This is a genomic window from Streptomyces spinosus (assembly GCF_020400655.1).
In the GTDB taxonomy this organism is placed as follows: domain Bacteria; phylum Actinomycetota; class Actinomycetes; order Streptomycetales; family Streptomycetaceae; genus Streptomyces; species Streptomyces argyrophylli.
On sequence record NZ_JAINRC010000003.1, the window covers coordinates 343,113 to 454,805 of the forward strand.

The 111,693-nt window shown below is 72.7% G+C and carries 106 protein-coding genes, 1 tRNA gene, 2 pseudogenes and 1 riboswitch (2 of these 110 running past the window's edge); of the genes and pseudogenes, 45 read left to right on the forward strand and 64 right to left on the reverse strand.

The window, feature by feature from the left end; genetic code table 11:
• Positions 1-374, reverse strand: the beginning of a protein-coding gene (locus tag LG395_RS08445) for a YihY/virulence factor BrkB family protein (protein ID WP_171155220.1). The gene continues 586 nt to the left of window position 1, outside the view; 374 of the gene's 960 nt are visible here — the first part of the coding sequence; its start codon is at positions 372-374; the stop codon falls past the left edge of the window.
• Positions 375-389: 15 nt separating this feature from the next.
• Positions 390-1,409 carry a polyphosphate kinase 2 gene (gene ppk2, locus LG395_RS08450; RefSeq protein ID WP_171155218.1) on the reverse strand — a complete coding sequence of 340 codons (1,020 nt, stop codon included), beginning with the start codon at positions 1,407-1,409 and terminating at the stop codon, positions 390-392.
• A gap of 142 nt (positions 1,410-1,551) precedes the next feature.
• On the opposite strand from ppk2, the gene LG395_RS08455 reads away from it, so the two are divergent.
• On the forward strand, positions 1,552-3,177 hold the full coding sequence (locus LG395_RS08455) for an alkaline phosphatase D family protein (protein WP_225808965.1): 1,626 nt from the start codon (positions 1,552-1,554) through the stop codon (positions 3,175-3,177).
• A gap of 1 nt (position 3,178) precedes the next feature.
• Here LG395_RS08455 and LG395_RS08460 read toward each other — a convergent pair whose 3' ends face one another.
• Positions 3,179-3,373 carry a DUF397 domain-containing protein gene (locus tag LG395_RS08460; protein ID WP_225808966.1) on the reverse strand — a complete coding sequence of 65 codons (195 nt, stop codon included), beginning with the start codon at positions 3,371-3,373 and terminating at the stop codon, positions 3,179-3,181.
• Entirely contained in the window at positions 3,370-4,215 is an 846-nt protein-coding gene (locus LG395_RS08465) for a helix-turn-helix domain-containing protein (RefSeq protein ID WP_225808967.1), read from the reverse strand. Before LG395_RS08465 ends, LG395_RS08460 begins: the two co-directional genes overlap by 4 nt.
• A 116-nt stretch (positions 4,216-4,331) precedes the next feature.
• Between LG395_RS08465 and LG395_RS08470 the strand changes: the two are divergent.
• Positions 4,332-4,739 (forward strand): annotated as a pseudogene (locus tag LG395_RS08470) (ATP-binding protein); the annotation flags it as partial.
• Between the two features lie 8 nt (positions 4,740-4,747).
• On the opposite strand, the gene LG395_RS08475 reads toward LG395_RS08470, so the two are convergent.
• Complete coding sequence (locus LG395_RS08475) at positions 4,748-5,674, reverse strand: DUF3027 domain-containing protein (protein WP_171155211.1); 927 nt, start codon at positions 5,672-5,674, stop codon at positions 4,748-4,750.
• 267 nt (positions 5,675-5,941) lie between these two features.
• On the opposite strand from LG395_RS08475, the gene LG395_RS08480 reads away from it, so the two are divergent.
• The 4 genes from LG395_RS08480 (at position 5,942) to LG395_RS08495 (ending at position 9,493) form a co-directional block, all read left to right on the forward strand.
• Positions 5,942-7,342 (forward strand): MFS transporter, encoded by a 1,401-nt coding sequence (locus LG395_RS08480; RefSeq protein WP_225808968.1) that lies wholly within the window; start codon positions 5,942-5,944, stop codon positions 7,340-7,342.
• Positions 7,343-7,435: 93 nt separating this feature from the next.
• The gene (locus tag LG395_RS08485) at positions 7,436-7,933 is read left to right on the forward strand and encodes a DUF2771 family protein (RefSeq protein WP_171155209.1); all 498 of its coding nucleotides are present in this window, start codon (positions 7,436-7,438) and stop codon (positions 7,931-7,933) included.
• Complete coding sequence (locus LG395_RS08490) at positions 7,906-8,658, forward strand: futalosine hydrolase (RefSeq protein WP_225808969.1); 753 nt, start codon at positions 7,906-7,908, stop codon at positions 8,656-8,658. Before LG395_RS08485 ends, LG395_RS08490 begins: the two co-directional genes overlap by 28 nt.
• Positions 8,648-9,493 (forward strand): 1,4-dihydroxy-6-naphtoate synthase, encoded by an 846-nt coding sequence (locus LG395_RS08495; RefSeq protein WP_225808970.1) that lies wholly within the window; start codon positions 8,648-8,650, stop codon positions 9,491-9,493. Before LG395_RS08490 ends, LG395_RS08495 begins: the two co-directional genes overlap by 11 nt.
• 24 nt (positions 9,494-9,517) lie before the next feature.
• Here LG395_RS08495 and LG395_RS41430 read toward each other — a convergent pair whose 3' ends face one another.
• The gene (locus tag LG395_RS41430) at positions 9,518-9,901 is read right to left on the reverse strand and encodes a cold-shock protein (RefSeq protein WP_014673396.1); all 384 of its coding nucleotides are present in this window, start codon (positions 9,899-9,901) and stop codon (positions 9,518-9,520) included.
• 418 nt (positions 9,902-10,319) lie between these two features.
• The gene (locus LG395_RS08505) at positions 10,320-11,969 is read right to left on the reverse strand and encodes a recombinase family protein (protein ID WP_225808971.1); all 1,650 of its coding nucleotides are present in this window, start codon (positions 11,967-11,969) and stop codon (positions 10,320-10,322) included.
• 129 nt (positions 11,970-12,098) lie between these two features.
• Between LG395_RS08505 and LG395_RS08510 the strand changes: the two genes are divergently transcribed.
• A complete protein-coding gene (locus LG395_RS08510) occupies positions 12,099-12,362 on the forward strand; it encodes a hypothetical protein (protein WP_171155201.1) in 264 nt (87 codons plus the stop codon).
• Here the strand turns inward: LG395_RS08510 and LG395_RS08515 are convergent.
• Complete coding sequence (locus LG395_RS08515; RefSeq protein WP_171155200.1) at positions 12,326-12,970, reverse strand: HAD family hydrolase; 645 nt, start codon at positions 12,968-12,970, stop codon at positions 12,326-12,328. The two genes, LG395_RS08510 and LG395_RS08515, sit on opposite strands and share 37 nt — an antisense overlap.
• 142 nt (positions 12,971-13,112) lie before the next feature.
• Positions 13,113-14,099, reverse strand: a complete 987-nt coding sequence (locus LG395_RS08520; protein ID WP_225808972.1) for a hypothetical protein — start codon at positions 14,097-14,099, stop codon at positions 13,113-13,115.
• A gap of 97 nt (positions 14,100-14,196) precedes the next feature.
• On the opposite strand from LG395_RS08520, the gene LG395_RS08525 reads away from it, so the two are divergent.
• Positions 14,197-16,746, forward strand: coding sequence for a helicase C-terminal domain-containing protein (locus LG395_RS08525; RefSeq protein ID WP_225808973.1), 2,550 nt, complete (start codon positions 14,197-14,199; stop codon positions 16,744-16,746).
• Positions 16,747-16,848: 102 nt separating this feature from the next.
• On the opposite strand, the gene LG395_RS08530 is transcribed toward LG395_RS08525, so the two are convergent.
• The gene (locus LG395_RS08530) at positions 16,849-17,316 is read right to left on the reverse strand and encodes a hypothetical protein (protein ID WP_225808974.1); all 468 of its coding nucleotides are present in this window, start codon (positions 17,314-17,316) and stop codon (positions 16,849-16,851) included.
• 168 nt (positions 17,317-17,484) lie between these two features.
• On the opposite strand from LG395_RS08530, the gene LG395_RS08535 reads away from it, so the two are divergent.
• Positions 17,485-19,128: a DNA repair helicase XPB gene (locus LG395_RS08535; RefSeq protein WP_171155193.1), complete on the forward strand. Its 1,644-nt coding sequence runs from the start codon at positions 17,485-17,487 to the stop codon at positions 19,126-19,128.
• 4 nt (positions 19,129-19,132) lie between these two features.
• On the opposite strand, the gene lgoX is transcribed toward LG395_RS08535, so the two are convergent.
• Positions 19,133-21,157: an L-glutamate oxidase LgoX gene (gene lgoX / locus LG395_RS08540; RefSeq protein ID WP_225808975.1), complete on the reverse strand. Its 2,025-nt coding sequence runs from the start codon at positions 21,155-21,157 to the stop codon at positions 19,133-19,135.
• A 232-nt stretch (positions 21,158-21,389) separates the two neighbouring features.
• On the opposite strand from lgoX, the gene LG395_RS08545 reads away from it, so the two are divergent.
• Positions 21,390-23,438, forward strand: coding sequence for a CASTOR/POLLUX-related putative ion channel (locus LG395_RS08545; protein ID WP_225808976.1), 2,049 nt, complete (start codon positions 21,390-21,392; stop codon positions 23,436-23,438).
• Positions 23,439-23,455: 17 nt separating this feature from the next.
• Here LG395_RS08545 and LG395_RS08550 read toward each other — a convergent pair whose 3' ends face one another.
• Both LG395_RS08550 and LG395_RS08555 read right to left on the reverse strand, forming a co-directional pair.
• The gene (locus LG395_RS08550; RefSeq protein WP_171159932.1) at positions 23,456-24,586 is read right to left on the reverse strand and encodes a glycosyltransferase 87 family protein; all 1,131 of its coding nucleotides are present in this window, start codon (positions 24,584-24,586) and stop codon (positions 23,456-23,458) included.
• A gap of 33 nt (positions 24,587-24,619) precedes the next feature.
• Positions 24,620-24,802, reverse strand: a complete 183-nt coding sequence (locus LG395_RS08555; protein WP_171155187.1) for a hypothetical protein — start codon at positions 24,800-24,802, stop codon at positions 24,620-24,622.
• Positions 24,803-25,152: 350 nt separating this feature from the next.
• Here LG395_RS08555 and LG395_RS08560 point away from each other — a divergent pair, with 350 nt between their 5' ends.
• Positions 25,153-27,216, forward strand: coding sequence for a HelD family protein (locus LG395_RS08560; RefSeq protein WP_225808977.1), 2,064 nt, complete (start codon positions 25,153-25,155; stop codon positions 27,214-27,216).
• A gap of 660 nt (positions 27,217-27,876) precedes the next feature.
• Here LG395_RS08560 and LG395_RS08565 read toward each other — a convergent pair.
• Together LG395_RS08565 and LG395_RS08570 are read right to left on the reverse strand one after the other, a co-directional pair.
• A complete protein-coding gene (locus LG395_RS08565) occupies positions 27,877-28,575 on the reverse strand; it encodes a copper homeostasis protein CutC (protein ID WP_171155183.1) in 699 nt (232 codons plus the stop codon).
• Between the two features lie 71 nt (positions 28,576-28,646).
• Complete coding sequence (locus tag LG395_RS08570; protein ID WP_225808978.1) at positions 28,647-29,315, reverse strand: maleylpyruvate isomerase family mycothiol-dependent enzyme; 669 nt, start codon at positions 29,313-29,315, stop codon at positions 28,647-28,649.
• A gap of 119 nt (positions 29,316-29,434) precedes the next feature.
• On the opposite strand from LG395_RS08570, the gene LG395_RS08575 reads away from it, so the two are divergent.
• A complete protein-coding gene (locus tag LG395_RS08575) occupies positions 29,435-30,079 on the forward strand; it encodes an HD domain-containing protein (RefSeq protein WP_225808979.1) in 645 nt (214 codons plus the stop codon).
• Positions 30,080-30,114: 35 nt separating this feature from the next.
• On the forward strand, positions 30,115-31,206 hold the full coding sequence (locus LG395_RS08580; protein ID WP_225809053.1) for a GNAT family N-acetyltransferase: 1,092 nt from the start codon (positions 30,115-30,117) through the stop codon (positions 31,204-31,206).
• On the opposite strand, the gene LG395_RS08585 is transcribed toward LG395_RS08580, so the two are convergent.
• Complete coding sequence (locus LG395_RS08585; RefSeq protein ID WP_171155178.1) at positions 31,188-31,463, reverse strand: DUF4031 domain-containing protein; 276 nt, start codon at positions 31,461-31,463, stop codon at positions 31,188-31,190. The two genes, LG395_RS08580 and LG395_RS08585, sit on opposite strands and share 19 nt — an antisense overlap.
• A 7-nt stretch (positions 31,464-31,470) precedes the next feature.
• On the reverse strand, positions 31,471-31,854 hold the full coding sequence (locus LG395_RS08590) for a DUF8819 family protein (RefSeq protein WP_171155176.1): 384 nt from the start codon (positions 31,852-31,854) through the stop codon (positions 31,471-31,473).
• A gap of 56 nt (positions 31,855-31,910) precedes the next feature.
• On the opposite strand from LG395_RS08590, the gene LG395_RS08595 reads away from it, so the two are divergent.
• The 3 genes from LG395_RS08595 (at position 31,911) to LG395_RS08605 (ending at position 34,442) form a co-directional block, all read left to right on the forward strand.
• Complete coding sequence (locus LG395_RS08595) at positions 31,911-32,816, forward strand: MurR/RpiR family transcriptional regulator (protein ID WP_014673413.1); 906 nt, start codon at positions 31,911-31,913, stop codon at positions 32,814-32,816.
• A gap of 81 nt (positions 32,817-32,897) precedes the next feature.
• Positions 32,898-33,821: an N-acetylmuramic acid 6-phosphate etherase gene (gene murQ / locus LG395_RS08600; RefSeq protein WP_372463217.1), complete on the forward strand. Its 924-nt coding sequence runs from the start codon at positions 32,898-32,900 to the stop codon at positions 33,819-33,821.
• A gap of 48 nt (positions 33,822-33,869) precedes the next feature.
• Positions 33,870-34,442: a hypothetical protein gene (locus LG395_RS08605; protein WP_171155172.1), complete on the forward strand. Its 573-nt coding sequence runs from the start codon at positions 33,870-33,872 to the stop codon at positions 34,440-34,442.
• A gap of 28 nt (positions 34,443-34,470) precedes the next feature.
• Here the strand turns inward: LG395_RS08605 and LG395_RS08610 are convergent, their stop codons facing one another.
• The 5 genes from LG395_RS08610 to thrC form a co-directional block, all read right to left on the reverse strand.
• Positions 34,471-35,598: an NADH:flavin oxidoreductase gene (locus tag LG395_RS08610; RefSeq protein ID WP_225808981.1), complete on the reverse strand. Its 1,128-nt coding sequence runs from the start codon at positions 35,596-35,598 to the stop codon at positions 34,471-34,473.
• 234 nt (positions 35,599-35,832) lie between these two features.
• Positions 35,833-37,455 carry a chaperonin GroEL gene (gene groL / locus LG395_RS08615; RefSeq protein ID WP_014673417.1) on the reverse strand — a complete coding sequence of 541 codons (1,623 nt, stop codon included), beginning with the start codon at positions 37,453-37,455 and terminating at the stop codon, positions 35,833-35,835.
• Positions 37,456-37,754: 299 nt separating this feature from the next.
• Positions 37,755-37,958, reverse strand: coding sequence for a cold-shock protein (locus tag LG395_RS08620; RefSeq protein ID WP_004986573.1), 204 nt, complete (start codon positions 37,956-37,958; stop codon positions 37,755-37,757).
• A gap of 449 nt (positions 37,959-38,407) precedes the next feature.
• Entirely contained in the window at positions 38,408-38,683 is a 276-nt protein-coding gene (locus LG395_RS08625; protein ID WP_030341971.1) for a ubiquitin-like small modifier protein 1, read from the reverse strand.
• Between the two features lie 148 nt (positions 38,684-38,831).
• Positions 38,832-40,115 carry a threonine synthase gene (gene thrC / locus LG395_RS08630; RefSeq protein ID WP_171155168.1) on the reverse strand — a complete coding sequence of 428 codons (1,284 nt, stop codon included), beginning with the start codon at positions 40,113-40,115 and terminating at the stop codon, positions 38,832-38,834.
• Between the two features lie 17 nt (positions 40,116-40,132).
• Positions 40,133-40,272, reverse strand: a riboswitch (SAM riboswitch).
• 131 nt (positions 40,273-40,403) lie between these two features.
• Here thrC and LG395_RS08635 point away from each other — a divergent pair.
• Positions 40,404-41,348 carry a glucosyl-3-phosphoglycerate synthase gene (locus LG395_RS08635; RefSeq protein WP_171155166.1) on the forward strand — a complete coding sequence of 315 codons (945 nt, stop codon included), beginning with the start codon at positions 40,404-40,406 and terminating at the stop codon, positions 41,346-41,348.
• A gap of 74 nt (positions 41,349-41,422) precedes the next feature.
• The gene (locus LG395_RS08640) at positions 41,423-42,862 is read left to right on the forward strand and encodes an alpha,alpha-trehalose-phosphate synthase (UDP-forming) (protein WP_225808982.1); all 1,440 of its coding nucleotides are present in this window, start codon (positions 41,423-41,425) and stop codon (positions 42,860-42,862) included.
• On the opposite strand, the gene otsB is transcribed toward LG395_RS08640, so the two are convergent.
• The 3 genes from otsB to LG395_RS08655 all read right to left on the reverse strand — a co-directional run bounded on the left by otsB (position 42,829) and on the right by LG395_RS08655 (position 45,334).
• Positions 42,829-43,692, reverse strand: a complete 864-nt coding sequence (gene otsB, locus LG395_RS08645; protein ID WP_171155162.1) for a trehalose-phosphatase — start codon at positions 43,690-43,692, stop codon at positions 42,829-42,831. The two genes, LG395_RS08640 and otsB, sit on opposite strands and share 34 nt — an antisense overlap.
• 96 nt (positions 43,693-43,788) lie before the next feature.
• Positions 43,789-44,013, reverse strand: a complete 225-nt coding sequence (locus LG395_RS08650) for a DUF3263 domain-containing protein (protein WP_171155160.1) — start codon at positions 44,011-44,013, stop codon at positions 43,789-43,791.
• Positions 44,014-44,050: 37 nt separating this feature from the next.
• Complete coding sequence (locus tag LG395_RS08655; protein ID WP_443743009.1) at positions 44,051-45,334, reverse strand: ABC transporter substrate-binding protein; 1,284 nt, start codon at positions 45,332-45,334, stop codon at positions 44,051-44,053.
• Between the two features lie 111 nt (positions 45,335-45,445).
• Between LG395_RS08655 and LG395_RS08660 the strand changes: the two genes are divergently transcribed.
• The 3 genes from LG395_RS08660 to LG395_RS08670 all read left to right on the forward strand — a co-directional run bounded on the left by LG395_RS08660 (position 45,446) and on the right by LG395_RS08670 (position 48,632).
• The gene (locus LG395_RS08660; RefSeq protein ID WP_171159928.1) at positions 45,446-46,390 is read left to right on the forward strand and encodes an ROK family protein; all 945 of its coding nucleotides are present in this window, start codon (positions 45,446-45,448) and stop codon (positions 46,388-46,390) included.
• 74 nt (positions 46,391-46,464) lie between these two features.
• Positions 46,465-47,592, forward strand: coding sequence for an N-acetylglucosamine-6-phosphate deacetylase (gene nagA, locus LG395_RS08665; RefSeq protein ID WP_225809054.1), 1,128 nt, complete (start codon positions 46,465-46,467; stop codon positions 47,590-47,592).
• A 122-nt stretch (positions 47,593-47,714) separates the two neighbouring features.
• Positions 47,715-48,632: a 1-phosphofructokinase family hexose kinase gene (locus LG395_RS08670; RefSeq protein ID WP_171155156.1), complete on the forward strand. Its 918-nt coding sequence runs from the start codon at positions 47,715-47,717 to the stop codon at positions 48,630-48,632.
• Positions 48,633-48,760: 128 nt separating this feature from the next.
• Here LG395_RS08670 and LG395_RS08675 read toward each other — a convergent pair whose 3' ends face one another.
• Positions 48,761-49,690 carry a CBM35 domain-containing protein gene (locus LG395_RS08675; RefSeq protein ID WP_225808984.1) on the reverse strand — a complete coding sequence of 310 codons (930 nt, stop codon included), beginning with the start codon at positions 49,688-49,690 and terminating at the stop codon, positions 48,761-48,763.
• Positions 49,691-49,808: 118 nt separating this feature from the next.
• The gene (gene cdgB / locus LG395_RS08680) at positions 49,809-51,464 is read right to left on the reverse strand and encodes a diguanylate cyclase CdgB (RefSeq protein ID WP_225808985.1); all 1,656 of its coding nucleotides are present in this window, start codon (positions 51,462-51,464) and stop codon (positions 49,809-49,811) included.
• 330 nt (positions 51,465-51,794) lie between these two features.
• On the opposite strand from cdgB, the gene LG395_RS08685 reads away from it, so the two are divergent.
• Positions 51,795-52,367, forward strand: coding sequence for a flavin reductase family protein (locus LG395_RS08685; RefSeq protein WP_171155147.1), 573 nt, complete (start codon positions 51,795-51,797; stop codon positions 52,365-52,367).
• Positions 52,368-52,446: 79 nt separating this feature from the next.
• Positions 52,447-52,908, forward strand: coding sequence for a GNAT family N-acetyltransferase (locus LG395_RS08690; protein ID WP_171155145.1), 462 nt, complete (start codon positions 52,447-52,449; stop codon positions 52,906-52,908).
• A 10-nt stretch (positions 52,909-52,918) separates the two neighbouring features.
• Here the strand turns inward: LG395_RS08690 and LG395_RS08695 are convergent, their stop codons facing one another.
• Positions 52,919-53,758, reverse strand: coding sequence for a sigma-70 family RNA polymerase sigma factor (locus LG395_RS08695; RefSeq protein ID WP_225808986.1), 840 nt, complete (start codon positions 53,756-53,758; stop codon positions 52,919-52,921).
• Between the two features lie 178 nt (positions 53,759-53,936).
• Positions 53,937-54,374: an alternative ribosome rescue aminoacyl-tRNA hydrolase ArfB gene (gene arfB, locus LG395_RS08700; RefSeq protein ID WP_171155141.1), complete on the reverse strand. Its 438-nt coding sequence runs from the start codon at positions 54,372-54,374 to the stop codon at positions 53,937-53,939.
• A 167-nt stretch (positions 54,375-54,541) separates the two neighbouring features.
• Between arfB and LG395_RS08705 the strand changes: the two genes are divergently transcribed.
• Complete coding sequence (locus LG395_RS08705) at positions 54,542-55,117, forward strand: TerD family protein (RefSeq protein ID WP_171155139.1); 576 nt, start codon at positions 54,542-54,544, stop codon at positions 55,115-55,117.
• Positions 55,118-55,180: 63 nt separating this feature from the next.
• Here LG395_RS08705 and LG395_RS08710 read toward each other — a convergent pair whose 3' ends face one another.
• Positions 55,181-55,681: a hypothetical protein gene (locus tag LG395_RS08710; RefSeq protein WP_059250377.1), complete on the reverse strand. Its 501-nt coding sequence runs from the start codon at positions 55,679-55,681 to the stop codon at positions 55,181-55,183.
• A gap of 588 nt (positions 55,682-56,269) precedes the next feature.
• Between LG395_RS08710 and LG395_RS08715 the strand changes: the two genes are divergently transcribed.
• A complete protein-coding gene (locus tag LG395_RS08715) occupies positions 56,270-57,664 on the forward strand; it encodes a M1 family metallopeptidase (protein WP_225808987.1) in 1,395 nt (464 codons plus the stop codon).
• Between the two features lie 77 nt (positions 57,665-57,741).
• Here LG395_RS08715 and LG395_RS08720 read toward each other — a convergent pair whose 3' ends face one another.
• The gene (locus tag LG395_RS08720) at positions 57,742-58,431 is read right to left on the reverse strand and encodes a pentapeptide repeat-containing protein (RefSeq protein WP_225808988.1); all 690 of its coding nucleotides are present in this window, start codon (positions 58,429-58,431) and stop codon (positions 57,742-57,744) included.
• 122 nt (positions 58,432-58,553) lie between these two features.
• Here LG395_RS08720 and LG395_RS08725 point away from each other — a divergent pair, with 122 nt between their 5' ends.
• Together LG395_RS08725 and LG395_RS08730 are read left to right on the forward strand one after the other, a co-directional pair.
• Positions 58,554-59,726 (forward strand): FAD-dependent oxidoreductase, encoded by a 1,173-nt coding sequence (locus LG395_RS08725; protein WP_225808989.1) that lies wholly within the window; start codon positions 58,554-58,556, stop codon positions 59,724-59,726.
• 47 nt (positions 59,727-59,773) lie between these two features.
• Positions 59,774-60,745 carry a zinc-binding dehydrogenase gene (locus LG395_RS08730; RefSeq protein WP_225808990.1) on the forward strand — a complete coding sequence of 324 codons (972 nt, stop codon included), beginning with the start codon at positions 59,774-59,776 and terminating at the stop codon, positions 60,743-60,745.
• 143 nt (positions 60,746-60,888) lie between these two features.
• Here the strand turns inward: LG395_RS08730 and LG395_RS08735 are convergent, their stop codons facing one another.
• Genes LG395_RS08735 through LG395_RS08745 form a run of 3 tightly spaced genes read right to left on the reverse strand, consistent with a single transcriptional unit; the run spans position 60,889 to position 63,471 of the window.
• Positions 60,889-61,368 carry a GNAT family N-acetyltransferase gene (locus tag LG395_RS08735; protein WP_171155131.1) on the reverse strand — a complete coding sequence of 160 codons (480 nt, stop codon included), beginning with the start codon at positions 61,366-61,368 and terminating at the stop codon, positions 60,889-60,891.
• Positions 61,369-61,400: 32 nt separating this feature from the next.
• Positions 61,401-62,807: an NAD(P)/FAD-dependent oxidoreductase gene (locus LG395_RS08740; protein ID WP_171155129.1), complete on the reverse strand. Its 1,407-nt coding sequence runs from the start codon at positions 62,805-62,807 to the stop codon at positions 61,401-61,403.
• 10 nt (positions 62,808-62,817) lie between these two features.
• Positions 62,818-63,471 carry a rhomboid-like protein gene (locus LG395_RS08745; RefSeq protein ID WP_225808991.1) on the reverse strand — a complete coding sequence of 218 codons (654 nt, stop codon included), beginning with the start codon at positions 63,469-63,471 and terminating at the stop codon, positions 62,818-62,820.
• Between LG395_RS08745 and LG395_RS08750 the strand changes: the two genes are divergently transcribed.
• Positions 63,470-64,381: an aminoglycoside phosphotransferase family protein gene (locus LG395_RS08750; protein WP_225808992.1), complete on the forward strand. Its 912-nt coding sequence runs from the start codon at positions 63,470-63,472 to the stop codon at positions 64,379-64,381. The two genes, LG395_RS08745 and LG395_RS08750, sit on opposite strands and share 2 nt — an antisense overlap.
• Before the next feature lie 39 nt (positions 64,382-64,420).
• Here the strand turns inward: LG395_RS08750 and LG395_RS08755 are convergent.
• A tRNA-Thr gene (locus tag LG395_RS08755) sits at positions 64,421-64,495 on the reverse strand.
• A 176-nt stretch (positions 64,496-64,671) separates the two neighbouring features.
• Between LG395_RS08755 and LG395_RS08760 the strand changes: the two are divergent.
• The 4 genes and pseudogenes from LG395_RS08760 to LG395_RS08775 all read left to right on the forward strand — a co-directional run bounded on the left by LG395_RS08760 (position 64,672) and on the right by LG395_RS08775 (position 68,914).
• A pseudogene (locus tag LG395_RS08760) lies at positions 64,672-65,995 on the forward strand (RNA-guided endonuclease InsQ/TnpB family protein).
• A 318-nt stretch (positions 65,996-66,313) separates the two neighbouring features.
• Positions 66,314-67,450: an ABC transporter ATP-binding protein gene (locus LG395_RS08765; protein WP_225808993.1), complete on the forward strand. Its 1,137-nt coding sequence runs from the start codon at positions 66,314-66,316 to the stop codon at positions 67,448-67,450.
• A gap of 169 nt (positions 67,451-67,619) precedes the next feature.
• A complete protein-coding gene (locus LG395_RS08770) occupies positions 67,620-68,081 on the forward strand; it encodes a hypothetical protein (RefSeq protein WP_171155122.1) in 462 nt (153 codons plus the stop codon).
• A gap of 101 nt (positions 68,082-68,182) precedes the next feature.
• The gene (locus LG395_RS08775; protein ID WP_171155120.1) at positions 68,183-68,914 is read left to right on the forward strand and encodes a nucleotidyltransferase family protein; all 732 of its coding nucleotides are present in this window, start codon (positions 68,183-68,185) and stop codon (positions 68,912-68,914) included.
• 107 nt (positions 68,915-69,021) lie between these two features.
• On the opposite strand, the gene LG395_RS08780 is transcribed toward LG395_RS08775, so the two are convergent.
• The 7 genes from LG395_RS08780 to LG395_RS08810 form a co-directional block, all read right to left on the reverse strand.
• On the reverse strand, positions 69,022-70,710 hold the full coding sequence (locus LG395_RS08780; RefSeq protein WP_225808994.1) for a DoxX family membrane protein: 1,689 nt from the start codon (positions 70,708-70,710) through the stop codon (positions 69,022-69,024).
• Positions 70,711-70,860: 150 nt separating this feature from the next.
• Positions 70,861-71,802, reverse strand: a complete 942-nt coding sequence (gene rlmB / locus LG395_RS08785; RefSeq protein WP_171155114.1) for a 23S rRNA (guanosine(2251)-2'-O)-methyltransferase RlmB — start codon at positions 71,800-71,802, stop codon at positions 70,861-70,863.
• Positions 71,803-71,891: 89 nt separating this feature from the next.
• Positions 71,892-73,295 (reverse strand): cysteine--tRNA ligase, encoded by a 1,404-nt coding sequence (gene cysS, locus LG395_RS08790; RefSeq protein ID WP_171155112.1) that lies wholly within the window; start codon positions 73,293-73,295, stop codon positions 71,892-71,894.
• Between the two features lie 322 nt (positions 73,296-73,617).
• Positions 73,618-74,022 carry a PPOX class F420-dependent oxidoreductase gene (locus tag LG395_RS08795; RefSeq protein ID WP_171155111.1) on the reverse strand — a complete coding sequence of 135 codons (405 nt, stop codon included), beginning with the start codon at positions 74,020-74,022 and terminating at the stop codon, positions 73,618-73,620.
• 56 nt (positions 74,023-74,078) lie between these two features.
• Positions 74,079-74,576: a 2-C-methyl-D-erythritol 2,4-cyclodiphosphate synthase gene (ispF, locus tag LG395_RS08800; protein ID WP_225808995.1), complete on the reverse strand. Its 498-nt coding sequence runs from the start codon at positions 74,574-74,576 to the stop codon at positions 74,079-74,081.
• Positions 74,566-75,318, reverse strand: a complete 753-nt coding sequence (gene ispD / locus LG395_RS08805; RefSeq protein WP_171155107.1) for a 2-C-methyl-D-erythritol 4-phosphate cytidylyltransferase — start codon at positions 75,316-75,318, stop codon at positions 74,566-74,568. Before ispD ends, ispF begins: the two co-directional genes overlap by 11 nt.
• Before the next feature lie 355 nt (positions 75,319-75,673).
• On the reverse strand, positions 75,674-76,156 hold the full coding sequence (locus LG395_RS08810) for a CarD family transcriptional regulator (RefSeq protein WP_003953493.1): 483 nt from the start codon (positions 76,154-76,156) through the stop codon (positions 75,674-75,676).
• Positions 76,157-76,782: 626 nt separating this feature from the next.
• Here LG395_RS08810 and LG395_RS08815 point away from each other — a divergent pair.
• The gene (locus LG395_RS08815; RefSeq protein ID WP_225808996.1) at positions 76,783-77,463 is read left to right on the forward strand and encodes a copper chaperone PCu(A)C domain-containing protein; all 681 of its coding nucleotides are present in this window, start codon (positions 76,783-76,785) and stop codon (positions 77,461-77,463) included.
• Between the two features lie 90 nt (positions 77,464-77,553).
• Here LG395_RS08815 and phoP read toward each other — a convergent pair whose 3' ends face one another.
• Both phoP and phoR read right to left on the reverse strand, forming a co-directional pair.
• Positions 77,554-78,234: a two-component system response regulator PhoP gene (gene phoP, locus LG395_RS08820; RefSeq protein ID WP_014673455.1), complete on the reverse strand. Its 681-nt coding sequence runs from the start codon at positions 78,232-78,234 to the stop codon at positions 77,554-77,556.
• The gene (phoR, locus tag LG395_RS08825) at positions 78,231-79,532 is read right to left on the reverse strand and encodes a two-component system sensor histidine kinase PhoR (RefSeq protein ID WP_171155104.1); all 1,302 of its coding nucleotides are present in this window, start codon (positions 79,530-79,532) and stop codon (positions 78,231-78,233) included. Before phoR ends, phoP begins: the two co-directional genes overlap by 4 nt.
• A 180-nt stretch (positions 79,533-79,712) precedes the next feature.
• Between phoR and phoU the strand changes: the two genes are divergently transcribed.
• The 3 genes from phoU (at position 79,713) to LG395_RS08840 (ending at position 81,052) form a co-directional block, all read left to right on the forward strand.
• Complete coding sequence (phoU, locus tag LG395_RS08830) at positions 79,713-80,402, forward strand: phosphate signaling complex protein PhoU (RefSeq protein ID WP_171155102.1); 690 nt, start codon at positions 79,713-79,715, stop codon at positions 80,400-80,402.
• Between the two features lie 116 nt (positions 80,403-80,518).
• Positions 80,519-80,674 (forward strand): hypothetical protein, encoded by a 156-nt coding sequence (locus LG395_RS08835; protein ID WP_165951611.1) that lies wholly within the window; start codon positions 80,519-80,521, stop codon positions 80,672-80,674.
• A 129-nt stretch (positions 80,675-80,803) separates the two neighbouring features.
• Positions 80,804-81,052, forward strand: a complete 249-nt coding sequence (locus tag LG395_RS08840; RefSeq protein WP_171155100.1) for an SCO4226 family nickel-binding protein — start codon at positions 80,804-80,806, stop codon at positions 81,050-81,052.
• Between the two features lie 89 nt (positions 81,053-81,141).
• On the opposite strand, the gene LG395_RS08845 is transcribed toward LG395_RS08840, so the two are convergent.
• On the reverse strand, positions 81,142-82,395 hold the full coding sequence (locus tag LG395_RS08845) for an MDR family MFS transporter (protein WP_225808997.1): 1,254 nt from the start codon (positions 82,393-82,395) through the stop codon (positions 81,142-81,144).
• Between the two features lie 577 nt (positions 82,396-82,972).
• On the opposite strand from LG395_RS08845, the gene LG395_RS08850 reads away from it, so the two are divergent.
• Positions 82,973-83,734, forward strand: a complete 762-nt coding sequence (locus LG395_RS08850) for a phosphoglyceromutase (protein ID WP_225808998.1) — start codon at positions 82,973-82,975, stop codon at positions 83,732-83,734.
• A 594-nt stretch (positions 83,735-84,328) separates the two neighbouring features.
• Here LG395_RS08850 and LG395_RS08855 read toward each other — a convergent pair.
• Complete coding sequence (locus LG395_RS08855; RefSeq protein ID WP_225808999.1) at positions 84,329-84,766, reverse strand: hypothetical protein; 438 nt, start codon at positions 84,764-84,766, stop codon at positions 84,329-84,331.
• Between the two features lie 752 nt (positions 84,767-85,518).
• Here LG395_RS08855 and LG395_RS08860 point away from each other — a divergent pair.
• The gene (locus LG395_RS08860) at positions 85,519-85,728 is read left to right on the forward strand and encodes a hypothetical protein (RefSeq protein WP_225809000.1); all 210 of its coding nucleotides are present in this window, start codon (positions 85,519-85,521) and stop codon (positions 85,726-85,728) included.
• 161 nt (positions 85,729-85,889) lie between these two features.
• On the opposite strand, the gene LG395_RS08865 is transcribed toward LG395_RS08860, so the two are convergent.
• Together LG395_RS08865 and LG395_RS08870 are read right to left on the reverse strand one after the other, a co-directional pair.
• Entirely contained in the window at positions 85,890-86,414 is a 525-nt protein-coding gene (locus tag LG395_RS08865; protein WP_225809001.1) for a hypothetical protein, read from the reverse strand.
• A 128-nt stretch (positions 86,415-86,542) separates the two neighbouring features.
• Positions 86,543-86,914 carry a hypothetical protein gene (locus LG395_RS08870; protein ID WP_225809002.1) on the reverse strand — a complete coding sequence of 124 codons (372 nt, stop codon included), beginning with the start codon at positions 86,912-86,914 and terminating at the stop codon, positions 86,543-86,545.
• Positions 86,915-87,153: 239 nt separating this feature from the next.
• Here LG395_RS08870 and LG395_RS08875 point away from each other — a divergent pair, with 239 nt between their 5' ends.
• Positions 87,154-87,627, forward strand: a complete 474-nt coding sequence (locus LG395_RS08875) for a carboxymuconolactone decarboxylase family protein (RefSeq protein ID WP_171155091.1) — start codon at positions 87,154-87,156, stop codon at positions 87,625-87,627.
• A gap of 17 nt (positions 87,628-87,644) precedes the next feature.
• On the opposite strand, the gene LG395_RS08880 is transcribed toward LG395_RS08875, so the two are convergent.
• Positions 87,645-88,070, reverse strand: coding sequence for a DUF2000 domain-containing protein (locus tag LG395_RS08880; RefSeq protein WP_225809003.1), 426 nt, complete (start codon positions 88,068-88,070; stop codon positions 87,645-87,647).
• Between the two features lie 49 nt (positions 88,071-88,119).
• Here LG395_RS08880 and LG395_RS08885 point away from each other — a divergent pair, with 49 nt between their 5' ends.
• Positions 88,120-88,917 carry a helix-turn-helix domain-containing protein gene (locus LG395_RS08885; RefSeq protein WP_225809004.1) on the forward strand — a complete coding sequence of 266 codons (798 nt, stop codon included), beginning with the start codon at positions 88,120-88,122 and terminating at the stop codon, positions 88,915-88,917.
• Here the strand turns inward: LG395_RS08885 and LG395_RS08890 are convergent.
• The 3 genes from LG395_RS08890 to LG395_RS08900 all read right to left on the reverse strand — a co-directional run bounded on the left by LG395_RS08890 (position 88,896) and on the right by LG395_RS08900 (position 92,586).
• Entirely contained in the window at positions 88,896-90,545 is a 1,650-nt protein-coding gene (locus tag LG395_RS08890) for a glycosyl hydrolase family 28-related protein (protein ID WP_225809005.1), read from the reverse strand. The genes LG395_RS08885 and LG395_RS08890 overlap by 22 nt on opposite strands.
• Positions 90,546-90,698: 153 nt before the next feature.
• Positions 90,699-91,199, reverse strand: a complete 501-nt coding sequence (locus tag LG395_RS08895) for a type III secretion system chaperone family protein (protein ID WP_225809006.1) — start codon at positions 91,197-91,199, stop codon at positions 90,699-90,701.
• A complete protein-coding gene (locus tag LG395_RS08900) occupies positions 91,192-92,586 on the reverse strand; it encodes a glycosyltransferase (RefSeq protein WP_225809007.1) in 1,395 nt (464 codons plus the stop codon). The genes LG395_RS08895 and LG395_RS08900 overlap by 8 nt, the downstream gene beginning before the upstream one ends.
• Positions 92,587-92,778: 192 nt before the next feature.
• On the opposite strand from LG395_RS08900, the gene LG395_RS08905 reads away from it, so the two are divergent.
• The 3 genes from LG395_RS08905 to LG395_RS08915 all read left to right on the forward strand — a co-directional run bounded on the left by LG395_RS08905 (position 92,779) and on the right by LG395_RS08915 (position 96,741).
• Positions 92,779-93,591 (forward strand): class I SAM-dependent methyltransferase, encoded by an 813-nt coding sequence (locus LG395_RS08905; protein WP_225809008.1) that lies wholly within the window; start codon positions 92,779-92,781, stop codon positions 93,589-93,591.
• Positions 93,592-94,031: 440 nt separating this feature from the next.
• Positions 94,032-95,135 (forward strand): C40 family peptidase, encoded by a 1,104-nt coding sequence (locus LG395_RS08910; RefSeq protein WP_225809009.1) that lies wholly within the window; start codon positions 94,032-94,034, stop codon positions 95,133-95,135.
• A 307-nt stretch (positions 95,136-95,442) separates the two neighbouring features.
• The gene (locus tag LG395_RS08915; RefSeq protein ID WP_171155076.1) at positions 95,443-96,741 is read left to right on the forward strand and encodes a PP2C family protein-serine/threonine phosphatase; all 1,299 of its coding nucleotides are present in this window, start codon (positions 95,443-95,445) and stop codon (positions 96,739-96,741) included.
• A gap of 99 nt (positions 96,742-96,840) precedes the next feature.
• Here the strand turns inward: LG395_RS08915 and LG395_RS08920 are convergent, their stop codons facing one another.
• From LG395_RS08920 to LG395_RS08930, 3 genes are all read right to left on the reverse strand, one after another.
• Entirely contained in the window at positions 96,841-97,188 is a 348-nt protein-coding gene (locus LG395_RS08920; protein WP_171155074.1) for a DUF2516 family protein, read from the reverse strand.
• Positions 97,189-97,314: 126 nt separating this feature from the next.
• On the reverse strand, positions 97,315-97,929 hold the full coding sequence (locus LG395_RS08925; RefSeq protein ID WP_171155073.1) for a hypothetical protein: 615 nt from the start codon (positions 97,927-97,929) through the stop codon (positions 97,315-97,317).
• An 81-nt stretch (positions 97,930-98,010) separates the two neighbouring features.
• Complete coding sequence (locus LG395_RS08930; protein WP_171155071.1) at positions 98,011-98,499, reverse strand: helix-turn-helix domain-containing protein; 489 nt, start codon at positions 98,497-98,499, stop codon at positions 98,011-98,013.
• 184 nt (positions 98,500-98,683) lie between these two features.
• On the opposite strand from LG395_RS08930, the gene LG395_RS08935 reads away from it, so the two are divergent.
• Positions 98,684-101,053: an ATP-binding cassette domain-containing protein gene (locus LG395_RS08935; protein ID WP_225809010.1), complete on the forward strand. Its 2,370-nt coding sequence runs from the start codon at positions 98,684-98,686 to the stop codon at positions 101,051-101,053.
• A 15-nt stretch (positions 101,054-101,068) separates the two neighbouring features.
• Here the strand turns inward: LG395_RS08935 and LG395_RS08940 are convergent, their stop codons facing one another.
• The 7 genes from LG395_RS08940 to LG395_RS08970 all read right to left on the reverse strand — a co-directional run bounded on the left by LG395_RS08940 (position 101,069) and on the right by LG395_RS08970 (position 109,676).
• Complete coding sequence (locus LG395_RS08940) at positions 101,069-101,542, reverse strand: HAD domain-containing protein (RefSeq protein ID WP_225809011.1); 474 nt, start codon at positions 101,540-101,542, stop codon at positions 101,069-101,071.
• Positions 101,543-101,588: 46 nt separating this feature from the next.
• Positions 101,589-103,643, reverse strand: a complete 2,055-nt coding sequence (locus LG395_RS08945) for a HelD family protein (RefSeq protein WP_225809012.1) — start codon at positions 103,641-103,643, stop codon at positions 101,589-101,591.
• Between the two features lie 39 nt (positions 103,644-103,682).
• Positions 103,683-104,321, reverse strand: a complete 639-nt coding sequence (locus LG395_RS08950) for a TetR family transcriptional regulator (RefSeq protein WP_225809013.1) — start codon at positions 104,319-104,321, stop codon at positions 103,683-103,685.
• Positions 104,322-104,330: 9 nt separating this feature from the next.
• Positions 104,331-106,589, reverse strand: a complete 2,259-nt coding sequence (locus LG395_RS08955; RefSeq protein ID WP_171155063.1) for a phosphotransferase family protein — start codon at positions 106,587-106,589, stop codon at positions 104,331-104,333.
• A 190-nt stretch (positions 106,590-106,779) separates the two neighbouring features.
• The gene (locus LG395_RS08960; protein WP_225809014.1) at positions 106,780-107,715 is read right to left on the reverse strand and encodes a winged helix-turn-helix domain-containing protein; all 936 of its coding nucleotides are present in this window, start codon (positions 107,713-107,715) and stop codon (positions 106,780-106,782) included.
• A 339-nt stretch (positions 107,716-108,054) separates the two neighbouring features.
• Complete coding sequence (locus LG395_RS08965) at positions 108,055-108,711, reverse strand: HAD family hydrolase (RefSeq protein ID WP_171159919.1); 657 nt, start codon at positions 108,709-108,711, stop codon at positions 108,055-108,057.
• Between the two features lie 86 nt (positions 108,712-108,797).
• A complete protein-coding gene (locus tag LG395_RS08970) occupies positions 108,798-109,676 on the reverse strand; it encodes a GntR family transcriptional regulator (protein ID WP_171155059.1) in 879 nt (292 codons plus the stop codon).
• Between the two features lie 130 nt (positions 109,677-109,806).
• Here LG395_RS08970 and LG395_RS08975 point away from each other — a divergent pair, with 130 nt between their 5' ends.
• The gene (locus LG395_RS08975) at positions 109,807-109,995 is read left to right on the forward strand and encodes a hypothetical protein (protein WP_225809015.1); all 189 of its coding nucleotides are present in this window, start codon (positions 109,807-109,809) and stop codon (positions 109,993-109,995) included.
• 40 nt (positions 109,996-110,035) lie between these two features.
• On the opposite strand, the gene LG395_RS08980 is transcribed toward LG395_RS08975, so the two are convergent.
• Both LG395_RS08980 and LG395_RS08985 read right to left on the reverse strand, forming a co-directional pair.
• Positions 110,036-110,944 (reverse strand): winged helix-turn-helix domain-containing protein, encoded by a 909-nt coding sequence (locus LG395_RS08980; protein ID WP_225809016.1) that lies wholly within the window; start codon positions 110,942-110,944, stop codon positions 110,036-110,038.
• 332 nt (positions 110,945-111,276) lie between these two features.
• Positions 111,277-111,693, reverse strand: the 3' portion of a protein-coding gene (locus LG395_RS08985) for an RsiG family protein (protein ID WP_225809017.1). The gene runs 186 nt beyond the window's last position; only the last 417 of its 603 coding nucleotides appear in the window; its start codon lies off the right edge, out of view; the stop codon is at positions 111,277-111,279.

A 111,693-nucleotide genomic window follows, 5' to 3' on the forward strand; every position in this document is an offset into this window, starting at 1 on the left:
CCCAGGCACAGCGCGACGGTGCTCCACGCGTCGGAGCCGGCGGTGCGGGTGCCGCGCAGCGCCTCGCGGACCACGTCGGCGCTGGCGCCCGGCACGATCCTGCCCAGGGTCAGCTCGACGATCCGTCCCAGGCTCTCCGTGTGCGCGGCCGTGGCGAGGCCGACGAGCGCGATGGTGAACGGCACCAGGCCCAGCACGATCTGGAAGCCGAGGGCGCGGGCGTTGGTGAAGCCGTCGGCGTAGCGGAACCGGGAGAAGGCGTCGAGCAGCAGGCGGGTGCCCCCGTAGCGGCGCAGCGCGGTGAAGGCCTCGTCGCCGGAGAGCTCGTCCCCGATCATGTCCCGTGTCTGCGGGACGTGCACCACCGTTCCCATGGTCCGGGTTCCTCCTCAGCCGTGGCCGCGGCCGGCCGGCACCGCGGGGTCCGGGTGGTTCCCGGGTCCGCCGCCCGGCCCGGCCAGCGGGGTCGGCGACAGGGCCGTGGGTTCCTCACCCGGTTCGAGCAGGGTGTCCGCGGCGCCGACGATCAGCGGATCGGGGGTGCCGACCGCCTCGTGGTCCTTGGCGGGGTAGTCGAAACGGTCCAGGAGGCTGCGCATCGCCTCCAGCCGGCCGCGCCGCTTGTCGTTGTTCTTCACGACCGTCCAGGGGGCGTGCGCGGTGTCGGTCGTCCGGAACATCTCGACCTTGGCCGCGGTGTACTCGTCCCAGCGGTCGAGGGAGGCCAGGTCGGTGGGGGAGAGCTTCCAGCGGCGCACCGGGTCGACCTGCCGGATGGCGAACCGGGTGCGCTGCTCGGCGCGGGACACCGAGAACCAGAACTTGACCAGCAGGACGCCGTCGTCGGTGAGCAGCCGCTCGAACAGCGGGGCCTGCCGCAGGAACTGCCGGTACTCGCCTTCGGAGCAGAACCCCATGACCCGCTCGACGCCGGCCCGGTTGTACCAGGACCGGTCGAAGAAGACCATTTCCCCGCGGGCCGGCAGGTGCGTCACGTACCGCTGGAAGTACCACTGTCCCGCCTCCCGCTCGGTCGGCTTGTCCAGCGCCACCACGCGCGCTCCCCGCGGGTTCAGCCGCTCGGTGAACCGTTTGATGGTGCCGCCCTTGCCGGCCGCGTCCCGCCCCTCGCACACCACGACGATCCGCTGCCCCGTCTCCTTCACCCAGCGCTGGAGCTTGAGGAGCTCGATCTGGAGTATCCGCTTGGTCCGCTCGTACTCGCGCCGGCGCATCAGGCGGTCGTAGGGGTGGTTCTCCCGCCAGGTCTCGACCGGCCGGCCGCCGGCGTCCAGCAGCACCGGCCGCTCCGGCTGCCGGTCGTCCACCTCGAACCCGTGCAGCAGGTCCTCCTCGCCCGCCGTGTCCCCGGTCTCCCGTGCCTCCGTCGCCCGCCCGTGCTCGGCCACGACACCACCTTTCCGTCTCGCCCCGCACCGGGGCCGCCCCGCCCCGGTCTCCTCACACGTGCCCGCCCGGACGGGTCCCAGACGCCTGTACCGTCGCTGGGGTCGTTCCTTCCCGTGCCGGACGAGACAGAGAGGCGATCACATGGCCGGACTGCGCCTGGGACCGCTGCTGAGGTACACCGACGGCTCGCACGCCACCGTGTGGGTCGAGACGAGCGCGCCCTGCACGGTCGAGGTGCGCTGTTCCGACGGCACGGGCGGCACGGCCGCCACCTTCCAGGTGGCCGGGCACCACTACGCGCTCGTGACGGTGACCGGGCTGCAACCGGGCACCGCCCCCTCCTACGAGGTGGTGCTGGACGGCACCCCGGTGTGGCCCCTGCCCGACTCCCGCTTCCCGCCCTCCGTCATCCGCACGCCCGGCACCGGCGACACCGTCCGCGTCACCTTCGGGTCGTGCCGCTGGGCCGCGCCCCCGGCGGACGGCACGGACCCGGCCGGCCCCGACGCCCTGGACGCCCTGGCCCGCCGGCTGTCCGCCGACCCCGGCGCCGAGCGCCCCGACGTGCTGCTGCTCCTGGGCGACCAGATCTACGCGGACGAGACCTCCGAGGAGACCCAGCGCTGGCTGGCGGGCCGCCGGAACCTGGACGAGCCGCCCGGCGGCCAGGTCGCCGACTACGAGGAGTACTGCCACCTCTACTACGAGTCCTGGCTCGACCCCGAGGTCCGCTGGCTGCTGTCCACCGTGCCCAGCTTCATGATCTTCGACGACCACGACATCGTGGACGACTGGAACACCTCGGCCTCCTGGCTCGCCGACATGCGCGCCACCGACTGGTGGCAGGAACGGCTGCTGAGCGGCCTGATGTCGTACTGGGTCCACCAGCACATCGGCAACCTCTCCCCCGCCGAACTGGCCGACGACCCGACCTGGGCCGCGGTACGCGCCACCCCGGACGGCACGAAGGCGCTGCGCGCGCTGGCCGAACAGGCCGACGCCGACTCCTCCACGGTCCGCTTCAGCTACCGGCGCGACTTCGGCCGGGTCCGGGTGGTGATGGTCGACTCCCGGGCCGCGCGGGTCCTGGAGGAGGGCCGCCGCTCCATGCTGGACCCGGGCGAGGCCGACTGGCTGCGCACACAGGTCCTGGGCGACGAGGGTGCCTACGACCACCTCCTGATCGGCACCTCCCTGCCCTGGCTGCTGCCGCACCTGGTGCACGACGCCGAGGGCTGGGACGCGGCCCTGTGCGCCGGGGAACGCGGCGACCGCTGGGCCCGCTTCGGCGAGTGGCTGCGCCGCGGGGCCGACCTGGAGCACTGGGCGGCCTTCCCCCGCTCCTTCGCCGACCTCGCCGGCCTCATAGCCGAGGCCGCGACGGCACCGGGCGCCCCGGCGAGCGTGTGCGTGCTGTCCGGGGACGTGCACCACGGTTACCTCGCCGAGGCCACCTGGCGCTCCGGCGACCTCGGCGTCCCCGTCGTCCAGCTCACCTGCTCACCCGTGCACAACTCCGTGCCGGCGGCCATGCGGGTCGGCTTCCGCGTCGGCTGGAGCGCGCCGGCCCGCGTCCTGGGCCGCCTCCTCGCCCGGCACGGCCGCACGCCCCGGCCGCCGGTGCGGTGGCGCAAGCGGGGTGGGCCGTGGTTCGGCAACCAGCTCATGACGCTGACGCTGCGCGGCCGTTCGGCCCGCCTGCGCCTGGAACGCACCGGCAAGGAGGCGAGCCTCGAAACGGTCCACGAGGCCGGCCTCACCGGTTAGTTCAGCGCCGGGCGGCGTACGAGACGAACTCCGTCCAGGTGGAGGGGGCGACGGTGAGGAGGGGGCCGTCGTCCTGCTTGGAGTCGCGGATGTGGACGGTGGCGGGGGTGGGGGCGGCGACCCAGTCCAGGGCGACTTCGACGCAGGAGTCGCCTTCACTGCCGCTGCTGTAGCTGCTCTTGAACCAACGGATCATGTTGCCCCCAGCAGTTGCTCGATAAAGGATGTCGACTCGCGTGGAGTGAGCGCCTGGGCCCGGATGATGCCGTAGCGCAGCTCAAGGATACGGAGGTGCTTGGGCTGCTCGACCGGTCGGCCATTGGCCAATGCGGGCGACCGTCCTACGGCTGATCCGTCGGCGAACTTCAGCATCTCGATACTCCCGTCCACTCCAGCATGCTCCTGGCGGTCCATCGGCATCACCTGTAGCTCGACATTCCGCAACTTTGCGACTTCCAGCAGATGTTGCAACTGGCTATGCAGCGCCTCCCGCCCTCCCAGGGGTCGACGCAGGGTCCACTCCTCCAAGACGAAGCTGATCTCCGGGGCCGGGTCCCGCTCGAAGACGGACTTGCGAGCCATGCGTGCCGTTACGTACCGCTCGATCTCGGTGTCGCTGTACGCCGGGCGCCGCATCATCAGGAGCGCACGCGCGTACTCCGGCGTCTGCAACAACCCATGGACGCTGAGCGGGTCGTACAGCTGAAGCTCAACCGCCTTCGCCTCCACCTCCGCCAAAGCCCGAACCTTCTTCGGATAGCGGACCTTCTCCACGTCCTCCTTCATCGCCGCGAGCAACCCACCCGCGTCGAGAACCTTGTCCGCCTTGTCCAGGTACTCCGGCCGGGGAATCCGCTTGCCGGACTCGACCTTGTAGACCATGTCCTCGCTGTAGCCCACGGCCTTGGCGAAGTCGGCGGCGCGCAGCGCCACCGCTTCCCGGCGCAGCCTGAGTTGGCGGCCCACGGTGGCGATGACGGCGACGCCCCACTCGTCGTCCGGCTCGACCTCCCAGCCCGGCTCCTCTTCCTCACTCACACCGCACCACCCCCTTCCCGACATGCCCGGACACCACCGGACACGCGCTGGACAGTGACCCTACGCAACCGCGTCGTCACTGTTCAGGAGTAACAGGCACAGCCACTCTGAGTGATGTGAACCAGGAAATCTCCACCCACATCTCCACCCCCGTCCCGCACTTCACGGTGCGGCTCTCCCCCACGCCCCGCGGGGCCCGTCTGGCCCGGCTGCTCGCCAGGGAGCAACTGCGGTCCTGGGGGCTGCCGTTGGACCCGGCGGAGCTGATCGTGGCCGAGCTGGCGGCCAACGCGGCCGGTCACGGCCGGGTGGCCGGACGGGACTTCCGGCTGACGTTGTACGCCGTCGGGGACACGCTCCGTGTCGAGGTGACCGACACGCGCGGTGACCGGCTGCCCGAACTCGGCCGTCCCGAACCGGACGCCGACGGCGGGCGGGGGCTGCTCCTCGTGGAGGCGCTGGCGGAGCGCTGGGGTACGGCGCCCGGGCCCGCGCCGCGCAAGACGGTGTGGGCCGAGGTGCGCGTGCGGGGTCAGGAGTGGCCGAGTTCCGCCGTCTCGTCGTCGCCGGTCTCCGGTACCGAGCCGGAGTCGCGGGCCGGGCGGAGCGGGAAGGCGTCGACCCGGGTCTCGTCGACGACCGGAGACGCCGGCTGCGGGGGCTTGGGCATGACCGCCGCCTCCGAGTGGCCGCCGCAGCCGTAGGCGAGGGAGACCACGCGGCCGTCGGCCGGGGAGAACTCGTTGGCGCAGACGCCGAACGCCTGGCCGAGGGAGCCGCCGATGGGGGTGAGGAAGCCGCAGGTCATACAGGTGGCGGGGGCCGCCTGGGCCATCGGCGTCTTCGGGCCGAAGGCCTCTTCCCAGCGGTCGGCGGCGCTGTGCAGGCCGTAGCGGGACAGCACGCGGGCGCGGCGCATGCCGAGTTCCTCGGCGACGGACGCGATGGAGCCGCGGGAGGGGGCCGTCGGCTGCGCGGCGGGGGCGCCCGGCGTGACGTCGGCGTCCTCCGCCTCCGCCAGTTCCCGCATCTCCTCGGACACCGCCGAGTTCGGCGGCGGCTCCTCCTCGCCCGTGTAGCCGGGCTCCAGGCGCAGGTCGTCCTGGTCGGTGGGGAGCAGGTCGCCGGGGCCGAGGTCGCCGGGGCGCAGGCGCTCGCTCCACGGGACCCACTCGGGGGCGAGGAGGGCGTCGGGGCCGGGCAGCAGGACAACCTCGTCGAGCGTGACGATCTTGGCGCGGGAGGCGCGGGCCACCGTCACCGCCCAGCGCCAGCCGCGGTAGCCCAGCTCTTTGCACTCGAAGAAGTGCGTGACCACACGGTCGCCCTCCGACACCAGGCCGGCGTGCTCGCCGACCACGCCGGGCGCGGCGGCCTCCTCGGCGGCGGCGCGGGCGAGGTCGACGGCCTCGGCGCACAAGCGGTCGGGGGTGCGGCTTCGCGTGGTCGCTGCGCTCACAGGTATCGCTTCTCTCCTACGCCGTCTCGTCGAGTGCGGCTGCCTCCGGCGGTTTCGCCGACGGAGCGGACCTGGGGACCGCATCGACGTCTGCATCCGCGCGCCTGGGCGCACCTCTGCCATCCATTCTGCGTTATGGCTGAGATAGGCACGCTACACCGGACGGGATTCGTGCATATTCCCACCCGCCCCTCTGCCTGCGCCGACCGGGGTCGTGAGCCGCCACACCCGTCCGATCCGCACTATCCGGCCGTATCTCGGGGCACTATGAACGTCGTGGCAGCCGCGGACAGGGCGAATGGTCGGGGCGGCGGTTCGGGCCGGGTGGGTGGTGCCGTCCGCTCGGTCGGCCGTGCCCTGCAGTTTCCCGTGACCGGCGCGGCCCGGGGCATCCGCAGGGCCACGCACGCGCACGGCGCGGGCGAATCGGGTCTGGGCAAGCTGATCGAGCTGCACGCGGTGAACGGCGCGGGGGACGTCATGGTGACCGTGGCGCTCGCGTCCACGGTGTTCTTCTCGGTGCCGACCGACGAGGCGCGCGGCCGGGTCGCCCTCTACCTCGCGATCACCATGGCGCCCTTCACGGTCCTCGCGCCCGTGATCGGCCCCCTCCTGGACCGGCTGCCGCACGGGCGGCGGGCCGCGATGGCCGGGGCGATGCTGGCGCGGGCGCTGCTCTCGCTGATCATCTCGGGGGCGGTGGCGACCGGCAGCCTGGAGCTGTATCCGGCCGCGCTGGGCGTGCTGGTGGCGTCCAAGGCGTACGGGGTGGTCCGCAGCGCCGTCGTGCCGCGGCTGCTGCCGCCGCGGTTCTCGCTCGTGAAGGCCAACTCCCGGGTGACCCTCGCCGGACTGCTGGCCACCGGTGCCGCCGCGCCGGTCGCGGCGGGGCTGCACGCCCTGGGCGACCCGTGGCCGCTCTACGGCGCCTTCGTGATCTTCGTCGGCGGTACGTTCCTGTCGTTCTCCCTGCCGCCCAAGGTGGACTCGGCCAAGGGCGAGGACGTGGCGCTGCTCGCGGCCGACGAGCAGCACCTGCACGGGCCGCACCGGGGGCAGGTCAAACGGCCGGGCCTGCGGACGGTGGGACCGGCCGTCACGCACGCGCTCGGCGCCAACGCCGCCCTGCGCTGCCTGTCCGGCTTCCTGATCTTCTTCCTCGCCTTCCTGCTGCGCGAGCACCCGCTGACCGGGGAGAGCGCGGCGGTGTCGCTGGGGATAGTGGGCGTCGCGGCCGGGGCGGGCAACGCCCTCGGCACCGCCGTGGGCGCCTGGCTGAAGTCCCGGGCACCGGAGATCATCATCGTGACGGTGGTGGCGGTGGTGCTCGGCACGGCGGTCGTCGCCGCGATCCTCTTCGGGGCGTTCCTGGTGGCCTGTCTGGCCGCTGTCGCCGGGTTCGCGCAGGCGCTGGCCAAGCTGGCGCTGGACGCGCTGATCCAGCGGGACGTGCCCGAGCTGGTGCGCACCTCGGCGTTCGCCCGCTCCGAGACGCTGCTGCAGATGGCGTGGGTGTTCGGCGGCGCGGTCGGCATCGTGATGCCGCTCAACGGCACGGTCGGGCTGCTGGTCGGCGCCGTGTTCGTGGCCGTCGGCTGGCTGGGCACGCTCAAGGGGCTGCTCGCCTCGGCCCGGCAGGGCGGCCGGACCCGGACCCGGGTGGCGTGACGCCGTGGGGGCGCGGGCACGCGTGGCGTAACGAACCGGGCACGCCGTACCCCACGTGGGGAGACGGCTCGGGGCGCCCGATAGCCTTCGGCCATGACCACGCTGCCCCGCGGCGAAGCCGCTGATGTACCCCGCGTTGCGCGACGCCGCCGCGTCGTCGCCGTCGCCGGCGCCGTTTCCGCCGGACTGCTCGTCCTGTCGGCCTGTGACAAGCCGAGCCCCGTCGCGACGATCACCGTCGGCGGGGACTCGGTCAACTCCGAGGCCGTCTGCTACAACGACGGCAAGGCGCTGGACGAGAAGGCGCTGAAGGAGTGCGTCAAGAACGCCGACGACATCAAGTCGCTCAAGGTCGGCCAGGACGAGACCGTCCGCATCGGCGTCGACCCGAAGATCGCGGACGCGGGCTGGATCGTGCTGGTCAACGGCCGCCAGTTCAGCGACTCCAGCAAGGAGACGTACCGCACCATCCCGAGCAGCGCGTTCTTCAACGTCCAGTACGGCACCCAGGGCAACACCAACACCCTGTCGATCCGGATGGGCGAGAACACGAACAAGGGCATGTGGTCCTTCAAGCTGAAGAAGGCCTGATCACGACGTCCCTCCCGGTCCCCGTCCTCGTCGCCACCGCGGTCCCCGCCGAGCGGGACGCGGTGGCGGAGGCGCTGCCCGGACCGGCCGGGGAAGTACGGCTGCCGGGCGCGTCCCTGGTCCGTACGGCCGCGGGCTGGGACCTGCTCGCCGCCGGAGTCGGCCCGGCAATCGCCGCCGCCACGACCGCCGGCGCCCTCACCGCCGCCGCACTGGCCGGCCGCCCCTACGGTCTGGTCGTCTCGGCCGGGATCGGCGGCGGTTTCGCGCCCGGGGCGCCGCTTGGCTCACTCGTCGTCGCGGACGCGATCACCGTCGCCGACCTGGGCGCCGAGACCGCCGACGGGTTCCTGCCGGTCACCGAACTCGGATTCGGGACCGTCACCCACCGGCCACCGGAATCACTCGTACGAGTCGTGTCCGAGGCCACCGGTGCCCGGACCGGCACGATCCTGACCGTCTCCACGGTGACCGGCACCGCCGCCCGCGCCGCCGCCCTGCGCGACCGGCACCCCGGCGCGCTCGCCGAGGGCATGGAGGGGTTCGGGGTGGCGGAGGCCGCCGCCGCGCACGGGGTGCCCGTACTGGAGATCCGCGCGGTCTCGAACCCGGTCGGGCCCCGCGACCGCGCCGCCTGGCGCATCGGTGACGCCCTCGCCGCCCTCACCGGGGCCTTCGGGAAGCTCGCGCCCGCATTGGAGAGTTGGAACGCACATGACCGCTGAACCGCTGCAGATCGCGTACTCCCCCTGCCCGAACGACACCTTCGTCTTCGACGCCCTCGCCCACGGCCGCGTCTCCGGCGCCCCCGCGCTGGACGTGACCTTCGCCGACATCGACATCACCAACGGCATGGCCGAGCGCGGCGAGTTCGACGTGCTGAAGGTGTCGTACGCCGTCCTGCCGTACGTCCTCGGCGAGTACGCGCTGCTGCCGTGCGGCGGTGCGCTGGGCCGGGGCTGCGGACCGTTGGTGCTCACCCGGGACACCGACGCCGACTGGACGAACCGTACGGTCGCGGTGCCCAGCGAGAAGTCGACCGCGTACCTGCTGTTCCGGCTGTGGGCCGCCGACACCCTGCCGGGAGTGGGCGAGATCGTGGTCATGCCGTTCCACGAGATCATGCCGGCCGTACGGGACGGCAAGGTGGACGCGGGCCTGGTCATCCACGAGGCCCGCTTCACCTACCAGAACTACGGGCTGCACAAGTTCGCCGACATGGGCGAGCACTGGGAGCGCACCACCGGGCTGCCGATCCCGCTGGGCGCGATCATCGCCAAGCGGTCCCTGGGCGCCGAGCGGCTCGGCCGGCTCGCCGACGACATCCGGGCCTCCGTACGCGCCGCCTGGGACGACCCGGAGGCCTCCCGGCCGTACGTCATGGAGCACGCGCAGGAGATGGACCCGGCCGTCGCCGACCAGCACATCGGGCTGTACGTCAACGAGTTCACGGCGGACCTCGGCGAGGACGGCTACGCGGCGGTCCGGGGCCTGCTCACACGCGCGGCGGCCGAGGGACTGGTACCGCCCCTCGGCCCCGACGCGCTCGCTTTCCCGTAATACGGGCAGGATCCGGGATACCGCTCAGACGTCCAGCTGATCGGCGACCGCGCGGAGCAGACCGGCGATCTTCTTACCGGAGGCCTTGTCGGGGTAACGGCCCTTCTCCAGCATCGGCGTGATGTTCTCGAGAAGGGTCGTCAAATCCTGCACGATCGATGCCAGCTCGTCCGGCTTCTTGCGCTGGGCGGCGGCGACGGACGGCGTCGGGTCGAGCACGATCACCGACAGCGCCTGGTCACCGCGCTGACCGGCGACGACACCGAACTCCACGCGCTGTCCCGGCTTGAGCGCATCGACTCCGGCGGGGAGAACCGAGGAATGGACGAAGACGTCACCGCCGTCGTCGCGGGAGAGGAAGCCGAAGCCCTTCTCGCTGTTGAACCACTTGACCTTGCCAGTCGGCAAAGCACACACTCCCTCGATCCGTCCCGGACTGGCCGGACGCCTGTTGAACTGCCGTTGAGACAGCCTACCGGGGGTCTCTCCAGCGAGGCATGCCTTAAAACGGCTATGAGCCGCCGCCGGCGTCGGCGGAGGCTCAAAAGTGGCGGGGGAAGCATGAGGGGCTATCCGTGGGCCGGCCGATGCGCCGGTACGGGGTCGTGCGGGAGACGCCGAGAGCCCTGACCACGGTGAGCGGATCCTCAGCGTTGGCGGTAGGGCGTCCGTCAGTGCGCCCCCGAGCCTTGGTCTCGTCCCACACCGGTCGGCGGGTGGGTACCGGAGACAGCGTCCGTGAGGACACGGAGCGCGAGGGCATGTACGAAGAAAGAGAGTAAGACCCCGTCGCTTCGACCGAGTCTTTTCTTTGCGCTTCCTACTTCTATGCCAGCTCGAACTCTTTCAGGATGGCCGGTACGTCATCTGTACCGAACTCTCTCGATTCGGGATTGATCCAGTGCGCCGGTACGTTGTGACCGGTCAACAGCCGCTCCATGTTCTCTTCCTTGTTCAGCTTCAGCTCTTGTGCCATCGTCTGAATGTCTCCGAGATCCATGACGATACCCAGTCCGGCGTTCGGAATCGCGTCGTTCCATGCCCATACTTTCACCTGATAGGTGCGGAGGAATTCCCTGCGATCCTCCCGGTCCTTGGCTTCCCAGACTTCGCCGTACTTCTTACCCGTGGCCCAGAGGGCGGGGCTCATCCGCTCTGCCTCCTGCTTCTCCAGGAGAGCCACCCTCGCCGACAGGACCTTGTGCATGCGCTTGTACGACTCTTCCTGCCCTTCTCCGTCGTACTCGCCTGCCAGGAAGTCGGCTTCCAGCTTTTCCAGGCGCGCCTTTGCCGACTGGAGTTCTCTTGCCCGACTCGGTCCCGTACCGGCACGCTCGTACATGTCCCACTGACCAATGGTGCTTTGGATGGCCTGGTCAACCCATAGGTCCAGCACGTCAGCACGGACATAAGGGCCACTTTCGCACGAGCCGCCCTTGAACTTGTTCGAGCAGCGGTAATACCTGTGCCCTGGAATCCTCGTACCGTCTTTCCTCTTGTGTCCTGAGTTCAGGAGAGAAGAGAAAGGAGCACCACAATGCCCGCAGCGAGCGACACCGGAGAGCAGACTCCTGGCGCCGGCACGGATTTCCGTTCCCTCAGCCTTTGGAGCGGGCTTGATCCGGTCCACCAGATATTCCCACTGCTCCAGTGACGCCAGGGGTTTTACAGGAAGAATCACCGGCTCCCCCTGGTCGTCCAAGACAGCCTCGCCCTTGTACGTGTAGATACCGGGGACCCACGAGGAGCGGATGAACTTGTTGATGATGGTGGACTGCCACTGAGTCCCCTTGGTTTTCTCCCCCTTGAGCTTCCGCAGATGATCCCCCCAGGTGAGTACGCCACGGCCGTTGAAGTCCCGCGCGATCCGATGTGTGGACTGGCCCTCACCAACACGCCGGAAGATCTCTTCCACATAGGGGTAGAAGTCCTGGTCGATCTCCAGAACCTTTCTCCTGCCTCCCTCCACGGTTTTGATGCGGTAGCCGGTAGGCGGAGCACCCGTGAGCCATGAACGGTTCTCCAGTCGGCTCTGTACGCCGGTGAGGATGCGTGCCTGAATGGTGTCCCACTCGGCCTCGGCGAAGACGGCGGTCATCCGAGCCATCATCTTGCCCTGGGGAGTGGAGAGGTCGAACCCCTCTTCGACACAGACGATGAACTTCCCGTTTTCCTGCGCCCACTCCAAGAGTTCGTTGAAGTGCGTCGAGCGACGGGTGAGCCTGTCCATCCTGGCTGCGACGATCACGTCGAACTCATCGGCTCTGTCCGTGAGCCAGCGTCCCAACTTCGGGCGCTTGAAGGGGGACATGGAGCCTGAGACGTCCGTGTCCTCTGCCTCCCCCACCAGGACACCGGACAGGTGCGGAGAGCTGACGTGGTGTCGGATCACGCCCCGCTGCCACTCGATGGACGTGGAGCCGTCCGAGTCGGCGGACAAGCGGAGACAGGAGAGGTAGCGCAGACCGGGTGGCATGAGGAGAGGCTAGCGACATGTGCCTGGGCGACCGGCCTGATCCTGCCAGTAGGCACGTCTGTCCTCGCACCCCGTCGGGAGAACCGCGGCCCCCGGTTGTTCTCCCGCGCAGGGAACTACCCTGGTCCGGTGCGTGACAAAACCCAAGCGAATTCCGCCGCGCCCGGTGACCGACTGATCCGCGCCGGTGCCGTCGTCTTCTTCCTCGGGGCTGTGGCCACCCTCGTCACGGTGGCCCCGCTGTTCCTCGGAGCGAAGCCTTTTCCGACCTACATGTTCGGTCTGAGCATGCTCATGGCCGTCGGATTCCTCGTGGCCGGCGCGGGTGTCCTGCGCTCCGTCGCCGCCGGGCGGCGTCAGGCGAGGGGCGCGGCGCCGGGCGCCCCGCGGTAACCGCCGAGCCACGCGGGGAACGCGGACAGGTCCGGCAGGACGACGTCCGCGCCCGCCGCGCGCAGTTCATCCGCCGGGCACGGGCCGGTCGCCACGGCGACCGAGAACGCGTCCGCCGCGCGGGCGCCGCGGACGTCCCCGACGTGATCGCCGACGTACACGCCCGCGCCGTACTCGCGCAGCGCCGCCGCCTTCTGCTCGGCCCACAGGTCGCCGACGACCACGTCCGGCTCGATGCCGAGGTGGGCCAGGTGCAGCTTCGCGTTCGGCTCGTACTTCGCCGTCACCACCATCGTGCGCCCGCCGGCCGCCCGCACCGCCTCGATCGCCTCCCGGGCGCCGTCCATGGCGGGCGTCGCGGCGATGGCTATGGAGGGGTACATCTCCCGGTACAGGTCGGCCACCGCCGGTACCTCGTCGGCCGGGAACCAGTGGATCAGCTCCTCCGCGAGCGGCGGGCCCAGCCGGGTCACCGCCAGGTCGGCGTCGATGAACGTCCCCGTCCGCTCCGCCAGGGCCAGGTAGCAGGCACGGATGCCCGGGCGGGAGTCGATGAGGGTCATGTCGAGGTCGAAACCGACGGTCAGCGAGGAGGCCATGCGGGCCATTGTGCCGGGTGCCTCCGGCGGTTGGGCCGGGTGGGGTTGGGGGGCGGGGGGTCTTTGTCGGGTGCGGGTGCGTGGGTGCTGGTCGCGCAGTTCCCCGCGCCCCTTGGGTGGGTCAGCCGCCGCTTGCCGACAAGTGCCGGGACTACCCCTTCCGCTGGGAGCGCCAGACCAGGTAGGCCGCGGAGGCGAGCGCCGCGCCCCTGACCACCCACGGCCAGGTGGCGCTCACCGCGTCGTTCATGTGGCCCTGGGCGATCGGGTCGCCCCAGCGGCCCTCGTTGCGGCCCCACAGCCACACCAGTCCCGCCGCGACCGCCGTGCCCGGCAGGACCATCACCGCCCACTTGGTCTCGGCGGGGGTCAGCCGCCGGGAGCCGTAGGCGATGGCCCAGCCGAGGAGCAGCGCGAACCAGTTGCCGAGCACGGCACCGGCGACGAGCGCGGCGGCGGCGAGCAGCAGCAGGGGGTTGGACCAGCCGGCGGACGGCAGGGGGAGGAGGCGGCGACGTTTGGCGGGCGCCGCTTCCGGCGCGGCCACGGCGGGCTCGGGCGCCGGCTCGGCCTTCTCGGCGGGAGCCGCCCCCGGGGGCCTTTTGAGCATGTCCGGGATCTCCACGCCGCCGACGAACCCCGGCACCGGGTCGGTGTCCCCGAGGGGCCCCGCGGTGCCGACGCGCCACCAGTCGGGCGGTGCCGTGGCGTCTCCCAGTTCGTGCGCGGGCGCGAGGTGCGGCGGGGCCGGCGCGTCCCGCGCGGCCGGCGGCTCCGGCTCGGCGGGGCGCGGGCGCGGCACGACCCGGCGCAGCCCCCTCGGCCGCTCCCGTCCGGCCGGCTCCGGCGCCCGCTCCCGCGAGGAGGGCTGCTCCGGTACGGCGGCGGGCGGGTTCTGCGGGAGGCCGCCGGTGCCGCCCGCCGCCGCGACCACCTGATCCGGGCTGCCCAGGCGGTCCAGGATGCGGCGGACGGCGGCGGGCGAGTCCACCGTCGCCTGCGCCCGGTGCCGGTCGATCTCGTTCCGCAGTTCCGACACGAGCCGCATCCGCGTCGCCGACGGCAGCTGGCGCTGCTGGGCGATGTCTCCGACGCGGCTCAGATACTCGTAGACGACCTGGTCGCTCTCGATCCCCACGCGACCCCTCCGGGGTGACGCCGACTGATACTCCGTGAGGACCGTACCGCTTCTCGCGGATGCCCCAGGCATATGGAAGTCCGCTACCGTTGGCCGGATGAGCCCCGAGGCCCACTCAGCCCCTCGGTCCCTCGCGGAGGCGCTCCGCGCGCGGGACGACGCCTCCCTGGCCGCGCTGCTGCGCAGCCGCCCCGACCTCATCACCCCCGTCCCCACCGACCTCACCCAGCTCGCCACCCGCGCCGGCACCCGTGCCTCGGTGCTGCGCGCCCTGGAGCGGCTGGACCGGTTCGCGCTGCAGACGGCGGAGGCGCTGGCCGTGGCCCCGGACCCGGCGTCGTACGACGCGCTGCTCGGTCTGATGGCCGGGGACGCCGGTGACGAGACGGTCGCGCGTGCGCTGCCCCGGGCCGTCGCCACCCTGCGCGAGCAGGCGCTGGTGTGGGGCGGCGACGACCGGCTGCGGCTGGTGCGGACCGCTCGTGAGCTGCTCGCGCCGTCCGCGCAGCATCCGTCCCCGACCGGGCTCGGCCCGACCGTGCAGGAGGCCACCTCGGGCATGTCGCCGGGGCGGATCCAGGAGATCGTGACGACGGCCGGGCTGGCCTCGACCCACGACTCGGTGTCCGCCGTGGCCGCGCTGACCGGGCTGTTCACCCACCGCAAGAAGATGGCGAAGCTGCTCGCCGGGGCGCCGGAGGCGGCCCGCGAGGTGCTGTCCCGGCTGGTGTGGGGGCCGCCGTACGGACAGGTCACCGCCGATCCGGCGGCGCACCTGCGCTGGCTGCTGGACCGCGGTCTGCTGCTGCCGACGGGGCCCGGCACGGTCGTGCTGCCCCGCGAGGTCGCCCTGCACCTGCGCGAGGGCCGCGCCCACCGCGCGCCCGAGCCGCTGCCGCCCGCCGTGGCGGCCGCCGCGACCCACGGCCCGCAGGTGGTCGACGCGACGGCGGCCGGGCAGGCGTACACCGCGCTGGCCACCGTGGAGGAGCTGCTGAAGGACTGGGACGAGGGCGGGCCCGCGGTGCTGCGGGCGGGCGGCCTGAGCGTCCGTGACCTGAAGCGGACCGCCGTGGCGCTGGACGTGTCGGAGCCGGTCGCGGCGTTCTGGGCCGAGCTTGCCTACGCGGCCGGCCTGATCGCCTCCGACGGCGAGGCCGACGAGCGGTACGCGGCCACCCCGGCCTACGACGAGTGGCTGGAGCTGCCCCAGGCCGAGCGCTGGGCCCGGCTCGCCCGGACCTGGCTGACGGCCACCCGTACGCCGGGGCTGGTGGGCGGGCGGGACGCCAAGGACCGGACGCTGTCGGCGCTCGGTCCGGGCCTCGACCGCTCCGCCGCGCCCGAGGTACGGCACCGGGTGCTGTCCCTGCTGGCCGCGCTGCCGCAGGGCGCCGCGCCGGACGCGGAGTCGGTGCTGGCCCGGCTGCGCTGGGAACGGCCCCTGCGCGGTGCCCAGCGTGACGGTGCCCGCGACGACGACCTGCGCTCCCGGCTGGCCCGCTGGACCCTGTCGGAGGCGGAACTGCTGGGGGTGACGGGCCGGGGCGCGCTGTCGTCCCAGGGGCGCGCGCTGCTGGGGGCACCGGCTGCCCCCGCCGCCCCGGACGCCGGCCCCGCCGAGCCCACCGGCCCCGGTGACAAGCTCCCGGTGCACCACCACCGGATCCCCGAGCGGCCCGCGCCCCTCTCCCCCGCCGAGCAGGGTGCCGCGGCCGCCGCCGCTGCCCGGCTGCTCGCCCCGCTGCTGCCCGAACCGCTGGACCACGTGCTGCTCCAGGCCGACCTGACGGCGGTGGCGCCCGGTCCGCTGCGGCGCCCGCTCGCGGACGTGCTGGGGGTGCTCGCGGACGTGGAGTCCAAGGGCGGCGCCACCGTGTACCGGTTCACACCGGCGTCCGTGCGCCGTGCCCTGGACGCCGGCCGGACCGCCGCCGACCTGCACGCCTTCCTCGCCGAGCACTCCCGCACCCCGGTCCCGCAGCCGCTCGCCTACCTGATCGACGACGTGGCCCGCCGGCACGGTCACCTGCGGGTCGGCGCGGCCTCGGCGTACGTCCGCTGCGACGACGACGCCCTGCTGAACGAGATCCTCGCCGACAAGCGCGCCGCGGCCCTGCGCCTGCGGCGTCTGGCGCCGACCGTGCTGGCCGCCCCGGGCGACCCGGCGGCGCTGCTGGAGGGGCTGCGCGCGATGGGGTACGCGCCCGCCGCCGAGTCCGCCGAGGGCGATGTCCTGATCACCCGGGCGCACGCCCACCGCACCCCGCCGCGCTCCGCGCCCGAGCCCGTGCCGGACGGCCCGCCGCCGCCCGACGCCACGCTGCTCTCGGCGGCGATCCGGGCGATCCGGGCCGGTGACCTGGCCGCCACCACACCGCGCAAGCCCGTCGGCGAGCCCCTGGCGGGCGGCGAGCTGCCCCGTACGTCCGCCGCCGAGACCCTGGCCACCATGCAGGCCGCCGTCCTGACCGGCGACTCGGTGTGGATCGGCTACGTCAACGCCGAGGGCGCCGCCAGCCAGCGGGTCATCGCCCCGATCCGGGTCGAGGGCGGCTTCGTGACGGCGTACGACCACACGGCGGACGAGGTGCGGACGTTCCCGCTGCACCGGATCACCGGGGTCGCGGAGCTGGCGGAGGACTGAGCGGGCCGGGCGACCCGGTCCGGCAGTCTCCGGCCGGTGCGTCCGCGGGGAGGCCGAAGCGGGCGCGGGCGGCGCTCTGCGGGGTGTCGGACGGGATCGTGGTTACGCGCCCCCGTCCAGGGCGGAACGGGCCAGGAAGCCGGAGTGGGCCTCGGTCCGGTCCTCGTTCCCGGCGCCGTCCGGCGGTGCCTCGCGCGAGAGGACCTGGTAGGCGCCGTCCGGGTCCCGCTCAAGACGCACCACCTGCGGGCCCTTCCCGCCGCCGCACTCCACCAGGCCTGCGCCGCGCACCCCGTACTCCAGGCACAGCGTGTCGACGCCCGCGCGCACCTCGCCGCCGCGCTCGGCCACGTCGACCGCCTCGGCCCGGCAGAACCAGCGCGTGTGCAGTGCGGGCACGTCCTCGCCGTAGCCGGTGCCGTGGCTGTCCGCCGCGAGCCGGGCCTCGACGACCGGCCGTATCTCCTCCCGCAGCCGGGTGTCGACGGTTTTCTGCCGCATCGCCCAGGTGCCGGTGGCCACCAGGACCACCACGGCTCCGGTGCCGACGGCCCATCTGCGTGCCGACATCCCCGAACTCCTCACCCGGCCGCGCGCCCGCGCCGCCGTGTCGTGTGTCAGGACTCGCGGCGGGGCGCGCGGGTTGCCTTGGTGTCCGCCGCCGATCTTGGGGCCGTGGAGCCCTGAGGCCGCATGAGGCACACTGGACGTTTGGCCGTCATGGAAAGGGTGCCGCGCGTGAATGGTCCGCTGATCGTCCAGTCCGACAAGACCCTGCTCCTGGAAGTCGACCACGAGCGGGCCGACGACTGCCGGCGGGCCATCGCGCCCTTCGCCGAGCTGGAGCGGGCACCCGAACACATCCACACCTACCGGGTGACCCCGCTCGGGCTGTGGAACGCGCGCGCCGCCGGGCACGACGCGGAGCAGGTCGTGGACGCCCTGGTGCAGTACAGCCGCTACCCCGTGCCGCACGCGCTGCTCGTGGACATCGCCGAGACGATGGACCGCTACGGCCGCCTCACCCTGTCCAAGCACCCCGCGCACGGGCTGGTCCTCACCACCACCGACCGGCCGGTGCTGGAGGAGGTGCTGAAGTCCAAGCGGATCGCCCCGCTGGTCGGCGCCCGGATCGACCCGGACACCGTGGTGGTGCACCCCTCCGAGCGCGGCCAGATCAAGCAGACGCTGCTGAAGCTGGGCTGGCCGGCCGAGGACCTCGCCGGGTACGTCGACGGCGAGGCGCACCCGATCGAGCTGCTGGAGGACGGCTGGGCGCTGCGCCCGTACCAGAAGCAGGCCGTGGAGAACTTCTGGCACGGTGGCAGCGGGGTCGTCGTGCTGCCCTGCGGCGCCGGCAAGACGCTGGTCGGGGCCGGGTCCATGGCCCAGGCGAAGTCGACCACGCTGATCCTCGTCACCAACACCGTCTCCGCCCGGCAGTGGAAGCACGAGCTGGTGAAGCGGACGTCACTGACCGAGGACGAGATCGGCGAGTACAGCGGGACGAGGAAGGAGATCCGGCCCGTCACCATCGCGACCTACCAGGTGCTGACGACCAAGCGGAAGGGCGTCTACCCGCACCTGGAGCTGTTCGACTCCCGGGACTGGGGCCTGATCGTCTACGACGAGGTGCACCTGCTGCCCGCGCCCGTCTTCAAGTTCACCGCCGATCTCCAGGCGCGGCGGCGGCTCGGGCTCACGGCCACCCTCGTGCGTGAGGACGGCCGCGAGTCGGACGTGTTCTCCCTGATCGGGCCCAAGCGGTTCGACGCGCCCTGGAAGGAGATCGAGGCGCAGGGCTACATCGCGCCCGCCGACTGCGTCGAGGTCCGGGTCAACCTGACCGACTCCGAGCGGCTGGCGTACGCGACGGCCGAGACGGAGGAGAAGTACCGCTTCTGCGCCACGACGGCGACCAAGCGGAAGGTCACCGAGGCGATCGTCCGCCGGTTCGCCGGGCAGCAGATCCTCGTCATCGGGCAGTACATCGACCAGCTGGACGAGCTGGGCGAGCACCTGAACGCCCCGGTGATCAAGGGTGAGACCTCCAACGCGCAGCGCGAGAAGCTCTTCGACGCGTTCCGCGAGGGCGAGATCAGCGTGCTGGTGGTGTCGAAGGTCGCCAACTTCTCCATCGACCTGCCCGAGGCCACGGTCGCCATCCAGGTGTCCGGCACCTTCGGCTCCCGGCAGGAGGAGGCCCAGCGGCTCGGCCGGGTGCTGCGCCCCAAGGCCGACGGCCACCAGGCCCACTTCTACTCGGTCGTCGCCCGCGACACCATCGACCAGGACTTCGCCGCCCACCGGCAGCGCTTCCTGGCCGAGCAGGGGTACGCCTACCGGATCGTCGACGCGGACGAGATCCTGGCCGAGAGCTGATCCGTCAGGCCGTGTGGACCTCCAGGGCGGCGCGCACGGCGGACTCCAGGGCTCCCTCGATCCAGGCCGGTTTGACGGAGGTGTGATCGCCCGCGAAGTGCAGGGGGCCCTCGGGCGCAGGGATGGACGGCAGCAGTTCCGTGTGCTGGCCGGGCAGGAGCACGGACGCCTCACCGTAGGCGTAGGGGTCGCGCAGCCAGCTCTGGGTGCGGCCCGCGCCGGTGTAGAAGACCTCGATGCGCCGGCCGTAGACCTCCTGGAGGCCGCACAGGGCGTGCGGGTAGCGGGCGTCGTCGTCGAGGGAGTCCCAGCGCAGGGCGTCGTCCGCCCAGCTGTAGGAGGCCAGGACGACCCCGCCCTCGCTGCCGGGGACCGGGTGGGACGGGTGGTACATGAAGCGGTTGGCGTTGTCCGACACCGAGCCGCCGCCGATGACGCCGGTCGCCTCCGGCTGGTCCCGGCCGACGGCGCGGTTGGCGGCGTAGTGCACGCGCTGGCCGGGGGTGATGTGCCCGCGCGGGACGGACGGGTGGGCGCCGAGCAGGCGGCCGTCGCCGGGCGTCCGTCCGGTGCGGTAGGCGTCGTAGAGGCCGGGATCGACGCGGTTCAGCTCCCGTTTCCAGTCGGCCTCGTCGAACTCCCACCAGCGGCGGCTGAACTCCAGCAGCACCTTGGTCGCGCAGTCGTAGTGCAGTTCGGTGATGGCGCGGCGCTTGGTGTACGACATCAGCGGGTTGATCCGCACGTGCCGCAGGCCGGAGAAGGGCACGGTCACCACGGCCGCGTCCGCGGTGAACTGTTCCCGCACGACCGGGCCCCCGCGTCCCTCGGAGACGGTGTCCACCCACACGTGGGGACCCTTGGCGTGGACGTGCCGTGTGTCGCCGTCGGCCCGGCCGGGGTCGTAGTACTCGATCCGGGTGACCCGCCGGTCGAAGCGCACGGTGTCGCGGACCTTGGCCAGCAGGGCGTCCGGCAGGACGGCCGTGCCGCCCTCCAGCTCCCAGAACGCGGTGTCCGGGCTGATCAGGGAGGAGCCGATGAAACTGTGGACGAAGGACAGGGGCAGCCGTGAGGTGAGGTTCTCGACGGTGCCGACGAGGTCGACCGTCCGCTCGTCCAGGCCGGCGTGCTCGGTCAGGAAGCGGAACATCGACCAGTCGCCGAAGCGCTGGATCACCCTGGCCCAGCCCCGCACCCGTTCGGGCAGCGGCTTGTCGACGCGTCTGCCGTCCGGGCCGACGGTGCTGAACTCGTCGCGCACCGGGTCGAGGACCGAGCGCAGGATGGCCGCGGCCGGTGTGTCCCAGTGGGCGCGCGGCACGCCGAAGGAGCGGTTGACGCGCCGGGGTGCGCGGGCGTAGTCGGCGCGCCGCACCCGGATGCCGTTGACGTGGATCCAGGTGTGCGAGGCCGGGCGTCCGTCCGCGTCCACGTCGACGTAGTAGAACGGCCGTTTCTTCAGGCCCAGTTGGCCGATGAGGTCCATCACCAGCGGGTGGCTGCCGGGCAGCCGCATCGCGCCGGCCTCGGCGTACTGGCGGGGGTCGGCGAAGGGCTGCGCCGCCTTCTCGTGGCCGCCGCGGCGGAAGGTCTTGATGCGTCCGCCCGCCCGGTTGCCGTTGGCCTCCAGGACGGTCACGCGGTGTCCGGCCCGCTTCAGCAGCCAGGCCGTGACGAGGCCGGCCGGGCCCGCTCCGATGACGAGGACGCTCCGCGGGCCGCCCGCCCGCCGGTGCGGGAGGCCGTCCTTGAGCACCCGCTGGTAGCCGGGGACGAGGGGCCGGTCGCCGGAGTCCACGACGAGCAGGGCCCGTGCGGCGGCCAGGCAGCGGTCGAAGTCCGGGCCGCGCGCGCCGGAGGGCGCCTCCGGGGCCGGGGCGGGGGCCCGAGGGGGCGCCGCGGCGGGCAGGGCCGCCGCGCTGCCCGCGCCGAGGAGGGTGGCCGCGGTGGTCGTGCCGGCGGCGGCCGTGAGCGTACGCCTGGTCAGGCCGCCGTTGCCGGCGCCCGCCTGGTGGTCTTCGGTCATGGCGAACTTCTACTGGCCCGCCGGGCCGGTGCGCCCCGGGTCGCGGCGAATTGGCACGGACGGGGGAAAACCGCCGTTCAAACCGGTACGGCAGGGGTGCGCGGGGGCATGCCGGGGCGGTCCGGCCGCACCCGGTTACGGCGAAGGGATGAATCGCGCTTCGTGCCGCGCGCCGTGGGGCGCCGGGTCAGGACACTGCCCCCTACAGGCCCGTGTGCGGAGGGGGAACAAGGTGGAACAGCGGCGTCCCGGGGTGGGTGCGCGAGCGCGGTACTGGTTCGACACAACCCTGGCGCGCGGCACCTCGGCCCTGGTCGGCTGGCTGGTGGCGGTCTGCCTGGCCCTCGTCGTCCCCGCGAGCGCGGTGCTGGTGTGGACCGCTCCGCACCCCCCGGCCGGCCTCTCCGGGAAACTGGCGCAGGTCTGGCGTCTGACCGGGGAGACGCTGCGGCTGGGCGGCACCACCGGCACCCCGGCGCGGGTGCTGCTGTCGGTGCTGCTGGCCCTCGTCGCCCTGGTGTACGTCTCGACCCTCGTCGGCCTCGTCACCACCGGGCTGACCGAGCGGCTCATCGCCCTGCGGCGCGGACGCTCCACGCTGGTGGAGTACGGCCACGTGGTGGTCCTGGGCTGGTCGGAGCAGGTGTTCACGGTGGTGGGCGAACTGGTCGCGGCGGGCGCCAACCAGCGGCGTTCGGCCGTGGCCGTCCTGGCCGACCGGGACAAGACGGCCATGGAGGAGGCCCTGTACAGCAAGGTCGGACCCACCGGCCGGACCCGGCTGATCTGCCGCAGCGGTCCGTCGACCGATCCGGCCGTGCTGGCGCTGACGAGTCCGGCCACGGCCGACGCGGTGCTCGTGCTGCCGCCCGACGACCCGCGCGGCGACGCGGACGTGGTCAAGACCCTGCTGGCGCTGCGGGCGACCGTGTCCGGGGACGGCGCCACCGCGCCCGTCGTGGCCGCGGTCCGGGACGGTGCCTACCTGCTCGCGGCCCGCCTGGCCGCGGGAGAGCACGGCATCGTCGTGGAGAGCGACACGGTCACCGCCCGGCTCATCGCCCAGGCCGCGCGCCGCCCGGGGCTGTCCCTCGTCCACCGTGAACTCCTCGACTTCGCCGGGGACGAGTTCTACCCGGCCTCGCACCCCTCGCTGGTCGGCCGCGACTTCGGTGACGTGCTGCTCTCCTACGGCAACGCGTGCGCGGTCGGGGTGATCCGCGCCGGCGGGCCCTGGCTGAACCCTCCGGCGGGGACGGTGATCGAGCCGGACGACCGGATCATCGTGATCGCCGCCGACGACGACACCGCCGAACTCGCCGACTGCGCGCGGTGGGTCGATGAGCGGCTGATGGCGTCCCCCCGGCCGCGGGACACCCGGCCGGAGCGGGTGCTGGTGCTGGGCTGGAACCGCCGGGCGCCGCTCATCCTGCGGGAGTGGGGCCGCAACGCACCGCCCGGCTCCGTCGCCGAGGTGGTGACGGAGGAGGACGGGGCGACCGTGCGGACGGCGTGCCCCGCCGGCGAGGCCCACTGGAGGTGCGTGCACCGCGACGGCGACACCACCCGCCCGGAGACGCTGTACGGCCTGGACATCGCCTCCTGCGACAGCGTCATCGTGCTCGGCCGGGACCCGCGGCCCGGGGAGCCCCCGGAGGAACCGGACAACCGCACGCTCGTCACCCTGCTCGTGCTGCGCCACCTCGAACAGCGGATCGGCCGGGAACTGCCCGTGGTCACCGAACTCGCCGACGACGGCAACCGGCCCCTCGCACCGCTCGGCCCCGGAGCCGACGTGATCATCAGCGGCAAGCTGGTCGGGCTGCTGATGGCGCAGATCTCCCAGAACCGCCACCTGGCGGCGGTGTTCGACGAGCTGTTCTCGGCCGGCGGCACCCAGGTCCATCTGCGGCCGGCCGCCGACTACGTCCTGTCCGGCCAGGAGGCGTCGTTCGCCACGGTCGTCGCCGCGGCGCGCGACCGGGGCGAGTGCGCCATCGGGTACCGCAGCCACGCCGACGTCGGCCGCGCCCCCGGCTACGGGCTGCGCGTCAACCCGCCCAAGGCCGAACGCCGGTGCTGGACCACCGGTGACGAGGTCGTCGTCATCGCCGGCGCCGACGACGGGCGTGCGAGCGGCGGCGGACGTGCGAGCGGCGGCGGGCGCGTTCCGCGGAGCCGCAGCGCGCGGGACGAACGGCACGACGGTGACGGTCACGGCGACGGCCGCTCGGAAGGAGACGCCCGCGCCGGGGACGGCACGGGCCCGTCGACGGGATGACAGCGTGGCCGGCCTCCTCACCGGGGACTGGAGGCCGGGGCCGGTGCACAGCGGCCGGCCACGCTGTCGTACGACACCAGCAGCCCCAGCGCCAGCAGGGGGTAAGCGGCTGCCAACGGCTGCTGCCACCAGGGCAGTTGCAGATCGCGGGCGCCCTCGTGGGGCACCAGCCACATCGTGCGGGCGGTGAAGACCAGGGCCACCAGTACGGCCGTGCGGGCGCGGCCCTCCGCCAGCAGCACGGCGAGCAGCGGCACGCACCACACCCAGTGGTGGGTCCAGCTGATCGGGCAGACCAGCAGGGCCGTGCCCGCGGTCAGCAGGATGCCGTGGCTCTCCCGGCGGGCCCGCGCGGCCAGCCCCAGGCCCACCACGGCGACCACCGCCGCCACCGGCGCCCAGGCCAGGCCGGGCGCGGGATCGCCCAGCGCCCGGGCGACCAGCCCGCGCAGCGACTGGTTGTCCACGATCCACGCCTTGCCCACCCGGCCGGTCTCGTACAGCCGCCGGGTCCAGAAGTCCGCGCTCGCCGAGGGCAGCAGGGCGGCACCGAGCGCGACCGTCCCCGCGAAGGCCGCCCCCGCCGTCGCCGCCTCCCGCACCCGGCCGCGCACGAGCAGGTACGCCATGAACACGGCCGGGGTGAGCTTGAGCCCGGCCGCCATGCCGAGGGCCACGCCCTTGGCGCGGGCACCCGCCGGGCGGGTCAGGTCCCACAGGACGAGGCAGGCGAGGGCCAGGTTGATCTGCCCGAACAGGAGCGTCTGGAAGACCGGTTCCAGCCACAGGGCGAGGGCCGTGGCCGCGCAGAGCGGGGCCGGCGGGAGGGGCCGGGAGGCCAGGCGGGCGGAGAGGGCGACCAGGGTGGCGAGCAGGAGGACGTTGCCCGTGAGGAAGAGCGCCTTCAGGACCGGGACCGGGAGCCAGACCGCGGGGACGAACAGGATCGCCGCGAAGGGCGGATAGGTCGCCGGGAGGTGCCACTCGGTGACCGTGAAGCCGTACAGGTCGGTGCCGTGGACCACCGCCGCGCCCTCGGCCCGGTAGACGAGGAGATCGGCCATGGGCGCGCCGCGCAGGACGCACAGGGTGACGAAGGCGGCGAGGGAGAGGGCGAGGAGGAGCAGGGCAGGGCAGGAGGGCGTCAACGTCCGTTTCCGCACGGACGCGACCCTATGCCGTCACTTGTGGTGTATGCCCGCTTCCTCGCCGTACTCGCCGAGGATGACGACACTGAAGGCAGCCTCCAGGAACACCTTCACCGCGCGCAGGGCGTTGCCCAGCGGGTGGTGGTGGGGGCCGTCGACGGCCGTGGCGCCGGACGGGGGACGGACGGGTGCCGGTGTGATGCTTGCTGCGCTCATGTCTCCATGGTGGAACTCCGCACCCCTCGACCGCATCGGTCTGCGGGTGCAGACCTGGACGGCCCCGCGTAGATCTCCGGGTGGACACCGTCCCTGGACCTGAGACCCCCCGTCCCTTAGGGGGCAGGCCACGGGAGAGCCGCCACCGACGAGTCCCGGCGGGCGCCGGCGGGTGTCCCGGCGAGTCCCGGCGGGTCCCGGCGCGCGCGGGCCGGAAATCCATTGGCCCCGACCCCGTCCGCTCACCTAAAATCTCCGCTCTTGCCCGCCTCCCCCACGGAGTGCCGTCGCCCGGCCGGAAACCGGGCGGCATCGTCGTAGCCCGCAGCAGGCCAACCGGAGGCACCCCCTTGTCCACGCCCGCCCACGACCCGCTCGACGACCCCCTCGCCCGAGAGCGCTCCCACCTCGCCGCCTCCCGAACCGCCCTGCGCGCCATGCGTGAGGACGTGGAGGCACTCGACATCAGCGACGTGACCGCCAACTGGGTCAACGCCGCGGTGCTCTCCCGCCAGATCGACGAGCGCATCAAGGCGCTGGCCGACCTCAGCGACACCCCGCTGTTCTTCGGCCGGCTCGACTACCTGCACGCCCCGGGCGCCGAGCGGGCCGAGGGCGCCGCGGGCGAGCGGTTCTACATCGGGCGGCGGCACGTCCACGACGCCGACGGCGACCCCATGGTCATCGACTGGCGCGCACCGGTCTCCCAGCCGTTCTACCGGGCGTCCAAGAAGGACCCCATGGACGTCGGGCTGCGCCGCCGCTTCGGGTACACCGGCGGCGACCTGACCGCCTACGAGGACGAGCACCTCTCCGACCCGGCGGAGTCGTCGGGGGCTGCCACCACCAGCAAACTGCTCCAGCAGGAGATCGAGCGGCCCCGCGTCGGCCCGATGCGGGACATCGTCGCCACCATCCAGCCCGAGCAGGACGAGATCGTCCGCAGCGGGCTCGGCGGCACGGTGTGCGTGCAGGGAGGTCCGGGCACCGGGAAGACCGCCGTCGGCCTGCACCGGGTCGCGTACCTGCTCTACGCCCACCGGGAGCGGCTGGCCCGCACCGGCACGCTGGTCATCGGGCCGAACCGGTCCTTCCTGCACTACATCGAGCAGGTCCTGCCGGCGCTCGGCGAGCTGAGCGTGCGGCAGGCGACCGTGGACGACCTGGTCGCGCAGGTGGAGGTGCGCGGCACGGACGACGCCGCCGCCGCGATCGTCAAGGGCGACGCCCGGATGGCCCAGGTCCTGCGGCGCGCGCTGTACTCCCACGTGACCGTGCCGAGCGAACCGGTGGTGGTCGTGCGCGGCTCGCGGCGCTGGCGCGTGCCGGCGTACGAACTGGAGGAGATCGTCCGGGAGCTGCTGGACCGGGACATCCGCTACGGCGCGGCCCGCGAGGCCCTGCCGCAGCGCATCGCGCACGCGGTGCTGGTGCAGATGGAGCGGGCCGGGGAGGCCCCGGACGACCGGGTGCAGGACGCGGTCGCCCGCAACAGCGCGGTGAAGGCGGCCGTGCGGGCGGTCTGGCCGGCCGTCGACCCGGCCAAGCTGGTGCTGCGGCTGCTGACCGACGCGGAGTTCCTCGCCGAGCACGCGGACGGGCTCCTGGACGAGGACGAGCAGAAGACGATCCTGTGGGCGAAGCCGGTCCGCAGCGTGAAGGCGGCCAAGTGGTCGCCGGCGGACGCCGTGCTGATCGACGAGGCGGCCGACCTGATCCAGCGCACGCACTCGCTCGGCCACGTCGTCCTGGACGAGGCACAGGACCTCTCCCCCATGCAGTACCGGGCCGTCGGCCGCCGCTGCACCACCGGCAGCGCGACCGTGCTGGGCGACCTCGCGCAGGGGACGACCCCCTGGGCGACCCGGAGCTGGGCGGAGGCACTGGCCCACCTCGGCAAGCCGGAGGGTGCCGTCGAGGAGCTGACGGCCGGTTTCCGCGTGCCGACGGACGTCATCGCGTACGCCTCCCGGCTGCTGCCGCACATCGCGCCCGGTCTCACCCCGGTCGCCTCCGTCCGGGAGAACCCCGGCTTCTTCGAGGTGCGTACGGCCGCGGGGGCGGGTGACGTCGTCGCCGCGTGCGCCGAACTGCTGCGCAACGAGGGCTCGACCGGCCTGATCGCCGCCGACGCCCGTGTGCCGGCGCTCGCCGAGGCCCTGACGGCGGCCGGCCTGCCGTACCTGGCCCCCGGTGAGGAGACCACCCGCGAGACCCGGCTGACCCTGGTCCCCGCCTCGCTCGCCAAGGGCCTGGAGTACGACTACGTGGTCCTGGACGAGCCGCAGGCCGTGGTGGACGGCGAGCCGGACGAACGCACGGGCCTGCGGCGCCTGTACGTGGCGCTGACCCGTGCGGTGTCGGGCCTGATCGTGACGCACACGGCACCTCTGCCGCCCCAGCTCGCCGAGTAGGCGGCGAGGGCCCAGGCGGGCGATCCCGACCGTCGCGAGCGCCACTTAACGGGAACCGGTCCCCGCACGCGCCCAGGCGCGCGCCCCTGGACGGACCGCACCCGCCGGAACCGGGCCGCGCCTCGCCGTCCAGGGCCGTACGCCAACGGGCGAACCACCGCCCCGCCCGGAGCGCACCCCCGCGCGGCCGGGCGGCTTCGCCGTCCAGCGCCGTGCGGCAATGGGCGGGCCGTCGCCGAGGCCGCGCCTCGGACGCGAACAGGTGCGTAGCCGTCCAGCGCTGTGCGGCAAGAGGAGACGCCGCCGTCGATACCGGGCCGACCAGGCGCGTCGCCGTCCGACGCCGCGCGCGACTGGGAGCACGACCGCCCCCGGGCACACCCCGCGCGCGACCAGGCGGCGACACCGCCCAACGCCTCGCACCACTCGGCGACCGCAGCCATCAGGACCGCGCATCGCGCCCACGGGTACGTCGCCGCCGAGCGCCGGCGCACCACTGGGCGCTCACCGTCGAAACCCGGCCGCGCGCGACCAGGCGCGTCGCCGTCCGACGCCGTGCGCCACCGGGCGGGCCGCAGCCGCCGAGACCGGGCCGCGCCTCGCCCTCCAGGGCCGTACGCCACCGGGTGGACGACCGCCCCGAGCGTACCGCCGAGCGGGCTAGGCGGCCTCGCTGTCCAGGGCCGTGCGCCACTCGGCGACCGCCGTCGCCGAGACCGGGCCCTGCCAGCCGTCGGGGCGGGCCGCGCCGCCGATGTGGAACGCCTTGATCCCGCCCGCGCGCAGCCGCGCGACATGGTCGAGGCGCAGTCCGCCGCCGACCATGATCTGCTGCTCGTACCCGGGCTCGCCGTCGTGCGCCGCTTCGGCGAGCAGCGTGGGCAGGCCGTCGTCCACGCCCGCGGCGGAGCCGGCGGTGAGGTAGGTGTCCAGACCCGGCAGGTCGGCGAGCTGCTTGCGCAGGGCGTCCCGGTCGGCGGCCCGGTCGATCGCCCGGTGGAAGGTCCAGCGGCAGCCGCCGAGCGCGTCGACGACCCGCTCCACCGCGCCCAGGTCCACCCCGCCGTCCGTGCCGAGGAACCCGAGCACGAACTGGTCGGCGCCGGCCTGCCTCAGCGCACCGGCCACGCCGATCAGCCGGTCCAGGTCACCGGCCGCGAAGCCGTCCGCGAGGCGGAGCATCACGCGCAGGTCGATGTCGACGGCGGCGCGGATCGCGGCGACGGTGGCGGGCGCGGGGGTGAGCCCGTCGGCCGCCATCTCGGTGACCAGCTCCAGTCGGTCCGCGCCTCCGGCCTGGGCGGCGACCGCGTCCTCGACGTCGAGGGCGATCACCTCCAGGACTGCACGCTTGCTCATGGCACCCCATTCGTCGGCGCTACAGGTCTAGTCCAATCCGGTCCAAGACTACGCCTGCCGGGGGACGCCCTTCACCCGAAGATGTTCAGCTCCTCCTCCCGGGCCCCCGCCAGCTCGTAGGGCGCCCCGTTCAGCGGCCGTCCCGCGTACAGCCGGACGAGCGTGGCCGCGTCGCCGATGTACCGGGCGGGCGGACCGCCGGCGGCCACCGCGCCGAGCCGCAGCGGCTCGTCCAGGTCGTCCAGGTCGGCGTGGAGCGGCACGTGCTCCTTGTGCCGGGTGAGCCGCGCCAGCAGCGTCAGCGCGTGGGGCAGCCCGGCCCCGGCGTACGCCCCCGGCGCCCCCAGCACCTCCCGCACATCCCCGGCGTGCACCCACTCGCCGAGCGCGATCATGTCCAGCGAACCGTACGACCCGGCGATCACCGGTCCGGCCTCCGTCATCCCGCGCTCCAGCTCGTCCACGACCCGCGCGTTCGTCCAGCCGGCCCGCTCGGCGATGTCCCGCTCGTTCGACTCCGGCGAGAACACGCCCGCCTCGAGCCGGTTCTCCACCACCCGTGTCAGCACGGCGGAACAGTGCGCCAGCACGTCCCGCACCGACCAGCCCGGACACCCGGCCGACGGCAGCGCGAAGTCGGCGTCGGGCCGCGACCGCAGCAGCGGTACGAGGGCGTCGCGCTCGGTGGCCAGCAGCCGCCCGGGGAGCTCGGGATCGCGTACTTCCTGCGTCTCGGTCATGGGGAGCACGCTAGGGCCTGTCCGGCCCCTGGGCCGCCCGTCACGCGCGAAACGGACGGGCGGCCGGCACGGGACCGGCACCCGGCCGGCACGGGACCGGCACCCGACAGAATGGGGGCATGGCCGACCTCGACGCCCTGCGCCTCCGTTTCGTCCGCGCCCTGGAAGCAGCCCGCTCCCCCGGCGGCGGCCCCGACCCCGCCCCCTACGCCGACAACCTGCTCGCCCGCTGGCAGGAGCCGCAGCGCCGCTACCACACGGTGGCCCACCTCACCGCCGTGCTCGACCACGTCGACGCGCTGGAGGAGTACGCGGCCGACCCGGACGTGGTCCGCCTCGCCGCCTGGTTCCACGACGCCGTCTACCTCCCTGATCGCTCCGAGAACGAGGAGCGGTCCGCGCGGCTGGCCGAGCGCGCCCTCCCGGAGGCCGGTGTCCCGGAGGCGAGGACGGCCGAGGTGGCCCGGCTGGTGCGGCTCACCGTCACCCACGACCCGGCCGACGACGACCGCGACGGGCAGGTGCTGTGCGACGCCGACCTCGCGATCCTGGCCGCGCCCCCGTCGGCGTACGCCGTCTACACCGCCGAGGTGCGCGAGGAGTACCACTTCGTGCCGGGCGACGCCTTCCGCGCCGGCCGCTCGGCGGTCCTGCGCCAACTCCTCGCCCTGCCCCGGCTGTACCGCACCCCGTACGGGCAGGAGCACTGGGAGGCCACCGCCCGCTACAACCTCGGGTCCGAGCTGGAAATGCTGTCGACCTGAGGACACCGCCGCCGTACTGTGCGCGCATGCGGACGATGAGCGGGGATCAGGTGGAGGCGGCGGTCGCGAGCTGCGCGGCGGTCCTGCGCACGGCGCTGGACCGCGACTGGGACGCGGTCGGCGCGGCCGGTCTGGAGTGGAGCTGCCGCACCACGGCCTTCCACATCGCCGAGGACTTCGCCGCGTACGCGAGCCGCCTCGCCGCCCGCGCCCAGGACCGCCTCCCGCTGCGCATCACCCTGCCCGAGGGCACCGGCAACGCCGGCCTGCTCCAGGTGATCGAGGCCACCGGCGCCCTGCTGGCCGCCGCCGTCCGCACCACCCCGCCCGGCGTCCGCGCCTTCCACCCCGCCCGCTTCGGCAGCGCCGACGGCGAGGGTTTCGCCGCGATGGGCGTCGCCGAGGCCCTGCTGCACACCCACGACATCGCCCGGGGCCTCGGCCTGCCCTACGAACCGCCCGCCGAACTCGCCGAATCCGTCCTGGCCCTGCTCTTCCCGCACGTCCAGCCCGGCCCCGCGCCCTGGCCGACGCTGCTGTGGGCGACCGGCCGCGGCGAGCTGCCCGGCCGCGCCCCGGTCACCGACTGGACCTGGTACAACAACCTCGTCCTGCCGGCCGGACGCGTCACCCTCACCGGCATCCGCCCGGCCTCCGCCCGCGACCTGGCCCTCGGCGGCGACGGCGGCTTCGACTGGCTGGACGACGGCCCGTACGAGGGCACCCGGGAGGCCTGCTCCCACCTGATGAAGGCGTACGAAGCCGGCGTGCTCCGCCCGGAGTTCGGGGTCTTCGCCCTGGTACGGGCGGAGGACGGCCGGGCGGTGGGCGGCATGGGCTTCCACGGCGCGCCGGACGACGAGCGCCGGGTGGAGATCGGCTACGACCTGGTCGGGAGCGCCCGCGGCCACGGCTACGCGACCGAGGCGCTGCGCACGCTGACCGAGTGGGCGCTGGCCCGGGACGACGTCGACGCGGTCGTCGCCACGATCGAACCGGCCAACCTGCCGTCCCAGCGGGTGGTGGCCCGGGCGGGCTTCACCCGCGCGACCGTGGAGGAGGAACGCACGGTCCACGACGAGGACGGCACCGAGGCCGGGCTGCGGCTCTACGTCCGCCGGGCCTGACGCCCCTTGCGCCTGCGCAGGCCGGCCGAGTGCAGCAGGCGGACCACCTCGCGACTGCTGACCTGCACCGCGCCCGCCGCCACCGCGTCCGCGTAGCGGTGGGACGGGACGTCGTAGTGGTCGCTGTCGAAGGCCCGGCGGGGCATGCCCAGGCCCTCGGCGAACAGGTGGAGTTCGTCGTACGACAGATCGCTGACCAAGTGCGACCACATGCGCCCGTGGCCGGGCCAGGTCGGCGGGTCGATGTAGAGGGTCACCGGCGCCTCATGAGGACGTCGTCCCGCGCAGGGACGGCCCCAGCGAGCCCACCGACGCGACCTTCACGCCGGCCTTGTGGCACACCCAGTGCGGATCGGGGCCCAGTTCCGGCTCCACGTCCAGCGCATGCGGGTCGCCCGAGCCGCAGACCGGGCACAGCGGCCAGCGGCCGTACCGCTCCAGCAGCGCGTCCTGCACGTCCTGGGCGACCAGCCCGGCCACGAAGGCCGCGCCGTCCGGCCACTGCTCGACCCACCAGCGCCGCTGGGCGATGGAGTCCTCCACCAGGGAGACGACGTCGGCCTCCGCGACGTCTCCCGCGACGAGATCCGCGAGCACGAGGGCGCGGGCCGCGTGCAGTGACTGCTCCAGGGGGCTGATGGGGTCCATGCCCCCCATTGTGCGCACTCTTGACCAGGACACCGAACCGAAAATATCTTTCAGGAGTGACCCAGGACGTGAAGGAAATTTTCGGCAGCCCGGGCGGATCGCTCGCCGCCAAGGTGCGCACGCTCGCCCCGTCCATGACCCGGTCCATGCAGCGCGTCGCCGAGGCCGTCGCCGGTGACCCGGCCGGCTGCGCCGCCCTCACGGTGACGGGCCTCGCCGAACTCACCGGCACCAGCGAGGCGACGGTCGTCCGCACCGCCCGGCTGCTCGGCTATCCGGGCTACCGCGACCTGCGGCTCGCCCTCGCCGGGCTCGCCGCCCAGCAGCAGTCCGGGCGCGCGCCCGCGATCACGACGGACATCGCGGTGGACGACCCCATCGCCGACGTCGTCACCAAGCTCGCCTACGAGGAGCAGCAGACCCTCGCCGACACCGCCGCCGGACTCGACACCGTCCAGCTCGGCGCGGCCGTCACCGCGCTGGCCGCAGCCCGGCGCACCGACGTGTACGGCATAGGGGCGTCCGGGCTGGTCGCCCAGGACCTCACCCAGAAGCTGCTGCGGATAGGGCTCATAGCCCACGCGCACAGCGACCCGCATCTCGCGGTGACCAACGCGGTGCAGCTCCGTTCGGGTGACGTGGCCCTCGCGATCACGCACTCCGGGTCCACCGGGGACGTCATCGAACCGCTCCGGGTGGCCTTCGAGCGGGGGGCGACGACGGTCGCCATCACCGGGCGGCCCAACTCGCCGGTCACGCAGTACGCCGACCTCGTGCTGACGACGTCGACGTCACGGGAGACGGAGCTGCGGCCCGCCGCGATGTCCTCCCGGACGAGCCAGCTGCTGGTCGTGGACTGCCTGTTCGTGGGAGTGGCGCAGCGGACGTACGAGACGGCGGCGCCCGCGCTGGCCGCTTCCTACGAGGCGCTGGCGCACCGGCACCGGAGCGGTTCGCGCTAGGGGGTAGGAAGGAACCGGCATAGGTTCACCACCCCCCTCACACGTCACCGGAGAGAGCCGCCCCCTATGACCTCTCACGACATGTCCTCTCACGACCTGCGCGACGAGCTGGCCTCGCTGACCACCGAGGCCTTCCGTCCGGAACTCGCCGAGATCGACCGGTTGCCCACCCTCGACATCGCCCGGCTGATGAACGGCGAGGACGCGGGCGTGCCCGCCGCCGTGGCGACGCAGCTGCCCCGGATCGCCGCCGCCGTCGACGCGGTCGCCGCGCGCATGGCCCGCGGCGGGCGGCTCGTCTACGCCGGTGCCGGGACCGCCGGCCGGCTGGGCGTGCTGGACGCCTCCGAGTGCCCGCCCACCTTCAACACCGACCCCGAGCGGGTCGTCGGACTGATCGCGGGCGGTCCCGCGGCCATGGTCACCTCGGTCGAGGGCGCCGAGGACTCCGCGGAACTGGCCCGCCGGGACCTGGACGCGCTGAAGCTCACCCCGGACGACACCGTGGTCGGCGTCTCCGCCTCCGGCCGCACCCCGTACGCCGTCGGCGCCGTCGGGCACGCCCGGGCGCTCGGAGCGCTGACCATCGGCCTGGCCTGCAACGCGGGCAGCGCGCTGGCCGCCGCGGCCGAGCACGCCATCGAGGTCGTCGTGGGCCCGGAGCTGATCACCGGTTCCACCCGGCTGAAGGCGGGCACGGCCCAGAAGCTGGTGCTGAACATGCTCTCGACGATCACGATGATCCGGCTCGGCAAGACGTACGGGAACCTGATGGTCGACGTGCGCGCCTCCAACGACAAGCTCCGGGCCCGCTCCCACCGGATCGTCTCCCTGGCCACCGGCGCGAGCGACACCGACATCGAGAAGGCCCTCACGGAGACCGGCGGCGAGGTGAAGCACGCGATCCTGGCCCTCCTCGCCGGCGTCGACGGCCCGACGGCGGCACGCCTGCTGGCGGAGTCCGGCGGCCATCTGCGCTCGGCGCTGGGGCAGGCGGCACGCTGACGGACCGCGCGGCCAGGGCACCATGGAGGGGAGGAGGCACCCACCGACATGAATCACGCCCAGCTCACCGCCCTCGGACGGGCTCTCCGGCTGCTCGGGGAGCACGGGGACGCCCTGACCGCCGACACGCCCGACGCCCGGCTGCACGAGATCAAGGACGACCTGCGGCGGGCGCTCGACCTGCTGGACGACACCGTGACCACCGCCGCGCCCGCCACCCGCTGCCCGGAGCACCCGCAGGGACCGGTGGACGAGAGCGCGCCCGACCTGTGCCTGCTGTGCGAGACCCGGCGCCGGGCCGCCCGGCGGTCGGAGTTCCAGGGCGGCCGGCCCCGGCCGGGCGAGCCGGTGCCCACCGCCCCCTCCCGGTACGGCGTGCGCGGTGACCGGCCGCAGGCGCAGCAGCGGTGGCTGCCGGAGCTGTGGAACGGCCAGGAGTGGCAGCTGTGCGGGACGCCGAGGCGGGACCGGCGCGAGGCGGAGGCGTACCTCGCCGCCCAGCGGCGCGGCTCCCGGCCCGCCCTGGCCTACCGGCTCGTGCACGAGTTCACCGACTACGAGGTGCTGCGGGTGTGGGGGACGCCGGTGCGGGTCGACATCGAGCCGATGGGCAACCTCTAGCCGCCGGCGCCCCCGGAGGGTGACCCGGTCAGCTCAGGGTCTTCAGGGCCGCCGCGTCGTACGGCTTCAGCTCGTCGAAGCGGTCGGAGAGCACCTTGGCCGCCCACTCGGGGTCCTGGAGCAGCGCGCGGCCGACGGCCACCATGTCGAACTCGTCGGCCTCCAGGCGGTCCAGGAGGTTGTCGATGCCCTTGACCGGGGAGCCCTCGCCCTGGAAGGCGTTGATGAAGTCGCCGTCGAGGCCGACCGAGCCGACGGTGATGACGGGCTTGCCGGTGAGCTTCTTCGTCCAGCCGGCCAGGTTCAGGTCGGAGCCGTCGAACTCGGGCAGCCAGTAGCGGCGGGTGGAGGCGTGGAAGGCGTCGACGCCGGCCGCCGCGAGCGGGGTGAGGATGGCCTCCAGCTCCTCGGGGGTCTCGGCGAGCCGGGCGGTGTAGTCCTGCTGCTTCCACTGCGAGTAGCGGAAGAGGACCGGGAAGTCCGGCGACACCGCCGCCCGCACGGCGGCGACGATCTCGGCGGAGAAGCGGGTGCGGGCCACCGGGTCGCCGCCGTACGCGTCGGTGCGGCGGTTCGTGCCCGCCCACAGGAACTGGTCCAGCAGGTAGCCGTGGGCACCGTGGAGCTCCACGCCGTCGAAGCCGATGCGCTCGGCGGCGGCAGCGGCCTCGGCGAACGCGGCGACGACGTCGTCGACGTCCTTCTGCGTCATGGCCTTGCCGGTGGGCTCGGCGCCCGCGGTGACCAGGCCGGAGGGGCCCATCGCGGGGGCGTCCGGGAAGGGGTTCTGACCCTGCTCGCGGACCATGCCGATGTGCCACAGCTGGGGCACGATGGTGCCGCCCGCCGCGTGCACGTCCTCGGCGACCTTCGCCCATCCCGCGAGCTGCTCCTCACCGTGGAACCTGGGCACGCGCGAGCTGTTGCCGGCCGACTCGTGGCCCACGTACGTGCCCTCGGTGACGATCAGGCCGACGCCGGCGGCGGCGCGGCGGGCGTAGTAGGAGCGCACGTCCTCGCCGGGAACACCGCCCGGGGAGAACATACGGGTCATCGGCGCCATCGCGATGCGGTTCGGGACGGTGAGGCCGTTCAGCCTGATCGGGCGGGACAGGACGCGGGCCGCGCGGGAGGCGGGGGGCGTGGTCACGGTCACGTGGGGGGCTCCTCGTGAGTCGACGGGGTGAACCGGTTGGTATGTGCGCACGCATTGTTGCAGCATCTTAAGTAAACACCGCCCGTCCGCCCGCGTACCGGACAGGTCCCCGCTTCGCCCACGTGATACCGGACACGTTCCCCGGCCCCGGACAACGCCGAGGGCGGCACCCCCAGCCGGTAGCTGGGGGTGCCGCCCTCGGTCCGCAGGACGAGCGATCAACCGTCAGGTCGATCAGAAGTCCATGTCACCGCCCGGCATGCCGCCGCCGGCCGGGGCCGCGGCCTTCTCCGGCTTGTCGGCGATGACGGCCTCGGTGGTGAGGAACAGCGCGGCGATGGAGGCGGCGTTCTGCAGCGCGGAACGGGTCACCTTCGCCGGGTCGATGATGCCCTCGGCGACCAGGTCGACGTACTCGCCGGTCGCGGCGTTCAGGCCGTGACCCGGGGTCAGGTTGCGCACCTTCTCCACCACGACGCCGCCCTCGAGGCCGGCGTTGACGGCGATCTGCTTCAGCGGGGCCTCGAGCGCGATGCGCACGGCGTTGGCGCCGGTCGCCTCGTCACCCTCGAGCTCCAGCTTCTCGAAGACCTGGGAGGCCTGGAGCAGGGCCACGCCACCACCGGCGACGATGCCCTCCTCGACGGCCGCCTTGGCGTTGCGGACGGCGTCCTCGATGCGGTGCTTGCGCTCCTTGAGCTCCACCTCGGTGGCGGCACCGGCCTTGATGACCGCGACACCGCCGGCGAGCTTCGCCAGGCGCTCCTGCAGCTTCTCGCGGTCGTAGTCCGAGTCGCTGTTCTCGATCTCGGCGCGGATCTGGTTCACGCGGCCGTTGACCTGCTCGGAGGAGCCGGCACCGTCGACGATGGTGGTCTCGTCCTTGGTGATGACGACCTTGCGGGCGCGGCCCAGGAGGTCCAGGGTCGCGTTCTCCAGCTTGAGGCCGACCTCCTCGGAGATGACCTCGCCGCCCGTGAGGATGGCGATGTCGCCGAGCATGGCCTTGCGGCGGTCACCGAAGCCCGGGGCCTTGACGGCGACGGACTTGAAGGTGCCGCGGATCTTGTTGACGACCAGGGTCGACAGGGCCTCGCCCTCGACGTCCTCGGCGATGATCAGCAGCGGCTTGCCCGACTGCATGACCTTCTCCAGCAGCGGGAGCAGGTCCTTGACCGAGGAGATCTTGGAGTTGGCGATGAGGATGTACGGGTCCTCCAGCACCGCCTCCATGCGCTCCATGTCGGTCGCGAAGTAGGCGGAGATGTAGCCCTTGTCGAAGCGCATACCCTCGGTGAGCTCCAGCTCGAGACCGAAGGTGTTGGACTCCTCGACGGTGATGACGCCTTCCTTGCCGACCTTGTCCATGGCCTCGGCGATCAGCTCGCCGATCTGGGTGTCGGCGGCGGAGATGGACGCGGTGGAGGCGATCTGCTCCTTGGTCTCGACGTCCTTCGCCTGCTCCAGCAGGGCGGCGGAGACGGCCTCGACGGCCTTCTCGATACCGCGCTTCAGAGCCATCGGGTTGGCGCCGGCGGCGACGTTGCGCAGGCCTTCCTTGACCAGGGCCTGGGCGAGCACGGTCGCGGTGGTCGTACCGTCACCGGCGACGTCGTCCGTCTTCTTGGCGACTTCCTTGACCAGCTCGGCGCCGATCTTCTCGTACGGGTCCTCGAGCTCGATCTCCTTGGCGATGGAGACACCATCGTTGGTGATCGTGGGGGCGCCCCACTTCTTCTCGAGGACGACGTTGCGGCCCTTGGGGCCGAGCGTCACCTTCACGGCGTCCGCGAGCTGGTTCATGCCGCGCTCGAGGCCGCGCCGCGCCTCCTCGTCGAACGCGATGATCTTGGCCATGTGAAGTGGTCCCTCCAGGACTGGGGGTGATTCCTTCGGACCGCGCCCGCGCCCGCGACGGACGGCTCGCGCGCCTCGTGGTTCCTTGCCCCACCCGGCCCGCGGGCCTCACCGACCCGGTCCTTCGCTGTCACTCTCACCTTCAGAGTGCTAACGCCAATGATTAGCACTCGGCATGGTCGAGTGCAAGCGCCTGGGCGGGTGGGAGGCCTCCGTCAGCCGCACGCGAACGGCGGAACCGGGGCACGGCGAAGGGCCCGCACCCTCTGCGAGGTGCGGGCCCTTCGGACAAGAAACGTTCAGGCGGTGACGCGAACCATGTCGGCCTGCGGACCCTTCTGGCCCTGCGAGATCTCGAACTCGACCCGCTGGCCCTCTTCCAGGGTGCGGTAGCCGTCCATCTGAATCGCGCTGTAGTGGACGAAGACGTCCGCACCACCGTCGACCGCGATGAAGCCGTACCCCTTCTCCGCGTTGAACCACTTGACGGTGCCCTGAGCCATGCCTAACTCCCCTATTACTGGCCCTTGCACAGATCCACACTTCGCGGACCCGGGTCAGACCTCACCCCCCAACTGGTCGGGGGCGTGCGCCGGAACGCGTCGACCGCGGCTGAATGTATCTGTCCAACTGCCGTCTGCAACAGGTCAATCGGACGAGAATTCTGGACGCGAGCGATCCGGAATGTGGTGAGAATTCCTCTGAATTCAGGGCAAGTCGGGCCCCATAAAGGCCACAAAAGCCGCAGACAACCCGCACACTTTGGCTACTTCTTGTCGGGCGGGCGGCATGAGTGGCAAGGCGCGCGACCCGTGGGCCGCGACCGCGTTCCCCAACTCTACCGCGCTCAATCACACTGAATTGCCCCCTCCGTTTCTCTCACGGAGGGGGCAATCGGGTGCACAGCCGGTAACCGCGGTTACCGAAGGTAATAAACGGGCGGATTCCCGGTTCAGCCGCCGGCGACCGCCGGGATGATCGACACGCCGGCCCCCTCGGGGGTCGCCGTGTCGAGGCCCTGCTCGAAGCGGACGTCGTCGTCGTTGACGTACACGTTGACGAACCGGCGCAGCTTGCCCTGGTCGTCCAGGACGCGCGCGGCGATGCCCGTGTGGTTCTTCTCCAGGTCGGCGATGACCTCGCCGAGCGTCGCGCCCTCGGCGGCGACCTCGGCCTGCCCGCCGGTGTAGGTGCGCAGGATGGTGGGGATGCGAACGGTCACGCTCATGCGGTCGGACCTCCGGTCGGGTTCACGGGTACGGCGGGGCGGCGCCCCGGGGAGGCGGGGCCGTGTCGTCGGTGCGGCCGGCACCGCGTGGCCGCGGCCGGCCTCCACCGGGCCGCGGGTCGCGTCCGGCCTCGCGGCCGGGCGCCTGTCATGCGAGGCCGGCCTCTCGGAAGGAGTCCAGGGTCGGGCGGATGGTGGCGGTGAGGCCGGTCCCGGCCACCGCGTCCAGGGTCTTCAGCCCGTCACCGGTGTTCAGGACGACGGTGGTCTTCGCCGGGTCCAGCACGCCCGCCTCCAGCAGCTTGCGGGTGACGCCGACCGTCACGCCGCCGGCGGTCTCCGCGAAGATGCCCTCGGTCCGCGCGAGCAGTTTGATCGCGTCCACGACCTGCTCGTCCGTCACGTCCTCCACGGCACCGCCGGTGCGGCGCGCGATGTCCAGGACGTACGGCCCGTCGGCCGGGTTGCCGATGGCCAGCGACTTGGCGATGGTGTTCGGCTTCTGGGGCCGTACGACGTCGTGGCCGGCCTTGAAGGCGGTGGAGACCGGGGAGCAGCCCTCGGCCTGGGCGCCGAAGATCTTGTACGGCCTGTCCTCGACCAGTCCCAGCTTGATCAGCTCCTGGAGCCCCTTGTCGATCTTCGTGAGCTGGGAGCCGGAGGCGATCGGGACCACGATCTGGTCCGGAAGCCGCCAGCCGAGCTGCTCGCAGATCTCGTACGCCAGGGTCTTGGAGCCCTCCGCGTAGTACGGCCGGAGGTTGACGTTGACGAAGCCCCAGCCCTCGCCGGCCGGGTCGCCGATCAGCTCGGAGCAGAAGCGGTTCACGTCGTCGTAGTTGCCCTCGATGCCGACGAGTTCACCGCCGTAGACCGCGGCCATGACGATCTTGCCCTGCTCCAGGTCGTGCGGGATGAACACGCAGGAGCGGAAGCCGGCGCGGGCGGCGGCGGCGCCGACGGCGCCGGCCAGGTTGCCGGTCGAGGAGCAGGACAGGGTGGTGAAGCCGAAGGCGCGGGCGGCCTCCAGGGCCTGGGCCACGACCCGGTCCTTGAAGGAGTGGGTCGGGTTGCCGGAGTCGTCCTTGACGTACAGACCGCCGGTCACGCCCAGTTCGCGGGCGAGGTTGTCGGCCTTGACGAGCTTGGTCCAGCCCGGGTTGATGTTCGGCTTGCCGGCGACGTCCGCCGGGACCGGCAGCAGGGGCGCGTAGCGCCAGATGTTCGCGGGGCCCGCCTCGATGCGGCGGCGCAGTTCCTCGGTGTCGTAGGCGGAGAAGTCGTAGGCGATCTCCAGCGGGCCGAAGCACTCCTCGCAGGCGAAGACCGGGCCGAGCGGCACCCGGTGACCGCACTCGCGACAGCTCAGGGCCGTGGCGGGGCCGAGGTCGACGGTGGATTCGCTGGTGGTGGCAACTGTCTGCACAGCCATGGAGGCGAGGCCCTTTCTCCTCATCTTCCTCACGACGCACCTCGCCGTGAGACGGAATTGGCACCTGCCCTGGCCGTGAGCCTCGCGCGAACGAGTCCGGTCAGGGGGGTTGCCGGGGCTTCACCGGGCCGTGTCCCTCTGCCCCTCTGGATGAGCGGTATGCGGTTGTGGAACGCACCCGACCCCCGACATGCGATGGTCATCGGCGTTGTTCAAGACTGTAACCGACGGCCGGGACAGTTGAGATAGCCGTCCGAACCGCGAGACACCCGTGAGGAGCCACAGACTGTGCTGGAAGAAGTCGAGCGCTGGCTGACCACCCGGTCCTGGTCCGTGGCCGACCGACCGCTGCACCAGATCCTCGCCGCCAAGCAGCGCACGGGCCAGACCGTCAGCGTCGTGCTGCCCGCGCTCAACGAGGAGGAGACCGTCGGCGACATCGTCGCGGTCATCCGGCACGACCTCATGGAGCAGGTGCCGCTCGTCGACGAGCTCGTGGTCGTCGACTCGGGCTCCACCGACCGCACCTCCCAGGTCGCCGCGCGCGCCGGCGCCCGGGTCGTCCACCGCGACACCATCCTGCCGCGCCTCCCGGCCGTCCCCGGCAAGGGCGAGGTGCTGTGGCGGTCGCTGCTGGTGACCGGCGGGGACATCGTCTGCTTCATCGACGCGGACCTCAGGGAGTTCTCCTCCGACTTCGTCTCCGGGATCGTCGGCCCGCTGCTCACCGACCCGGACGTCGACCTGGTCAAGGCGATGTACGACCGCCCGCTCGGCGGCAGTGCCGGACAGGGCGGCCGGGTCACCGAACTCATGGCCCGCCCGCTGCTGAACATGCACTGGCCGCGGCTGGCCGGGTTCGTGCAGCCGCTGGGCGGCGAGTACGCGGCCCGCCGCACGCTGCTGGAACAGCTGCCGTTCCCCGTCGGCTACGGCGTGGAGCTGGGCATGCTGGTGGACGCGCTGCACCTGGTGGGCCTGGACGCGCTGGCCCAGGTCGACGTGGGCGTGCGCAGGCACCGGCACCAGGACGGGCAGGCGCTCGGCCGGATGGCCGCCGCGATCTACCGCACCGCCCAGCTCCGGCTGGCCCGCGGCCATCTGATACGGCCCGCGCTGACCCAGTTCGAGCGGGGGCAGGAGGGGTTCGAGCCGCGCACCTACTCGGTGGACACCGAGGAGCGGCCGCCCATGGTGGAGATCGCGGAGTACGCCGAGCGCAAGGTGGCGTGAACGGGCCGTATACGGTCGGCCCGCCGGGCGGGCCGTACGTTTGAGCGGTTGGGGGCCGGGCTAGGTTGAGGCGTATGGCTTCCACGCTCGATGCTGCTCAGAAGGCTCAGGTGCTGGTCGCGTCGAACCGCGGCCCGGTCTCCTATCAGGTGGGCGAGGACGGCTCGCTGCACGCCCGGCGGGGCGGCGGCGGGCTGGTCTCGGGACTGTCCGCCATCGGCTCCGACGCGGACTCGGTGTGGGTGTGCGCCGCGCTGGGCGACGGCGACCGGGCGGCCGTCCGGCGCGCGGCCGGCGGGCTGCTGCCGGCCGAGGAGACCGGCGGGCAGCGCGTGCGGATGCTCGACATCGACGCGACCGTGCACGCCGAGGCGTACAACGGCATCGCCAACTCGGTGCTCTGGTTCGTCCACCACATGCTGTACCAGACCCCGCTGGAGCCGGTCTTCGACGCCGGTTTCCGGCGGCAGTGGGCGTCGTACGAGGCCTACAACCGGGCGTTCGCCGAGGCGCTGGCCGAGGAGGCGGCCGAGGGCGCGGCCGTGCTGATCCAGGACTACCACCTGGCTCTGGCGCCGCGGATGCTCCGCCAGCTCCGGCCCGACCTGCGCATCGGCCACTTCTCGCACACCCCGTGGGCGCCGCCGGACTACTTCCGGCTCCTTCCCGACGACATCGCGGCCGAGCTGCTCAGCGGCATCCTGGGCGCGGACCGGGCGGCGTTCCTCACCCGGCGGTGGGCGGACGCGTTCACGGACTGCTGCCACGCGGTGCTCGGGCCGGGCATCCCCGCCGGCACCCGGATCGGGGTGCACGGGCTGGGCGCCGACGCGGACTTCCTGCGCCAGCGGGCGCACCAGCCGGACGTGGACGAGCGGATGGCGGCGCTGCGGGCGGAGATCGGAGCGGGCCGGAAGACGATCGTCCGGGTGGACCGCACGGAGCTGTCCAAGAACATCGTGCGCGGGCTGCTGGCCTACGAGCAGCTGCTGGAGGACCACCCCGAGTGGCGGGAGAAGGTCGTCCACGTGGCCTTCGCCTACCCGTCCCGGCAGGACCTCTCCGTGTACCGCGAGTACACCGCCGAGGTGCGGCGGGTCGCGGACGAGATCAACGAGCGGTACGGCACGGCCGGCTGGACCCCGGTGGTGCTGCACGTGAAGGACGACTTCGCCCGCTCCCTGGCCGCCTACCGGCTGGCCGACGTGGCGCTGGTGAACCCCATCCGGGACGGCATGAACCTGGTCGCCAAGGAGGTCCCCGTCGTCTCCGACGAGGGCTGCGCGCTGGTGCTGTCGCGGGAGGCGGGGGCGTACGAGGAACTGGGCGAGGACGCCTTCGTGGTGAACCCGTACGACATCGCGGGCACGGCACGGGCCCTGCACGAGGCGCTCGCCCTGCCGGCGGACGCGCGGGCGGAGCGCTCGAAGCGGCTGGCCGCCGCCGCGACCGCGCTGCCGCCGGCCCGGTGGTTCCTCGATCAGCTGGCGGCGCTGGACCCCCGGCCGAGCTGAGCGGCCAGCGCCCGCAGCAGGCCCACGACCCCCTCCGGGCCGTCGACCACGAGGTCGGCCCGGTCCGCCAGTTCCGTGACCTCCGTGCTGCCGCTGCACACCAGCAGGCCGGGGACGCCGTTGGTGCGGAGCTTCTCGATCGCGGCGAAGGCGGGGAGGTCGCCCAGGTCGTCGCCGGCGTAGACGACACAGCCGGCCTGGACGGCGCGGGCGTGGTCGAGGAGGGCCACGCCCTTGTCCATGCCCGGTGGACGCAGTTCCAGGACCATGCGGCCGGGCTCGACGATCAGGCCGTGCCGGGTGGCGAGGTCGGCGAGGGGGGCGCGCAGGGCCTCGAACGCGGCCCGCGGGTCGGGGGCGCGGCGGGTGTGCACCGCCAGCGCCCGGCCCTTCTCCTCGATCCACGTGCCCTCCCCCGCTCCGGCGCGCTCCAGCAGGCCCGGCAGTTCGGCGCGGGCGGCGGCGACGCCGGGGTGCGGGGGCGGGGCGGTGAGCTCGCCGGTGGCCGCGTCCCAGCGCTCGGCGCCGTAGTGGCCGAGGACGGTGAGGTGCTCCAGGCCGGGGACGCCGGCGAAGCCGCCGTAGCGGACCGCGACCTCGGGCGGGCGGCCGGTGATCACGGCGACGGAGGCGATCTCGGGGGCCAGGGCGGCGAGGGCGGGCACGGCCCCGGGGTGGGCGCGGGCCTGCTCGGGGTCGGCGACGATCGGGGCCAGCGTGCCGTCGAAGTCCAGGCCGACCACGGCGGTGCGGGGCCGCGCGAGCAGGGCGGCGAGGCCGTCCTGACCGGCTTGGGTGCGCGGGGTCGGCAGAGCGTCCATAGCGTCCATACCGCGACACTATCCAGCCCGGGGCGGCTCACGCCTGGGCGCCGCCGCCGCACGTCCGGGGTGGCGCCCCGGACGTGCGCCGGGGCGCCCGGGGACTCAGCGTTCCGCGCGTCGCGCCTCGCGGATCCGGCGCAGGCGGTTGACCGTCACCGGGTCGTGGGCGAGGGCCCGCTCGTCGTCCAGGAGGGCGTTGAGGAGCTGGTAGTAGCGGACGGGGGAGAGATCCAGCTCCTCCCGTATCGCGCGTTCCTTCGCGCCGGGGCCGGGGAAGGCCCGGCGCTCCAGCGCGAGGACCGCTTTCTCGCGGGTGCCCAGTTCCATGCCCGCCACGGTAGCGGCGGGCACCGACAGCGGGCCTTCAGTTCACGCTGCTGCTGTCGGCCGCCAGGGCCGTCGACTGCAGGCGGGTCAGGACACCGGAGGGGCTGCCGCCGGGGGCGACCGCCTGGCCGATGTTCTGCTTCACGGCCGCGCTGACCGCCGCCCAGGAGGTCTTGCCGACGGGGTACAGCTCCGAGGTCGGCAGCTGCTCCAGGAAGGGGCGCAGGGCCTTGTCGGCGGGGGCGTCCGACGCCGCCATGGTGTTGGACGCGGAGCTGGTGACCGGCAGCAGCCCGTACTCGCGGGAGAACGCGAGGACGTTCTTCTCGTCGTAGGCGAAGTCGAGGAAGTCGCCGATCTGCTCGGCGTGCCCGTTCTGCTTGAAGCCCATCATCCAGTCGGCGACGCCCATGGAGGCCCTGGCCCTGCCGGTACGGCCCGGCATCGGCACCGTGCCGAACTTCACGCCCTTCTTGGCCGCCTGCTGGATGAGCGTGGGGTGGCCGTTGACCATGCCGACCCGGCCGTCGGCGAACGCGGCGAACGCGGCGGCACGGTTCAGCTTGCCGGGGGCGACCGGGCCGGTCAGGCCCTTGCCGACCAGCTCGTCCTTGAGCCAGGTGAAGGTCTCGACGTTCGTGGCGGAGTCGATGGTGTAGGTGCCGACGTCGTCGGTGTAGCCGCTGCCGCCGTTGCCGCCGCTGAGCAGCCACTGCATGGTCTCGGCCTGGGCCTCCTCGGGGCCGAGGGGCAGCGCGTACGGGTACTGCACGCCCTGCGCCTTGAGCGCCGTGGCGTCGGCGGCCAGCTCGTCCCAGGTGGTGGGCGCCGTGAGGTGGGCCTTGTCGAAGAGGGTCTTGTTGTAGAAGAGCACGCGCGTGGAGGCGGCGAACGGGATGCCGTACTGCGTGTGCTTCCACTGGCCGGCGTCGGAGAGCGGGGAGAGGAAGTCCGCCTGGGTGCGTATGGAGAGCAGGTCGGAGACCGGGTAGAGCTTGCCGGCGGCGGCGTAGTCGGCGTAGGCGCCGATCTGGGCCATGTCCGGGGCGTGGCCGGCGTCGACCATCTCCTTGACCTTGCGGTCGACGTCGTTCCAGGAGTAGACGCTGACCTCGACCTTCACGTCCGGGTGCTGCTTCTCGTACTCCTTGGCCAGGGCGTCCCAGTACTTCCTGGAGCTGTTGGCGGCGGAGTCGCCGTAGTCGGCGGCGACGAGTCTGAGAGTCACGTCGGAGGAACCCGTACTCCCGCAGCCGCCGAGGACCGCCGTCATGCCCAGTGCGGACACCACCGCGATCGTTCCTGCCGTACGCCGACGCACGCTCAAATCCCCAACCCTGCTGTCTGACGGTTCAATATGTGGACACATAAGGTCTACACCACGTGAGTGGACTAGACCTCTCGCGGGTGGGCGGGCCACACTAGGCCCGTGGTGAGACATGTCATCGCCCTCGACGTGGGCGGTACCGGGATGAAGGCCGCCCTGGTCGGCGACGACGGCGGGCTGCTCCACCGCGCCCGCCGCGCCACCGGCCGCGAGCGCGGCCCCGAGGCGGTGCTCGCGGGCATCCTCGACTTCGCCGCCGAGCTGCGCGCCTACGGCGTCGAGCACTACGGCGAGCCCGCCCGCGCGGCCGGCATCGCCGTCCCCGGCATCGTCGACGAGACGAACGGCACCGCCGTCTACGCCGCCAACCTCGGCTGGCGGGACGTCCCCCTGCGGGCCCTGCTCACCGAGCGGCTCGGGGTGCCCGTCGCCCTCGGCCACGACGTCCGCACCGGCGGCCTCGCGGAGGGCCGGATCGGCGCGGGCCGGGACGCGGACCGGTTCCTGTTCGTGCCGCTGGGCACCGGGATCGCCGGCGCCATCGGCATCGACGGCCGGGTCGAGGCCGGCGCGCACGGCTTCGCCGGCGAGATCGGCCACATCGTCGTACGCCCCGGGGGCACGGTCTGCCCCTGCGGGCAGCGCGGCTGCCTGGAGCGGTACGCCTCCGCCTCCGCCGTCAGCGAGGCCTGGGCGGCGGCCGGCGGCGACCCCGCGGCGGACGCGGCGGACTGCGCCCGCGCCGTCGCGTCCGGTGACCCGAACGCCGTCCGGGTCTGGCAGGAGGCGGTGGACGCGCTCGCCGACGGGCTGGTCACCGCCCTCACCCTGCTGGACCCCCGCACGCTGATCATCGGTGGCGGCCTGGCCGAGGCGGGGGAAGTGTTGTTCCGGCCCCTGCGGGACGCCGTCCGGCACCGGGTCACCTTCCAGAAACTGCCGACGATCGTCCCGGCGGCGCTGGGCGACGCGGCCGGCTGCCTGGGCGCGGGGCTGCTCGCGCAGGACCTGCTGACAGCCACTTCTACGACTCCGGAGGTAAGCACCTGATGGCAACCGAGCGGGAAACCCCGGGCAGGCACGGCGCCCCGTCGGGGGCGCGGCCGACCCCCACCGGCCCGCAGCTGCTCACCGGCGCGAACGTGGTGCTCCCCACCGGAACGGTGAAGAACGGCCAGGTGGCCGTCGGCGGCAGGCGCATCGCCGGTACCGCACCGGCCGGCGCCGAGGTCGTCGACGTCACCGGGCACTGGCTGGTCCCCGGCTTCGTGGACATCCACAACCACGGCGGGGGCGGAGCCTCCTTCTCCGGCACCGCCGAGCAGATCCTCACCGCCGTCCACACGCACCGCCTCCACGGCACCACCACCCTCGTCGCCTCCACCGTCACCGACGAGATGGACCTGCTGGCTCGTCAGGCCGGCCTGCTGAGCGAGCTGGCCGAGCAGGGCGACATCGCGGGCATCCACTTCGAGGGGCCGTTCATCTCGCCGTGCCGCAAGGGCGCGCACTCCGAGAAGCTGCTGCGCGACCCGGACCCGGCCGAGGTCCGCAAGCTGATCGACGCGGCGCGCGGCAAGGCGCGGATGGTCACCCTCGCGGCCGAGCTGCCCGGCGGCATCGACTCCGTGCGGCTGCTCGCCGAGCACGGCGTGATCGCGGCGATCGGGCACACCGACGCCTCCTACGAGCAGACGACCGCGGCGATCGACGCGGGCGCCACCGTCGCCACCCACCTCTTCAACGCCATGCCCGCCCTCAACCACCGCTCGCCCGGCCCGATCGCCGCCCTGCTGGAGGACGAGCGGGTCACCGTCGAGCTGATCAACGACGGCGTCCACCTGCACCCCGCCGCGCTGGAGCTGGCGTTCCATCACGCGGGCGCGGACCGGGTGGCGTTCATCACCGACGCGATGGACGCGGCCGGCACCGGCGACGGGCGCTACATGCTCGGCCCGCTGGAGGTCGAGGTCAGCGAGGGAGTGGCCCGGCTGGTGGAGGGCGGCTCGATCGCGGGCTCCACGCTGACGCTGGACCGCGCGTTCCAGCGGGCGGTGACCGTCGACAAGCTGTCGGTGGAGGACGCCGTGACCGCCCTGTCGGCCAACCCGGCCCGGCTGCTCGGCCTCTCCGACCGCGTCGGGTCCCTGGAGCCCGGCAAGGACGCCGACCTGGTCCTGCTGGACGCCGACTTCGCGCTGAAGGGCGTGATGCGGCAGGGTGAATGGGTGGTAGCGCCCCAACTGCCCTGATCCGTACCGGCGTCGAGGAGACGGAGGCCGACCCGCGCACTGGGCCGACCGCCGTCTCTTTGGCATGATCGAGGCCCCGGAAACCGAGACAGCCGCACGGACTTCGAGGGAGGTCGGCCCGGGTGATCCTCACGGTCACGCTGAACACCGCTCTCGACATCACCTATCGCGTGCGGTCGCTGCGGCCGCACGCCTCGCACCGTGTCTCCGAGGTGGCCGAACGGCCCGGCGGCAAGGGCGTGAACGTGGCCCGGGTCCTGGCCGCGCTCGGCCACGAGGTGACGGTCACCGGCTTCGCGGGCGGCGGGACCGGCCGGGCGGTACGCGACCGGCTGGCCGGCACGCCCGGACTGACGGACGCGCTGGTGCCGGTCGCCGGGGCGACCCGGCGCACGATAGCCGTGGCCGACGAACTCGCGGGTGACACGACCCAGCTGAACGAGCCCGGCCCGCAGATCGCGCCGGCCGAGTGGGGCGCCTTCCTCGACCGTTACGAGGAACTGCTGGACGGCGCCTCGGCGGTGGCCCTGTGCGGGAGCCTGCCCCCGGGAGTCCCGGTCGGCGCGTACGCGAACCTGGTCCGGCTGGCCCGCGCCCAGGGTGTGCCCGTCCTGCTGGACACCAGCGGCGAACCACTGCGCCGGGGCGTCGCGGCCCGCCCGGACATCATCAAGCCGAACGCCGACGAACTGGCCGAGCTCACCGGCTCCCACGAACCGCTGCGCGCCACCCGGGACGCCCGGCGCCGCGGCGCCCGCACGGTGGTGGCCTCCCTCGGCCCGGACGGCCTGCTCGCCGACACCCCCGAGGGCCGCTGGCACGCCACTCCGCCGGCCCCCGAGTTCGGCAACCCCACCGGCGCGGGCGACTCGGCGGTGGCGGGCCTGCTGTCCGGCCTGGCGGAACACCTCCCCTGGCCGGACCGCCTCACCCGCGCGGTCGCCTTGTCGGCGGCGACGGTGCGGTCCCGGACAGCAGGCGACTTCGACCGCGCGGCCTACGAGAAGCTCCTGACGCGAGTGGCGGTGACGGCGGCGTGAGAGCTGTGCGGCCTCTCGCCGGACGTGCCCGCGTAGCGGGTTCGGCCGGGAAAGCCTGACGACGGTGGCCGTGAACGGCGCACTGTTGGGCGGCGCCTTCCTCGAGGGCACCGCACCCGCTTCGGGGCTCAGCCGCTGGAATTGACCCAGCCCTTCACCAGCCACATCTGGTCGATCAGAGCATCGCACTGATTTCCCTGCGCGCACGAGAGCGCGATGGTGTTCCTTCCCTTGTCGAGCTGGATCCAGTTGTACGTCTTCGTCCAGCCCTTCTGGTAATCGCCCGCAGCGGCGTGCGCCCAGTTCTTCAGTCCGACAGGAGTGTTGGAAGCCGTGCCGTTGACCGTGAGGGTGGCGGTGGCGTCCTTGCCGGGAACGCTGTAACCGACGTAGACACTGTATTTCCCGGACTCGGGGATATTGTCGACGGTCCAGGTGATCGAGGCGCCGGTCTGGTTGAAACCCGTCACATAGGTGCCGCCCGCCGCCCGTGCGCCCTGCACGTCCGTCGCCTTGGTCGCACCGCCGGCCAGCTGGAGCGCGCTCGCGTCCGACTTCGGCAGCTCGCCCGGCGCCGCCGAACTGCTCCCCGAAGGGCTCGGGCTGCCGGTCTGGGACTGGGCCGGGGTGGAGCCGGCCTCGTTGCCGGACTTGTCGTCGTCCGTGTTGCCGTTGATCATCGCGACGCCGATGCCGATGACGACCGCGGCGACCACCGCGATGGCGCCGATCAGCAGGCCCTTGGTGTTGGGGCCGCGGCGGCCGGGAGCGGGGGCCGCGGGGCGGTGGGAGGCCGGGGCGCCGCCCGGCAGCGTCTCCGGGGCCTGGTAGTGGGCGCTCGGCTGGCCGTAGGCGCCCTGCTGCGGGCCGCCCTGGCCGTACGTGGCCTGCTGCGCGCCGTAGCTGCGCTCGCCGACCGTACGCACCCTGCTGACCGAGTTCGGGTAGCCGTAACCGCCGGACGGCGGCTGGGCTCCCCGGGCCTGGCCGTCTGCGTACAGGTAGCCGAACGGGTCGTCGTCCTCGGGCGTGCTCGCGCCGTTGTCGCCGGGCGTCATCCCTTGGTACTCCTCAACAGGTGCGGGCGGATGCGGTACGGGTGTGGAATGGCGAGCCTACCCGCTCTCGCTGGCCCAAACGGGTGGCCCGGACCGCGTCAACTCGCTGACCTGCGCTTCATCCAGCGCGCCGGTGCTGTTTGGGACGAGATCGTTTCTCTACGTACATCCGCTCGTCAGCGGACTTCAACACCTCGTCCGCCGTCATTCCGCAGTGTGCCCAGCCGATGCCGAAACTGGCGCCCACCCGGACGGCCCGGCCCTCGGCGCGGATCGGCTGGATGATCTCGTTGCGCAGCCGTACGGCGAGGTCCTGGGCGTCGGCCCGTCCGAGGCCGTCGGCGAGGATCACGAACTCGTCGCCGCCGAGCCGGGCGACCGTGTCGCCGTCCCGGACACCGTTGCTCAGCCGCCGGGCGACCTCGATGAGCACCGCGTCGCCCGCGTTGTGCCCGAACCGGTCGTTGATCGACTTGAAGCCGTCGAGGTCGCAGAAGAGGACCGCGAGGCCCTTGGTGCCGTCGTCGCGGCCGTCCTCGGGGGCGACGGTGTGCACATGGTGGTCGTAGGCGTCGAAGCCCTCCGCGCCCGGCGTGAAGTCGAAGCCGTGGCCCGCGGGGGCGTCGAAGGCGGGGTGGCCGTAGGCCGCGTCCAGGGACTCCAGCGCGCCGGCGTGGGCGGGGCGCCGGCAGAGCCGGGCGGACAGCCGCGAGCGCAGCTCGGCGGAGTTGGGCAGGCCGGTCAGCGAGTCGTGGGAGGCGCGGTGGGCGAGCTGGAGCTCGCGCCGCTTGCGCTCCTCTATGTCCTCGACGTGGGTGAGCAGGAAGCGGGGGCCGTCGGCGGCGTCGGCGACGACGCTGTTGCGCAGGGACACCCAGACGTAGGTGCCGTCGCGGCGGCCCAGGCGCAGTTCCGCGCGGCCGCCCTCCGCGGAGGTCCGCAGCAGGGTGCCGACGTCCTCGGGGTGGACGAGGTCGGCGAAGGAGTAGCGGCGCATCGCGGAGGCGGGCCGGCCGAGCAGCCGGCACAGGGCGTCGTTGGTGCGCAGGATGCGGCCGTGCTGGTCGCCGCCCATCTCGGCGATGGCCATGCCGGAGGGTGCGTACTCGAAGGCCTGCCGGAAGGATTCCTCGCTGGCGCGCAGGGCCTGCTGCTCGCGCTCCAGACGGACCAGGGCGCGCTGCATGTTGGCGCGCAGGCGGGCGTTGCTGATCGCGATGGCGGCCTGGAAGGCGTACATCTGGAGGGCCTCGCGGCCCCAGGCGCCGGGGCGGCGGCCGTTGCGCGGCCGGTCGACGGATATGACGCCGAGCAGTTCGCCGCAGGAGCTGCCCTGCACGCCGGGGGTGTACATGGGCGCGAAGAGCCGGTCGGAGGGGTGCCACTCGTCCTCGAAGCGCGGCGCGGGCCCGTCGGTGTACCACTGGGGGACGTCGTCGTCGTCGAGGACCCAGCCCTCGGTGTGCGGTATGAAGACGAGGTCGCCCCAGCGTTCGCCCATGTTCAGCCGCCGGTCCCAGGAATCGCGCGAGCCGGCCCGGCCGGTGATCAGGGCCTCGGCGGCGGAGTTGCCCGAGAAGGCGGCGACCACGAGATCGCCGTCCTGGCGGACCAGGTTGACGGCCGCCATCTCGTAGCCGAGGGCGGACACGGCGCCGTCGGCGACGGTCTGCAGTGTGTCCGCCAGGCTGCGTGCCGTGTTCATGTCGGCCATGACCTGGTGCAGCTGTCGCAGGGACGCAAGGCGGACATACGGCTCCGACTCGGTCTCCATGCTCACCCTCCCCCCGAGACCTCGCAGCGAATCAAGGGTTGTGTCTGAACCTCTTCGTGGCTTCCCCGCCACTGAATCACAGCGCGAAGCCCACTCGGTACACAGGGTCAACAATTCCTGCCCCTTGTGACTCAAGTCACAGGAGAACGTGAACAATTGAGTGGAGTTTCTGCGTTTGCCCTGTGCGTTTCCTGAACGCGCAGCGTGCGCCCGTGCTCACATGATGCACGTATCCGGCCGATTGCCGCCTGTGTGCGCCGCTGGTCCTAGGACCCGGCTCGGGCGGAGGGCCGATGCGGGCCGCTCGGGGCGGGAGCTAGCGTTTCCGGCGTGCTGAAGACTCCCTCCCCCACGACCCCCCTGCCCACCGGGCATGCTGAGGGGGTGAGCAACGACGAGTTCCGGGCCGCGATGTCCCGGCTGGCCGCCGGCGTGGTCCTGGTCACCGCGCAGGAACCGCCGCTGGACCCGGACGACCCCGAGGCGCCGGGCATGGAGGACGTCGGCATGACCGCCACCGCGTTCATGTCCGTCTCCCTCGACCCGCCGCTGGTCCTGGTCAGCCTGCGCACGGGCGCCCGCATGGACGACCTGCTCGACGAGCAGCCGCTGTGGGCGGTGTCGGTCCTCACCGAGAGCCAGCGGCACATCGCCGGCCGCTTCGCCATGAAGGGCCGCATCAGCGACCGGCTGCTCTTCGAGGACATCCCCTACGTCCGGGGCGAGGTCACCGGTGCCCCGCTGGTCGGCGGCGCGCTGGCCACCCTGGAGTGCCGGACCGAGCAGCGGGTGACCGCCGGGGACCACACCCTGGTCATCGGCCGCGTCCTGACCGCCCGGGTGCCGAGCGCCGAGGGCGGCCCGCTGCTGTACTTCCGGGGGCGGTACCGGCAGTTGGGCTGAGCCGGGCGCCGCGCGGCCCCGCCGGGCCGGCCCGCGAATTCCGTGGCGGCGCCGGGGAGCGCCTGCCTACGGTGCGCGGATGACACCACGTCTGGAAGAAGTCACTCCGCGGAACTTCGACACCGCCGTCGCCCTGCGCGTCCGCCCCGACCAGGAACACGCCGTCTCACCGGTCGTACGCTCCCTCGCCGAGGCGTACGTCCACCCCGCCGGGGTCGCCTGGCCCCGCCTGATCGTCGACGGCGCCCGCACGACAGGCTTCCTGATGGCCTTCTTCGACATCGACTGGCACGGCGACGGCAGCGTGCGGCGCTCCGGGCTGTGGCGGCTGAACATCGCCGCCGGCGAGCAGGGCAGGGGCTACGGCCGCTTCGCCGTCGACGCCGTGGCAGCCGAGATCCGCCGCCGGGGCGGCACGCGGATGTACGTCAGCTGGCACCCCGGCCCGCACGGCCCCGAGGAGTTCTACCTGCGCCTGGGCTTCCGGAAGAACGGGGAGACGAGCGGGGACCAGACGGTGGGGGTGCTGGACCTGTCCTGAGCCAGGCCGCTCAGAGCTCCTCGACCGTGAGGTCCGCCAGCCGGGCGGGCCCGGTGATGATGTCGATCACCGAGATGCGGCCGGCGGCGAAGGTGAAGGCCAGGACCCGCTCCGGGCGGCCGCCGGCGAACACGGCCAGGCCCATCGCGCCGTCCACCAGCACCGGACGCGCGGCGCACGCCAGATGAGCGAAGGCCGCCGCGCCGGCGGCGACCCGGGCCGCGCCGCGGTTCACACCGGCCTCGCTACGGGCCTCCACCGCGGGGTCGAGCACCGCCAGCAGCCCGTCGAAGTCGCCGTCGCGCGCGGCGGCCAGGAAGGCGTCCACCACCTCCCGCTGCCGGGCCGGGTCGGTCCGCGGCGCCTGCGCGCCCCGCACCCGGCGCCGGGCCCGGCTGGCGAGTTGCCGGGCCGCCGCCGGGCTGCGGCCCAGGATGCCGCCGACCTCCTCGAAGGGCACCCCGAACAGGTCGTGCAGCACGAAGGCGAGCCGCTCGGCCGGGGAGAGCGTGTCCAGGACGACGAGGAGGGCCGGCCCGACCGAGTCGGCGAGCAGGGCGTCCCGCACCGGGTCCGGCTCGGCGGAGGGCGCCGGCCGCCAGGTCTCCAGCGGCTGCTCGCCCCGGGAGCGGCGGGAGCGGAGCATGTCGAGGCAGACCCGGCCGACGACGGTCGTCAGCCAGCCGCCGAGGTTCTCCACCTCGCTGGTGTCGGACCGGCTCAGCCGGAACCAGGCCTCCTGCACGGCGTCCTCGGCCTCGGCGGCGGAGCCGAGCATCCGGTGGGCGACGGCCCGCAGATGCCCCCGGTGCGCCTCGAAGCGCCGGGCGAGGAAGTCGTCCTCGGTCATGGGTGGCTGCGGCCTCTCCGTCGTCGTCCCCGGCGGTCCCGGGTCCTCCTGCACCACCCTGACGACGGGGAGCGCGCAGATGTGACACGGCGCGGGGAGACGTGACAGGAGACGTGCCGGGGCGCGGGGAGACGTGCCGGGGCGCGGGGAGACGTGCCGGGGCGCGGCCCCGGCCTGCCTAGCCCCAGTCCCTGCCCGAACGGCCCCGCTTGGTCTGCGCGCGCTGCTTCTTCTCCCGCAGCCGGCGTTCGTTGATGCCGCGCGGGATGCGGGTCGGCTTGCGGGGCTTGGGCGGTGGCGCGGTGGCCTCCGCGAGGAGCGCGGCGAGGCGTACGGCGGCGGCCTCGCGGTTGCGCCACTGGGAACGGTGCTCCGAGGCCCGTACGGACACCACCCCGTCGGTGAGGCGGCCGGCCAGCCGCCGCAGAGCCCGCTCCCTCCACACCGGAGGAAGCGCCTGCGTGCCGGCGAGGTCGAAGCGCAGCTCGACCTGGGAGTCGCTGGTGTTGACGTGCTGCCCCCCGGGCCCGGACGACCTGGAGAAACGCCACATCAGCTCGGCCTCGGGAAGCGAGACGGAGCCACGGATGAGGTAGGGCCCGGACATGTCCTTCATGTTCCCGACCCGGCCCGCCTCACGTCACCTGGATTTCCGGTTCGGTAAAAAAGGTAAAGGGACCCGGAACCACGGGGACCCCCCTCGACGTTGTCCCGGGTGACGGTAGCTTCGTCGGCACAGAGTGCGCCGATACGCACGGATATCTAAGGAAGGGACTCCCAACAATGGCTGTAAGCCTGTCCAAGGGTGGCAACGTCTCGCTCACCAAGGAGGCTCCGGGCCTGACCGCCGTCACCGTGGGCCTCGGCTGGGACGTCCGCACCACGACCGGCACGGACTTCGACCTGGACGCCTCCGCCATCGCGGTGAACGGCCAGGGCAGGGTCTACTCGGACGCCCACTTCGTCTTCTTCAACAACAAGCAGACCCCGGACAACTCGATCGTCCACACGGGCGACAACCGCACGGGCGAGGGCGCCGGGGACGACGAGGCGATCAACGTCAACCTGGCCGCGCTCCCGGCCGACATCGAGAAGGTCGTCTTCCCGGTCTCCATCTACGACGCCGAGAACCGCGGCCAGAACTTCGGCCAGGTCCGCAACGCCTACATCCGCATCGTCAACCAGGCGGGCGGCGCCGAGATCGCGCGCTACGACCTGTCCGAGGACGCGGCCACCGAGACGGCCATGATCTTCGGCGAGCTGTACCGCAACGGCGAGGAGTGGAAGTTCCGCGCGGTGGGCCAGGGTTACGCCTCGGGCCTGGTGGGCATCGCCCAGGACTTCGGCGTGAACGTCTGACGGGTGTGAGCCGTGCGAGGAGGCCCCGGCTCACGGCCGGAGGCCTTCTTCACCGCACCCGCTTCACGGCACCCGGGGGAAGCGGGCCTGGAGGGTCCAGACCGCCGGGTTCTCCGCCAGGTCCTCGTGGAGGTCGGTGAGGTCCGCGAGCAGGTCGTGCAGGAAGTCGCGGGCCTCGCGGCGCAGTTCGGCGTGAGAGAAGGTCAGCGGTGACTCCTCGGCCGGCATCCAGTCGGCGGTGATGTCGACCCAGCCGAAGCGGCGCTCGAAGAGCATGCGGTCGGTGGACTCGGTGAAGTCCAGCTCCGCGCGCTGCGGGCGGGCGGCGCGGGAGCCCATCGGGTCCCGGTCCAGGCGTTCCACGATGTCGCACAGCGCCCACGCGAAGTCCAGCACCGGCACCCATCCCCAGGCTGTGGACAGCTCCCGGTCGGACTCGGTGTCCGCGAGATAGACGTCTCCGCAGAACAGGTCGTACCGCAGCGCGTGGACGTCCGCGCGGCGGTAGTCGGTCTGCGGGGGGTCCGGGAACCGGTTGGAGAGGGCGTAGCCGATGTCGAGCACGGAGGAGATGGTGTCACGCCACCCCACCCGGCCCCGCCCGCGGTCACCCGGCCCGCATCGACCCGGCCTCGCCGGCAGTCACCCGGCCCCCACCGCCCCGGCCCGCCTCGGAAGCCCGGGACCCGCCGCCCCGGCCCCGCTCACGGTCCCCCGAGCCTGGCTGCCCCGACCCCAGCCTTGCCCCCCGTCCCCGGCCCGCCCTGCTCACGGGCCCCACCGCACCGACCCCGACCGCGCTCCCCCTCCCCGGCCCGCCCGACCCCCGCCTTCGAAGCAGCGGTCCCTGTCGGCCCGGCCTCGCCGTCGACGCGGCGGAACCCGCCCGGGACGCGCCGCCGTCGGGAGCCATGGACTCCCGCCGACCCGGCTCCCGCCCCCGCCGGCCCGGCCCGCCCCGTCCCGTTCCGCCCACGGACCCCCGGCCCCGGCCGCGCTCCACCGCCCCCGGGCCACCCGACCCCCGCCCCCACAACAGCGGTCCCTGTCGGCCCTCTCCACCCGGCTCCCGCGACGGTTCCCGCCCGCCCGGTCTCGCCGTCGACGCGGTGGGCCCCGCCCGGGACGGGCCCGGTGCCTAAGATCGCCGGCATGTCCAGATCCGTACGCCTTGTCCCGGTCCTCGCCGCGCTCCTCGCCCTCGCCCTCACCGGCACCGCGTGCGACGGCGGCGTGCGGGGCACCCCGGGCGGCTCCGGGGTGCGCGACCCGTACTTCCCGAAGGCGGGCAACGGCGGCTACGACGTCGGCCACTACGCCCTCACCCTGGACTACACCCCGGCCACCCGCCGGCTCACCGGCACGGCCGTCATCACGGCCCGGGCCACCCGGGACCTGCCCGCCTTCGACCTCGACCTCGCGGGGCTGCACGTCGACTCGGTCACCGTCGAGGGCGAGGACGCCCGCTGGAACCGCGCCGGCCAGGAACTCACCGTCCGCCCGCACGACGACCTGGCCCGGGGCGGGACGTTCCGCACGACCGTCCGCTACTCGGGCACCCCGCGCACCCTCACCGACCCCGACGGCTCCGAGGAGGGCTGGCTGCCCACCGCCGACGGCGCCCTCGCCCTCGGTGAACCCGTCGGCTCCATGGCCTGGTACCCGGGCAACCACCACCCCTCCGACAAGGCGACGTACGACATCACGGTCACCGTGCCGAAGGGTCTGCAGGCCGTCTCCAACGGCGAGTTGACGGGCCAGAGCACGAAGGACGGCCGTACCGCCTACCACTGGCACACCGGCCGGCCCATGGCGAGCCATGTCGCCACCGTGGCCATCGGCCGCTACGACATCACCCGGAGCACCGGCCCGCACGGCCTGCCCGTCCTCACCGCCGTCGACCCCACCCAGGCCCAGGCGAGCGCGAAGGTGCTCGCGAAGCTCCCGGAGATCCTCGACTGGGAGGAGGACAACTTCGGGCCGTACCCGTTCTCCTCGGCCGGTGCGATCGTCGACCGCCCGCACGACGCGGGCTACGCCCTGGAGACGCAGAACCGCCCCGTCTTCCCCGCCGACCAGCTGAACACCTCGGTCCTCGTCCACGAACTCGCCCACCAGTGGTACGGCGACTCGGTCACCCCGCGGTCCTGGCGGGACATGTGGCTGGCCGAGGGCTTCGCGACGTACGCGGAGTGGCTGTACCAGGAGGACCACGGCGGGCCCACCGCCCAGGAGACGTTCACCCGGCTGTACGAGGGCGACCGCGAGGACATCTGGGCGTTCCCGCCGGGCAGGCAGCCGGACGCCGCGCACATCTCGGGCAGCCCGGTCTACGAGCGCGGCGCGATGGTCCTGCAGAAGATCCGCCGGAAGGCCGGCGACGACACCTTCCACGCCATCCTCCAGGGCTGGGCCGCCGCCCACCGCCACGCCACCGCGAGCACCGCCGACTTCACCGCGTACGTCGAGAAGAAGGCCCCGGACCAGGACTTCGGCGGCATCTGGAAGGACTGGCTGTACGGCGACGGCAAGCCGGACCGCCCATGAGGACGGGCGGCCCGCGACGGGGCGTGGCGTGACACGTCACACCGGCTCCGCCACCCCGGCCCGTCCCGAAGCGGCGGTCACATGACCCGGATGCCCATCGCCGCCGCCAGCACCGGGGCGAGGTCGAGCAGCTGGCCCGTGCTGATCACCGCGCCGGAGAGCCGGTCCAGGCCCCGGGTGATCTCCAGCGGAGCGGCCCCGCGCAGGTCGACGTCGGTCAGGCTCGCCCCGCCGAAGTCGGCCCCCTTCAGGGCGCAGTCGGTGAACTCCACCCGCTCCAGGCGCGCGCCCGCGAAGTCCGGCTCGACCAGCACGCAGGACTCGAAGACGACGTCCTTGAGGCGGGCCTCGCGCAGGTTCAGGTAGTCGATCTTGCCGCCCCGGATCACGACTCTCTCCAGCACGGCACCGTGCAACTGCGTACCGCCCAGACGGGCGTCGACCAGCTCGACGTCCCTGAGCGTGGCCTCGGCCAGCCGCGTCCCGACCCCGCGCAGTCCGGTCAGCACCGAGTCCAGCACCCGGGCCCGGCCCAGCGCGGTCCCGTCCACCGCGCAGCCCGTCAGCGCGCAGTCCATGAACCGGGCGCCCGCGCCGTCCTGCCCGGCGAGGTCGCACTCCCGGAACTCCAGCCCGTCGTAGTCGCCGTCGGGCGCCAGCTCCCCCTCCGCCCAGGGCTCCAGCGGCGGCAGCCGCACCTCCGGCCGCCGCGCGCCCCGCACCGCCTCCCGGCCCGCGGGCCGGCTTCCCGTCGCTCGCCTCACCATGCGCCCATGCTGCACCCCGCCACTGACAACCGGCGCCGGCCCGGGGAAACCCCGGGATGTCACACACGGCGCGGCACGGGCCGTCGTACTGCCGCACAGGCGCACCGACCGCAGGGAGAACCATGCACAAGCCCGCGCACCACATCACCGTCATCGGCGGCGGCTTCGCCGGACTCACCGCCGCGATCACCGCCGCCGAGGCCGGCGCCCGGGTCACCGTGTACGAGGCCCACGGCACCCTGGGCGGGCGGGCCCGGACGGCACAGGGGCCGTACCGGACCAACGAGGGCCCGCACGCCCTGTACGCCGGCGGCCCGCACTGGACCTGGCTGAGGCAGCGGAACCTGATCGGCCCGCTCGCCGCCCTGCCGCCCCTTCAGGCCGCCCGGCTGCGGCTGCGCCACCGCGGAGCGCTGCGCCGCACCCCGCCCCTCGCCCTGCTCAAGCTGCTGCGGCGCCGGGTCGGCCCGGCCCCCGTCGACGCCGACTTCCTCGGCTGGGCGAGCGGGATCGCCGGGGAGGAGGGCGCCCGCGCGGCCGCGCACTACGCCGCGGTCGCCCTGTTCCACCACGACCCGGGCAGCCTGTCCGCCGCCTTCGTGCAGGAGCGGCTGCGCCGGGCCGCCAAGCTGCCGCCGGAGGCGCACTACCCGCGCGGCGGCTGGGGCACGGTCATCGACCGGATGGCCGCGCGGGCCTGGGACACGGGCGTGCGGATCGAGACCGGTGCCCGGGTGGACGGACTGCCGGAGGACACCCCGGTGATCGTCGCCACCGGCCTGCCCGCCGCCCGGCGGCTGCTCCGCGACGACGCGCTGGAGTGGCCGAGCGGCCGCACCGTCCTGCTCGACCTCGCCGTACGCAGCCGGCGCGGGGACGCCTTCGCCGTCTCCGACCTGGACGCGCCCGGCTGGATCGAGCGCTTCACCGCGCAGGACCCGTCCCTCGCGCCCGCCGGGGAACAGCTGATCCAGGGACAGTTCCCGATCGGGCCCGGCCAGGCCCGGGCCGACGGCGTCGCCCGCGCCGAACACCTGCTGGACCTCGGGTTCCGGGGGTGGCGGGAGCGGGTGACCTGGCGGCGGGAGGCCGTGGCGGACGGCCGTACGGGGGCCGTGGACCTGCCGGGCCGCAGCTGGCGGGACCGGCCCGCCGTGGACCGCGGCGACGGGGTCTACCTCGTGGGAGACCAGGTGGCGGCCCCGGGCGTGCTCGCGGAGGTGTCCTTCAACAGCGCGGTGACGGCGGTGTCCCTGATCCTCGGCCAGCCCGCCCTTGACCTCGAGCGCGCTTGAGGTCCGAGGGTGGGGATCACACCAGACCTCGTCTCCCTGGGGGCCCCATGCACGCCGTCCGCCTGTACGCCTTCGGCCCGGCCGAGAACCTGACCTACGAGGAGCTCCCGGACCCCGTCCCTGGCCCCGGACAGGTGCGGATCGCGGTCGCCGCGGCCGGTGTGCACCTGCTCGACGCGGCCCTGCGGGAGGGCCACCAGGGCCCGCTGCCCGAACCGCCCCGCCTGCCGACCGTGCCCGGCCGGGAGGTCGCCGGGGTCGTGGACGCGCTCGGCGACGGTGTCGACGGCCTGTGGCTCGGCCGGCGGGTGGTGGCCCACCTGGGCTTCGCGCCCGGCGGCTACGCCGAACTGGCCGTCACCGAGGTCGAGCGTGTGCACGACATCCCGGCCGGCCTGGACTTCGCCGCCGCCGTCGCCATGATCGGCACGGGCCGTACGGCGCTGGGCATCGCGCAGTTCGCCGAGCCGGGACCGGACGACGTGGTGGTCGTACCGGCCGCGGCCGGCGGCATCGGCACGCTGCTCGTGCAGCACGCCGGGAACGCCGGGGCGACCGTGGTCGGCCTCGCGGGCGGCCCGGAGAAGACCGCCCGGGTCCGCGCGAACGGCGCCGGCCTCGCCGTCGACTACACCGACCCCGGCTGGCCCGCCAAGGTCCGCGCCCACCTCGGCGGCCGGCCGGCCACCCTCGTCTACGACGGCGTGGGCGGCCGGGTCGCCCGGGACGCCGTCGCCCTGCTCGGCCCCGGCGGCCGGCACCTGGTGTTCGGTTGGTCGGCGGAGGGCATCGGACAGGGCCGGGGACACCACGTCGAGGGCGTTTCGGAGTCGGTGCTCGGCCCGGCGATGCTGGAACGCGCCGGCGGCCTGCGCGCGCTGGAACTGCGCGCGCTCGCCGAGGCCGCCCGGGGCCGGCTGCGCCCGGCCGTCACCCGCTTCCCCCTCGCGCAGGCCGCCACCGCCCACCGGGCCCTGGAGGGACGGGGAACCATCGGAAAGGTCGTACTGGAACCCTGACGTCCGCCGACCGGGACGACACGAGGCGGGGGGCGTGACGGCGGGGCGCGGGGAACGACGCTGCCGGCCACGGACGCCCCGGAGCCACCGGACCACCGCCTCCGCCCCGGCGGCCGAGACCGCGACCGCCGCCGGAACCGGTGTCAGCCGGCCGAGCCCAGTGCGGTCAGCGCCCCGTCCGTGAGCCGGTACACCGTCCACTCGTCCTGGGGCCGGGCGCCCAGCGCCTCGTAGAAGCCGATCGCCGGCCGGTTCCAGTTCAGCACCGACCACTCCAGCCGCTCGTACCCGCGCTCGACGCAGATCCGCGCCAGCTCGGCCAGCAGCGCCCGCCCGTGACCGCCGCCGCGCGCCTCCGGGCGGACGTACAGGTCCTCCAGGTAGATGCCGTGCACCCCGCGCCAGGTGGAGAAGTTGAGGAACCACAGCGCGAACCCGACCGGCGCCCCGCCCGCCTCGTCCACCGCCATGTGCGCGAACGCGGCCGGCCGCTCCCCGAACAACGCCTCCCGCAACTGCGCCTCGCTCGCCCGGGCCTCCTCGGGCGCCTTCTCGTACTCGGCCAGCTCACGGACCATGGCGTGGATGACGGGGACGTCGTCGGGGGTCGCGGTACGAATCATGCCGTGAGGGTAACCGGCCCGCGCACCGGGTCTCAGTGCCGTCCCGCCACCCGGTCCGCCGCCTTCGCCAGGCGCGAGGACTCCGTGCCCGGACGGAGGCGTTCACGCCGGTCGGCGGTGCGGTAGGTGGCGTACATGCCCTGGACGCCCAGCCAGCGGAAGGGTTCGGGCTCCCACTTGCGGACCTTGTGGTTCACCCAGGGCAGGTCCGTCAGCTCGGTCCGCCCGCCCTGTCCGGAGTCCCGCTGCACCAGGTCGCGCAGGGTGCGGGCGGCCAGGTTGGTGGTGGCGACGCCGGAGCCGACGTAGCCGCCCGCCCAGCCGAGGCCGGTGGACCGGTCGAGCGTCACCGTGGCGCACCAGTCGCGCGGCACGCCGAGCACCCCCGACCACGCGTGCGCGATCCGCACCCCGGCCAGGGACGGGAAGAAGCGGGTCAGGATCTCCCGCAGGGCCTCGACCGTCGCCGCCTGCGTTCGGCCGTCGTTGTCGGTGCGCGAACCGAAGCGGTACGGCACCCCGCGCCCGCCGAGCGCGATCCGGCCGTCCGCCGTGCGCTGGGCGTACATGTACGCGTGCGCCATGTCGCCGAGGGTCTCCCGGCCCGACCAGCCGATCGCCGCCCACTGTTCCTCGGTCAGCGGCTCGGTCGCGATCATCGAGGAGTTCATCGGCAGCCAGGTCCGCCGCTGCCCCTTCAGGGAGGCGGTGAAGCCCTCGGTGCAGCGCAGCACGTAGGGCGCGCGGACGGTGCCGTAGGGGGTGACCGCGTGCTTGGGGCGGATCTGTGTCACCGGCGTCGACTCGTGGATGGTCACGCCGAGCGCCTCCACGGCCGCCGCGAGCCCCTTGACCAGCTTCACCGGGTGCAGCCGGGCCCCGTGCGGGGTCCAGGTGGAGCCGACCGCGTCCGCGACCCGGATCCGCTCGGCGGTCTCCCGGGCGCCGTACAGCTCCCGGTCCTTCTCCCCGTACGACAGCTCGTGCTGGTGGAACGCCTTCAGCCGGGCCAGCTGCGCCGGGGTGGTGGCCACCTCCAGGACGCCGCCCCGGTGCACGTCGGCGTCGATGCCCTCCGCCTCGGCGACCGCGATCACCTCGGCCACGGTGTCGTTCATCGCCCGCTGGAGCCGTACGGCGGCCTCGTGGCCGTGCAGCCTCGCGTACCGGTCGCGGCCCGCGATCCCGTTGTACAGCCAGCCGCCGTTGCGGCCGGAGGCGCCGTAGCCGCAGAACTTCTGCTCCAGGACGGTGATGCGCAGGAAGGGCGCGGCCTTCTTCAGGTAGTACGCGGTCCACAGACCCGTGTAGCCGCCGCCCACGATCACGACGTCGGCGGACGCGTCCCCGGGCAGCGGCTCCCGCACCGCCGGAAGGCCGTCGTCCGCGTACCAGAAGGAGATGCCACCGTTCACGACACTGCTCGCCGAGCTGCTCATGGCCGGGACGTTAACCCCTGGGCACGCCCGGTGTCTCCTTCGGATTCCATGCTTTTCCGCGGCCCCTGACCAGCGGATAGCAGGCCAGACCGATCAGTACGGCGACGACGTGACCGAGGTCGGTGAAGGTCGGCCCGGCGGCCAGCGGCAGCCCGAACACGGCCAGCACCACCGGCAGGTACACGTACCGCCAGGGCGCCGCGATCCGGTAGGTGAGCACCGCCATCACCCCGGCCAGCGCGTAACTCACCCCGATGTCCAGGGTGTTCACCGCCGAGTGCGGGGCCATGCCCCGGCGGATCGCCTCCAGCAGCGCCCCCTCGCTGATCAGCGAGGCCAGCACGTGCGCCAGCGCGCACACCGCCAGCCAGCGGGCCGTGCCCAGCCAGCGCTCGGCCGGCGCGTGGAACACCGTGTACAGCAGGGCGTACGGCACCCAGTGCCCGCTCTCGATCCACATCGCGCTGGCCACCAGCACCCGCACCGGATTGCGGGACAGCTCATGGATGTTGGTCGACCGCCGCCGCAGGAAGTGCTCCTCGAACTCCGGCGACATGTGGTGCAGCGCGACGGTCGTCGCGACCAGCACGCCCAGCCACACGTACGTACCGGGAGCGGCGCGGACACACGCCCACACCCCGCTCGCGCCCCGGAGAATTCGCATGAGCCGATTCACGCACGCCAGTATCGTCCGCTTCGTGATTGACATCCCCGGCGAGCTGGCCAAGGCACAGGAGACGTACAACGGCGCGGCGGGACGGGCCTTCGTCGCCGCGCTGCCGGACCTCGCGGCCACGTTCCTGCACCGTTGGCGGCTCACGCTCGACGGACCGTCGATGAACGGCGTCAGCGCCCTGGTCCTGCCGGTCGTCCGCGCCGACGGCCTCCGCGCGGTCCTCAAGCTCCAGCTGACGGACGAGGAGAGCGTGGGCGAACCGGTCGCGCTGCGCGTGTGGGACGGTGACGGGGCGGTACGGCTCCTCGACCACGACCCGGCCACCGGCACCATGCTCCTGGAGCGCCTGGACGAGTCCCGGATGCTCGCGGGCCTCGGCGACACCCGCGAGGCCGTCCTGGTCATCGCCCGGCTGCTGGCCCACCTCACGTCCTTCCCCGCCCCGCCCGGCCTGCGCCGCCTGGGCGACATCGCCGAGGCCATGCTGGAACGGGCCCCGCGCGCGCTGCCGCGCATCCCGGACCCCGAGGTCCGCCGGATCGTCGCCGACTGCGCCGCCGCCGTGCGCGAGGTCGTCCACGAGCCCGGCGACCGGCTGCTCCACTGGGACCTGCACGACGAGAACGTCCTCGCCGCCGACCGCGCCGACTGGCTCGCCATCGACCCCAAGCCGCTGGCCGGCGACCCCGGCTTCGAACTGTGGCCCGCCCTGGACAACCGCTTCGACGCGGCCGAGGTGCGCTGGCGCTTCGACGCGATGACCGACGTCCTCGGTCTGGACCGCGCCCGGGCCCGCGCGTGGACCCTCGGCCGCCTGCTCCAGAACATCCTGTGGGACGTGGAGGACGGCCGCCCGGTCGAGGCCCGGCGACTGGAGATCGCCCGCCGCCTCACATGAGAAAGCCCAGGTGGGACGATGTCCCACCTGGACCGCACGAGCCCCCTGTCGGATTCGAACCGACGACCTGCTCATTACAAGTGAGCTGCTCTGACCGGGCTGAGCTAAGGAGGCACCGCGCCACTGCAATGCCAGGCGCGGAGGCGGGTCCACTGTACACAGAGCCTGTCTCCCCAGGCCACGAAGTTCCGCACCCCACACGCCGCCGAATCGCGCGTAACCCTCCGTGTCTCCGTTCGTTGATCGATCTGACGTGCTGTTCCGAAGACCGGATCGTCGGGGAGGGATCCATGGGAGAGCTTGCGGGGAAAGCGCGTCCGGGGGCGGTGGCGCAGGAGGCGGACCGCATCAGGCGCGAGGTGCTCGGCATCGGCGAGCGCCGCAAGCATCGCACCCGCGAGGCGACCCCACTGCAGCCCCACGTCAAGGACCCCGAGGCCCACCACCGCCTCTACCGGTTCCGCTTCTATCCGACCAAAGAGCAGGCCGAGCAGCTGGAGCGGACGTTCGGTGCGTGCCGGTGGGTCTACAACGAGGGGCTGGCGCTGCGCTCCGAGGCCTGGGAGCGGCATCGGGTGAACGTGGGGTTCGCGCAGACGTGTCGGGCTCTGACCGGTTGGAAGCGGGACGAGGACACGGCGTGGCTGAAGGACGTCTCGTCGACCGTGCTCCAGCAGTCTCTTCGCCATCTGGATCACGCGTTCGGCCGGTTCTTCAAGGGGCGGGCGAGGCGTCCGAAGCCGAAGAAGAAGGGTCGGTCGCGGGATTCGGCGACGTATGTGCGTACGGGCTTCAAGTGGGCCGAGGATCCCGCCCGGCCTGGGACGGGATTGATCACGCTGGCCAAGCAGTCGAAGCCACTGGACATCCGTTGGTCGAGGGCTTTGCCCGCGGGGGTGGTTCCGGTGCGGTTGTCGGTGACACGGGACCGGGCGGGCCGGTTTTTCGTGTCGACGCTGGTCGAGGAGCGGATAGCACCGCTGCCTGCCGTGTTCGTGCCGGGCACGCGGCAACCGAGAGCGGTCGGATTGGATGTGGGGCTGGCGTCTCTGGTGACCCTGGACGACGGTTCGAAGTTCGATCATCCGCGGTTGTCCAAACGGTACGCGGAGAAGCTGGCGCGGTTGCAGCGGGAGCTGCACCGGAAGGCGAAGGGGTCGCGGAACCGGGAGAAGGTCAGGCGGCGGCTCGGGCGTCTGTACGCGCTGATCAGGGACGTGCGCAGGGACATGCTGGACCAGTTGACCACCCGCCTCGTGCGCGAGAACCAAGTGCTCGTGGTGGAGGATCTGTCGGTCGCGACCCTGACGCGCTCGGCGTACGGCAAGCGGCGGAGCCGGAAGGCGAGGCTCAATCAGGCGATCTTGGATGCCGGCTGGGGCGAGCTGGTGCGGCAGCTGCGGTACAAGTGCGAGTGGTACGGGCGGGAAATGGTGGTCGTGGACCGGTTCTTCCCGTCGACCCGGCGTTGCTCGGCCTGTCGCCACGGGGCCGAAGTTGGACGTGTCGGTCAGGCAGTGGACGTGCGCCGGGTGCGGTGTGCTGCATGACCGGGACGTGAATGCGGCCGTGAACCTCCGGGACGAGGGAGTGCGGGTGCTGACGGCCACGTAGCGGCCGATGCGGTAGGGGACCGACGGGCCGTCGGCCATCGTGCCTGCGGAGCCCGCGTAAGACCGGTCGGGCGCAGCTCGGAAGAGCTGCGTGTGGGCGGCGGTGGACGATGAAGCAGGAAGCCCTCGGGCAAGGTCACAAGTGCGGCGCTCTGACCCGCACGAGAATTTCCGCGAAGTTCACACCGGCCGGACTACTGACAGATCGAGTGAACGCCAGGTACCGTCCTGATCCAGTTCACTCGCGTGGACTACACCAACCACCTTCCTACAACGGATCGTCCGGCACGTTCCTGCCGGTAGAAGGGGGCCCATCACCATGGCCACAGTCACGTTCGACAAGGCGACCCGGATCTACCCGGGTTCCACCAAGCCCGCCGTCGACGCACTCGACATCGCGATCGAGGACGGCGAGTTCCTCGTCCTGGTCGGCCCGTCCGGTTGCGGGAAGTCCACCTCCCTGCGGATGCTCGCGGGCCTGGAGGACGTCAACGGCGGTGCCATCCGCATCGGTGACCGCGACGTCACGCACCTGCCGCCCAAGGACCGGGACATCGCCATGGTGTTCCAGAACTACGCCCTCTACCCGCACATGACGGTCGCCGACAACATGGGCTTCGCGCTCAAGATCGCCGGCGTGAACAAGGCGGAGATCCGGCAGAAAGTCGAGGAGGCCGCGAAGATCCTCGACCTCACCGAGTACCTGGACCGCAAGCCGAAGGCGCTCTCCGGCGGTCAGCGCCAGCGTGTCGCCATGGGCCGCGCGATCGTCCGCGAGCCGCAGGTCTTCCTCATGGACGAGCCGCTGTCCAACCTGGACGCCAAGCTCCGCGTCTCCACCCGTACGCAGATCGCGTCCCTCCAGCGCCGCCTCGGCATCACCACGGTCTACGTCACCCACGACCAGGTCGAGGCCATGACGATGGGCGACCGGGTGGCCGTGCTCAAGGACGGCATCCTCCAGCAGGTCGACTCGCCGCGGAACATGTACGACAAGCCCGCGAACCTCTTCGTCGCCGGCTTCATCGGCTCCCCCGCCATGAACCTGATCGAGGTGCCGATCACCGACGGCGGCGTGAAGTTCGGCAACAGCGTCGTCCCAGTCAACCGGGAGGCCCTGAAGGCCGCCGCCGACAAGGGCGACCGCACGGTCACCGTCGGTGTGCGTCCCGAGCACTTCGACGTGGTCGAGCACAACGGCTCCGTCGCCGCCTCCCTGTCCAAGGACGCCTCCGACGCCCCGGCCGGCCTCGCCGTCTCCGTGAACGTCGTCGAGGAGACCGGCGCCGACGGCTACGTCTACGGCACCGTCGAGGTCGGCGGCGAGACGAAGGACCTCGTGGTCCGCGTCAGCAGCCGCTCCGTGCCGGAGAAGGGCTCCACGCTGCACGTCGTGCCGCGGCCGGGCGAGACCCACGTGTTCTCCACGTCCACCGGCGAGCGGCTGTCCGACTGACGGCCGACGGCATCGCGAAGGGCCCCGCACGCTCGGCGTGCGGGGCCCTTCGCGTCGATCTTGCGAGGGGGCGCTTCGTCAACCCGTTACCCGGAAATCAGCGCCTTCTCATCCCCCATAAGGGTGACTCAATGTCTCCAAATCATCACGGGGCGCTACCCTCACACGCGTGAAGCACTCCACCACCCCACAGACACGACGCGGCCACCGGGGCGGCCCTGCCCGCCGTATCGGCCGCACTCTCGCCCTCGTCCTGCCCGTCGTCCTGGTGCTCTCCGGGACCCTCGCGGTCACCCGGGTCAACTGGACGGGGAGCCCCTCCAGCTCGGTGCTGGCCGCCTCCGACGTCTCGTCGGTCGAGGTCTCCGCCAGGAAGGCCACCCGCGCCCCGCAGGACGTGCTCCGCGACCAGCTGATGACCGAGCTGCAGCACAAGAACCCGGGGGTGGTCCTCACCCACCTCCAGCAGGCCGTCAACGGTCGCCCCTCGCTGGCCCGGCACTGCTCCTCCATCGCCCGCGCCCTCGGCAGGGCCGCGGTGCACCTCTACGGCGCCTCCCGCGCCCAGTCGTACGCCCGCCCGGTGTGCGACACGGCCTTCGCCTCGGGCGTGCTGGCCGCGCACAGCTGAGCCCCGGCGGCAGCGGCTTCCCGGTACGAACCGGGTAACGGCTCCTCAAGGAGCGCGCCGCCGCCCGTGGACAGCGGTGGGGCGCCACGTACAGTGCGGTCATGACCCATCCGAACGCCGCGTCGCGCCCCACTCAAGCCGTGGTCCTGGCCGGTGGCCAGGGCTCCCGGCTGCGTCCGTACACCGACGACCGGCCCAAGCCGATGGTCGAGATCCCCGGCACGGGCACTCCGATCATCGGCCACCAGCTGACCTGGCTGGCCGAGGAAGGTGTGACGGACGTCGTGGTCTCCTGCGGCCACCTCGCCGACGTCCTGCAGAAGTGGCTGGACTCGGCAGACCTTCCCGTCTCCGTCACCACCGTCGTGGAGAGCGAGCCCCTCGGCCGCGGCGGCGGCCTGCGCTACGCGGCGGCCCGTCTGCCCCATCCCGAACGGCCCTGGTACGCCACGAACGGTGACATCTGGACGCGGTTCTCCCTGCGGGACATGGCCGACTTCCACACCGAGCGGGACGCCGTCGCCACGCTGGCGCTCGCCCGGCCGCGTATCCCGTGGGGGGCGGTGAAGACCGACGGGTTCGGGCACATCACCGACTTCATCGAGGCACCGCCGTCGACGTTCGAGATCAACGCGGGTGTCTACGTGTTCTCGCCGGAGTTCGCCTCCCTGCTGCCCGAGCGGGGTGACCACGAGCGCACCACGTTCCCCCGGCTGGCCCGGGAGAAGAAGCTGGCCGGCTTCCCCATTCCGCAGGGGGCGTACTGGCGGGCCATCGACACGGCGAAGGATCTGACGGAGGCGGCCAGGGAACTGGCGGCGCTCGGCCGCTGACCGGTGCGCGGGTCTCCGGCCGGGGAACCGCCGGGGCCGCGCCCGCCGAGAGCGAAGAGGGCCCCGTACCTTTCCCGGTACGGGGCCCCTGTCCTGTTCCTGTCGCGTCAGCCCAGCAGGCCGCCCACCAGGCCCGGCTGGCCGGTGGAGCTGCCGCCGCCGCCCGTGGACGTGCTGCCGCCGCCCGACGTCGACCCGCCGCCGCCCGTGCCGCCGCCGCCCGTGCTCGTCGGGCCGGCCGTCGTGCTGGGGGCGCCGCCCGTCGTCGGGGACGTCCGGCGGGGCGGGACCTGACCCGTGGTGCCCTGGGTCCGGGTCGGCGCTGTGGTGGTGCCGCCGGAGGTGGCCCGGCTGGTGCCCGGGGTCGTCGCCGCCCCCGAGGGATTCGCGCCGGCCGTGGCGCCGCCCGTCGGGGAGCTGGACGCCGACGGGGTCTTCTCGTGCCGCGTGCCGGGCTCCTGCGGGAGCGGGGAGCCGGGGAGCTGGTTGCGGGGCGCCTCGCCGGGTCCGGGGACGACCACGCGGCTGGAGTCACGGACCGCGCCGCCCAGCAGGGACCCGATGAACAGGGTCAGGCCGACCGTGACGGCCGTGATCAGCGCGCCACGGCGCAGGACGTAACGGCGCAGCTCCCAGATGTCGGCGCGGGGGCCGAGACGGCGCCAGGCACCGCCCGCGAGACGGCCGTCCACGGAGTAGACGGGGGCGCCGGCGATGATCAGCGGGGACCAGGCGGCGAGGTAGATGATGTCGGGGGCGTCGTAGACCGGGACGGTCTTCCAGCTGACGGTGACGATCAGGGCGGCGGAGAGCAGCGCGCCGATGACCGCCGCGACGCGCTGCCAGCAGCCCAGGATGGTCAGGACGCCGACGACGACCTGGAGGAACGCGATGACCAGGCCGGAGCCGACCGGGTGGTGCAGGGCGAACTGGCGCAGCGGCTCGGCTACGTCCCAGGGGTGCAGCGTGTTGAGCCAGGTCACCATGGAGCCGCGCTTGCCGCCGTCGAAGTAGACGGGGTCGCACAGCTTGCCCATGCCGGCGTAGATGGAGATGAAGCCGAGGAAGACGCGCAGCGGGAGCAGGACGACGCCCAGGTTGAGCCGGCGGCCGGGGTAGTAGGCGTGCCGGGCCGGGTCGTCGCCCTGGCGCCTGCCGCGGCGGGGGGCGTCCGCGCCGGGGCCGGTCTCGTCGGTGTCGGCCGGGTAGGTGTCGTACGGCTCGTCGCCGTCGGGGTAGGCGGGGTAGGCCGGGTCGTCGTAGGCGCCGGTGGCCGTGCGCATGTGCGGCAGGAGGCGGGTGCCGCCGCCGGCGCCCGGGGCGGTGCGCTGGTGGCCGACGACCGGGGTCTCGACGGTCAGGTCGCGTTCGTCGTAGGCGTCGGCGTAACCCGTCTGGACGCGCGGGATGACCTGGGTGGCGCCGGCCTCGGGCTCGTCGGCGTGGCGGACGCTGCTGCCCCGCACGGCCTGGAGGAGCCGGTGGGCGCCGGTGTCGTCGGGGGCGGACTTGCCGCTCCACACGACGGGGCGGCGGCGGCCGGTGGCGCCGGCCCGGCCCGCCGTGCCCGCGACGGGCATCCGGGCGGTGTCCTGGCCGGCGCTCAGATGCCGGGCGATCCGCGGGGATTGGGTGCGCTTGGCCGCAGCGCCCAGCTGCACGCGGAAGCTGGCGTGATTGACGATGACCTGCGCCGGATCGCTCGGCACCTTCACCATGCTCAGCGCGGGAGCGTCGTCGAATCCCGACGAACGGTCGCCCGTGGGTGTGCGGGGTGTTCTGGTGTCCACACTCATCTAACCGAGTGACGTGGCGTTAGGACACTGCTTTGACCGCCCGGATGTGTCCGGACCCCGTCAAAGCGGCCCCTAGGGCCACATGGACGCCCGAATTACCCCGCAAGGGTGAACTTCCGGACGGGTGTTCAGGCCCGTCCGGACGGTTGTTCAGCTGCGCCTGCGTGCGGCCTCGTACAGCACGATGCCGGCGGCCACGCCCGCGTTGAGCGACTCGGCACCGCCCGGCATCGGGATGCGGACACGGAAGTCGCAGGTCTCGCCGACCAGGCGGGACAGGCCCTTGCCCTCGCTGCCGACGACGATGGCGACCGGACCCTGGAGGGCCTCCAGGTCGCCGAGTTCGACCTCGCCGTCCGCCGCCAGCCCGACCACCGTGAGGCCCGCCTTCTTGTAGGCCTCCAGGGTCCGGGTGAGGTTGGTGGCGCGGGCGACCGGCGTACGGGCGGCCGTACCGGCGGAGGTCTTCCAGGCACCGGCGGTCATGCCGGCCGAGCGGCGCTCGGGCACGAGGACGCCGTGGCCGCCGAAGGCGGAGACGGACCGGACGACGGCGCCGAGGTTGCGCGGGTCGGTGACCCCGTCCAGGGCCACGACCAGCGGGTCCTCGCCCTCCTCGGCCGCGGCGTCGAGCAGGTCCTCCGGGTGCGCGTACTCGTACGGCGGGACCTGGAGGACCAGGCCCTGGTGGTTGAGGCCGTTCGTCATGCGGTCCAGCTCGGGACGCGGGGCCTCCATCAGGTTGATGCCACCGCGCTCGGCGGCGAGCTGGAGTGCCTCGCGGACGCGCTCGTCGTTGTCGATGAACTGCTGGACGTAGAGGGTGGAGGCGGGGACGCCCTCGCGGAGCGCCTCGACGACCGGGTTGCGGCCCACCACCAGTTCGGAGGTGGACCTGCCACCGCCCCGGCGCTGCTGCGGGCGGCCCTGCGCGCGGCGGGCCTTGGCCGCGGCGGCGCGCTGCTTGGCGTGCCCCTTGCGCATCTCGGCGGGCGGGGTCGGGCCCTTGCCTTCCAGGCCCCGGCGCCGCTGGCCGCCACTGCCGACCTGCGCGCCCTTCTTGCCGGACATGCGACGGTTGTTCGCGGCCATGACCTACCTGTCTTCGTGAGCTTTCGTACGTACGTCTTATGCAGTGTGCCGCCCGGAGGGCCGGGCGGCACAATCGATCAAGCGGGGCGCTAGCGCGGGCCGAGGCTCCAGCGCGGGCCCTGCGGGCTGTCCTCGATGGTCAGCCCGGCCTGGCCCAGCTGGTCGCGGATGGCGTCGGCGGTGGCCCAGTCCTTGCGGGCGCGGGCGGACTCGCGCTGGTCCAGGACGAGGCGTACGAGGCTGTCGACCACGCCGTTCAGGTCCTCGCCCCGGTCACCGGCCTCACCGGCCCAGTGCGGGTCGAGCGGGTCGAGGCCGAGGACGCCGAGCATGGCCCGCACCTCGGCGAGCCGGGCGACGGCGCCCTCCTTGTCGTCGGCGGCCAGCGCGCTGTTGCCCTGCCGGACGGTGGTGTGCACGACGGCGAGGGCCTGCGGGACGCCCAGGTCGTCGTCCATCGCCTCGGCGAAGGCGGGCGGGACCTCGGCGGCGGGCTCGACCGGCTTGCCGGCCAGCTCGGTGACCCGCTGCACGAAGCCCTCGATCCGCGCGAACGCCGACTCGGCCTCGCGCAGGGACTCCTCGCTGTACTCGATCATCGAGCGGTAGTGCGGGGTGCCCAGGTAGTAGCGCAGCACGACGGGCCGCCACTGCTTGACCATCTCGCCGACCAGCACGCTGTTGCCGAGTGACTTGGACATCTTGTCGCCGGCCATGGTCACCCAGGCGTTGTGCACCCAGTACCGGGCGAACTCGTCGCCGTAGGCCTTGGCCTGGGCGATCTCGTTCTCGTGGTGCGGGAAGATCAGGTCGAGGCCGCCGCCGTGGATGTCGAAGGCGCTGCCCAGGTACTTGTGGGCCATCGCCGAGCACTCCAGGTGCCAGCCGGGGCGGCCCGGTCCCCAGGGGGTCGGCCAGGTCGGCTCGCCCGGCTTGGCGGACTTCCACATGGCGAAGTCGCGCGGGTCCCGCTTGCCGGTCTCGCCCTCGCCGGACGGCTGGAGCAGGTTGTCCAGCTCCTGCCGGGACAGCTCCAGGTAGTGCGGGAAGGACCGTACGTCGAAGTAGACGTTGCCGTCGGCCTCGTAGGCGTGCCCGCGCTCGATGAGGCCCTGCATCATCTCGATCATCTCGGTGATGTGGCCGGTGGCGCGGGGTTCGTAGGTCGGCGGGAGGCAGCCGAGGGCGGCGTAGCCCTCGTTGAACGCGCGCTCGTTCTCGTACCCGATCGACCACCAGGGCCGGTTCTGCTCGTGGCTCTTGGCGATGATCTTGTCGTCGATGTCGGTGACGTTGCGGATGAACGTCACCTCGTAGCCGCGGTACGCGAACCAGCGGCGCATGATGTCGAAGTTGAGGCCCGAGCGGATGTGGCCGATGTGGGGTGCCGCCTGCACGGTGGCGCCACAGAGGTAGATCGAGACACAGCCCGGCTTGAGCGGGGTGAAGTCACGGATCTGCCGGGCGCTGGTGTCGTACAGGCGAATAGTCACCACTCCAGAGTAGTGGGCCCCGGGCAGTGCCATGCGCCTTACCACCAGGAAGCCGCCACACCGCGCGACCGGGTCCCGCCGCGCCCGCGCGTCACGCGGCCGGCGCGCTCCTCACCTCACAACCGCCCGACGATCTTCCGCGGCCGGATCCGTACGACCACCCGTTCGGCGTCCTGGCCCGAGGCCGGGTTACCCCACCCGACAACGGGCTCCGCCCGCGGGCCGCGCAGTCCTCACCGGCCACCCCGACCACCGTCCCAACCGCCTCACGACCTCGCGCGGGCGACGCGGCCCTCGCTGCCGTCCCCGGCCACCACCGCCGTCACAACCGCCCGACGATCTTCCGCGGCCGGATCCGTACGACCACCCGTTCGGCGTCCTGGCCCGAGGCCGGGTTGAAGTCCGCGTAGTCCTTGCCGGTGTACTTGCGGCTGAGCTCGTCGATGAGTTCCTGGCCGCCCTCGGTCGTGGTCTCGGCGGTGCCGCGGATCTCGGCGTACTCGTACGGCTCGTCGGGGTTGACGACGACGACCGTCACCCGGGGCTCGCGCTCCAGGTTGTGGTACTTGCGGCGGTCGACCGTCGTGGAGACCAGGAGGTCGTCGCCGTCGCGCTTCACCCACACCGGGGACATCTGCGGGCTCCCGTCGGGCTGGACGGTGCCGAGGACGACGAACACCTTGCCGTCGAGCACGGACTTCAGGCGGTCGGACAGTACGGCGGACATGAGCACCCTCCGGAGTTCACGATCACTGGTGGTCGTGTGGGTACCCTGCCACGCCGTCAGCTCACCCGCACCACGAGTGCCGTGGCCACCGCCATCAGTCCCTCCCCGCGCCCCGGGAAGCCGAGCCCGTCCGTCGTGGCGCCGGAGACCGACACGGGCGCGCCGGCCGCCTCGGAGAGGATCTTCTGCGCCTCGTCGCGCCGCTTGCCGATCTTCGGGCGGGGGCCGATCACCTGGACGGCGACGTTGCCGATGGCGAAGCCCGCCGCGCGCACGATCCGGGCGGCCTCGGCGAGCAGGGTGACCCCGGACGCGCCGGACCACTCGGGGCGGCCGGTGCCGAAGTGCTGTCCCAGGTCACCGAGTCCGGCGGCGGAGAAGAGGGCGTTGCAGGCCGCGTGGGCGACGACGTCGGCGTCGGAGTGGCCGGCCAGGCCGGGCCCCTCGCCCTCCCACTTCAGGCCCGCGCACCACAGCTCGCGGCCCTCCTCGAAGGCGTGGATGTCGGTGCCGATGCCGACCTGGGGAAGCACGAAGCCGGCCTCAGAAGCCATCGGTCAGCCTCCTGCGGGCCAGGACCGCCTCGGCGAGGATCAGGTCGAGGGGGCGGGTGACCTTGAAGGCCTCCTCGTGGCCGGGGACGGCCACGACCGGCAGCCCCAGCTGCTCCACCATGCTCGCGTCGTCGGTGACGTTCTCGGTGACGCTCTCGTGGGCGCGGACCAGGGTCGCCCGGTCGAAGCCCTGCGGGGTCTGGACGGCCCGCAGCCGGGCCCGCTCGGGGGTGGCGACGACCGGCTCCGGGTCGCCGGCCACGGCCGCGGGCGCGACCTCCTTGACCGTGTCGGCCAGCGGCAGCGCGGGCACCACGGCGGGGGCGCCGTCGCGTACGGCCTCGATCACCGCGTCGACGGTGTCGACCGGGACCAGCGGCCGGGCCGCGTCGTGGACGAGGACGATCCGGTAGTGCGGCGGCAGGGCGTCCAGGCCGATACGGACCGACTCCTGGCGGGACTGGCCGCCGGGGACGACCTGGAAGTCCGTCCGCTCCGGCAGCGCGTGCGCGTCGAGCAGGGACTTGACCTCGGCGGCGCCGTCCGGCGGGGCCACGACGATCACCAGCGAGACGTGACGGGAGGCGGCGAGGGCGCGGACCGCGTGAATGAGCATGGGTGTTCCGTTCAGCGCGCGGAGCGCCTTGGGGGCGCCCGGGCCGAGCCGTACGCCCCGGCCGGCGGCGGGAATCACGGCGGCGACGGGGGTCTGCGCGGGGGTGGGGCGCGATTCGTCAGACATCGGTTCCTGTCAGGTTTGTGTGCTCGACCTAGGTGGGTATGGCCTGGAGGAGTGCCGGGCGCGACGCCTTGACCGGACCCTTTCCGTGACCCTGGTCGAGCCATCCGCCCCGGCCGGCACATCGAGTACCGGCACATCGGGTGCCGGGGGATCGCGTGTCGACCGGTGATCGATTATCGGGGGACCGCGTGTCGGGGGGATGTCCGCGGGCTTCCCCGCCACCGGCTTCCCGAGGAGCGCCCGCCGCGGGGACGCAAGATGCCGCAGCGCCCGGCGACAGGATCAGTGTCATCGGGCACCGCGGCATTTCAGTGCGCTGAGCGTGCCGGAAGCGAAGGTTCGCTGCCGTTGCGCGTCAGGAGGCGAGCACCTCGTCGAGCAGGGCCTCGGCCTTGTCCTCGTTCGTGTTCTCCGCGAGAGCCAGCTCGCTCACCAGAATCTGGCGGGCCTTGGCGAGCATGCGCTTCTCACCGGCGGACAGTCCGCGCTCGCGCTCGCGGCGCCACAGGTCACGCACGACTTCCGCGACCTTGATGACATCGCCGGAGGCGAGCTTCTCCAGGTTTGCCTTGTAGCGACGGGACCAGTTCGTGGGCTCCTCGGCGTACGGCGCGCGCAGCACCTCGAAGACTCGGTCCAGCCCGTCCTGACCGACCACATCACGCACGCCCACGAACTCCGCATTGTCCGCTGGCACACGCACCGTGAGGTCACCCTGGGCGACCTTCAGCACCAAGTAGGTCTTGTCCACGCCTTTGATCTGGCGAGTTTCGATGGCCTCGATCAGCGCGGCCCCGTGATGGGGATAGACCACGGTGTCGCCAACCTTGAACGTCATGTGACAGGTACCCCTTCCGTGGCTATCCAGGCTAACACGGATACGGCGTCTTCTGAATGGCGTTTTCGCAGGTCAGGGCATATCTCAGGGCTTGACAACAGCGACCGGGACGTGCTGCGGTGAGCCTCCGGAACCGGGTATTCGCAGGTCGGAGGGGCTCTTCGGGCGGGGCGAAACGCGTACGTCACAGGTCCCGAGAGGCCGTCCCAAGTGGCGGAACATCCCGATTTGTCCGGTCGCAAGCGTGCGACTTCCGCTACTCCGTTCGGTGGCCGGGGCCGGGTACGAGACGAATCCAGAATTGATCAACGGCCGGCGGAGGGGGGCGTCGTGATCAATATCGGGGAGGCTCGCGCATTCCTTCACGGAAATTTCGCGAGCCTCGTTGTGGGGGCCTGAGAGGCGGTCGCCGTCGCGTTATGTGAATGACGGACCAGCGGCTCCGCAATGCGGCCACGGGGTCGCGCGGGCCCCACGGAGTACCCCCAGCCGGAGGGAAGCCCGCGGCCAGGGGGAGGGTCGGGTGCGACGGCGCGGGAACGGCTCGGTAGCCTGAAGCCGCTGACAGACACTTAGGGCGGCTTTACAAGGGGAGCCGCCCGCGCGTTCAAGGAGTTGCCGCCGCCGTGAGCAGCAGCCTTCGACGCGGCGCCCTCGCCGCCTCCGCCATCGTCTTCTCGATCGCCTCGCTCGCCGCCTGCGGCGCCGGAAACAACGCCCAGACCCTGGAGATCAAGCCGGACAACGCGGCGACCAGCGTGGGCGACATCAAGGTCCAGAACGCCCTGGTCATCACCCAGCCCGACCTGCAGTCGACGGGCCCCGCGGTGGTCTCCGCGACCGTGTTCAACTCCGGGAAGACCGACCAGACCCTCCAGTCGATCACGCTGGACGGGAGCGGGACGTCCGCCGAGCTGAAGCCCGCCAAGGGCCAGAGCCTGACCGTTCCGGCGCACGGCTCGCTGATCCTCGGCGGCAAGGACAACGCGTCCGCGACGCTGCCCAGCGGCCGTGAGGCCGTCCAGGACGGCAACGCCCAGAAGATCACCTTCACCTTCAGCAAGACCGGCAAGGTGAGCCTGCGCGCCTTCGTCGTCCCGGCCACCAGCTACTTCGACAAGTGGGGCCCGAGCCAGGTCCCGTCCGCCCCGGCCGGTGCCGGCGGCGCCACGGCCGCCCCGTCCGGCAGCGCGAGCGCGTCCGGCGGCAAGCCGGGGAGCGGCCACGGGACGAGCCCGTCGGCCACCGCTTCCGGTGCGGCCGCCACCCCGCACGACTCGGCGTCGGCGTCGGCCGCCGGTCACTGACCAGCCGTACGCCGAAGGGCGGCACCCCGTGGGGGTGCCGCCCTTCGGCATACGGACGAGCGCCGGCCTCACTCGCGAGCGCCCCGCGGTCTACGGCTCGAACTTGTAGCCCAGGCCCCGCACCGTCACCAGGTACCGCGGCGCGCCCGGGTCCGGTTCGATCTTGGCGCGCAGGCGCTTGACGTGGACGTCGAGGGTCTTGGTGTCGCCCACGTAGTCGGCGCCCCAGACGCGGTCGATGAGCTGCATGCGGGTGAGTACGCGGCCCGCGTTGCGCAGCAGCATCTCCAGGAGGTCGAACTCCTTGAGCGGGAGGTCGACCTTGGAGCCGCCGACGGTGACCACGTGCCGGTCGACGTCCATGCGGACCGGGCCCGCCTCCAGCGCGGCCGGGGTGACCTCCTCCGGCTCGCCGCGCCGGCGCAGCACCGCGCGGATGCGGGCGACCAGCTCGCGGGAGGAGAACGGCTTGGTGACGTAGTCGTCGGCTCCTATCTCGAGCCCGACGACCTTGTCGATCTCGCTGTCCTTGGCGGTCACCATGATCACGGGGACGTTGGAGCGGCCGCGCAGCTGGCGGCAGACCTCGGTGCCGGGCAGGCCCGGCAGCATCAGGTCGAGGAGGACCAGGTCGGCGCCGTTGCGCTCGAACTCGTCCAGGCCGTCAGGGCCGGTCGCCGCGACGGCGACCTCGAAGCCCTCCTTGCGGAGCATGTACGACAGGGCGTCGGAGAAGGACTCCTCGTCCTCGACGACGAGCACACGGGTCACGGAAGGACCTCCGGGGCGGGAAGCGATGCGTACGGGGGTGGATCGGTGGGTCCGGCCTCGTCGTCGAGGTCGGGGTGCTGCTGTGCGCGGTCGCGGGCCGCGCCCGCCTCCGGCAGCCTGAGGGTGAAGGTGGAGCCCTGGCCTTCGGCGCTCCAGACCGTGACCTCCCCGCCGTGCGAGGCGACCACGTGCTTGACGATGGCGAGACCCAGGCCGGTGCCGCCGGTGGCCCGGGAGCGGGCCGGGTCGACGCGGTAGAAGCGCTCGAAGATGCGCTCCTTGTCCTTGTCCGAGATGCCGATGCCCTGGTCGGTGACCGCCAGCTCGATCATGTCGCCGCCGGGCGCGCTGACCCGGCGTGCGGCGATGCCGACGCGGGTGCGGGCCGGGGAGTAGTTGACGGCGTTCTCGACCAGGTTGCCGAGGGCGGCGGCCAGCTGGCCCCGGTTGCCCCAGACGTGCAGGTCCGCCGCACCGTCCGCCCTGCGCCCGCCACCCCCCTGATCGGGTCCTTCGGGCATCCACACGTTCGAGGCCATCGTGATCTGCTTCGTGCCCGCCTGGTGGCGGCAGCGGTCCATGGCCTCGGCGACCAGCTCGTCCACCCGGACGGGCTCGGCGTCCTCCAGCGGGTCGTCGTTCTGCACCCGGGAGAGGTCGATCAGCTCCTGCACCAGGTTGGTCAGGCGGGTCGCCTCGATCTGCATCCGGCCGGCGAAGCGCTGCACGGCCTCCGGGTCGTCGGAGGCGTCCATCACCGCCTCGGAGAGCAGGGACAGCGCGCCGACGGGCGTCTTCAGCTCATGGCTGACGTTCGCCACGAAGTCGCGGCGCACCGCCTCGATCCGGCGGGCCTCGGTCAGGTCCTCGACCAGCAGCAGGACCAGGCGGGAGCCGAGCGGGGCCACGCGCGCGGAGACGGCGAGGGCCTCGCCCCGTCCGGTGCCGCGCCGGGGCAGGTCCAGCTCGACCTGTCGTATCTCCCCGTCCCGTCTGGTGTCCCGGGCCATCTGGAGCATGGGCTCCACGGAGAGCTTGCCGCCGCGGACCAGCCCGAGGGCGTAGGCGGCGGAGCTGGCCTTGACCACGGCGTCGGCCTCGTCGAGGACGACGGCGGAGGAGCGGAGCACGGACAGTACGGTGTCCACGCCGGGCGGGAGTACGGGATCGGTGTGCAAGGAAGTCCTGGTCGGTCGCTTCTGGTCGCGTTCGCTCCAGCGGAACGCCAGCACGGCGATGACACCGGTGAGCACCCCGGCGATCGCTGCCGCTGCGGCGACCGCCGCGTTCACGTCCATGCCACCAGGTTAGGCACGGCGTACGACATGACCACAGCCGTCACCGTGCGACCTCGGACACTCGTCGCCCAGAGTTCACCTTGCAGCCAGTACCGGTTCATTCGGGATGGCGGAAACGGACGGGTGCGGGGCACAACGTGGGAGCGTGGGGACCAAGCACACCGATGAGAGGGAACCCTGATGCGGGACGCGTACCACGAGGAACTGGACTCGATCGGCGACGGACTGGTGGAGATGGCCCGGCTGGTCGGATCGGCGATCGGGCGCGCCACGACCGCCATCCTCGACTCCGACCTCAAGCTGGCCGAGAGCGTGATCGAGGCCGACAAGAAGGTCGACGAACTCCAGCACGACCTGGAGGCCCGGGCGATAGCCCTGCTGGCCCGGCAGCAGCCGGTGGCGACGGACCTGCGGATCGTCGTCACGTCGCTGCGGATGTCCGCCGACCTGGAGCGCTCGGGCGACCTCGCCCAGCACGTGGCGAAGCTCGCGCGGCTGCGCTTCCCGAACCGGGCCGTTCCGTACGACCTGCACGCCACCATCCTGGAGATGGGCCAGCTCGCGCAGCGCCTGATGGCCAAGGCCGCCGAGGTGCTCGTGACCAAGGACGTCGACCTGGCCCTCCAGCTGGAACAGGACGACGACGACATGGACCTGCTGCACCGCACGCTCTTCCAGCACCTGATCGACGAGCGCTGGAAGCACGGCATCGAGACGGCCGTGGACGTCACCCTGCTCGGCCGCTACTACGAGCGGTACGCCGACCACGCCGTGGCCGTCGCCAAGCGCGTGGTCTACCTGGTGACCGGTGAGCACGCGGACGAGTTGCAGCCGGACATCCAGCCGGTGACGGGCACCGAGGGGGTGTGACCCCTACGGACCGGGAGCCGTTCGGAACCGCGAACGCCTCCGTGCGCCGTTGATGCGCCCGGCGCGACGGGCATGAAATGGGCGAGGGCACCCTGCCCCAGGTCTAGGAGGGACCCATGGCCGAATCCCCCAGCACCACGCCCGACCCGACGCAGGAGCGCGAGAGCGGGCAGCCCGCCGAGATCAGGACCCTTCCGCTGTTCGGCGCGTGCGGCTGCGGCTCCGGCTGCGGCTGCGGGTGCCAGTCGGGCAACCCCTGCCAGTGCGGCTGAACGGCGCGTCCGGGCCGGTGTGAGCACGTCTCGCACCGGCCCCCGGCGTACCGGATGCCCCGCCCGCGCCCCGGGCGCAGCATGGAAGGTGCGGGCGGGACGGCAGCCGGCGGCAGGAGGTGGCGGGCCATGGCCAAGTTCATCGACGTGCACCGTGGCATGGAGGGCATCACGGCCGACCAGCTGATGGAGGCGCACCGGGCCGACCTCGCCATCGAGGCGGACGAGTCCGTGCACTTCCGGCACGCGTGGGCGGACCCGGAGACCGGCACCGTCTACTGCCTCTCCGAAGCGCCCTCGGCGGAAGCCGTCCAGCGCGTCCACGAGCGCGCCGGCCACCGGGCGGACGAGGTGCACCAGGTGACCTTGGAGGCGTGAGCGCGTCCAGCGCCTTCCGTGTCGCCGGGCGGTCGGGACCTCCCGGGTCGCCTGGCTGACCGGGCGACGCCGGCGTGATCCGAACGACCCTAGGCCGTACGGACCTCGGTCGCGGTGTCCGCCGGTACCGGGGCCGGGGTCGGCCGCTCCGGGGGCAGGCGGCGCATCAGGACGCCGTAGCCGAGCCCGGCCGCCGTCCCCACCAGCGCGCACGTCCCCCACAGCCACCCGGCGCCGAGGCGGTCGATGACCACGCCCGACATCAGGGGCGCGATCAGGGCGGCGACCGACCACGAGAGCGTGTACATGCCCTGGTAGCGCCCGCGGCCGTGGACCGGGGAGAGGCGGACGACGAGGCCCGTCTGGGTCGGTGCGTTGACGATCTCGGCCAGCGTCCACACGCACACGGTGACCATGAAGACGCCGACCGAACCGGCGAACGCGGTCAGCCCGAAGCCGTATCCCGCGAGGAGCGAGGAGGCGACCAGGAGGGTGCGCGGATCACGGTGCTCGATGAACCGGGTGACGGGGATCTGCAGGGCGACGATCAGGATGCCGTTGACGGCGATGGCGAGGCCGTAGTCGGCCGGGGAGAACCCGGCCCGCCCCATCGCCACCGGCAGTCCGACCGAGCCCTGCTGGAAGACCAGGGCGACGAGGAAGGACAGCCCGACGACGGCCATGTACCGCCCGTCCCGCAGCACCGTGCCCAGACTGACGCCGTCCTCCGCCTGCTTGGCCGTGACCGCCGGGCGCGACTCGGGCACCTTGGCGAAGACGACGACCGCGCAGGCCAGGGTCATCCCGGCCTCGATCAGGAACCCGGCGAGATAACTGAACTCGGCGATGAACCCGGCGGCCATGGAGGAGACGGCGAAGCCCAGGTTGATCGCCCAGTAGTTGAGGGAGAAGGCCCGCACCCGGTCCTCGGGGCGGACGATGTCGGCCATCATCGCCTGCACGGCCGGCCGGGAGGCGTTGGAGGCCATGCCGACGAGGAAGGCGACGGCGGCGATGGCGACCGGGCCGGTCATGAAGCCGAGCAGGGCGACCGAGGCGGCGGTGGCGGTCTGCGCGATGAGCAGGGTGGGCCGCCGGCCGAGCCGGTCGGCCATCACCCCGCCGCCCAGCGAGGAGACGACCCCGCCGAGCCCGTGCAGGGAGGCGACGAGACCGGCGTACGAGGCGGAGTAACCGCGGTCGAGCGTGAGGTACAGGGCCATGAACGTGGCCACGAACGCGCCCAGCCGGTTGACGAGGGTGCTGGTCCACAGCCACCAGAACTCTCTGGGGAGCCCGGAGACGGATTCGTGGACAGCGCGTCTCACACGGGCTGGTGACATCGAGGATCCCCCACGTCGGTAAGCGGCTCAAGCGGTGATCACAACTTACGAGTGGAGGCCTGGGGAACGCCAGTCAATTAGCGGTTCACGTCAATCGGGCCACGACCGGGCAGAGCCGGGTACGACGCCGCCCGTCCCGCCCGCTCGCAACGGCTCGGGGCCGGATACTTCCGCCCCAGGAAGGCGCAGAGGATCCACGACCCGGCCGTGGGACCGCTGGCCCCGCACCACGACCGGGCGCAGCGCCGGATCGGCGACCGCCGCCCTGTGGCGCCGTCACAGGGTGCGCAGCTGCCGGATCCGCTCGGCGGCCTTCCGCTGGACCCCCGGTCGCCGCATCCGCCCGCAAAGGAACGCACGGTCACGTCGTGTACTCCTCTTCCCGAGCCCTCAACCTCCCGGCGTCGAAGAGACACACGGATGTCGCGGATCGTTGCACGGGAAGCGACCTGGACTCGGCGGGCCGTTCACCGACGCGGGGCCCGTGGCCGGCCGGCCGCCGCGCTACGACGAGGCCGACGGATCGGGGCCCCCGTGCCCGACGCGGCCCCCACCCCCCTTAGGTAGGCTCAAGGCCATGGCCGACGCACCGTACAAGCTGATCCTCCTCCGCCACGGCGAGAGCGAGTGGAACGCGAAGAACCTGTTCACCGGCTGGGTGGACGTGAACCTGAACGAGAAAGGCGAGAAGGAGGCGGTCCGCGGTGGCGAGCTCCTGAAGGACGCCGATCTCCTGCCCGACGTGGTCCACACGTCCCTCCAGAAGCGCGCGATCCGCACGGCCCAGCTGGCGCTGGAGGCCGCGGACCGCCACTGGATCCCGGTCCACCGCTCCTGGCGCCTGAACGAGCGCCACTACGGCGCCCTCCAGGGCAAGGACAAGGCGGCGACGCTGGCCGAGTTCGGCGAGGAGCAGTTCATGCTCTGGCGCCGCTCGTACGACACCCCGCCCCCGCCGCTGTCGGACGACTCGGAGTTCTCCCAGGCCCACGACGCGCGCTACGCGACGATCCCGCCGGAGCTGCGCCCGCGCACGGAGTGCCTGAAGGACGTCGTCTTCCGGATGCTCCCGTACTGGTACGACGCGATCGTCCCCGACCTGCTGACCGGCCGCACGGTCCTGGTCGCCGCCCACGGCAACAGCCTGCGCGCCCTGGTCAAGCACCTGGACGGCATCTCGGACGCGGACATCGCGGGCCTGAACATCCCGACGGGCATCCCCCTCTACTACGAGCTGGACGCCGACTTCAAGCCGGTCACCCCCGGCGGCAAGTACCTGGACCCGGAGGCGGCGGCGGCCGCGATCGAGGCGGTCAAGAACCAGGGCAAGAAGAAGTAATCGTCCACGAAGAGGCCCCCTGCCTGCGGGTTTCCCGCCAGTAGGGGGCTTTTCGCCGCGCACGTCCCGAAGCTGGACGGGCCGGGCTCGAGGATCGCGCGGGCTGCGCCGACGCGCGGCCGCATGTGGGGATCGACCGGCACCGGGATGGAGGGGCACCGTCGCTGAACGCGGGCGCGTAGTGGCGTGCGGAGGGGAGCTGGGCTGAGGAAGTGGTTCCGCTTTCCCGGTCATTGTCTCCGTCGGTAGGCCAGGATGATCCCGACTCCAGCCAGGACCGCAACCATGATGACGAACCACGTGGGCATCAACTCAAGCCCCTTGTACGCAATAGGGACGGTCACAGGCTTTGAACCTCCTTGAGTGAGAGCAATCTTCGAATGCCCACCCTCAAGATCGAAATGTGCGTTGTGAGCGCATCGCTGCGAAGCGGCATGAAGCTGCGGTACAGCAGCGGAGTAGCCAGCAGACCATCCCGCCAAGGCGTGCCCGCATCTTCTAACCGCCTGGTCTCGCGGCTTAGCTCGGCGCAGTCGCAAGCGGCCGACCGGTGAACGGAGCGCCGGCCGCACGCTGCAGTGGTCGGGCGGTAGTTCAGCGCCCGTAGATGTGACCTCGTACCAACGGGTCGTTCTCCAAAATGAAGTCCGAGACCTGCCAGAACTCCGGCAAGCGCGGATGCTGCAAGGCGGCTTCACGGTCGAGCTTGCGGCCGAAGAGAGGCCCGTCTGGGTGCGCGAGACCTGCTGTGACCAGGGTGGATGCGGGCTCACGCTGGCCGACGACGGGGCCCACTCGGCAGGCGAACGAGATGTGGTCGTCCCACTGGTCGGGCCCGACGCCCCACGTCCCGAAGATCACGTCTATCCACGCATCGTGATCCCGGTCTCGGTGGTGGTAGCAGTTCGCGAAGTACACCGCGTGGGGAGCGCCGTCCGCGTGAACGAAGTTCCAGGCACGCTCGATAGGGGCGTTGCAGCAGTCGCATAGAAACTCGCGGGTCTGCCGGTCAGGGCCAAAGGTCAGGGACATGACGCACATGATGCGGCACGGCCCGGCCTCGGACGCCCCTGGGGCGGTGCCGCGACCGTCAGCGGTTGGTCACGGTGGCGACGCCGGCCGAACGGCAGGCGCCGCAGGGCGGTGCCCGCATCTTCTGAGCACTTGATCGACGACCGCGAGGCGGAAACCAGCCAAGACCCGCGTGCCAGGTGCGTGCCAGATCGTGCGGGGAACCACGGGGAATGGCCGCGGCCAGGCCGTCGGTCAGACAGGCCCCTTTCGCCACTTGACCGCAGGTCAATTCAGCAACCACCGCCAAGAAACCCGAGCTTCCCAAGCTGAGGGCTCGGCCGGCCGCCGTCGTGAGGCGCTGGCCGTCCGAGGTCGCTCGACAGCAACCAAGGACGACCAACGACGACCACCAAGCGCACGAGCCCACCGCTCCTGAGCAGCGAAAACCCAGGTCGCTAAGACCCTGACAAGACCCAGCGCAAGAAGAAGTGTCCCTGTCGTTAGGCCGGCCCCGGGCCGCTCGGCGGATCCGCTGGACGCGACCGGCGCCGGACCACCGCGGTTACCGCCCCGCGACGATCCCCCGGGCGTCGCCCGCTCAGCGTTTCCGCAGGTCAGCCCGGCAAGTCACCCGGCACGTCACCACCCCCTCGGGCAGGCTGCTCTCGTCGCCTCGTCACCCGAATGGCCCACCATGACATGCCACCCACTCGGGTGAAGATCAAGCTGAGTAGTGCCCCAATCCAGGCAATCCGCGAAAGGGGAACCACATGCGCGTTCGACGCATCCTCACCGCCTGTATCGCCACGGCGGCCCTCACCGGACTCGGCTTCACAGGCGCTGCCACCGCCATCGCCGCCACCACCCCGGGTGCCCACTCGTACGTCACCCCTTCCGAGTGCAAGCAGGGCGGCGGGATGGCGGATCTGACGGACAACGTCTGCAAGGGCGGGAAGCACGACGGCGAGAAGGTCGACTAACCCCCTCCCGCACCGGGGCGCCCCGCGGCCACGTGCCGCGGGGCGCTCCCGCGCGAGCGCGGCGAGCCGCCACGGTCTGCGCCCGTCAGCACGTGAGCCGACGCCATGGGCCGAGGGGTCTGTGACAGGCGCCATCGCCCGCCCCGCCCCTCGGCCGGCCTTCATGCCTCCGCCTCCACGGCCCGCGTCACCGCTTCCCTCATCCCGCGCCATCCCCGGGGCCGCTGCGGCGCCAACCGTGCGACCACGCGGCCCAGCCAGTCGGGGTCACCCAGGAGCTGTGCCTGTCCCGCGTCGATGACTCGCGTCGTCAGGAGCTGGAGGAAGACGAGGTGGGCGCCGGGGTAAGAGCGGGGGTGCCGGTCGAAGCGCGCGATCCAGTTCTCGTAGGGGTGGCGCAGGGTCATGTGCAGGTAACCGCTGCCGCGCCCCCGCCAGGGGCCGGGCAGGCCGCCCAAGAGCCCCCCGAAGCCGTTCGATCCCCTCGCCGGGTACTTGCTGCCCATGGTGAGGTTCATGCCCAGCATGATCCGGGACCACGGGACCAGGTGTCCTGACGAGTCGGGCTCGTGCTGGTACAGCCCGTCCCTCCGGAATTCCACCCAGTGGCCCTTGCCGGTGTCCCCCACCACCCACCGGCCGTGGAACAGTTCCAGCGGTCCCAGAGTTGCGCTCGCGTCCGTCATCCGTTCATTGGATCAGACGTTCCCACCAGCAGTGCGGCCGTGCTCACGACAGGCCACGACAGCGGACGCGCCCGGCGCGGTTCCCCGGCGCCGGGTGCGTGTGCGGCCTGTCTTCGCCTCGTTCCAGGTCACTTCAGTTGCGGTACGCAGCCGAACCAGTTCACCGCGTGCTCGTCCTTCGTGTAGCCCATGCACCTCATTGTCTTGTCGTGCAGAGTGCTGGTCCCGGCGATGTCCTCGTCCAGGTAGTCCGTCTTGTGGCGGGGCTGGACGAGGGTGTCGACGTCGATGACGTACCAGCGGTGTCTCTGCTCCGGGATGTCGCAGCCGTGGGCTGTGACGTTGCGGCTGGGCCCTTCGCTCCATATCGGGCGTTCGGCGCGCTCGCAGTACGCCTTCCCGGATGCGGCGGCGGTGCCGGCGCCGGTGCCGAGCAGCGCCACGGTGCCCATGGCCACCGCCGCGGCGGTGCCCAGCAGACGGTGCGGGGTGCGGTTCATCAAGTGGTCTCCCTGGCAGTCACCATGAGGGATGGTGGACGACCCGCCATCTCCCTGTGATCGTCACACCGGTTCCGGCGCCCGTCCTGGCGGGGAGCGCGCCCGTCCCACGTCCCGGTGACGGGCGTGGTGCCAATGCAGCAGGGGGAGTGACGCAGGTCACGCGCGGCCACGTCACATGCGCGGTTTTCCCTCCGTCAATGAGGTGCAACCAGCCGCCATCCACCGAGGAGCACACCATGGACGCTCGGCTCGACCTCTTCGCCAGTCCCGCCACCGGCAAGGTGTTCAAGCACTTCGCCGCCGCCGGCAAGGCGATCACGGAGTCCTCGCTGCCCGCCGCCACGCAGGAGCTGGTGAAGATCCGGGCCAGCCAGATCAACGGGTGCGGGCCCTGCCTCGACATGCACACCAAGGAGGCCCTGGCGGCCGGCGAGACCCCGACCCGGCTGCACCTGGTCGCTGCCTGGCGCGAGGCCACCGTCTTCAGCGACGCCGAGCGGGCCGCGCTGGAGCTGGTGGAGCAGGGCACCCGGATCGCCGACGCGGCCGGCGGGGTGCCGGACGAGGTCTGGGCGAACGCGGCCGAGCACTACGACGAGGAGCAGCTCGCCGCCCTGGTCGTCCTCATCGCCGTGATCAACGCCTACAACCGCCTCAACGTCGTCGTCCGGCAGCCCGCCGGCGACTACGTTCCCGGCATGTTCGCCTGAGAGCGCCGCGGAACGGCTCACGGGTGCATGCGTGCGCCCTTCAGGACCTTGTCCACCCCGTTCTTCGGGCCGTACACCGCCAGGCCCACCAGGTCCAGCTCGGCGGTCGGGACGGCACGGACGGCCGCGCGGTTGTCGCGGTCGTTGCCCGTGGTGAACAGGTCCGCCGTGAACACCGCGCACGGCAGGGCACGGGTCAGCGCCCTGCCGTGCGCCGCCTTCAGGGTCTCCTTGGTGCCCTCGAAGACCAGCATCGGCTGGCGGAACATCGGCAGGTACGACACCCCGTCCGCGTCCTCGTACGGGTCGCCGACCACCTCGGGGAGCGTCGGGCCCAGGCCGCTGACCAGGAACGCGGTCACGTTCAGGCGCTGCCAGGGTTCCAGGTCCTCGCGCAGCAGCACGGCGATCTTCGTGTCGAAACGGATGGGTTCAGTGTTCATGGACTGAGACTCGCGGCCGGGTCCCGGTCACGTCTTGTACGTTTTTTGCATGGCCGCCGGGCAGGAACTCGTCAGCGCGTGGCGTCCCCGGGTGCCGGGCGTCACCGAGGTCTTCCACGCCCGCTTCACCGAGTACGCCTACCCGATGCACGTCCACGACGCCTGGACGCTGCTCATCGTCGACGACGGCGCCGTACGGTACGACCTCGACCGGCATGAGCACGGCACCCCGCTCGACACCGTTTCGCTGCTGCCGCCGCACGTGCCGCACAACGGCTCGCCGGCCACGCCGGGGGGTTTCCGCAAACGGGTCGTCTATCTGGACAGCAGCCGGCTCGGAGAGGAGTTCATCGGGCCTGCCGTGGACTCCCCCGACCTGCGGGACCCCGTGCTGCGACTGCGCGTCGGGCAGTTGCACGCCGCCCTCGCACGGCCCGGGGACGAGCTGGAGGCGGAGAGCAGACTGGCCCTCGTCGCCGAGCAGCTGCGGCTCCGGCTGCGGCGGCGCGCGGCCGGGGAACGGCACCAGAGCCCCGTTCTCGCCCGCCGGCTGCGGGAGTTGCTGGACGCGCGGGTCGTCGAAGGTGTGTCGCTCGAGGAGGCCGGCCGGTTGCTGCACGCCCATCCGGCGCACCTCATCCGGGCGTTCAGCGGCGCGTACGGCATCGCCCCGCACCAGTACCTGATGTCGCGGCGGGTCGGGCGGGCCCGGCGGCTGCTGCTGGACGGGGTGCCGCCGGGCGAGGTGGCCCCGGTCGCCGGGTTCTACGACCAGGCCCATCTCACCCGGCACTTCAAGAAGCTGGTCGGGGTGACGCCGGGGCGTTACCGGAGCAGGGCGCGCTGAGCCTCGTACAGGTTGCGCGGGTGCACGGCGTCCGTGGTGCCGTACAGCTCCAGGCGGGAGTGCAGGTCGCCGGTGAAGTCGGGGACGTCCGTCTGGTCGAACTCGCGGACCTCGTTGATGCCGACGGTCGCCGAGTACGGGGCGAGGCCGTCGATCTTCACGAGGCCGGCGCGGCCGTTGGTGACCCGGATGTTCCAGTGGGTGAAGCGGGCGCCGAAGAGCGGGCCGGCGCTGGCGTCCCCGCCGTGGCGGCCGTTGTTGTTCACGGTGATGTCGGTGCGGACGTCGGCGAAGGGCAGTCCGCGGTGGCTGTCGAAGGTGCCCATCCGCATGTCGCCGCGCGACCAGACGTTGTGGGAGGAGAGTCCTTCGACGTTGATGCCGTGCAGTTGGGTGTTGGCGGGCGCGGGGACCGTGCGCTCCTCGATGGTGAAGTCCTCGATCAGGTTGTCGTGGGAGCCCTCGCGGCAGAAGTACGGGTGGTGCGAGCCCCGGCCGGCGACCCGGGTACGGCGCAGGGTGCAGGCGGAGGCGGCGACCAGGCCGAAGCCGTTGTCGACGTGGCGGACCGTGACGTCGTCCACCCAGCAGTCGTAGGCGCACTGGAGGACGACGCCGTTGTACCCCTTGTCGAGGAGGTGGGGGGACTGCGGGGTCTGGACCGCTTCCAGGGTGAGGCCCTCGACGCCCGATCCGGTCAGTTCCGGCACGTGCGTGGTCAGGCGCGGGTCCCACTCCGGGCGGATGTCGAGGGGCAGGGGGCGTTCCAGGGTGACGCGCCGGCCGTGGACGCGGTGGACGCGGACGGGCCATTCGTAGGGGACGTACGAGGTCAGTTTCGTCTTGTCGTCCCAGACGTACGCCGCCGGGCCGGGGCCGCCGCCCGCCATGTGCTGCAGGAGGGTGTGGGCGGCGTCGTCGGCGAGGCGGAGCAGGACGAGCAGGCCGGGGCGCAGGGCGGAGGGGTCGGCGACCGTGACCGTCCACGAGCCGCGTTTCGCCGGGGCGACGGTGGTGAGGGTCGTCCACTCGTCCCGTCTGTTGCCGGTCCAGCCCTCGAAGGGCCAGGCCCGGTCCCTGATGGCGGCGGTCAGGGATTCCCAACGGGCCCTCGGCGCCAGCCAGACGAGGCCGCCCGCCCAGGACCAGGAGGACTTGTCGCCGCCGTAGCGGGAGCCGTAGACGCCGATCAGTTCGGTGAGGTTCTTCGTCGCGTACAGGGTCGTCCGGCCGCTGCCGGCGCCGCGCAGCACGACGTTGGACTCGCCGAGGCGGATGACGTCGTCGATGCGGTAGGTGCCGGGCGGGATGGTGACCGTGCCACCGCCGGCCCTTCCGGCGGCGGCGATGGCACGGTTGATCGCGGGGGCGCAGTCCGTGGTGCCGTCGGGTACGGCGCCGTATGCGGTGACGTCGGCGACGACCCGGTGGCGGGGGAAGCGGCTCGCCCCGGCCCGGCAGCCCGCCCGGCCGATGTACGGGATCTGCGGGTGGGTGAGCGGGGTGCGGGTGAACTCCCCCCACAGGGACGGAGGTTCGGCGGCCCGCGCGGTGCCGGTCGCGGCGCCCAGGGCCACCGCGGTGGCGCCGGCGAGCAGGGTCCGTCTGGTGAGGTGCGCGTTGCTCATGTCCACCCGCCCCTTCGTCCTCCGGCGTGCACGCCGGTTGCCGATCCTCGAGGTAATTCACGAATATGAACGACGTTCAGGAATGCGTTGGCGGTGAGCATGCCACTGTGCCCGGCGGGCGGGAAAGGGGTCGTACGGAAGAAAAGCGGAACGTCAGTCCGCCGGGCGCTCGATCAGGTGCATGAACGCCTCCAGGTTGCGCGTGGACTCGCCGCGCGCCACCCGCCAGGCGTACTCCTTGCGGATCGAGGAGGCGAAGCCCAGCTCCAGCAGCGTGTTGAAGGCGCCGTCGGCCGCTTCCAGGACCTGGCCGAGGAGCCGGTCCACCCCGTCCGGGGTGACGGCGGCGAGCGGCAGCCGGGCGGTGACGTAGACGTCGCCGAGGTGGTCCACGGCGTAACTCACGCCGTACAGCTTGAGGTTGCGCTCCAGCAGCCAGCGGTGGACGCCCGCCTCGTTCTCGTCGGGGTGGCGGATGACGAAGGCGTTGAGCGAGAGGGAGTGGCGGCCGGCGAGGAAGGACACCGTGGTGGACAGCTTGCGGGTGCCGGGGAGCTTGACCACGTAGTTCCCGGGCTCGGGGCTCTCCCACTCCAGTTCCGCGTCCCGGAAGACGCTCTCCAGGACCTCTACGGCCTTCTCGACATCACCCATGGTGGGAGCGTACGCGACGGCGGTGGGACTGGGTCGCGGCCGTGTAGACGTCGGCGGTGGCGGCGGCGGCCGCGTCCCAGCCGAAGGACAGGGCGTGCCGGGCGGCGGCCCGGCCCATGCGCGCCGAGAGGCCGGGTTCGTCGGCGAACCGGGCGAGCACGCGCGCGTAGTCGGCCGGATCGTGGCCCTCGACGAGGAAGCCGGTCTCGCCGTCCCGCACGGCCACCGGCAGCCCGCCGACCGAGGCCGCGAGCACCGGAGTCCCGGACGCCTGCGCCTCGATGGCGACCAGACCGAAGGACTCGCTGTAGGACGGCATGACCAGGACGGACGCGGCCCGGAACCAGTCCGCGAGCTCCTCCTGGCAGACCGGCGGGTGGAACCGCACGACGTCCGCGATGCCGAGCCGGGCCGCGAGCTTCTGGAGGCCCTCCGGCTTGGCGAGCCCGCTGCCGCTGGGACCGCCGACGACCGGGACGAGGATGCGGGAGCGCAGCTCCGGGCGCTCGTCCAGCAGCACGGCCACGGCGCGCAGCAGGATGTCCGGCGCCTTGAGGGGCTGTATGCGGCCCGCGAAGAGGGGGATCAGGGCGTCCGGCGGGAGACCGAGACGGGCACGCGCGGCGGCGCGGGCCTCGGCCGTGGCGGACGAGCCGTCCCCCGGCGCGCCGCCGTCCCACGCGCCGCCCCGCGGGAAGGGGCGGAAGCGGTCCAGGTTCACACCGGGGTGGACGACGGCGACCTTCGCGGGGTCGGCGGCGTAGTGCTGGACCAGTTCGCCGGCCTCCTCCGCCGTGTTGGCGATCAGCCGGTCGGCGGCGGCCACGATCTGGGTCTCCCCGATGACCCGCGCGGGCGGCTCGGGGGTGTCGCCGTCGGCCAGGTTGGCGTTCTTGACCTTGGCCATGGTGTGCATGGCGTGCACCAGGGGCACGCCCCAGCGCTGGGCGGCGAGCCATCCGACGTGGCCGGAGAGCCAGTAGTGGGAGTGGACGAGGTCGTAGTGGCCGGGGCGGTGACCGGCCCAGGCCTGCATGACGCCGTGGGTGAAGGCGCACAGCTGGGCCGGGAGGTCCTCCTTGGCCAGGCCCTCGTAGGGGCCCGCGTCGACGTGCCGGACGAGGACGCCGGGGGCCAGTTCGACGGTGGGGGGCAGGCCGCCGGCCGTGGCCCGGGTGAAGATCTCGACCTCGATGTTGATCGCGGCCAGCCGCTGGGCCAGCTCCACGATGTAGACGTTCATGCCGCCCGCGTCGCCGGTTCCGGGCTGGTGGAGCGGGGAGGTGTGCACGGAGAGCATGGCGACCCGGCGGGGCCTGCGGTACAGCCGCAGTCGCGTGCCGGCCGACGGGGAGCGTCGCCCGAGCCTGCTGACGTACTGGCTCACCTGGCGTTCCTCCTTGTTGCGGACACGACTGACAAGGGCCCACCTCGCCCCTCAAGCTGGTCCAACAGTGAGCGGGTGCCCGGCCATTTCCCCCTCAGACGGCTTTGCCGAATCATTACCCGTTACCGATCAACTGTTCGAAGCCGGACGGCGTCGGCGGCAGCGGGTCCCGGCGCGCTTACCCTCGTAGCCATGACAGCCCGCACAGCCACCCGGCCCGTCGGAGCGGTGACGCGCGGGACCACCAACCCCAACAGGCTCCGCCGCATGGACCGCTGGATCGCGGCCACGCACGGCGCCGAGCTGCGCCGCGCCGGCGACCCGGTGGCGATCGACCTGGGATACGGCGCCGCCCCCTGGACCGCCGTCGAGCTGCTGACCCGGCTCCGCGCGGCAGCGCCCCGCACGCGCGTCGTCGGTGTGGAGATCGAACCGGAGCGGGTGGCGGCGGCCCGGCCGTACGAGCGGGAGGGGCTGACCTTCCGGCACGGCGGCTTCGAGGTCCCGGTCCCCGGGCGACCGGTACTGATCCGGGCCGCCAACGTGCTGCGCCAGTACGACGAGGGCGAGGTCGCGGCGGTGTGGGAGCGGCTGTGCGCGCGGCTCGCCCCGGCGGCCGGCGGCTCGCGCGGCGGGCTGCTGGTCGAGGGGACGTGCGACGAGATCGGGCGGCGGCACGTGTGGGTGGCGCTCGGCCCGGAGGGTCCGCGCACGGTCACCTTCGCCACCCGGCTGGGCTCCCTGGACCGCCCCTCCGACCTCGCCGAGCGCCTGCCGAAGGCGTTGATCCACCGCAACGTCCCGGGCGAGCCGGTGCACGCCTTCCTGCGCGACTTCGACCGCGCCTGGGCCGCCGCCGCGCCCTACGCCTCCTACGGCGCCCGGCAGCGCTGGCTGCGCACGGTGCGGGACCTGAGAGCCGACTGGCCCGTCACCGACACCCCGGCCCGCTGGCGGCAGGGCGAAGTGACGGTGACCTGGGCCGCGTTGGCGCCCCGGACCTGACTCCCCACGGGCGGGCCGCCCGTGACGCCCCGGACGTGACACCGACGCGCGCCGGGACTCGCCTTACCCGGCTCCGGCGCACCGGCGCCTGCGGCGACGCCCTGAGCGGGCCCGGGTCCCGCACACCGGCCCCCACCGCGACGCCCTCGGCCCGGGTCCCGCACACCGGCCCCGGCGGCGACGCCCCGACCCGGCTGCTACACCCCGAACCCCGCGCCGGGACCCCGTACCTGACCCCGCGTCGGAATCACCCGTTCGGGGTGCCGTGGACGGAACGATCTCCGCGCGTCGTTCGTCACACCGGCGAGGAGATCGTCGTATCCGGCGATGAGCGGGGGAATTCCGGTTTCCGACGGCCTCTGTCGCTTTGCGCGCGGCCGTGGCACGATCCCTCAGACGCCCGTAAGTTACTGACGGTAAATCAGTTTGGGGGAAGACGTATGGGACCGGGCAAGCGCGGCCTGCTCACGGCCGCCCTGACCGTGATCTGCGCGGTGACCGTCCTGTCGGCGCCCGGCGCGGCGTTCGCCGCCCCCGGGCCACCCCGCACCCCGTCGGGGACCCCCGCCCCCACGGCGGCCCCCGGACCGGCCGCGACTCCCGCGCCCGGCAAGGATCTCGAAGAGGTCCGCGCGAAGCTCGACAAGCTCTACCACGACGCGGCCGTGGCCACCGACGCGTACAACGCCGCGGAGGAGAAGGCGGAGAAGCAGTCGGCCGAGATCGCGGCGCTGGCGAAGAAGATCGTCGACGGCCGGCGGAAACTGGAGGAGCTCAAGGACCAGGCGGGCGCCGCCGCCCGCGACCAGTACCGCACGGGCGGCCTGTCCGACACCGCCCGGTTCCTGCTCAGCGACGACCCGGGCCAGTTCCTGGACGGCGCCGGACGGGCGCTCCAGGGCCAGCAGGCGGCGAAGAAGCTCATGGCGGAAAAGGCCCGCACGCAACAGGAGTTGCAGAGCTACGCCGACGACGCCTCCGCCCGCTGGAAGGAACTGGAGGCGAACCGCAAGGCGAAGGACGCCGCCAAGAAGAAGATCGAGAAGCAGATCGACGCGGCCGAGAAGCTCCAGTCCCGGCTGGAGAAGAAGGAGAAGGAGCGGCTCGCCGAGCTGGAGCGGGAGGCCGCGGCCAGGGCGCAGACCGCCTGGCTGGACACCGGCGCCCTCGGAGACGTCCACGGAAAGGCCTCCGCACAGGGCGAGAAGGCCGTGCGGTACGCCACCCGCCAGCTCGGCAAGCCGTACGTGTGGGGCGCCGAGGGCCCGGACTCCTTCGACTGCTCGGGCCTGACCTCCCAGGCCTGGGCGGCGGCCGGCCACCCCGTCCCGCGCACCTCGCAGGAGCAGTGGAGGCAGCTGAGGCACGTCGCGGTGAAGGACATGCGGCCCGGTGACCTCGTCATCTACTTCGACGACGCCACCCATGTCGGGATGTACATCGGCGAGGGCAGGATCATCCACGCGCCGCGCCCCGGGCGGACGGTGACGATCGCGGGCGCCGGATCGATGCCGATCCTCGGGGTCGTACGGCCGGACGCGTGACCGGCCGCACGCGCGGTGCGACGCGGTGCGGGGCGGTGCGCGCCATGTCCCCGGTGACGCACGTCATGTGACCCGTCGCACGCCCGATCCACCCCAAACTCCCCCAGGACGTGAGCTTCGTCATCCCCTACCGGCCGTCGGCGTGTCCAACTGCGGTACGGAACGCGGCATATGACAGTGGCGGGCACCGGAGCGACGCGGCTCACACCATTCCGTCGGGGCGGTCCCAGCCGCTATGGTCCCGGTCGGTGGGTCGAGACCCCTCGACGCCGCCGTGCCCTCGGGGGGAGGGAAGGAACCCAGGACAATGCCCGTACCCGTACCGCGGCAGAGAGCGATCCCGGCCGTGGAGAGTGGTCAGGCGCAGGCCGCCCGCGCAGCCGGCGGCCTACTCAAGGAAGAGGCCCACCGCGACGCCACGGCCGTGAACGGCACCGGCGCCACTCTCACCCTGCTGCTGATCGAGGACGATCCGGCCGGCTCGCCGATCGTGCCCGACCTGCTGGACCCGGCCGGCAAGCCGATCCGCGTCCGCACCGCCCGCAACCTCACCGAGGCCGAGCGGCTGCTCACCGACGACGTCCACTGCATCCTGCTGGACCTGGCGCTCCCGGCGCCCGGCGGCAGCGACGACGACGAGCTGGCCGTGCTCCGGCACGTCCTCCACCTCGCGCCCCGGCACGCCGTGCTCGCCCTGACCGCCTCCGGCGACGCCGAGCGCGGCGCCGAGGCCGTGCGCGTGGGCGCCCAGGACTACCTCTTCCGGGACGAGCTGGACGGCCGGCTGCTCAGCCGCGCCATCCGCTACGCGGTGGAGCGGAAGCGGTCCGACACGGCCGAGCGGCGGCTCGCCGAGGGCAAGATGCGCGCGCAGGAGAACCGCCGGCTGGAGCGCGGCCTGCTGCCCACCCCTCTGCTGGAGGGCTCCTCGCTGCGGTTCGCCGCGCGCTACCGCCCCGGCCGGTCCCGGGCACTGCTCGGCGGTGACTTCTACGACGCCGTCCGCACCCCCGACGGCACCGTGCACGCCATGATCGGCGACGTGTGCGGACACGGCCCGGACGAGGCCGCGCTCGGCGTGGAGCTGCGCATCGCCTGGCGGGCGCTGACGCTGGCCGGGCTGTGCGGGGACGAGCTGCTGAACACGTTGCAGCAGGTGCTGGAGCACGAGCGCGCCGACGAGGAGATCTTCGCGACGCTGTGCACGGTGGACATCGCACCCGACGGACGGCGGGCGGGCCTGTGCCTGGCCGGCCATCCGGCCCCGCTGGTCGCCCGCCCGGGCCGGCCGGCGCGGCTGCTCCCCTACGAGAACAACGGCCCGGCCCTGGGGCTGCTGCCCGGCGCCCGCTGGCCGCGGATGCAGGTCGAGCTGGGCGCCGAGTGGAGCCTGATGCTCTACACCGACGGGCTGATCGAGGGCCGGGTCGGTGAGGGCGGGGAGCGGCTCGGTCAGGACGGCATGCTGGAGATGATCCGCCGGCAGCTGTCCGAGGGGCTGCGGGGCGAGGAGCTGCTGCGGGCCGCGGTGAGCGAGGTGCGGGACCTCAACGGGGGTGAGCTGACCGACGACGTCGCGGTGGTGCTGCTGGACCGGACGCGGTAGGCGCGGTCCCGCCGTCCGGCGGTTCCGCGCCGTCGCCGGGTCCGGGCGGGCCGGGACAGGCCCGGCGCACCCGGCGAGCGCTCCCGCGGCGGGGCGCCGTCAGCGGCCGCCGTTGTACGGGCCGTACGGGCCGTCGCTGCTGCTTCCGCCCCGGCGCCGGCCCCACCCACGGCCGCCGCCCACCTGCTGGAGGGCGGGGCGGACGTCGACGAGGTAGACGATGCTCGCCACCGCGCCGGCGATGGGGAGGATGGACAGGAGCGAGAACAGGTAGCTGACCACGAGGGCGATGCCCAGGATGATCAGCCAGAAGACCTTGTTCTGCTTGTCGGCGGCACGGAAGGCGTCCTCGCGCCGGAACGCGGCGTCGAACAGCCCGAACGCGGCCAGGGCCATCAGAATGATCTTCAAGATGCCCATGAAACCCGCGAACCCCAACATCAGCATGCTGTCCACCGCCCGTTGATGACCGAACCCTGCTACGCCGCCACCGTACCCACAGAACGGGCCGGACACCCCAAAGGTGCCCGGCCCGCACCGGTCTCGTCGGCCATGGTCACTTGGCCGGCGGGGTCACTTGGCCGGCGGGATCGTCCTCTTCGCCGTGGCGGGCGGGGGGGTGGGGGTCTTGCGGGGGGCCGGGGCCTTCTTCGCCGCAGACTTCTTGTCCGCGACCGGGTCGGCCTTGGCCTCGGCCGGCTTCGGCTGGTCGTCCCCGACCTCGACCGGCTCGGCCTTGCCCTCGACCGCGATCGCCAGTTCCTCGATCTCCTCGGCCGCCTCACCGCGCCAGGTCTTCACGGCCTGCTCGCCGTGCTCGGCGACCCGCTCGTAGGTCTCGCGGGCCTTGACGGCGTACTCGGCGGCGACGCCGACGCTGCGCAGGGCGAGGTCCTGGGCGGTCTCGCCGAGCTTCTTGAGGTCGACGTCGATGGTCCCGATGAACTCGGTGACCTTGGCCTGAAGGGTCTCCTGCGCCTCCTTGGCGCGGGCGGCGGCCTTCTCCTGCACGGCCTTCGGGTCGGTGTTGCGCACGGCCTCGATGCGCGCCGGGGCCTCGGCGCGCAGCTGGTCGACCAGGGCCGGCACCTTCTTGGCCTGCTGGAGCGCCAGGTCGGCGGTGCCGGCGGCGAAGTAGAACGGGGTCGGGTCGCTGAGGGTCTTGCGCAGGTCGTCGGTGATGGCCATGGTGAGGGTCCTCCCGGATCGGATTCGCGTTCGGCTGGGTGGGTGTGGTCCGCGGCGGGCGTCCGGAGCCCTGGTCCGGCGTCAGCCGGCCGTCCGCCGCGGGCCGGCGTCCGTGTCACTTCCGGTGGCATCGCCCGAGCCGGCCGCAGGGCTGCCGCCGCCGGTCCCCTGGTCCACGGGTCCGTCCCCGGGGCCGTCCTCCTCGGCGCGCTCGCCGATCCCGAAGCCGTTCTCCTTGCGGAACGACTCGTAGATCTGGAGCAGCACCTGCTTCTGCCGCTCGTTGAGCGTGGGGTCGGCGAGGATGACGGCGCGCGTCTCGACCTCGTCCCGGTCCCGTTCGGCGTCGAGGATGCCGGCGCGGACGTACAGCGTCTCGGCGGAGATGCGCAGGGCCTTGGCGACCTGCTGGAGCACCTCCGCGCTGGGCTTGCGCAGCCCGCGCTCGATCTGGCTCAGGTACGGATTGGACACCCCGGCGGCGTCGGCGAGCTGCCGCAGCGACAGCTGGGCGTTCCGCCGCTGTTCGCGCAGGTACTCACCGAGGTTGCCGACGTTCAGCGATGCCATGCCTCCACCTTGCCCCACCCTCGCTAACAATTGCAAGCACCCGCTTGCAAGAGTGTGTCGTGTCACCGGTTCGGACCGGAGGCACGGCTGCCGGCTGCGCCCGCGGGCCTGGCGGAAGGCGTCGGGAAGAAGGCGTCAGGAATGGAGAAGCGCCCTCCGGCGGGGCACCGCTACGGTGGCCGGCATGGACGAGGCCATCGCACAGCACGCCGCCGACAGTCATGACCTGATCCGTGTGCACGGGGCACGCGAGAACAACCTCAAGGACGTGAGCGTCGAGATCCCCAAGCGCCGGCTGACGGTGTTCACCGGGGTCTCCGGCTCGGGCAAGAGCTCGCTGGTGTTCGACACCATCGCCGCCGAGTCGCAACGGCTGATCAACGAGACGTACAGCGCGTTCGTCCAGGGCTTCATGCCCACGCTGGCGCGGCCCGAGGTCGACGTGCTCGACGGCCTGACCACCGCGATCATCGTCGACCAGCAGCGGATGGGCGCCGACCCGCGCTCCACGGTCGGCACCGCGACCGACGCCCACGCGATGCTGCGCATCCTGTTCAGCCGGCTCGGCACCCCGCACATCGGCTCGCCCAAGGCGTTCTCCTTCAACGTCGCCTCGATCAGCGGGGCGGGCGCGGTCACCGTGGAGCGCGGCGGGAAGACGGTGAAGGAGCGCCGCGCGTTCAGCATCACCGGCGGCATGTGCCCGCGCTGCGAGGGCCGGGGCGCGGTCACGGACATCGACCTGTCCCAGCTCTACGACGAGGACAAGTCGCTCAGCGAGGGCGCGCTGACCATCCCCGGCTACAAGCCCGGCGGCTGGAACCACCGCCTCTACACGGAGTCGGGCCTCTTCGACCCGGACAAGCCGATCCGCACGTTCAGCCGGCGGCAGCTGGACGACTTCCTGTACCGCGAGCCGGTCCGGATGAAGATCGCGGGCATCAACATGACCTACGAGGGTCTGGTGCCGCGCATCCAGAAGTCGATGCTCGCCAAGGACCGGGAGGCGATGCAGCCGCACATCCGGGAGTTCGTGGACCGGGCGGTCACCTTCACCACCTGCCCCGACTGCGACGGCACCCGGCTCAGCGAGGCGGCCCGGTCCTCGAAGATCAAGGGGATCAGCATCGCCGACGCCTGCGCGATGCAGATCAGCGACCTGGCCGCGTGGGTGCGCGGCCTGGACGAGCCGTCCGTCGCGCCGCTGCTGACCGCGCTGGGCGGGACGCTGGACTCGTTCGTGGAGATCGGCCTCGGCTACCTCTCCCTGGACCGGCCCGCGGGCACGCTGTCGGGCGGCGAGGCGCAGCGGACGAAGATGATCCGCCACCTCGGCTCCTCGCTGACCGACGTCACGTACGTCTTCGACGAGCCCACCACCGGCCTGCACCCGCACGACATCCGGCGGATGAACGACCTGCTGCTGCGGCTGCGCGACAAGGGCAACACGGTGCTGGTGGTGGAGCACAAGCCGGAGGTCATCGCGATCGCCGACCACGTGGTGGACCTCGGTCCGGGCGCCGGCACGGCGGGCGGCACCGTCTGCTTCGAGGGTTCCGTCGCCGGGCTGCGGGCGAGCGGCACGCTCACCGGGCGGCACCTGGACGACCGGGCGGCGCTGAAGCAGACGGTGCGCGAGCCGACCGGGGTCCTGGAGATCCGCGGCGCGACCACCCACAACCTGCGGAACGTGGACGTCGACATCCCGCTCGGCGTGCTCACGGTCGTCACCGGGGTCGCCGGTTCCGGCAAGAGCTCGCTCGTGCACGGGTCGGTCCCGGCCGGCGCGGGTGTGGTGTCGGTGGACCAGGCGCCGATCCGTGGCTCGCGGCGCAGCAACCCGGCGACGTACACCGGTCTGCTGGAGCCCATCCGCAAGGCGTTCGCCAAGGCCAACGGGGTGAAGCCGGCGCTGTTCAGCGCGAACTCCGAAGGTGCCTGTCCCTCCTGCAACGGCGCCGGGGTCGTCTACACCGACCTGGCGATGATGGCCGGGGTGGCCACCACCTGCGAGGAGTGCGAGGGCAAGCGGTTCGACGCCTCGGTGCTGGAGTACCGCCTGGGCGGGCGGGACATCAGCGAGGTGCTGGCGATGCCGGTGACCGAGGCCGAGGAGTTCTTCGGCGACGGCGAGGCCCGCACCCCGGCCGCCCACCGCATCCTGCGAAACATGGGGGACGTCGGCCTCGGCTACCTGACCCTGGGCCAGCCGCTCACCACCCTCTCCGGCGGCGAGCGGCAGCGGCTGAAGCTGGCCACGCACATGGCGGAGAAGGGCGGGGTCTACGTCCTGGACGAGCCGACCACCGGTCTCCACCTCGCCGACGTGCAGCAGTTGCTGGGCCTGCTCGACCGGCTGGTCGACGCCGGCAAGTCGGTGATCGTCATCGAGCACCACCAGGCGGTCATGGCGCACGCCGACTGGATCATCGACCTCGGCCCCGGCGCCGGTCACGACGGCGGCCGCGTCGTCTTCGAGGGCACCCCCGCGGACCTGGTCGCGGCCCGTTCCACCATCACCGGCGAGCACCTGGCGGAGTACGTCGGCGCGTGAGGCGCGCACGCCGTGTCAGTGTGCTCGCAGCCACTGCTCCAGCACGGCGAAGTCGGCCTCCGTCAGGCCGTACCGGTGGTCGACGCGGTACGGCAGGGCCGGGGCCGGGTGGTGGGCGGCGAGCCAGGCGCGGTCGGCCCCGGTGATCTCGTCGTCCACCCAGACGAAGGGCCGGCCCGCCGCCCAGCGGGCCAGCGGGCGGGTCTTCCAGTGCAGCCGGCCCGGCCGCTGGTCCGCGTCCGGCCACCGCACGACCGGCAGCGGCGGCAGGCCCAGCCACGGCGCGAGGCAGTCGTTGGCGCCGTCCGTCCACGTCGTGGCCCACACCAGCTCGCAGCCCAGTGCCGTCAGCCGGGGTCCCAGCGCGGGGTCGACGCGCGGCAGCAGCGGGTGGCCCGCGGGCACCGGCGGGCCGTCGTGGAGCGGGTAGGCGCGGTCCGCCGCCCCGAAGGGGATGAGCGGGCCGTCGACGTCGAGGAAGAGCAGCATCACCCCTCAGGTTCGTCCCCGGGGCACCGGCCGTCCAGGGCCCCGGTCAGAACGGCAGCGGCCGGCTGTGGACGACGTCCAGCCGGGACACCGCCCGGGTGAGCACCACGTACAGCCGGTGGGCGCCGCGTTCCTCCGCCTCGGCCACGGCCGCCGGTTCCACGGCGACGACGTGGTCGTACTCCAGGCCCTTGACCACGCTCGCGGGGACGACGGTCAGCCGGGCGCCGGGCGTGTCGGGGCCGGCCGGTGCGAGGCCGGCCCGGTCGAGCGCGGCCCGCACCCGGTCGGTGTCCGCGTCGGCCGTGACCACGCCGACCGAACCCTCCCGGGCGAGGGCGTCGCGCACGGCGGCCACGGTGGTGCCGAGCAGGTCCTCGGTGGGCCGCAGGGTCAGTTCCCCGTCGGTGCGCAGGGAGGTGGCGGCGGGTACGTCGACGTCGAGGCGGGCGAGCAGCCGGTTGGCGAGCGCGAGGACGGCCGCCGGCACGCGGAACCCGGTGGTCAGCGGGATCACGGCCGCGTCCGGCCGGCCGAGGTGGCGCAGCTGGACGGACCAGTCGCGGGCGGCCCACGGGGTGGTGCCCTGGGCCAGGTCGCCGAGGACGGTCAGGGAGCCGAAGGCGGCCCGGCGGGCGATGGCCCGGCACTCCATCGGTGACAGGTCCTGTGCCTCGTCCACGACGAGGTGCCCGTAGCCCTCGGGGTGTTCGACGAGCCCGGCGAGTTCGTCGAGCAGGACCAGGTCGGCGGCCGACCAGCGGGCCGACTTGTACGAGCGCGGCGGCCGGGACCACAGCAGCGCCGCCTGCTCGTCGGGGTCGAGCAGGCCGTCCGCCGCACGGGCCAGCGCCTCGCCGTCGGTGAGGAGTCCGGCGAGGACCTCCTCGGGCCGGACCTTCGGCCACACGGCGTCGAGGTGTCCGGTCAGCGGCCGGCAGCGCTCGACGCGGCGCACCCAGGAGGCGGGCAGCACCCCCGAGCGCCGTTCGGCCTTGTCGCGCAGCAGCCGCACCACCCGGGCACGCACCCGCTCCCGTCCGACGGCGTACGGCGGTTCCTCGGCGCGCACCTGTGCGACCAGGCCGGCGAGTTCGGCGGCGGGGACGCGCCAGCGGTGGGAGCCGTCGGGCACGACGAGGTCGGTGGCGCCGTCGGTGGTGACGCGCGCGTACAGCGCCCGGCGCAGCACCTCGGCCATGCGCGGGTCGTGCTTGACCGCCGCGGTCCGGAGCGGGTCGGTGCCGGTGACCGGGTGGCGGGCGATCTCGTCCAGCAGGGTCGACTGCCGGTAGCCCCCGTCGGTCGCTCCGCGACGGGCGGTCTCGCCGAGGGAGGGCAGCACCTCGGCGATGTAGGTGAGGAAGGTCCGGTTGGGGCCGAGGATCAGCAGGCCGGAGCGCTGGAGCCGCTTGGGGTGGGTGTAGAGCAGGTAGGCGGCGCGGTGCAGGCCGACGGCGGTCTTGCCGGTGCCGGGGGCGCCCTGCACGCAGACGGAGTCGGTGAGGGCGGCGCGGACGAGGTCGTCCTGTTCGGGCTGGATGGTCGCGACGATGTCCCGCATGGGGCCGACGCGGGGCCGTTCGATCTCGCGGGCCACGATGTCGCTGGTCCGGGACTCGCCCCGGCCCAGGTGCTCGTCCTCCAGGCCGGTGAGACCGGCGGAGTCGCCGCGGCCGCCGGGCGCCCAGCCGAACCGGCGCCGGACCGCCACACCCTGCGGTGCGCGGGCGCTCGCCTGGTAGAAGGCGCGGGAGACGGGGGCCCGCCAGTCGACGACGAGCGGAGGTGCGGCCGGGTCCTCGGTGACGCGGACCCGGCCGACGTGGTAGCTCTGCCCGCCGTGTCCGGGGGCGTCGTCGGCGAAGTCGAGGCGCCCGAAGAACAGCGGGCCGGGCGGGAGCTCGCGCAGGGCCTTGGCCTGGCTGCGCAGCCGGTGGCCGAGGACCTCGGCGTCGGCTCCGGATGCGGAGACGTCCTCCCCGATGACGACCTGTTCGGCGGCGTCCTCGACCATCGCGGCGAGGGCCGCTCGGCAGGTGTCGTGGTAGGCGCGCTCGGCGTGCAGGGCGTCCGTGAGGGCGGGGTCGAGTGACGTCATGGCGCCAGCGTACCGCCATAACGTTACCGAGTTACATTTTTAACCGAGTCTCACATCAGGTCCCGGGTTCCGGTCCCCCAGCCCCGGCAGCCCCTCGGCCAGCCGCCGGAACGCCCGCTCCGCCGCGGCCACCGCGTCCGGCGCCACCTCCGCCACCGGCTCCGACGCCGCGATCCGCCGCCAGTTGTCCAGGGCGAGGACGCGCTGCACGGCGATGATCTGCGCGGCGGCCAGCCGTGCGTCCAGATCGCCGCCGAGCGCCTGCGCGAGCGCCGCCTCCGACCGCTCCTGGTGGGCGTACGCGCGCGCCACCAGGGACGGGGTGCCGTAGAGCAGACGGTGGAAGGCGAGCACGGCGGGGTGGTCGTTCAGCCCGGTGACCGGGTCGCGCCGCGCCAGGCCCTCGAGGAAGTGCCGGCGCAGCGCGTCCACCGGGTCGGCCGCCCCTGCGACCACCCGCGCGGCCTCCGTCTCGTGGTCCGCGATCCGGTGCAGGACCAGGTCCTCCTTGGCCGGGAAGTACCGGAAGAGGGTCGGCTTGGAGATCCCGGCCGCGGCGGCGACCTCCGCGACGGACACCGCGTCGAAGCCCCGCTCCAGGAACAGCCGTACGGCGATGTCCGACACGTCCTGGTACATCCGCTGCCTCTTGCGCTCGCGCAGGCCCATCTCACCCATGGGGCGAGCCTACGCAGGGCTGTCCGGACCGGTCCGCAGGCCCAGCGCGCGGGTGAGGTAGGGATTGGACCGGGGCGGGATGGTCAGACCCAGCGACGCGGTGGCCGCCGCCAGGGTCATCGCGTACGAGTCCAGCGCCCGGCGGACGTTGGGCGCCTCCCGGCTCGCCCCGGTGACCAGCCGGTCCAGGTCGACGTACGCCGAACGCACGGTCTCGATCCACCGGTACACCCGCCAGTCCTGACGCCAGTTCCGGGTGCACTCCCGTGGCAGGCGGCGCTCCCAGCGGCGGAACATGCGGTCCCGGATCTCCGGCCGGGTGGGGGTCAGGTGCATGTGCCGGACCAGGTCGTAGAGCGGGTCCCCGACCAGCGCCATCTCCCAGTCGATCAGGGTCAGCGCCAGGCCGTCGTCCCGGCGCACCAGGTTCCAGGGGTTGAGGTCGCCGTGCAGCAGGGCCGGGGTGCGGCGGGTGAGCCGGTGCCGGCCGAGGATCTCGCGCAGCCGGGGCGCGCCGGGCAGCCCGAGGAAACGGGCCAGCTGCTGCGACTCCTGGGGCAGGCCGGCGACGAGCAGGACGAGCTGGTCGCTGAGCCAGTCGTAGAAGTCCAGACCGACGGCGACCGGGTCGAGCTGGGCGTGGTCGACCTCGGTGAGCGCGGCCAGCTGGTCCACGAGTCCGTCCGCCTCCTGCGGAAGCAGCCCGTGGACCGGGTGGGCGGGTTTGCGGCCGGGATCGCGCGGACCCTCGTAGGTGTGGATCGCGAAGCGGTCCCCGGAGTACGCCCGGTTGCCGCAGTGGCTCTCCCCCAGCGCCAGGATCCTGGGCGCGGCCACCGCCGCCCCGGACTGCTCGATCGCCCGCAGCACGGCGTGCTCGCTGAGGAAGCTGCGTTCGAGCCGGCGGGCGTCCGCCACCTTGCGCCGCACGACGACGGGGAAGCCGGTGCCGGGGGCCCACACCACCGTGTTGAGGTGCACCGTGCCCTTGAACACCCGCTCGGCCGGGGCCGCGCCCTCCAGGAGCAGGGCGTCCGCGACGGCCGGGCGGGGGAAGTCGGGGTGCTCCGGGACGCGCCCGTCCGGCTTCCAGTCGATGGCCCGGGTGACCCGCCCGCCGCGCCCCGCGCCGCCGCGCCACACCGCGTCGCTCGCCGCGGCCCGCCAGCGGTAGAGGATGCCCTCGATCTCCCGCTCCCCGGGCACCTGGCCCAGGCGCAGCGGCTCGGCGGCCAGCTCCAGGGCGCGGTGCACGCGGGCCGTCGCCTCGTCCAGGCTCTTCTGGTCGAAGGAGTCCTGGAGGGACTGCGCCGCCCTCATCACATCGGGGTACACCGACTGGGCCCGCTCGAAGGCGAGGTAGTGGGGCAGGTCCCTGGCCACCCCGTTGACGGCGGCGGGGCGCACCGCCTGCACGGCGTGCGCCCAGGCGTCGACGACCTCCTTCTCCTGGTGTTCCGGATAGCGCATCCGCACCAGGTGGGTGGCGAGGTCGTGCAGCGGGTCGCCGTAGCTCGCCAGCTCCCAGTCGACGCAGATCAGGGGCGGGTCGCCGCCGTACGACATGATCACGTTGTCGCGGTGCAGATCGGCGTGGAGCAGGCTGTACGGCCGGCGTGCCATGGCCGGGACGCGTTCGGCCAGCCGCACCAGCGCGTCCTCCGGGATGCCCAGGGCGGCGAACAGACCGCCGAACGCGCTCCAGTTGGGCTGCCGGATCTGCAGGTCCGCCATGCGGGCGAGGGCCTGGAGGAAGCCCTGGCTGTCGGTGTAGTTGCGCGGCCACAGCGACGGCAGCGGCGGCAGCGTGGCGCTGCTGCGCACCTGGGCCGTCTCGGCGAGCAGATCCGCCAGCGCTCTTATCAGCAGGCCGTCGACCGGCTTGCCGTCGCCGCACACGCTGGACAGCGGTACGCCGTCCACATAGCTGTGGATGGCGAAGCCGTCGCCCTCGGCGAGGCACTCGGGCACGTTGGGCAGCACGCCGTTGACGGCCCGCAGAATCGCCGACTCGTTCTGCCAGGTGCGGATCACCACCGGCAGCGCGCCCTCGCGCCGCATCCGCACGGTCACGGGGACGCCCGGTTCCCGGCCGAGCAGCCGGGCCACCGGTTCGGACAGCGGGACCACGTAGTTCTGGTTGTGGAAGCCGCCGCTGGCCGCCCCCTCGGCGGCGGCGTACTCCAGGAACGTCCGGAAGACGGCCTGGCTCCGGGCTCCGTCGGCGCGGCCCCCGGTCGTGTCGAGGGGGACGGGAGGTGCGCCCACTGGCCGCTCCGGAGGTTCGATCGCGCGAGAACACGAAAAGGGGAAGGCTGGGGAAACGGTAAGTCCGCTTGGCGAGCGGCACGACCGGGGGCACAGCCGAGTAGCCCAACGGTGGTCTGCCACTCACCTGTGCGGGGTCGTCCGAGGCCGGCTCGTCCGCCATCCCTCGCGCAGGGATCCGAGCGGTCGCTCAGCCTGCGTGCGCGGATGCTATCGCATGGGCACGGGCCTCGTCGGTGAGCAACGTCCAGACTCCCTCGAACCAGCCCGTCATCTTGTCCACGAAGGTGGAGCCCGGCGAGTCGGGACGGCCGTCGCGGACGTGGTGGGTGAGCGTGGCGCCGAGGCCGAGGACGTCGACGGCGTCGATCTCCTCACCCGTTTCGAGCATCACCGGACGCTCCACCGGCGTGTAGGTGCCGTGCAGCACCTCCTCGCCGTTGATGACGTACAGCTTGAACGAGGGGGCGAGGGAGACGTGCCGGAACTCGTACTCCACCGACTTCACCAGCTTCTCGGTGCGCAGTTCACCGAGGACCTTGCGCAGTGAGGCGGTGTGCCGTTCGGTGATGCCGCGCAGCCGGTCCAGCAGCCGGGCGTCGTCCGCGGGATCCTTGCCCCGCGGGTAGGGCAGCAGCTCGATGACGGACGGGGACGGGAGCACCATGCGCAGGGCGATGCGCTCCGGCGCGATGATGCGGGCCCGGATGCGCTCGGCCTGCGCGTGGATGTGGGTGTCGAGGCTCTCGGAGGTCAGGGTGTAGATGTCCAGCGTCACCTCGTCGCGTTCGAACGCCTCGGCGATCAGCGGGCCCAGGGTCATCGGGTGCCGGGACCGGCTGGCCCGGGGCGCTGCCGAGTGGATGCGCTGGTTCCTGACGACCCGTGAGCGCTTGCCCTGCTGCGACTCGATCCAGCCCTCGTTGCCCAGTTCCGTCAGCACCCGCTGCACGGTGAACCGCGAGACCCCGAACTCCCGTGCGAGCGCGTTCTGCGAGGGCAGCTCGGTGCCCAGCGGGTAACCGCCGTCGGCGATCCGCACCCGCAGCTCGTCGGAGACCCTGCGGAACGCCTTGCCGCCGGCCTCGTCGTCCTTCCCGCCCGTCCTGCCCGTCCTGCCCGTCACAGCCGGTACGTACCTCCGGCGGGTCTGCGGCAAACACCGGCGACCAGTCAACCAGTCAGGTCAACCTGCCTGTTACTGGATCTAGTTGACAGGGAATGCACCAACAAGCAGTCAACTTAACCAGTCAACAGGCAGGACCTGAGCGGTTGACTGATCAGCGGCGGTGTACGGGGGTGGCGGCCTTGACGGTCCATGTGCTCGGGACGGACGTGCGGATAGACGACCTGGTCCAACTGGCCTTCTGGGGCGTCGGCCTGCTGACGCCCCTCTCCGCCTGGATCCGCGGGCGGGCACGCCGTCGGCGGGCCGCCGGGCTCCCGGGCCCGGCGCGGGCCGCGGTCACCTCCGGCGCAGCGCCAGCAGCAGGGGCTCCAGCGACCCGACGACGCACTCGGCTCCGGCCTCCCGCAAAAGCTTCCCCTTCTGTTCGTTACGCGCGTAGCCGAGGAACGGTACGCCGGCGTCGCGCGCGGCGGTCAGGTCGGAGGGAGAGTCACCGATCATCAGGGCGTCCGAGGGGGCGGCGCCCATCGCGCTCAGGGCCCGGTTCAGACAGTGCGGGTCGGGCTTGAGCAGGTGCAGTTCGGTGGTGCGGCCGTAGATGTGGGGGCTGAAGCAGGCGGTGAGGCCCCGGGTGTCGAGATAGGCGGTGACCACCCGGGGGGAGTTGTTCGTGGTGATGGCCAGGCGGGAGCCGACCGCGGTCCAGGTGCGGATCAGCGGGTCGGCGTAGGCGGTGGGCAGCGCGGACGCGGCGGCCCGCAGTTCCTCCTTGGTGAGACGTGCCTCCAGTTCGGCGACGAGGTCGCTGCCGGGGTGCCGGCGGTCCACGGCGCGCAGCACCCCGTGCGGGTCCATCGCCTCGCGCTCGGCGTCGTCGAGCAGGCCGTGCAGCCCGCGGCCGGCCAGCCACTCCACCAGCCCGGCCGCCACCCGTTCCGCTTTGTGCCCGGCGAACAGGCGGCAGATGGGCCCGTCGAAGTCCCAGAGAACCACGCGGGCGCGGCGCAGCAGTTCCCAGGGCTGTGTGGCCGTGCCGGCCGCTGTACCGGTCGTCGTGTCAGTCGATGTCTCTGTGGTCACTAGGAGAGTGTCAGGTCCGTGGTGATGGTTTCCCAGAGGGCGTCGAACCACTTCTGGGACTGTTCCACGAACGCGGCGTCCCGGCGTCCGGTCCGCTTCTCGAAGGAGAAGAGCAGGGACTCGGAGCCGAGGGTGTCGTACATGTCCAGCGTCCCGCTCTCGGTGGGCTCCTCGCGGCGCGTGACCATGTAGTACGCGTACAGCGCCTCCGCGCCGTTGAGCAGGTACAACTTCGCCGGCGGGGTGAACGGCAGCGCCCGGAAGGCGACGTGGACGTCGATGTCGTGGGTGCCGCGCAGGGCCTGGAGGTTGTACTGCAGCACCTGCCCCTGGGCGTTGCGCATCGCCAGCCACCGCTGGTGGACGGCGTCGTCGTCGCTTCCGGCGTCGACCGACACCGGGAAGGCGAGGTTGATGTCGCGGGACGGCAGCAGGATGCGCACGTCGATCCGCTCCGGTCGCAGCCGGCCGTCGTGGATCAGGCGCAGCGGCTCACCGAGGGCGGGGATCAGGCTCTGCGCGGTCAGGCAGACGGCGTCGATGCGCACGTGCGGCGCGGCGAAGGCGTCGGTCAGCCGGGGTGCGAGGGCCACCATGGTCGGCTGGGGTTCCTCGCGCGCGGGACCCGGTTCGGCGACCCGGGGCGGGCTGCCCTTGCTCACGTTGCTGAGCAGTCCGGCCTCCTGGAGCACGCGCAGGGCCTGGCGCACGGTGCCGCGCTCCACGCCGAACTCCTCGGCCAGCTCGGCCTGGGTGGGCAGCCGCTCACCGACACGGAGGGCTCCGGTCCGGATGCGTTCGCGCAGGGTGTCGGCGATCTGCTGGGACGTGAGCCGCCCGCTGCCATTCACTGCCACGTTCTCCTGGGTCACGACCAAACGCTACAACCCTGAACCGTCTACGGGGAGTTGTTGGAAAGTTGTTTGCGGATAGGGACCAAGTGGGGACAACTTAAGCATAGTTGGTTGCCAACTTGGTCAAGTTGGCAGACCGAAAGGGGGAACGTCCATGCCTGTCCTCGCGCTCCTCTCCGCCCTCTTCGTCGTCGGCTTCGAGCAGCTCGTCCAGTGGCGCTTCGGCGCCGTCGGCCTCGTCGGCCTGCTCCTGCTCAGCGTCGGCGTCAAGGCCAAGAGTCCGGCCGTCAGCTCGGCCGGGGCGGTCCTGCTGGCGGTCCTGCTGGCCGGTCCCGCGCTGTGACGCCGTAGCCCGGCCCAGGGCGTCGGCGCCCCGCGCCGGGCTACGGCGTCAGCGTCAGGTCCGAACTGATCGTCTCCCACAGCGCCTCGAACCACAGGCGGGACTGCTCCACGAACGTCGCGTCCCGCCGCCCGGCCCGCCGCTCGAAGGCGAACAGCATGGACCGGGTGCCGTCGGCGTCGTACAGCTCCACGTGCTCGTGCTCGATCTCCCGCTCCCGGCGCCCCAGCGTGTAGTACGCGAACAGCGCCTCGGAGTCGCCCAGCAGGTAGAGCTTCACCGGCGGGGTGAACGGCAGCGCCCGGAAGGAGACCTGGACGTCGATCCCGTGCGTGGTGCACAGCGCCAGCAGGTTCTGCCGCAGCACCAGGCCCTGGGCGTTGCGCTGGGCCAGCCACCGCCGGTGCAGCAGGCCGCCGTCGTCGGCGTCCACCGGTGTCGGGAAGGCCAGGTCGATGTCGCGGCTGGGCAGCAGCAGCCGCACGTCGATCTTGGCCGGTTTCAGCTGCCCCGCGTGGATCTGCCGCAGCGGCTCGCCGATCGCCAGGGTGAGCGAGACGGAGGTCAGGCACAGGGCGTCGATCCGCACGTGCGGGGCGGCGAAGGCGGCGGCGACGCGCGGCGCGAGGCCGACCATGGTGGGCTGCGGCGGCGCGGCGGGGCCCGCCGGGGGGCGCGCCGGCCCCGGGACCGCCGCCACGGTGGCCGGGCTGCCCTTGGAAACGTTGGTGAGCAGATGCTCCGACTGAAGGATGCGCAAGGCCTGCCGCACCGCGCCGCGTTCGACCCCGAACTCGTCGGCCAGCTTCGCCTGCGTGGGCATGCGCTCGCCCGGCCGCAGCACACCGGACCTGATCCGGCTGCGGAGTTCGTCGGCGATCTCGCGGTGGGACGAGCGGTGCCGCTGGGGCCTCGTCCGCCCACTGGCGGAGGCGTGCTCCGGGTCCACGGTCGAACAGTACAACTTCCCGCCAACTTGCGGCAGTTCCCCGACGGCTGGTTATAAGACGCTTTCCAGCGGACATAAGTACAGTGAAGTTGGCAACCAACTTGCGGGACATGGTCGAACTTCCCAGTGGTTGGCCGCTCGGGTTCCCTTCCGGAGGGGAGCCGGGAGCCCGGACAGGGGACGGCCGCCGGAGCGCACAGCCACAACTGAACAGCGACATCTGAATACCGACATCGCACAGCCACAACTGAACAGCTCGCTACGGATGAAGAGCACGCGGAGGGACACACCGCGGACAGGGCGCCGACCTCGTACGAGGCGGCGCCCTTTCGTCACATCAGCAGGTCGTCCACCTGGGCCTCGCCCACCCGGTACCGGCGGGCGATCTCCCCGCTGCAGTCGTCGGCCGTCCGCTGCAACCGCTGGCGGCGCCGCGAGACCTCCTGCTCGTAGTGGACCAACCGCCCCATGGCGGCGCTCAGTTCCAGGTCCGTACGCGCCGTCAGGTCCGACAGCTCGACCTCGGCGAGCATCTCGGCGGCCAGTTGCCCGTACTCCTCCTTGTGCGGGGTGCCGAGCGTGACATGGCGGGCCGAGGAGCGCTGCCGGGCCGGGGCGTCCTGGAGGATCTCCGGGAGCCGGTCGACCACGGAGCCGTCCGCCGGCGCCGGCACGGACGCCCGGCCGCGCCGGCCCAGCTCCGCGCGCAGGATGTCGATCCGCCCCTGGAGCAACCGCCGCACGTAGCT

Bases quoted from the DNA above. Each gene is read 5' to 3' on its own strand.
- LG395_RS08455 (WP_225808965.1), top strand. From the start codon at position 1,552: ATGGCCGGACTGCGCCTGGGACCGCTGCTGAGGTACACCGACGGCTCG.
- LG395_RS08460 (WP_225808966.1), bottom strand. From the start codon at position 3,373: ATGATCCGTTGGTTCAAGAGCAGCTACAGCAGCGGCAGTGAAGGCGAC.
- LG395_RS08480 (WP_225808968.1), top strand. From the start codon at position 5,942: ATGAACGTCGTGGCAGCCGCGGACAGGGCGAATGGTCGGGGCGGCGGT.
- LG395_RS08485 (WP_171155209.1), top strand. From the start codon at position 7,436: ATGACCACGCTGCCCCGCGGCGAAGCCGCTGATGTACCCCGCGTTGCG.
- LG395_RS08495 (WP_225808970.1), top strand. From the start codon at position 8,648: ATGACCGCTGAACCGCTGCAGATCGCGTACTCCCCCTGCCCGAACGAC.
- LG395_RS08505 (WP_225808971.1), bottom strand. From the start codon at position 11,969: ATGCCACCCGGTCTGCGCTACCTCTCCTGTCTCCGCTTGTCCGCCGAC.
- LG395_RS08515 (WP_171155200.1), bottom strand. From the start codon at position 12,970: ATGGCCCGCATGGCCTCCTCGCTGACCGTCGGTTTCGACCTCGACATG.
- LG395_RS08525 (WP_225808973.1), top strand. From the start codon at position 14,197: ATGAGCCCCGAGGCCCACTCAGCCCCTCGGTCCCTCGCGGAGGCGCTC.
- LG395_RS08530 (WP_225808974.1), bottom strand. From the start codon at position 17,316: ATGTCGGCACGCAGATGGGCCGTCGGCACCGGAGCCGTGGTGGTCCTG.
- lgoX (WP_225808975.1), bottom strand. From the start codon at position 21,157: ATGACCGAAGACCACCAGGCGGGCGCCGGCAACGGCGGCCTGACCAGG.
- LG395_RS08555 (WP_171155187.1), bottom strand. From the start codon at position 24,802: ATGAGCGCAGCAAGCATCACACCGGCACCCGTCCGTCCCCCGTCCGGC.
- LG395_RS08565 (WP_171155183.1), bottom strand. From the start codon at position 28,575: ATGAGCAAGCGTGCAGTCCTGGAGGTGATCGCCCTCGACGTCGAGGAC.
- LG395_RS08570 (WP_225808978.1), bottom strand. From the start codon at position 29,315: ATGACCGAGACGCAGGAAGTACGCGATCCCGAGCTCCCCGGGCGGCTG.
- LG395_RS08575 (WP_225808979.1), top strand. From the start codon at position 29,435: ATGGCCGACCTCGACGCCCTGCGCCTCCGTTTCGTCCGCGCCCTGGAA.
- LG395_RS08580 (WP_225809053.1), top strand. From the start codon at position 30,115: ATGAGCGGGGATCAGGTGGAGGCGGCGGTCGCGAGCTGCGCGGCGGTC.
- LG395_RS08590 (WP_171155176.1), bottom strand. From the start codon at position 31,854: ATGGACCCCATCAGCCCCCTGGAGCAGTCACTGCACGCGGCCCGCGCC.
- murQ (WP_372463217.1), top strand. From the start codon at position 32,898: ATGTCCTCTCACGACCTGCGCGACGAGCTGGCCTCGCTGACCACCGAG.
- LG395_RS08605 (WP_171155172.1), top strand. From the start codon at position 33,870: ATGAATCACGCCCAGCTCACCGCCCTCGGACGGGCTCTCCGGCTGCTC.
- groL (WP_014673417.1), bottom strand. From the start codon at position 37,455: ATGGCCAAGATCATCGCGTTCGACGAGGAGGCGCGGCGCGGCCTCGAG.
- LG395_RS08620 (WP_004986573.1), bottom strand. From the start codon at position 37,958: ATGGCTCAGGGCACCGTCAAGTGGTTCAACGCGGAGAAGGGGTACGGC.
- LG395_RS08625 (WP_030341971.1), bottom strand. From the start codon at position 38,683: ATGAGCGTGACCGTTCGCATCCCCACCATCCTGCGCACCTACACCGGC.
- thrC (WP_171155168.1), bottom strand. From the start codon at position 40,115: ATGGCTGTGCAGACAGTTGCCACCACCAGCGAATCCACCGTCGACCTC.
- LG395_RS08640 (WP_225808982.1), top strand. From the start codon at position 41,423: ATGGCTTCCACGCTCGATGCTGCTCAGAAGGCTCAGGTGCTGGTCGCG.
- otsB (WP_171155162.1), bottom strand. From the start codon at position 43,692: ATGGACGCTATGGACGCTCTGCCGACCCCGCGCACCCAAGCCGGTCAG.
- LG395_RS08650 (WP_171155160.1), bottom strand. From the start codon at position 44,013: ATGGAACTGGGCACCCGCGAGAAAGCGGTCCTCGCGCTGGAGCGCCGG.
- LG395_RS08675 (WP_225808984.1), bottom strand. From the start codon at position 49,690: ATGACGCCCGGCGACAACGGCGCGAGCACGCCCGAGGACGACGACCCG.
- cdgB (WP_225808985.1), bottom strand. From the start codon at position 51,464: ATGGAGACCGAGTCGGAGCCGTATGTCCGCCTTGCGTCCCTGCGACAG.
- LG395_RS08690 (WP_171155145.1), top strand. From the start codon at position 52,447: ATGACACCACGTCTGGAAGAAGTCACTCCGCGGAACTTCGACACCGCC.
- LG395_RS08695 (WP_225808986.1), bottom strand. From the start codon at position 53,758: ATGACCGAGGACGACTTCCTCGCCCGGCGCTTCGAGGCGCACCGGGGG.
- arfB (WP_171155141.1), bottom strand. From the start codon at position 54,374: ATGAAGGACATGTCCGGGCCCTACCTCATCCGTGGCTCCGTCTCGCTT.
- LG395_RS08705 (WP_171155139.1), top strand. From the start codon at position 54,542: ATGGCTGTAAGCCTGTCCAAGGGTGGCAACGTCTCGCTCACCAAGGAG.
- LG395_RS08715 (WP_225808987.1), top strand. From the start codon at position 56,270: ATGTCCAGATCCGTACGCCTTGTCCCGGTCCTCGCCGCGCTCCTCGCC.
- LG395_RS08720 (WP_225808988.1), bottom strand. From the start codon at position 58,431: ATGGTGAGGCGAGCGACGGGAAGCCGGCCCGCGGGCCGGGAGGCGGTG.
- LG395_RS08725 (WP_225808989.1), top strand. From the start codon at position 58,554: ATGCACAAGCCCGCGCACCACATCACCGTCATCGGCGGCGGCTTCGCC.
- LG395_RS08730 (WP_225808990.1), top strand. From the start codon at position 59,774: ATGCACGCCGTCCGCCTGTACGCCTTCGGCCCGGCCGAGAACCTGACC.
- LG395_RS08735 (WP_171155131.1), bottom strand. From the start codon at position 61,368: ATGATTCGTACCGCGACCCCCGACGACGTCCCCGTCATCCACGCCATG.
- LG395_RS08740 (WP_171155129.1), bottom strand. From the start codon at position 62,807: ATGAGCAGCTCGGCGAGCAGTGTCGTGAACGGTGGCATCTCCTTCTGG.
- LG395_RS08750 (WP_225808992.1), top strand. From the start codon at position 63,470: ATGAGCCGATTCACGCACGCCAGTATCGTCCGCTTCGTGATTGACATC.
- LG395_RS08745 (WP_225808991.1), bottom strand. From the start codon at position 63,471: ATGCGAATTCTCCGGGGCGCGAGCGGGGTGTGGGCGTGTGTCCGCGCC.
- LG395_RS08765 (WP_225808993.1), top strand. From the start codon at position 66,314: ATGGCCACAGTCACGTTCGACAAGGCGACCCGGATCTACCCGGGTTCC.
- LG395_RS08775 (WP_171155120.1), top strand. From the start codon at position 68,183: ATGACCCATCCGAACGCCGCGTCGCGCCCCACTCAAGCCGTGGTCCTG.
- LG395_RS08780 (WP_225808994.1), bottom strand. From the start codon at position 70,710: ATGAGTGTGGACACCAGAACACCCCGCACACCCACGGGCGACCGTTCG.
- rlmB (WP_171155114.1), bottom strand. From the start codon at position 71,802: ATGGCCGCGAACAACCGTCGCATGTCCGGCAAGAAGGGCGCGCAGGTC.
- LG395_RS08795 (WP_171155111.1), bottom strand. From the start codon at position 74,022: ATGTCCGCCGTACTGTCCGACCGCCTGAAGTCCGTGCTCGACGGCAAG.
- ispF (WP_225808995.1), bottom strand. From the start codon at position 74,576: ATGGCTTCTGAGGCCGGCTTCGTGCTTCCCCAGGTCGGCATCGGCACC.
- ispD (WP_171155107.1), bottom strand. From the start codon at position 75,318: ATGTCTGACGAATCGCGCCCCACCCCCGCGCAGACCCCCGTCGCCGCC.
- LG395_RS08810 (WP_003953493.1), bottom strand. From the start codon at position 76,156: ATGACGTTCAAGGTTGGCGACACCGTGGTCTATCCCCATCACGGGGCC.
- phoR (WP_171155104.1), bottom strand. From the start codon at position 79,532: ATGGACGTGAACGCGGCGGTCGCCGCAGCGGCAGCGATCGCCGGGGTG.
- phoU (WP_171155102.1), top strand. From the start codon at position 79,713: ATGCGGGACGCGTACCACGAGGAACTGGACTCGATCGGCGACGGACTG.
- LG395_RS08835 (WP_165951611.1), top strand. From the start codon at position 80,519: ATGGCCGAATCCCCCAGCACCACGCCCGACCCGACGCAGGAGCGCGAG.
- LG395_RS08840 (WP_171155100.1), top strand. From the start codon at position 80,804: ATGGCCAAGTTCATCGACGTGCACCGTGGCATGGAGGGCATCACGGCC.
- LG395_RS08845 (WP_225808997.1), bottom strand. From the start codon at position 82,395: ATGTCACCAGCCCGTGTGAGACGCGCTGTCCACGAATCCGTCTCCGGG.
- LG395_RS08850 (WP_225808998.1), top strand. From the start codon at position 82,973: ATGGCCGACGCACCGTACAAGCTGATCCTCCTCCGCCACGGCGAGAGC.
- LG395_RS08855 (WP_225808999.1), bottom strand. From the start codon at position 84,766: ATGTCCCTGACCTTTGGCCCTGACCGGCAGACCCGCGAGTTTCTATGC.
- LG395_RS08860 (WP_225809000.1), top strand. From the start codon at position 85,519: ATGCGCGTTCGACGCATCCTCACCGCCTGTATCGCCACGGCGGCCCTC.
- LG395_RS08865 (WP_225809001.1), bottom strand. From the start codon at position 86,414: ATGACGGACGCGAGCGCAACTCTGGGACCGCTGGAACTGTTCCACGGC.
- LG395_RS08870 (WP_225809002.1), bottom strand. From the start codon at position 86,914: ATGAACCGCACCCCGCACCGTCTGCTGGGCACCGCCGCGGCGGTGGCC.
- LG395_RS08875 (WP_171155091.1), top strand. From the start codon at position 87,154: ATGGACGCTCGGCTCGACCTCTTCGCCAGTCCCGCCACCGGCAAGGTG.
- LG395_RS08880 (WP_225809003.1), bottom strand. From the start codon at position 88,070: ATGAACACTGAACCCATCCGTTTCGACACGAAGATCGCCGTGCTGCTG.
- LG395_RS08885 (WP_225809004.1), top strand. From the start codon at position 88,120: ATGGCCGCCGGGCAGGAACTCGTCAGCGCGTGGCGTCCCCGGGTGCCG.
- LG395_RS08890 (WP_225809005.1), bottom strand. From the start codon at position 90,545: ATGAGCAACGCGCACCTCACCAGACGGACCCTGCTCGCCGGCGCCACC.
- LG395_RS08895 (WP_225809006.1), bottom strand. From the start codon at position 91,199: ATGGGTGATGTCGAGAAGGCCGTAGAGGTCCTGGAGAGCGTCTTCCGG.
- LG395_RS08905 (WP_225809008.1), top strand. From the start codon at position 92,779: ATGACAGCCCGCACAGCCACCCGGCCCGTCGGAGCGGTGACGCGCGGG.
- LG395_RS08910 (WP_225809009.1), top strand. From the start codon at position 94,032: ATGGGACCGGGCAAGCGCGGCCTGCTCACGGCCGCCCTGACCGTGATC.
- LG395_RS08915 (WP_171155076.1), top strand. From the start codon at position 95,443: ATGCCCGTACCCGTACCGCGGCAGAGAGCGATCCCGGCCGTGGAGAGT.
- LG395_RS08920 (WP_171155074.1), bottom strand. From the start codon at position 97,188: ATGCTGATGTTGGGGTTCGCGGGTTTCATGGGCATCTTGAAGATCATT.
- LG395_RS08925 (WP_171155073.1), bottom strand. From the start codon at position 97,929: ATGGCCATCACCGACGACCTGCGCAAGACCCTCAGCGACCCGACCCCG.
- LG395_RS08930 (WP_171155071.1), bottom strand. From the start codon at position 98,499: ATGGCATCGCTGAACGTCGGCAACCTCGGTGAGTACCTGCGCGAACAG.
- LG395_RS08935 (WP_225809010.1), top strand. From the start codon at position 98,684: ATGGACGAGGCCATCGCACAGCACGCCGCCGACAGTCATGACCTGATC.
- LG395_RS08940 (WP_225809011.1), bottom strand. From the start codon at position 101,542: ATGCTGCTCTTCCTCGACGTCGACGGCCCGCTCATCCCCTTCGGGGCG.
- LG395_RS08945 (WP_225809012.1), bottom strand. From the start codon at position 103,643: ATGACGTCACTCGACCCCGCCCTCACGGACGCCCTGCACGCCGAGCGC.
- LG395_RS08950 (WP_225809013.1), bottom strand. From the start codon at position 104,321: ATGGGTGAGATGGGCCTGCGCGAGCGCAAGAGGCAGCGGATGTACCAG.
- LG395_RS08975 (WP_225809015.1), top strand. From the start codon at position 109,807: ATGCCTGTCCTCGCGCTCCTCTCCGCCCTCTTCGTCGTCGGCTTCGAG.